Below are 110,417 nucleotides of genomic sequence, written 5' to 3' on the forward strand. Positions count from 1 at the left end.
TGCCCGTAAGGCTTGTCCCTATAACATTGACAGTTATAGTTCAGAGTAGTGTTCGCCAGTGCGACACAATCAAGACCAAAAAATACTTCTTCCAGATTGGGTTGTTTGCGCAAGACAGCATTAACGTCTTCGCAGGCAGCTTTACAAGTTATGCCTGATGACCATAGCGAGTTGGTACCACCCCTTCCCATCCCGAACAGGACCGTGAAACGACTTTGCGCCGATGATAGTGCTGCAACCAGTGTGAAAGTAGGTCATCGTCAGGCTTTTATTCTTAAAACCCCCTCGCTCGTGTGAGCCTGGGGGTTTTATTCTTTGTGCGACAGGAAATGATCAGACCCGCGCACTCTTCACATACTCCTCCCGCAATGCTGTCCAGCCCACAGCCTCCGCTGACGGATTGCCTCGCCACCTTGCTGTGTCGATGCGAGAGCATTACCGGTGAAATGCCCGGATAAGTGCCGGTCAATACGTTCGGTTGCAGCAACGCATGAATTAATATCTGCCCCCCTTAAGCAAAAGCCGCCTTCGTCGCAAGGTAAGACTCAAACACAGTTGTTTCCGATAGTTGATAACATGCGAAACCGCCTATCAAGCGGTGCCAAATAAAACACCAACCGGATCGGGAGCATGAATGAACGAAGTTGTCATCGTTGCCGCGGGGCGGACTGCGGTCGGAAAACTCGGGGGTACATTATCGAAGATACCTGCTGCGGAATTGGGAGCGCATGTCATCCGGCATCTACTGGCACAAATAGGTCTCGATAGCGGAACCGTCGATGAAGTGATCATGGGACAGGTGCTGGCTGCCGGTTGCGGACAAAATCCTGCGCGCCAGGCATCGATTCGATCTGGCTTGCCGAACACCGTACCTGCATTCACCATCAACAAGGTATGCGGCAGCGGACTGAAAGCCGTACACCTGGCTGCTCAGGCGATACGATGTGGCGATGCGCAGATTGTCATTGCCGGTGGACAGGAGAACATGAGTCTGGCACCACAGGTATTGCACCGTTCTCATACAGATATGAATTCTGGCGACACCAAACCAGTCGATACGATGCTCGTCGATGGTTTGCAGAATGCTTATGATCATTGCCACATGGGCATGACGGCCGAAAATATTGCGCGAAAATTCGGAATTACTCGCGCAGAGCAAGATACCTTTGCGCTGGCTTCACAACAAAAGGCGGACATGGCACAACAGGCAGGTCGTTTTCAGAGCGAGATCATTCCGCTGGAAACGATACCCAATACAGTTGTCGCGGTTGATGAGCATCCGCGTCATGGCATGACACAGGCATTGCTGGAATCACTACGTCCAGCGTTTGTCGAGGGTGGTACTGTGACCGCCGGCAATGCATCAGGCATCAACGACGGCGCAGCGGCTGTAATGCTGATGTCAGCAGATAAGGCGCGAGAGCTTGGTATTGAACCACTGGTGCGCATCAAGGCAACGGCATCGGCAGGCGTGGAGCCGTCCATCATGGGAATGGGGCCCGTACCTGCCTCACGGCAGTGCCTGAAGAAGGCCAGCTGGACGCATCAGGATCTGGATCTGATGGAAATCAACGAAGCGTTTGCTGCGCAGGCGATCGCCGTCAATCGTGAAATGGGATGGGATATCGATCGGATCAACGTGAATGGCGGTGCAATTGCACTGGGCCATCCTATCGGTGCTTCCGGTTGCCGCATTCTGGTGACATTGATTCATGAAATGATGCGTCGTGATGCGCACCGCGGATTGGCTAGCCTGTGCATAGGCGGAGGCATGGGTATCGCGATGGCGATTGAGCGGTGAGCGAATGATTGATATGTCGATTCAGTCAAAATTGCCTTGCATGATGCTGTTGTGCGATGGCGATGTTGATATAGGCAAGGTGATTTGCAGCAAATTTCTGACCTTGCGTTATCGCGTCATTCTGGCCGGAGCGCAAATCGGAAACGCAAGCTGGATATCCGGCATTCTGGAAGAGGGGGGCGATGTACAGATACTGCAATCATGCGGCAAGGCTGAAGATGTGGCCGGACATATGGACGGTATTGCAGAAGAGCTGTTCGTCAACGTGCTAGTTCACATCGTTGGCGCCGGCGATGACTCTGAAATTAGCGAAGCCTTGATGAAGACGATTACACACAGCATGGTGACGCGTGGTTTCGGGCGCGTCATCTACATTGCGGCTGGTAGAAAGGGACTTGCCAATTCTTCCGGAAAGTCATTTGAAAGTGAGGCACGTACTCTTCTTGGGGCAATGACCGAAGAAATAAGACAGAGCCCGGTGACGGTCAACACGATCACCCTTGGATGCACTGACAATGCAATCACATCACAGCAAATACATACGATCGACAGTCGAAAAGTTTGTCGCGCCGATATTGTAAAACTGGAAGAAATCGCGGGATTGACTGCTTACCTGGCTTCCGACGAGGCTACCGGTATTGACGGTGCGGTTATCGCCATCAATATGGGACGCTATCTGTCCTGACGACCAGTGTCGATCGTCCACCGTCATGCAGCTTGATCGACGATGGATTGCAAGCGTTCCACTAGCGTTTCCGTCCGGACGAAGCCGGATGTGATCAGATGCAATCCGCCAGCATGTTCCAATACCAGTGTCGGAAAGCCGTGGATGCCCCAGCGCTGAGTCTGGGCGAAATCGGCTTGCGTGGCGGTTTTGGATTCTTCCGAATCCCAGGTCGTCAAAAAGAGATTCTCGTCGCATGCGATACCGCTTTCGGTCAGCACCTGTACGGCAATCTCGGCAAGCACCTTAGCCTGTGTGACATCGCGCCCTTCCACGTAAAAGCCGTGCTGGATAGCGTGAAAAACATCGAATGCGAGTTGCGGGGCCAGCAGGCCAGTGGCGACGATAGCCCTGCATGCGGGTTCGGTGTCGTAAATGAACCCGGGGCGAGACAAGGCGCGATCGGAGAAGGGCAGGCCACTGGTTTCTTCCACTTTTTTCCAGTGCGACAGCAGTGTCGTTTTCAGTTGTTCGTCCATCACCTCGGTGTTATAGGCGCGCAAGCCGCCGACGATCAGTTCGAGCTCCATATCTGGCAATCCGGCCAGCAGCGTATTCAATTCCGGGCCAAAGCCGTAGCACCAGGAACACATGGGGTCGGCGATATAGATCAATCTGGACATGGAAAATCCTCTGTCGTGGAAATCAATGCAGCGAGCATACGCGTATTTTGCGTGCCGGCAAACCGGGGTGCTTTGGAATGTTCATTTGCCGTAACTTCGGCTGGCGACGACTGGCGCAGCTTGCGCACGGCTTGCGTGAAAACATCGTCGGCAAAGCCGGTTTTCAGCTTGCCCCACAACTGATACAGCAAATCGGCATCGGCTAGCGCGCGGTGGCGTGCTTGCGGAACGAGTGCGTGGCGCTCGATCAGCGTATCGAGATTGTGCTTTTTCTCCTGCGGGAACAGCAGACGCGACAGGCGAACCGTGCACAGAATATCGGGGTGGAATTGATAGCCGGTGCGCGCAAATGCATGTCGCAAAAAGCCGTAATCGAAACGCGCATTGTGCGCGATGAACAAGCCGCCTTCCAGACGTGGCTGTAATTCCGGCATCAATGCCTCGAATGATGGCGCGTCGGCTACCATCCAGTCATGAATCCCGGTCAATTGCTGGATGAAGGCAGGAATAGGCATGCCCGGATTGACGAAACTGGACCATCGTTCGATACGGCCATCGCTTTCGACGGAAATGATGCCGATTTCAGTGATGCGATCTTCCTCCTGGCGCGCGCCTGTCGTTTCCAGATCGACGAACAGTAATTTGTCCGTGGTTATCATACCGTGACTTTTTCCAATGCTGGCGAATTACCGTTTTCCGGTTCGCCAACGACAAGCGAGGGAGAGTATTTACTGCAACGGAGCTGCATGATCACCCATGGCCGACGGCGATGCGTACGTCGCCCAGTGTGACGACCTGACCGGCGCGGATCTTGCAGGTTTTGCGCAATTCCGTCTTGCCGTCGACCTTTATGCCGCCGGCAGCGACGATCATTTTTCCCGCGCCGCCGCTGTCACATAATCCAGCCAGTTTCAGCAGCTGGTTCAGTTCGACGTATTCGTCATTCAATTCAAAATCGATGTGTTGCATCGCATATCCCGTTATCAGGTTTCGGCCAGCGCCTGTTCGGCCGTATCCAGCCAGATGTCCAGCGTGGCCAGCAGATCGATCTGACTGAACGAGCAGCTTTCCTCACTGAACAGGCTGCCGGCTTCGAGCCGGCCCAGCAGATCTTCCATGACGATGGAAAAGCGCTCAGGCAGCGCCGATAGCAGCACAGTCTGTGCGCGCCAAGTCTGGCAGAAATCAGCGACGGATATCTTGCCTTGCCGAATGGCGTGCTGTGCATCGCGCAGTTGCCGTAATGTAGATTCGTGTTGCATCGATGACTCAAGTGATAAGTTGAAAAGGGATCTTGCATACGTTCAGGTATGCAGGCTCAGGCGCGTGTCGGTGCGATCGATTCTGCGTAATCGTACAACGCGCCGAGAATTTCTTCGCCGCGTTCGTCGACCGTTTCCGATAATTGGTCGATCTGCTCGAACAGCATGTCCACCGTACGTGCGTCTCCAATGCCGTCGAACAATTTTATCGTCCGATGATTTTCCCATTGCTGCATCTCTTCCGGCGACAGCGTTTGCGGAAAGTTGCGCGCACGGTAGCGCCACAGCAATTCTTCCAGGCGCGCATCGGAAAAAGAAGGATTGGCTTGTGCCAACGCATCGGGCGAGAGTCCGCGTACATCCTGCAGCAGCCGGCGATCGCCGTTGCCGACGAAACCGCCGTACAGGTCTTCGTCGACGTCGGGCGTGACTTCCTGCGGGCGGCTGAATACCTGTTTCCAGATTGCGCCCATGTCCGGCACGGCGGCGGCAATGTCGGCATGCCGCAGCACCGCATCCATGTCGATGCCCCAGCGTGCGCACATTTCTGTCGACAGCGTTTTCAGGTTGCTGATGATGACAGGCGAACGGTTCAGATGGATGGTCTTGATCGGCAGGCGTTCCATGTCTTCCGGCAGCGCTTCGGCCTTGCTGAACATGCGCAGGCGGATGGCTTCTGCATCCAGCGATGCCAATGCCGACGGATCGGAGGCCAGATCCCAGACGATGACTTCGTTACGGTTGGTCGGATGTTCGGCCAGCGGCCAGACAATGCCGATGCAGCCACGCTCGGCAGGATACATGCCGGTCACGTGCAGCAGCGGACGGCGCAGCGGCAGGCCGATTTCGGTTGCCACGCGATCCTTCCGGTGCAGGCCGAGGCAGAAATCGAACAATTTTGGCTGGCGGTCGCGGATCAGCCGTGCCAATGCGATCGTCGCACGTACGTCGGACAGCGCATCGTGCGCCGCTTCGTGGCCGATGCCGTTGGCGGCCGTCAGATCTTCGAGGCGAAAGCTCGGTTTTCCATCCGGATGCTTGGGCCATTCGATGCCGTCCGGGCGCAATGCATAAGCGGTGCGTACGACGTCAAGTATGTCCCAGCGGCCGCAGCCGTTCTGCCATTCGCGCGCATAGGGATCGATCAGGTTGCGCCAGAACAGGAAGCGCGTGACTTCGTCGTCGAAGCGGATCGTGTTGTAGCCGACGCCGATGGTGCCGGGTTCGGCCAGCAGGCGTTCGATTTCTGCGGCGAATTGATATTCGGGAATGCCACGTTCCAGGCAGACCTGCGGCGTGATGCCGGTGATCAGGCAGGATTGCGGATCGGGCAGGTAGTCGTTGGCTGGACGGCAGTACAGCATCACCGGTTCGCCGATCTCGTTCAGGTTTTCGTCGGTACGGATTGCGGCGAACTGTGCCGGGCGATCGCGCCGCGGTTGTACGCCGAAAGTTTCGTAGTCGTGCCAGAGAAAGGTATGCGCCATTGCTTGAGATTGAATGGAAATGATGGATTCAGCAGGCGATCCGGTTGCGGCCTGCCTGCTTTGCACGATACAGCGCGGTATCTGCCGCGGCGATCAGCATGTCGGCATCCTGGTGCGGTGCCAGTGTGGCGACACCGAATGAAGCTGTCACATGCGGCAGCGGGCTGCGCATGTCGTCGAAAACGACCGCTTCACGCAGGCGTTCGCACAGACGTTGCGCCACCATGCAGGCGCCGGTTTCGTTGCTGCCGGGCAGAATTACGCTCAATTCCTCGCCGCCGTAGCGTACCGCAAAATCGCTGGGACGCAAGGCATGCAGCAGTACGCCGGCAGCGACGCGCAATGCCTGATCGCCAGCCTGGTGACCGTGCTCGTCGTTGAGACGCTTGAAATGATCGAGGTCGATCATGAGCAGCGACAACGGCTGTTGTGCCGCATGCGCTTCGCCGATCAGCGCGGGTAGTCGGGCATTGAACCAGGCACGATTGTGTAGCCCTGTCAGGCCGTCCGCCATCGACAGCCGGCGATAGAACTCGCCGACTTTCTCGCGGCGGCGCAGCTGCACATTCGCGGCACGCAGGCGGAAAGACAACTGGCGCAGCAGGTTGCGCGCCACCCCGTCAGTCTCGTCGACCAGCCGCCATAGCGTAGGTGAGTCGATGACGAGCAGCGCGGTTTCCTCCAGTGCGGTCAGGATAGGTGCGCGTGCGGTATCGTCGAGCACTGAAAGTTCACCGGTGCTTTCGCCACGCAGGATTTTCTCGGTGCGCGGCGGTTGCAGGCGATCCGTCGCCTCGATCAGCATGCCGAGCGTGCCACGCAGCACGACATGCATGCAGGCTTCGCCGCTGGATATCGGCACTGTCTGTCCGGCATGCAGATGCAGCACCGTGCAGGAGGCAAGCAGGGCGGGCACGGCGGGATCGGTAACGTTCTCGAACAGGTGCAGACCGGCGAGATCGTAGCCGGATGCGGCGAAGGTGGTCGGTTCCAAGAAAGGCTCTTCTAATCGTTCGCCAGCAGGACGCGGTTGACTTCCTCGAACATCAACTCGGTTTCATGGAAGACCTGCTGATAGACGTCTTCGCTCAATCCCAGATCGTCCCACGCTGTCTGCGAGACGGGCGGCACCATGTCGTCTTCGAGGCCGGACAGGTCCAGCGCATGCACGATGGCATTGGCAACGTGCACGATGGATGCGAGCGAATGCACTTTCTGGTTTTCCGGCTGGTGATGGCCCGCGATTGCATTGCGGATCGAATCTGAGAATTTCCAGTGTTCGGCCAGCATTTCGCCGGCGATCGCATGATCGATGCCGATCACTGCGCGCTCCGCATCCAGCCACTGGCAATCGTGAGCCTGGCGGTAGGCGACCACCGCTTCGTATTCCTGGCGGAAGTGGGTGGCCAGCATCAGCCGGCCGATATCGTGCAGCAGCCCAGCGGTGAAGGCGTAATCCTGATTCACATGCAGATGCCACGCAAGAGCGCGTGCGCAGACGGCCGCCGCGATCGCGTGGCGCCACAGTGCGACGAAATCGACGCCGGCGCATTCGCCTGGCGGAAAATGATTTTTCAGCGAGGAAGCCAGCGCGACCTGGCGCACCGAATCGACGCCGATCATCGTGATCGCCTGCTGGATCGTCGTGACGCGCGCCTGCAGTCCGTACAGCGGCGAGTTGGCGAAGCGCAGCGTCTTGGCCGACAGTGCCTGATCGAGCGAAACCTTGCGTGCCACGACGTTGATATCGGCTTCGTCCGATTTCACGTTCTTCAGCAGATCGTGGACGATCGCCGGCAACGCCGGCAGATCGCCGACCTGGCGCGTCAGCTGTTCGAGCTGGATGCGATGCGGCTCGTTCGGATCGACGGGCGTGTTCATGACCTGCTCAATCGGTAGGTGCTGATATAGCGGCGCAGTGCGGTGTTGGCCGGCGTATCGTCGAGATTGCGGAACAGCCGTTCGATGCGCATGCGGAAATGGGCGTGACGTTCGGCTTCCTGTTCCGGCGTCAGTTCGCCGGCGACCACACGCAGCGATGCGATGCCGTGCCGCTTCAGCGAAGTGAGCATTTGCTCGGTCAGGATGCTGCCCTGCGGCAGCAGTACATGGCCTTGTCCGTCCAGAAGGTCGTCGGACAGCATCATGCCCGCTTCCGCGTCTGCCAGTGCCAGTTGCCTGTGAATGATGCTCACGTCTGCCTCGTCGAGATGATTTTCCGGCTAGCTTACCATCGGAATCTGTCGAAACCTGCCATTTTCCCCGATAGCGTACGGGAATGGGGCAGACCGATGAATTTCACGCGCAGTAGCGATTTCGCCCCTGCCTTTTCGCTTCATACAACATGGCGTCGGCGCGCGCCAGCAATTGCGGCCATGACGAGATGTCCGCTGCCAGGGTAGCCAGCCCGGTACTGATCGTCACCGGATGGCGGCCGCGGTAGCGATAATCGCGCACGGTTTCGACCAGCCGTCGGCCGATATCGATCGCATCGCCGGCATCGGCACCCGGCAGCACGATCAGAAATTCCTCGCCGCCGTAGCGCCCCACCAGATCGATGGTGCGGCAGGTGCGCTGCAGAATGGCGGAAACCTCGGCGATCACCGCATCGCCTGCAGCATGCCCGAATTCGTCGTTGAAATGCTTGAACAGATCGATATCGATGAAGGCGATCGAAAGCGGACGATGCAGACGCTGCGCCAGCTCCAGTTCGCGTTCGCCGGCGGCACAGATTGCACGACGATTCAGCAGCTTGCTCAATTCGTCGTGCGTGGCCAGGTGGCGATTGGTCTCGACCAGCCGCTCGAAGTACAGCAGCGGCAGGCCGATCGAAAACAGCACGGTGCCGACGATCGGCATCAGATAAGCGGCAGTGATGTCCAGCGGCGTACGTTGCGCCGGTACGGCATCATGAAACTGCATGATGGCGATTGCCAGTTTCAGCAGATGGCTGGACAGCAGCAGTACGATCGCGGCCGGCACCAGTACCTGCACGAAGGTGCGCGGCATGCCCTGTCCCTGCCATATCGCCTGCAGCGAGAGGGCGAGCAGCAGGATGAGCGTGCCGGAGAAAAGCAGCGTGCGTTGCCGTGCCGGCAGCTCCAGCAACAGCATTGCCGCCAGCAGCGCAGTAAACAGCAGGCAGATGATCCAGCCGGCCTGGCGCGGTGGACGTCCGTAAAAGGCAAGAATGCCCTGCCACTGGTATGCCATGCCGACCATGATGACGCAGCCGCCGGCAAGCAGAAGAAAAGGATGGGAGGTGCGATGACTGACGATGGCGGCAAATACGCCGAGTGCGATGCAACTGGCGGAAAGCGCCCAGTCCCGCGTGCATTTTTCATCCGGCGCGGCAAAGTGAAAGCCGATCATGACCAATGCGACGCAGCATTGCACGAGAATCAGCGCGGTACCGGCGGTAAGAGAATCCATGCTATCCATCCGCAGAGAAGACAGCAATGCAACACATGCTGTTGCAGCAAATCCTGTATTTCATTCTAGTCTCAAATGGTTGATTGATTGCAACTAAATGACGCAGAAAATACCTGCTGTTGTATGTGCGGTCTCCGATTGTCGTCGCGGAATTCCGGCGTTAGCATGCGGCCATTACCATTCTTGCAAGAGAGGATCGCCATGAGAAAGCTTGCTGTGTTCACCTGTGCGCTGGCACTGGCATTGCCGGCGTTTGCGGCCGGCAACATGCGACCGGGTTTGTGGGAGGTCACCTCACAGTCGCCTCTGACGAAGAGCCTGCCGAAGATTTCCCCTGAACAGATCGAACAGTTGAAGCAAATGGGGCTAGACGTTTCGCAATTGCAGAATGGCGCGGTGGTCAGTCGTGTCTGCATCACAAAGGAAATGGCCGAGCAAGAAGAGCTGCCGCCTTTCAACGAGAAGGAAGCCGGCTGCAAGATCACCAAGCAATCGCACCACGACGCGACCTATCTGGTGGATATGCAGTGTGACAATGCGCAGATGCAGGGCAAGGGAAGATCGAAAACGGTATTCGCCAACAGCGAAAGTTTCAGTTCGACTGCCGACTTCAGTGGCACCGTGCAGGGCATTCCCGTCAATGATCGCGTCGACACCAGCGGCAAATGGGTGGCCGACGATTGCGGCGGCATCAAACCGTTCGAAGGAAAGATGCCCGGCAAGTGAGCACCTTTGTGAAAGGAACAGGCATGCGGTTCGGAAAAACGGGAAGACGCATCATGCAGCTATTGTGCGGCGCGGTCATGCTGGCCGGCGGTTGGCAGGCGGCACATGCGCAGGTTGCGAGCTTCGATTGCGCGAGGGCGGCGACGCCGACCGAAAAGACTGTCTGCGCAACGCCATCGCTGGGTGCGAAGGATGTACGCGTGGCCAGTTATTACGAGGTGCTGCAGGATATTCCACCTGCCGTCAGCGGCATGGTCTTCCGGGAGTTCCGCGGTTATCAGCGCCGGCAACAGGCAGTCTGGCTGAAGACGGTGCGCGATGCCTGCGGCGATCGCATCGATTGCCTGGAACGCGCATATGACGATCGCCTGCTGGCACTGAAGGATGTGATGGCGAAGAACCTGGGGCTGACCTACGGCCGCATGTGCGACGGCGATTGAGTGCGTACTTTGCCGTCGGGCTTTATTCTTCCGGCCGCACATACGCATACTTGCGCAGCTCTTCCAGCGGCACGACATCCAGCATTTTCTGGTTCGTGCTTTCCAGCACGACGGCCGGCGCCACACCGGCGCGCCAGGCTTCGATCCAGCGGCTGGCGCACAGGCACCATTGATCGCCCGGCTGCAGTCCGGGAAAACCCCATTCGAGACGTGGCGTCGACAGGTCATTGCCGCATGAAATACTGAAGGCGAGAAAGGTCGCCGTCATCACGACACAGACTGTATGTTCGCCCTTGTCTTCATCGCAGGTACGGCAGCAGCCATCGCGGAAGAAGCCGGTCATCGGCTCGAACGAGCACGGCACCAGCGGTTCGCCGAAAACATTTCTTGCGGCGGGTAAATGTTGCATCGGTTGCGTCATCTTCATCAATTGATTGCATTTCTCGAACCGGCGACTTTATCACGCGACGTTCCGTATCGTTGCCTCAGGCCGGGCGCATGTCTTCCGGTTCGATCCCGATCATTCTGGTGGCGGTGACATTTCGTACAACGCGGCTGGCAGCGTGATGGCCGTGGAAATCAGGTCAGGAGAACGTGATGAAGAATGCTTATTCAGCGATGGCGATCGGCATGGCAATCGGTACTGGAGTCGGCTCAGTCATCGGCGCTGCATTGGATAACGCGCCATTCGGTATCAGTGTCGGTATTGCCGTCGGTGTAGTGGCCGGCTATGTCTATGCTGTTCGCAAGGACAAGTGAAATCGCCTTGTCGATTGCCTTAGCTTATACCGGCTAGCCGTTCGTACTCATGTGACTGTCACCAGAAGTTCGCCAGCGGCATGACGATGCCGGTGAAGACGCTCCAGTCCTGCGACGCGTTGTTCAATCCTTTCGCCACGCCGAAATCGATCGCCAGGCGCGGCGTCGGGCTGTAGGTCAGTGCGGCCAGCGCCAGCGCGGTGTTGCGCGTGCCGCTCTGGTGCGTGCCGGATACTTCGCCGGTCGCTGTCCATTTTTCCGCGAACTGTGTGGAGAACGACGATGCCCAGCCCCATTCGGTGCGGCCGGTCCCCGGATCGATCGCGCCCAGCCGTGTCGTGTTCAGGTTCAGGTCCATGTGCAGTGCGCCGAGATCCTTGCTGTAGATGCCGTTGAGTGTCCAGTCCGATTTGCCGCTGCCGACCGTGTCTTTCGCCGTCGGTGCCTTGGCCGTCAGTTCGACGCCGTAACCGGTCGTGTCGTCGACCAGGAAGGCGCGCTTCAGCGTTATCGTCGTATCGCCGAAACCGTCGTGCCGGCCGCTATCGTCATGCGCGGAGACATAGGCATCGCCGCCCAGCAGCACGCCCCATTCGTTCGAGAAGGCCAGCTTGAACAGATAAGGCAGGCTGCCACGGCGATCGCCATCGTCCTTTTCCGACAGGCCGCCGATTTCGAATTCGAGTTGTCCGGGTGCCGGCAATTGCGCCGGCGATGCGACCGACGGCCGGTAAGGCGTGACGGGAGGAAGATCGTCGGCCCATGCGGGTAGCGTGCAGGAAAGGGCGGCAGCGAATGTCAGGCGGGCAGTGAGCATGCGATGGCAATCTGCGGAGGAGAATGCATCGAGTGTAGCGGCGCATGGCAGGACGGGCAACATCCGGCCATGCGCGACCTGTCAGGCGCCGTTTTCGGGTGCGCTACGCAACGGGAAGGCAGGCAGCGTATCGTTGTCGTCGCCGAAGCGCAGCACCGTGTGCGGATACGGCAGTGCGATGCCGGCCGCGTCGAAGTGTTTCTTGACGAGACGGTTGAACGCGCGCTGCACCGGCCATTGCATGCCGGGCAGCGTCTTGATCAGCACGCGGATGTTGTAGCCGCGTTCGTGCAGCGAAGTCACGCCGGGGATCTCGATGTCGGCCATCACGGCTTTCTCCATCTCGGCATCCTGCATCAGTTCGGCAAAGGCATTGCGCAGCTGCGTCATCGCTTCGTCCACGTTCTCGCGATACGGTACTGCATATTCGCCGTAGTGGTAGGAGAAGTCGCGCGTATGGTTGGATACCTTGTCCACCGACGAGAACGGGATCATGTGGAAACCGCCGTCCAGCGTGCGGATGCCGACCGAGCGGATCGTGATCTTCTCGACCGTGCCGAAGATGCCGGCGACTTCGACCACGTCGTTCTGGTTCATGCCGTTTTCCAGCTGGATGAAGACGCCGGTGATGACGTCCTGCACCAGCTTCTGTGCACCGAAACCGATCGCCAGACCCGCCACGCCGGCACCGGCGATCAGCGGCGCAATATCGATGCCGATCTGCGACAGCACCACCAGGATCGTCAGCGTGACGATGGCAATCAGCGCCGCGTTGCGGAACAACGCCAGCAATGTCTTTTCCCGCTCGCTGGGCTGGCCCTGGCCGGGCGTCGGGCTGAGGCGATGTTCGATGATGCTGGCCACCGTGGTCCATACCACGGTGGCGATCAGCAGGATGATGGCGACATGGACGACCGCCAGGATCACGGAACGGCCGTTGTCCGAAGCGATCCAGTTCGCCAGGTTGAATGCATGCCAGGCATCGAGCACGACCAGTGCCACGACCAGCATCGTCAGCACATGGAAACCTTTGAGTGCGGGCGGCACATAGGCATTGATGCGAGGCTCCAGCAGCGGCAGCCGTTCGCGCAAATGATGCGACAGCACGATGCGGCGCGACAGTGCGGCTGTAACGATGGCCGAAGCCAGCAGGCCGATGCCGATGGCCGCCAGCGTCTGCAGCGTCGCTTCTGCCATGAACGGCAGCGCATCGTTCGGTGCGATCTGGCTGACCACCAGCAGCGCCGTGAAATAGGCGATGGCGGGTATGTGCCAGATGCGCGCCAGCATGCGCGTCAGCGTCGAGAAAAAGGCGGCGGACAGGCCATCGGCGTAGCGTTCCATCCGCTCGCGCACCGCATGGCGGTTGTGCCAGATCACGCGCACGGCATACAGATAGACGCCGAGGATGATCAGCACGCCCAGTATGTGGCCGATGGTCGGCGACAGCACTGACTTTGCCAGCGGTACGCCGACCAGGATGCCGTAGCCGGTCAGACCGACCAGCCGTTCCAGCCAGTGTCCCCAGAAGACGGCGACGTCGTCGTCCATTTCGAACAGGCGCAACCGTTTGTAGCGCGGTGCGAATACGCCGCGCACGAGGGCTTTGGCGATCTCGACGGCGACGAACGTGTTGATGAACAGCGAGGCCAGCGTATCGATGTGCTCCTTGTTGCCGACGGCGAACAATGCCGTTGCATAACCGGCCGCACCTGCCAGCAGGATTGCACCGGCATCCGCCACCATCGCAGCAACGATGGCGATCGTCTTGCGGTACAGCCCGGATTGCGCAAGCCTGCCTGTTCCCGGTTTGCTGTCCGATTCGTTGCCTGTCGCGGTGATCCAGTCGTTGCTGCGTGCAAAGAAGCGGCCGGCAAGTCGCCGGAATACAAAGAAGGCGATCATCGTCGCGATGACCACGATGGCGAAATTCAGCAACGCATCGCGCCATTTGCTGCGGTTCAGCACAGCCGTATCGTCATCCTCGCCGAGCGAGCGGAAGACGGTCGCTGCTTCCGACAGATCGGCACCGAGGCCGGTGATGAAGTGTTCGATGCCGTTGGCAATGCCGCGCGAGAACAGGAAAGGTTCTTCCTCTATCGAGGATTCCGTTGGCTTCGGTGCGGGTTTGACGTCGGCGGTCGCCTGCTGCGTTTTCGCCGGCTCGGCCAGCGTGCGCAATTCGTCGATCAGCCGTTTGCGGGTCGTTTCGTTTTCCAGCAGGTCTGCCAGCGCTGCGTAGGAAGCGGCCGAATCCTTATCGGTGGCGGGAGGTGCAGTTTGTGCCGGTGCGGCAAAGGCGCCGTGGGCAAGCGCCAGCAGCAGGAACAAGGTGGCGAAGCGAAGTAGGAAATACGGAGAAAGCAGTCGGTTGATGCAGGACCTGAGCAGGGCGGGTGCCGCGAAGGCGAGACGATTCGTGGCCGGGATGGGCGTGGCAGGGCGTGCAAGGTCGACTATTGGCATCGATAAAACTCCGTAATTTCTGCATTAAATGCTGACTTAAAGACGTGATTTTACGGCATCGTCTTTTAATTAGGAATTTCGGCCATCCGCCTGAGCTGCACGGGCGGTGCCGGCAAAGGATAAAAAAGGACGGCAACAGGCTTCCGGACAGATCCCAAACAGCTGGGAAACGACCGCCGGGCGCGGATCGCCTGCTTCAGCTTAGCCGATAGTAAGCGTCCAGCAATGAGGTTTTGTAGATCGCGCCCAGCAGTACGGGATCGGTGCTGCTTTGCACGATCGGCAAGCGTTCACCCTGGTGCGTCAGGAAGCGCTGCAAGGCTTCGCTCAGCGACATTTCCGGCGTGATGACAGGCAGGAAGTCGCGGCGCAGGTAGTCGGCGGCCGTCTTCTTCTGTTCGGACGGATCGCCGGTCAGCACCGACGTCAGATCCTGCAGCGCGACCTGGCCTTGCAGGCGGTGGTGTTCGTCGACGATATAAACGTATTTGACCGAATGCCTGATGAAGGTCTGCGTCAGTTCTTCCAGTGTTGCGGTCAACGGCAGCACCGTTTCCGCCGGGCGGATCAGTTCGCGCATCTGCGTGCGGCGCAGGCGCAGTCGTTCCTGTTCCTCGCGATTGCGGCGGATCGTGATCTCGTACATCGAAGAGCCGTCGAAACTGCGCGAGATGAAGTAAGCCATCACGCAGGACAGCATCAGCGGCAGCATCACCTGATAGCTGAGCGTCATCTCGAAGATCATCAGGATCGCCATCAGCGGCGCGCCAGTGGCACCGGCGAGAAAAGCGCCCATGCCGACGATCGCGTAGGTGAACGGCGCCGATACCGCTTCCGGCCACAGCGCCTGCATCGCCTGGCCGAACAGCAGGCCGAGTGCCGCGCCCATGAACAGCGTCGGCGTGAAAACGCCGCCGACCGCGCCGGAACCGGTCGTCACCGCAGTTGCCACCAGCTTGAAAACCAGCACCGTCAGCACGGCGGTCCACAGCCACTGGTCGTGCAGCAGCGAGTTGACGACGCTGTAGCCGTTGCCCCAGACCTGCGGCACCCAGACCGACAGGATGCCGACCAGCAGGCCGCCGACGCCGAGGCGTACCGGCAGCGGCAGGCGGCTTTTCCGGAACAGCGTCTTGGTCGCGTCGAGAACGCGCAGGAATTGCGGCGCGGCGATGCCGGCCACCAGTCCCAGTCCGATGAACAGCAGCACTTCGACGCCGGCGATGTCGTGGAAGGCCGGCATCTGGTAGGCCGGCTGGTAGCCGGGGAATTCGCGCATCGTGATGTTCGCCACCACGGCAGCCACCAGTACCGGGCCGAAGCTGGACATGGCGATCGAGCCGAGCACGATTTCCGTCACGAAGAAGGCACCGGCGATCGGCGCGTTGTAGGCGGAAGCCAGGCCGGCCGCGGCACCGCAAGCCACCAGCAGGCGCAACCGCGATTGTTCGAAGCGCACGCCGCGCCCGACTACCGACGCACACATCGCCGCCAGCTGCACCATCGCGCCCTCACGGCCGATCGAGCCGCCGGTGACGATGGAGGAAAACGAAGACAGGCTGCGCAGCAGCGTCTGCCGTACCGAGACGTGGCCATCGCCGACGGCCACCGCTTCCATGTAATCGGATTTGAGTCCTGCCGTGTAGCGGTTTGCCAGCACGAGGAAAGTGCCGGCGATCACGCCGCCGGCGGTCGGTAGCAGCACGCGGAATTCCCACGGTAGCGTGCGCGCCATTTCGACAAAGGAGCCGCTGCGGCCGACCAGCAGATGCTGCACGATTGCCAGTCCGTCGCGAAACGCGATCGTCGACAAGGCGCCCAGCACGCCGACGATCACGGCGTACACCAGCATCAGGTGCACCTCGGAAAAACGGAACAGGCGTTGCAGGTAACGGGCGGCAGTCAGCAGGAAGCTCGGCATGGATGCGATCAGGCTGCGAGGGCGGGAGTCATGGTGGCCGTTAGCTTACAGGATGTGCCGCAGCACAGGTCGTTTTTCGCCCCTCGGCCAGTAAAGATCGGGGTGTTCGGGGATTGCTCGCCAAGCCCATCCTGATTTACAATGGCGTCCTTCCGCGATTGGCGGCGCTTCCCGGCGCAATGAAACGTCTGTCGCACCAGTCGGGGTGTAGCTTAGCCCGGTAGAGCGCTACGTTCGGGACGTAGAGGCCGGAGGTTCGAATCCTCTCACCCCGACCAAATCTCCTCAAACCGCGACTTGCAAAATCCGTTCGCCTTCGAAAGGCGCTAAAGCGGGATCTGGTGGAAAGTCAGTGGGAATTTTCGAGAATTTCACCCGTTGTGTATAGGTTTCTACCTTATGCAGTGTTCCAACATCACGGAACGCTACATGGCATTCATACGACTTCAGCCTTCAGTGCGACCGCCGAGCAGCGACGATAAGTGGCCTCAACAACAAGCATCAAGACGGTGAAGTACGGCGACTCGCGCGAACCGGAAGTAAAAAGCCCGGCTTAATGCGCCGCAACCGCGGAATTCGACAGCATCGTATCGGCGATATCCAGCATCGCTCGCAGACGATCCATATGCCGCAGATCATGGTGATAGCCCACCCAGATATCCCTGTCTGGAGGTTGATCCGGCGTCTCGATGCGCTGCAATCCGGAAACCGCATCGCCAAGCGGCCTTGGCAGTACTGCGATGCCCATGCCGTGCAGGCACATCTGTGCTTGAACGGCGCGGCTCGTGCTTGTGAAGACCCGCCGCGACAGCGGGAACCTGTCGATCAGCCAGGCAACATCGGGGAAATGGGACTGTGCCGTATTCATGAGAATCAGCCCCACCGAATCCGGATCGTCTCGCATTGCGCGTGCGGTTTCGGATGAGCCATAGAGACCGTAGGGAATGCTCATCAGGCGGCGTTGCACGATGTCCGGTTCGCTGAAAGGAACGATGCGAAAGGCCACATCGGCTTCGCGACGCGAGAGATTGAGTAATCGGTAGCTGGCGATCACCTCCGGCACGACGGCCGGATGGCGGCGCGTCAATTCGGCCAGGACGGGAGCCAGAACATAGCCAGCAAACCACTCTGCGGAAGATATCCGCAGGATGCCTTCGAGGCGTTCATGGTTACCCGTCAGACGCCTTTCAATGGCCAGCGCGGAATTTTCCATGGATTCAGCCAGGGTCAACAGCGTATCCCCGGCGTCTGTCAGAACCAGGCCATCCTTGGTCCTGCGGAAGAGCGCCTGCCCGGCCTTATCTTCGAGCGTTTTTATGCGGCGACCTACCGTGGGATGGCTCACACCCAAAGTCCGGGCGGCCTCGCCGAAAGATCTGCTGCGCACCACCGCCAGAAATATCCGGACGTCGCTCCATTCCATGTTGTAAGTGCCGTTCAAAAATGTACATCGAATATACATTAATGGCAGTTCCCATACAACGGCGTACGGACCACCATTGCGCTTTTAACCGTGCTGGCGCGTTCCATGCCAGCCTCATCCGGGATATCAAGACATGAACAAGCTGAAAGACAAGGTTGCCATCGTGACGGGCGCCTCCAAAGGTATCGGTGCTGGCATTGCCCGCCGGCTCGCGGCCGAGGGCGCGAAGGTTGTCGTCAATTACGCCTCGAGCAAGAGTGGCGCGGACAAGGTGGTCGCCGACATTGAAGCTGCTGGCGGAAGTGCCGTGGCGGTGGGCGCGGATGTCACCAGAAAGGAAGAAGTCGAATCGCTGGTGAAAGTCGCCATCGACCACTTCGGGCACCTGGACATCGTGGTGAACAACTCCGGCATCTATCAGTTCGCCAGGATCGAAGAGACCACGGAAGCGCTCTATCGCAAGCAGTTCGATATCAACGTTCTTGGTCCGCTGCTGGTCGCAGGTGCCGCCGCGCCGCATCTGGGAAAGGGGGCCAGCATCATCAACATCAGTTCCAACGTCACGCGCATTCATCCGGCCGAGAGTGCCATCTACACCGGCACCAAGGGCGCGATTGACGCCATCACCGTCGTGCTCTCGCGCGAACTCGGCCCACGCGGCATCCGTGTCAATGCCGTGAACCCCGGCCTGATCGAAACCGAAGGCACCCACGCTGCCGGGGTAATGGGATCTGAGTTCCAGACATGGAACGAGGGCCAGACACCGCTCGGCCGAATCGGTCAGGTGCGCGATATTGCGCCGATCGTCTCCTATCTCGCATCGGACGATGCCGGCTGGGTAACGGGAGAGATCATCCTCGGTTCAGGGGGCATGCGCTGACAAATCGGCTTCTGGCGAGACGTGGTGCCAACCCGATCGAATGTGCCGCATGTGTTCAAGCACGGCGGCACGGTCTGCATCGGTGCCGTCTGACGCATCCGAATGCGCGATGGTCGGGCGATGCGCGTCTAGTTAAGTCAATTTGTCGGAATGACTTTTCCCACACCTGTGTTGTTGTGCGTTGTTGTGAATGGATCGGGTGCGGGAATTTCCAGTGAAGATATCCGGAAATAGTGAAAAGCCGTGTCAGTCTTTGGCTTTCTCGCTAGGCATGCGCCGATGCTGCATCGACGTTCCGGGCCCTGTCGTAGGTCTTGCCATGCAGATCTGCAGGATCGGCTTTCAGAAGTGTCTGGTCATGCACGTCAGACAGGGTTTGCTGCCAGCGATATTCATCCAGCGGCAGTCTTTCTCGCCGGTTTTCCAGAAACGGCTTGAGTATGGCCAGGATGTCCTGCGTCTGCGATGCCTCGTACGGTCTGGTGGTGTCTTCCGTCAGCTTGCCCAACTCGAACTTCTGCACATGCGTGGATTGGCTGGCCGACTGGCTCGACAAGGCCTTGGCGAGCCTTCCCTTCCTGTATTCGATCTCGGTCGTGCTGTCGGCCTTGTCGTCGATCTGCGTGTAGTAGTAATTCTGGGATTTGTTATCCGTGGTCAATTTCAGCGGAACGTCCGGGATCAGCGACGTGTGATAGCTGGAAGCCAAACTTGATTGCTGTTGTTGCGAAATGGTGCGATCGAATCGACCTGAATCCGTGATGAGCGTGTTCTGGGACGCCTGATAGGAAAACGTGTCGAGTTCGTCCAGATGCTTCGGATTCGGCGTATCGACCGCTTGTGTGATCGAGGCATCGAAATCGGCCAGGCCGCTCAGCATGGCGTGATCGCTGTCGGTCAGGCCGATGATCTGTTGCTGCAATGCCGGCGCAGGGTAGTCGCTGTTCATCTGCGTGAAGGCGTCCTTGAACATGGTCATCAGCGCCTTGTCGCCATGGCCGCGCGAGACTGCCGAATCGAATTGCTGCAGATAGTTGGCCATGGAAGCGCTGCGCTGTTTTTCATTGCCCCAGATCGCCGAATTTCCCATGTCGACGTCGACGTTCAGCTTGCCGGACGGCCCATCCAGGCTAAAGGTGCGTTGCGTACCGTCGGCATGAAAATCCAGCACTTGCGGCGCTTTCTGGTCGAGCGTGATGTCGGCATGGAAATCCACCGAAGACAGCACCGTCGTGTCGAATTGCGTCAATGCGCCAAGATCGATGCGCGGCGGAGCGGCGTTCAGGCCGTCGATGGCTTTCTGGAACGCATCCGACAAGTTGCCGAGCGCGATGCGTTCCGCTTCGCTGAGTTCGCCGCTGGTTTTGATGCTGACGGCGAGATTATCGCCTTGGTTTTTCAGCGAAATCCTTACTTCCACGCCGCTTTTTGTCCTGACTGTCAGCTGTTCGTCGGCCCATGGATACGAATTCGTCTGCGTATCGGTTACCGCGTTGACATCGGACGATTGCGTGATCGATTGCGAGAAATTGCCGATGCCATCTTTCACCATGTCCAGCAGGGTGCTGCCCAAGTCCTTGAATCGATTGGCAAGGGAATGGGACAGGAAATTACCTTTCATCAGTAACGATGCGGCATCGTTCGATTGCTTTTGCCAAATCGGCGATGAGGATTGCGGAGTGCGTGGCACGGAATACGTTTGCACCGGCACTTTTTCTGCCTGCAGCGAGACGATGGCGGATTGCGAGACTGCCGGCGAATTTTCCGTTGCCTGCACCGTCGCGGTCGAAGACGAGCCGGCCGCTTGTGGCAGCGTACCGATCGAACGTCCCGAGGTTCGCGATAACGGCAGGATGGACATGAGGCAGGAAGGGGGCGTCAGCAAGGAAATATCAGGGGGATATTTCCTATAACGCCCGAATCTGGACAAACTTGAATGGATTCAGTGTTCGTGTCCGCTTGTACACTTGCCCGGCAATGGCGTTGCACGCATCGCCGTTTTCATTTGCATAAAATTTATTCGCTCGTCGTACCGAGATGACGAAGCCGCAGATTCGTGCAGGATGCGTGTGCGGCTTCGTTCAACGACGATTCGTGCGGACGGAGATCGGCTGCATTCTCAAGAACCGTCAACCTTTCCACGCCGAATTACGGATGATGCTGCAGAAGTTTCCGGCGTGGAAATGCGGCTCCTTGTCGGCGATGACGTCGGCCTTCACGTTGCCGAAAGTGGTGTCCGGCTTGTGCCTGATACCGTCGTAGAACGCCTGGATGATGTCCTCCTTGAAGTGCGGCGTGCGCGGATGCGCATGCACCACGGCTTCGCGGATCGCATCCGGATACTGCGCATAGGTCAGCCCCAGCACATCCATTTCGACGCCGGCCGTCACCAGCGCGATTTCTGGTCGCATGTATTGCGGAATGCCGGGTGTCGTGTGCAGCGCGATCGCGGTCCAGACGGTTTCCACTTCATGTTCCGAAATGCCGCGCTGGCGCAGGAAGTCTGCTGCGGCATTCGCGCCGTCGACTTCGAAGCGGTCGTGATCGCTGCTGTGATCGTGCATCAGGCCCAGATCGTGGAACATCGCGCCCGCATACAGCAGTTCCGGATCGTATTTGAGGCCGCGCTGCTTGCCGGCCAGCGCGCCGAAATAGTAGACGCGGCTGGAGTGGTTGAACAGCAGCGGCGTTTCGGTATCGCGGACGAATTCGGTGATTTCGCGTGCGAGCTTGCTGTCGGGGATGACGATGCCGTCGATGGAAGTGCGCATGATTTTCTCCTGTCTGATGGGTGAATCCAGTGTAGGAGCCGGCTCTGCGCGGAACAACGGAAACGGACCGGGGAATCCGGCCAAAATGGGCGGAGAAACGGACAAGCGCGGACAACGCGGGCAGTGCGGACCGTCCATGCAGCGCCAGCGAAGCGGGCAAAGAAAAACGGCACCGCCGAGGCGATGCCGTTTCTTTTTTGGGGCGCGCTTTTGCGGCACCGGCTTCCCTGCATCGCAGGAAAAGGCCGGCAGTCCGTCAGGCCAGCGTGATGGTCACGTCGATGTTGTTGCGCGTCATCTTCGAATACGGGCAGGTCTGGTGTGCGGTATCGACCAGGGTTTGCGCGACGTCGCGTGCCACACCCGGCAGGCTGACGTTCAGGCGTGCCTGCAGGAAGTAAGCGCCGTCGGCATTGCACAGATCGACTTCGGTGTCGACAGCCAGATCGACCGGCAGTGCGACCTTCAGCCTGGCGGCGGCCAGGCCCATCGCGCCGATGAAGCAGGCCGACCAGCCGGCGGCGAACAATTGTTCCGGATTGGTGCCGGCACCGGTGCTGCCGGGCGATGACAGCTTGATGTCCAGCTTGCCGTCCGAACTGCGTGCGCTGCCGTCGCGGCCGCCGGTGGTGTGGGTTTTGCCGGTGTAGAGAACTTTTGCCTGGGTCATGATGTGCTCCTTGTGTGTGTAGAAAATGGGTGTTTCGGGTTTGTTTTCAGGGTTTGTTTTCGTTATCGCTGCGTCGATGTGTTCATTAAACCGTCCGCATGTATCGCCTTTGTGTCGCTGGAAGGCTGCGGGAGTAATCCTGTGTATCCATTACTCCCGCCGATACATTGAGAAACAAAACGCTCTAATCGAAACGCTGTTCACTGGCGGACGGTTGTTGCACCGCTTATTTCGTCTGTGTTTTCAGCTGTGATTGCGGCTGTGATTTCGGTTGTGGTTTCAACTGTGATTCCGACGGTGATTCCGGCTGCGCCAGCAGCGAGCGAATCTTCGCTTCGGTTTCCGCGTAGTTGCCTTCGCCGAAATGCGTGTAGACGATGCGGCCCTGCTTGTCGACCAGATACATCGCCGGCCAGTAGCGGTTGTTGTAGGCATTCCATGTCGCGTAGTCGTTGTCCTGCGCAACCGGATAGCGGATGTCGAAGCGCTTCAGTGCAGTCGTCACCTTTTCCGTCGAGCGTTCGAACCGGTATTCCGGCGTATGCACGCCCACCACGACCAGACCCTGATCCTTGTACTTGTCGTACCAGTTCTTCACGTACGGCAGCGTGCGCACGCAGTTGATGCAGGTATAGGTCCAGAAGTCGACGAGGACGACCTTGCCGCGCAACTTCTGCATCGACAGCGGTTCGCTGTTCAGCCATTTCTCGATGCCGGTGAATTCCGGTGCGACCTGCGGCGTGCTCGGCGCCGACAGGAACGAGAACGGTGAAGCCTGGGCGACGGCGGAAGACAGCAAGGCAGTGGCGAACATGGTTTTGATGAAGGTTTTCATGATTACAGTCCTTTCAGGGTAGGGATGAAGTTGGAAATCCATGCGTAGAACAGCACGTCGTACTGGAAGTAAATGGCGATGGCGGTTGCCACGATCAGTGCGCCGAATACCTGCTGCAGGCGGCGTGCATGGCGCGCCACGGCACGTACGCGTGAGGTGATGAAGCGGCCGCCGTAGGCGATGATCAGCATCGGGATGCCGGCACCGAGCGCATACAGCAACAGCAGCGAGGCGGACCAGCCGATGTCCTGCGCCTGGGCGACCAGCACGAGGATGGAAGCCAGCACCGGGCCGGCGCACGGCGTCCACACCGCGCCCAGCGACATGCCGAGCACGAAGCCGCCGAGGTTGCCGGAACCGTTTCCGGTCGCCGCACCGATGCGGTCGAACGGGCCGCTCAGGCGCGCCATCAGCCATTCATACGGCGTGCGCCACAGCATCGTCAGGCCGGCCAGGCCCAATACTGCGATGCCGACGTTGCGCAAGGTGTCGTGCGCAATCTCGACCGATTGCGAGAAGCCCGCCAGCAACATGCCGAAGGCGGCGAAGGTCAGCACGAAACCGCCGACGATGAACAGAGGACGCACGCGGCTGACGGCAGTGTCGTCGGACGCGTTCAGCGCGGTGCCCAGCACGATCGGCAGGATCGGCAGGACGCAGGGCGAGGCGATGGTGAGTACGCCGGCCAGCAGGGCCAGGGGCGCTTCGATCAGGTTATGCATGGCAAGCTCCTTCGGGTTGAAAATTCGTGATTGACGATGAGGCGTATTGAAACGTCCGCACGTATCGCGGATGTGTCGAAAAAGGCCTGCAGTGCAATGTTTTGTATCGTTTCGCGGGGGCGATACATTGCGATACAAAGCGGCGGAAAAAGGCGGCTATAAAGCGGACATCGACCAACACGAAAGGGGAAAAACATGGATGTCCGACTGCATACGGGTTCCTGCCACTGCGGCGCCGTCAAGTTCGAAGTACGTACCGCGCTGACGCCGGCCGTGCGCTGCAATTGCAGTCTGTGCAAGCGCCGCGGTGCGCTGATGTCGCCGGTATTCGATGCGGCCGAATTGCGCATCGTCGAGGGAGAAAAGGAACTGGCGCTGTACCAGTTCAATACGCGTGCTGCACGCCACTTCTTCTGCAAGACCTGCGGCGTCTATCCGTTCCACCAGACGCGCAAGGATGCGAAGCTGTGGCGCGTCAATATCGGCTGCCTGGATGGTGTCGATCCGTATGCGCTGGAAGCGTCGGTCGCCGACGGCGTCAGCCTGTCCGCTGTGGAGGATGCATGATGGAACGTATGAAACGTTTTCTCGCGATATTTGCCTTCCTGGCCGGCGGTATCGGCACCGAGATCGTCAAGCCGCTGCAGTGCACGCTGATGATGCCGGTCAAGGTCCGTCTCAATTCCCGTTCAAAATTTCGTAAGGTAAGATGCGCCGATGGAAAACACTGACCACATCCTGATCGTCGACGACGATCGCGAAATCCGCGAATTGCTCGCGACCTATCTCGTCAAGAACGGCCTGCGTGCATCGACTGCCGCCAACGGCCGCCAGATGCGCGCGTTGCTCGAAGAAGCGCCGGTCGATCTGATCGTGCTGGATCTGATGCTGCCCGGCGAAGACGGCCTGACGCTGTGCCGTGAACTGCGTGCCGGCAAATGGCGCAACATCCCGGTGCTGATGCTGACGGCGCGCAGCGAGGAAACAGATCGCATCATCGGCCTTGAAATGGGCGCCGACGATTACCTCGCCAAACCGTTTGCCGTGCGCGAACTGCTGGCGCGCATCCGTTCGGTGCTGCGCCGTGCACGCATGCTGCCGCCGAACCTGCAGGTGACCGAAGCGGCGCAGTTTCTGCATTTCGGCGACTGGCGGCTCGATACGACGGCACGCCATCTGCTCGACGAGCAAGGCACGATGGTGGCGCTGTCCGGCGCGGAATACCGTCTGCTGCGCGTGTTCCTCGATCATCCGCAGCGCGTGCTGAACCGCGACCAGCTACTGAACCTGACGCAAGGGCGCGATGCTGACCAGTTCGACCGCTCGATCGACCTGCTGGTCAGCCGCCTGCGCCAGCGCCTGCGCGACGATGCGCGCGAGCCGCGCTACATCAAGACGCTGCGCAGCGAAGGCTACGTGTTTTCGGCGGCAGTGGAATTGCGCGGAGAATGAAATGCGTACGCCGCAACTGAAGTGGTGGCCGCGCACGCTGTTCACGCGTGTCACGCTGATCTTCTTCGTCGGCCTGGCGCTGGCGCAGGGATTGACGTACTGGCTGATCATGCACGAGCGCACCGAAGCCACGACCAAGCTGATGCTCGGTTATCTGGAGCAGGACGTCGCCAGCTCGGTCGCCTTGCTCGACCGGCTGCCGGCCAATGAACGCGCTGCGTGGCTGCCGCGCCTGGAGCGTCGCACCTACAGCTTCATGCTGGAGCCGGGCCTGCAAGGCCGCAAGCCGGATACCAAGCTGTCGCGACGCATTGCCGATTCCTTCCTCGAAGCGATCGGCAGCCATTACGAGGTTCAAGCCTACGCGGTGCCCGGCGCGCGCGAGCGCGTGCAGGCGCAGTTGAAGCTGAGCGACGGCACGCCGCTGACGATCGACATGCGGCCCGCCGGCCTGCCGATTTCCAACTGGCTGCCGGTGGTGTTGCTGGTGCAATTGCTTCTGCTGGGCGTCTTTGCGTGGATAGGCGTGCGTCTGGCGACGCGGCCGCTGGCGCAACTGGCGCATGCCGCCGATACGCTCGGCCCCGATCTGCGCGCCATGCAGTTGCCGGAAGATGGCCCGCAGGAAGTGGCGCGCGCCGCACGCGCTTTCAATGCGATGCAGCAGCGCATCGCCGGCTACATGACGGAGCGCATGCAGATCCTCGCCGCGATTTCGCACGATCTGCAGACGCCGATCACGCGCATGCGCATGCGCGCCGACATGATGGACGATTCGGAACAGCAGCGGAAACTGAATCAGGACCTGAAGGAAATGGAATCGCTGGTGCGCGAAGGTGTGACGTATGCGCGCACCCTGCACGGTGCGTCGGAAGATCCCTGCCGCATCGATCTCGATGCCTTGCTCGACAGTCTGGTCGGCGATTATCTGGATGCGGGCGACCGGCTCTACCTGAACGGCAGGATCGGCCGGCCGCTGGTCACGCGTCCGAATGCCTTGCGCCGCGTCCTGGTCAACCTGATCGACAACGGCTTCAAATACGGCGGCTCGGTCGAGCTGACCGCTTCGACCGATGCACAGGGCCGCGCCGTCATCCGCATTCTGGACAACGGTCCAGGCATTCCCGAGAGCGAACTGGAAGCGGTATTCCAGCCGTTCTATCGCCTCGAATCGTCGCGCAACCGCAGCACCGGCGGCACCGGCCTCGGCCTGGCGATCGCACGCCAGCTGACGCAGGCAATGAACGGCACGCTGTCCTTGCGCAACCGGCCGGAAGGCGGACTGGAAGCGCAGCTTGTTCTGGAAAACGTCGCCTGACGGAAAAGAAGAAAGCGGCCGCCATGGCCGCTTTTTAATGTGCGTCGACTGAAAAGCCGGTCGAAAATCTACAGAAGAAAAATCGGTGAAAGATCAGGCCACCGTCCTGACGAACAGCGTCGTCAGCGGCTCGTCGCCGACCACACGGCTGCAATGGCCGTGTACGTTCGCATCGAAAGTGGCGCCTTCCGGCAATACATCGTTCGAGAAGAAATGTTCGCCGGCACGGAAGATGCGCGATGTGCCGTCGCGCAGGCCGATTTCCATCGCACCGCTCAACACCACCAGCCATTGCGCCGTCGTCGTGCAATGGAAATCGCTGCTGACGCCGGGCGGGCTGTGGCGCACCTGGAGTCCGGCGGAAGGAATCAGTTCGGACAGCAGCGCCTTGGGCGTGCCGCCGGGCAGCGGAATGTCTTCCTCGCGGAAACGCGCGAAGCCGTCGGTGTCGGTAAAGAGAACGATGTTGCGGAATGTGGTCATGGCGATCAGGGAAACGTTCGTTGAAACCGCCGGCCTGCAGACGCATGTCGCATGTGCAGGCCGGCGGTGGGCGACGGACTTTGCATCCGCCGCTATCCTAACGTATCGGTGACTTGTCTCGTAACGTGGCCTTGTAATTTATCCTGTGCTGCAGGGATGGCTGCTGTTCTTAGGCACGTACTTCTTGGTCACGCACTTTGCGCAAACGCACCGCCAATGCCGCCAGCGAAGAAGTCGTTGCCAGCGCCACCACGCCCGGCCAGCCCCAATGCGCCAGCACCATGCTGCCGAGCGCCGCACCGGATGCCATGCCGACGAACATGCCGGTGAACAGCAGCGCATTCAGGCGGCTGCGCGAACCCGGATCGATGCCGAACACGACAGTCTGGTGCGCCACCAGCGTGGCCTGCACGCCGAAGTCGAAACCGACGGTGGCAACGACGATCAGCATCAACTGCGCATGCGGCGACAGCAACGGTGCCAGCCACATCACTGCAAACGAGACTGCAGCCAGCGCACAGCCGATGCGGGTGACCAGTTCAGGGCCGCGACGATCGGAGATGCGGCCAGCCAGCGGCGCAGCCAGTGCACCGGCAGCACCGGCCAGGCCGAAGGAACCGGCGACTGCGCTGCCCAGATGAAATGGTTCGCCATGCAGCATGACGGCCAGTGTCGACCAGAATGCGCTGAAGCCGATCGCCAGTAATCCTTGCGCCAGCGCTGCCTGACGCAGCTTGCCGTGCGCACGCCACAGATCGACCATCGAACCCAGCAGCGCGCCGTAACCCAGTTGCGTCGTCGGATTGAAACGCGGCAGGCCGCGCCATATCGCCACTGCGATCAGTGCGACGCCGACGGCAGCCGCCACATAAACGGTGCGCCAGCCGAACTGCGCCGCGCCGAAGCCGCTGATCACGCGCGACAGCAGGATGCCCAGCAGCACGCCCGTCATCACGGTGCCGACGGTCTTGCCGCGCTGCGCTTCCGGCGCCAGCGTCGCCGCTGCGGGAATGATGTCCTGCACCATCGTCGCGGTCAGGCCGATTGCGAGGCTGGCGGCGAGCAGGGTGCCTATGCCAGGCGCGAGGCCGCTGCCCAGCAGCGCCAGCGTCAGCAGCGCTGCTTTCGCCAGGATGATGGTGCGGCGGTCGTAGCGGTCGCCCAGCGGCGCCAGCAGCAGGATGCCGAGGGCGTAGCCGAGCTGTGTCAGCGTCGGCACCCAGCCGATCATGCTGTCGCTGGCATGCATGTCCGCACCCAGCAGGCCCAGCATCGGCTGGCTGTAGTAAAGCGATGCGACAGCGAGGCCGGCTCCCGTCGCCATCAGCAGGATGAGTGGCGCGGGAATGGCGTGGTGGGCGGCCGCGGAAGCGGAGGATAGGGTGGATGAGAGGCAGCCGGAATCGGCAGGTTTTCCTGCCGTTTGGCATGCGGATGTTGATTGAGCGGTCAGCATGTTTTTCCCTTGTTGGATGATGCTGTGTATTCTCCTTATGAATGAATAATCACGGTAGTAGCCTTAAACGTACATTTGTTATACGCTTTATGCATGAAAGAAGCAGGCAATCCCGGCGTAGACCGCATTGAGCTGATGCAAACCTTTGTCCGCATCGTGGAGACGGGCAGCCTGTCGGCTGCCGCCGAGCAGTTGAAGACCAGCCAGCCCACCGTCAGCCGTCGCCTGCAGACGCTGGAACGCTCGCTGGGCTTGCGCCTGCTGCAGCGCACGACGCATGTGATGAAGCTCACCGGAGATGGTGAGCGTTGCTACGCGCATGCGAAGGAATTGCTGGAGAACTGGAAGGCGATGGAAGCCGACCTGCGCGGCACGCAGGATGATCCCGAGGGCATGTTGCGCGTGCTGGTGCCGCATGCATTCGGCCAGGATCAGCTGATCGATCTGCTGACCGATTATCTGGCGCGCTATCCGCGGGTTTCAGTCGACTGGCTGCTGCATGATCGCCGGCCGGATTTCATCGCCGAAGGTATCGATTGCGCGATTCAGGTCGGCGACATCGATAATCCTTCGCTGGTGGCCTTGCGCCTGTTCGAAGTGCCGCGCATCGTCGTCGGTTCGCCCGATCTGCTGCAGGGCAAGCTGCCTGCGCAACCGCAAGAGTTGCATGCACTGCCGTGGCTGGCATTGCGCACTTACTATCGCGACGAGGTCGTGCTGATGCGCCAGCCGGAAGGCAGGCGCAGTGCGCGCGGAGGGCGAGGAGGGCGCGGCGCCAACGATGCCGGCAATGACAAGACCAATACGCATACACACCGCTTTGCGATACGGCCGCGCATGAGTACCGACAGCCTGTATGCGTTGCGCAATGCCGCGTTGAAAGGATTGGGGGTCGGCCTCGTCTCGGCCTGGCTGGTCGCCGACGATATCGCAGCGGGACGGCTGGTCCAGCTTGTCCCCGAATGGCGTGCTGCACCGTTGCCGGTTTCGCTGGTATATCCGTATGCGCGCTTCTATCCGGCGCGCACGCGGTTGTTCATCGAGGCCGTGCGCAGGATCGTGCTGGAGCTGGAAACGAAGACGGTTGCCGCGTTATCCGGCAAGCCGTCTGAAAAATCAGCCGGCAGATCATCGGATAAATCGGCCGGCAAAAGAAAGCCAGCGCCGAAATAACGGACGCAAGGCGGAAATCACTCTGCGGGCTTGTGTTCCGCGTGCGCCTTCAGCAGTGCTTCCGCCGCATGCAGCGCGCCGGCTTCCGCTTCTTCCTTGGTCATGAAGACTTCTTCCACGCACACATGCTGGCGTGGAAAAATGTTGTTGCGATGCATCGGGTTGGTCGACGGCCCGTAGATCGTCAGATAGGCAGCCCACTGTTCGGTGCCGCCGATCGGCTCCGCTTCGTATTCGATTTCATGATCGCCAATGGTTTCGTAAGGCATCGAGTATTCCTTTCGATGATGATGCGACGGTGGGTACTGCGACGAACTCGATCGTCACGCCCGGTATCGGCATCACGAACAATTGCAGTTCGCCGCTGGCAGGTACTTCTGTCGCACGGTAGACGACATTCTCTTCCTGCAGGCGTTCGATCAGCTTCGTCCACTCGGCGTTGTCTTCGATACGGAATGCGAAGTGATCGATGCGCGTGGAGGATTTGACGGGCGGCTGATCCATGTTGCCCTTGACCAGATGGATCACCGGCTTGTCCTTCTGGTACAGCCAGTAGCCCTCAAAAGAAAACGGCGGCCGCTCGCCTTCGACAAGGCCGACGACGGCGCAGAAGAAATGGCGCAGGGCTTCAAGCTGCGGCGCGACGATGGTGGCGTGATCGAGTTTCATGTCTACTATTGTAGGCCCATGGAATATCAATGCAACGAAGGCTCAAAGCCTAGGCCAGAAATTGAACGATGGTTCGCGTCGCATCGGCGATCACATCGTCGCGCGGTTTCGCGGCCTGCTCATGCTGCGTGAAATACAGCACGACGACGATGGGGGCGCGGCCCGGCGGCCACAGTACGCCGATATCGTTGGTGGTGCCGTAGGAGCCGGTGCCGGTCTTGTCGGCCACGATCCAGTCCGTCGGCACGCCGGCGCGAATGCGCGCGTCGCCAGTGCGGTTCTTCTTCATCCAGAAGACCAGCTGTTCCCGCTGCAGCGATCCCAGTGCATTGCCCAGCATGAGTTTCTGCAGGGTTTGCACCATCGCGGCCGGCGTCGTCGTATCCTGCGGATCGCCGGGGATGGCGCTGTTCAGTGCCGGCTCCCAGCGGTCGAGGCGAAATGTCTCGTCGCCGATGGTGCGGGCAAAGGCGGTCACTGCCGCCGTGCCTCCCAGTTCCTTCATCAGCAGATTGACGGCGGCGTTATCGCTGTATTGCAGCGTGGCGGCACACAGTTCGGCAACCGTCATGCCCTTGCTGATCAGCTTCTCCGTGATCGGTGCATAGCCGGAGGCATCGGTATCCTGCTTCGTATAGCCGATGCGCTTGCCCAGCAGTTCGCGCTGTTCTTCGCTGTGTTTCAAGATGGCTGCTGCAGCGATGGTCTTGAAGGTGCTGCAGAACGGAAAGCGTTCGCCGGCACGATATTCCACCGCCTTGCCGTTGCCGGTATCGAAGGCGACGATGCCGAGGCGGCCATTGGCGGACTGTTCCAGCTTTTCCAGCGCATCCTGCGCCGCGGTCGATGCGGCAAATGCGTGACGGGGCATGCCGGCGAACGGGGTGGTCATCGCAATCATCAGCAGGGTGCGGCGCCGTGAGGAAAATCGATCGTCATCCCGCATAGCCGATTCCCTTCGCCATCATCGCCGCGCACAGCATCATCAACAGCAGCAGCGTCAGCTCCACATGAATCAGGATACGCAGCCGGCGGCCTTGTGCATCGCCGAGTTCCGGCACAATACCCTGCTTCAACGGTTTGCCCCACTTCAGGAACGTGAGCGTCGGATAGATCGAAATCAGGCCGACCGCAATGAACAGCGCCATCTTCGCCATGAAAGGCGTGCTGTGCATGTAATACAGCGGGCCTTTCTCGAAATACATCACGCGCAATGCGCCGACGATGAGGACGGCACCGGCAAACGCGCCGTAGATCGCGTCGTAGCGCATGATCTTGCGCGCGGATGCCAGCGTCAGCGGCTGCTTCAGCAGTAGCATCTCGAACGACAGCAACAGCATGATGGCGACGAAGCAGAGGTGATGCAGAAAGGCGACGAAGGCGCTCATGAACAGTCTCCCGGAATATTGCATCGATTATCGGCAATCGATGCCGATTGGACAAGTCGCCGGAATAAAGCTGCCCGCGATGTCGTTCAGCCGTTCATGCCGCAGCAAGGCACGGTTTCACGCAGAGGGAATCCGGCAACCTTATCGCGCCGGTTTTGCGATGCGGCATCCCTGCGCATCGACGATCGCTTCCCCGTCTTCCTTGGCGAACGCGCCGCGCTGCGGCCTGTCCAGGATATCGAGCACAAGTTCCGAAGGGCGGCATAAGCGCGTGCCCTTGTCGGCGACGACGAAGGGGCGGTTGATCAGGATCGGATGCGCGAGCATCGCATCGATCAGCGCATGGTCGTCGAGAGACGGATTGTCCAGGCCGAGCTCCGCGTAGGGCGTGCCATGCTGACGAATCGCTTCGCGCACCGTCAGGCCTGCATCGCGGATCAGTTTTGTCAGCGTTTCCCGCGACGGCGGCGTGTGCAGATATTCGATGATCTCCGGTTCTTCGCCGGTATTGCGAATCAGTGCCAGCGTATTGCGCGACGTGCCGCAGGCCGGGTTGTGATAAATGGTCGTCATGGTCTTTCCTCGCGAATCCGTGCGGACGAAAAATCAGAAATGCAGCCGGATCGCCAGTGCGGCAAGCGTGGCCAGCAGTACCGGCAGCGTCAGCAGCACGCCGACGCGGAAGTAATAACCCCACGAAATGCGCACGCCCTTGCCGGCCAGCACATGCAGCCACAGCAGCGTCGCCAGGCTGCCGATCGGCGTGATCTTCGGGCCGAGATCGCAGCCGATCACGTTGGCGTACACCATCGCTTCATGCACGGCACCTTGCGCGGTCGTCGCATCGATGGACAAGGCGCCCACCAGCACGGTCGGCATGTTGTTCATGATCGAAGACAGGAAGGCCGTCGTCAGCCCGGTGCCGATGGCTGCCGGCCAGATGCCGCCGGCTGCGTATTCGTTCAAATGGGCGGTGAGGTACGCGGTCAGCCCGGCATTGCGCAAGCCGTAGACGACGAGATACATGCCCAGCGAAAAGAACACCACCTGCCACGGCGCATTGCGGATTACCTCGCGCGTGGCGATCACATGGCCCTTGGCGGCAATTGCCAGCAGCACGATCGCGCCGATGGCGGCGACGGCGCTGATCGGCACGCCCCGGCTTTCCAGCCAGAAGAATCCGATCAGCAGCAGGCCGAGCACCCACCAGCCGGCGATGAAGGTGGCGCGGTCGCGGATCGCTTGCGTCGGCTGTTTCAGTTGCTGCATGTCGTAGCCGGCGGGAATGTCGTTCTTGAAGAACCACAGCAGCATCAGCAGCGTCATGCCGACCGACACCAGATCGACCGGCACCATCACTGACGCATAGCGCGCAAAGCCGATATCGAAGAAATCCGCCGAGACGATATTCACCAGGTTCGACACCACCAGCGGCAGGCTCGCCGTATCGGCGATGAAGCCGGCCGCCATCACGAAGGCCAGCGTCGCCTGCGGCGGGAAGCGCAACGCCGCCAGCATCGCGATGACGATCGGCGTCAGGATCAGCGCCGCGCCGTCGTTGGCGAACAGCGCCGATACCGCTGCGCCCAGCAGCACCAGCAGCACGAACAGCTTGCGTCCGTGGCCACCGCCCCAGCGCGCCACATGCAGCGCCGCCCATTCGAAGAAGCCGGCCTGATCCAGAATCAGGCTGATGACGATGATCGCGATGAAGGTGCCGGTCGCGTTCCAGACGATATGCCACACGACCGGAATGTCGGACAGCTGGATCACGCCGGACAGCAGGACCAGCACTGCGCCGAAGCTGGCGCTCCAGCCGATGCCGAGGCCGCGCGGTTGCCAGATCACAAGGGTCAGCGTCAGCAGGAAAACAAGAAAAGCGGTCAGCACGATGGAAGTGGAGAGAAATCAAACGGAATGAAAAAAGCCGCTCAGGCCTTGGCTTTGGTCCTGGCGGCGGGACGGCACGGACGACTGGGCGTGCATACATTGCCGCCGCAGCAGTTCTCGGTGAGGAAGCCGACGAGCGCATTCATCGTATCGAAGCTGGCCGAATAGATCATGGAACGGCCGTCGCGCCTCACCGTAACGAGTTGCGCATGCGCCAGTTCCTTCAGATGGAAGGACATCGACGACGGCGCAATGCCCAGTTCATCGCCGATCCGCGTGGCCGCCATGCCTTCCGGGCCGGCCTGCACCAGCAGGCGGAAGATGGCGAGGCGCGATTCCTGCGCAAGCGCGGCCAGCGCGATGACGGTTTCTTGGTTGTTCATGGCAGTCGATGGAAATTCAATATTTCAATTATTATTGAAATATTTGATGCCTGCAATACCGGCGATGAAATTCGTTGCCGGAGTTGCGGGTTTGCGGCGTTGTCGAGGTTGCAGGGATTGTCGTTTGCCGGAAGCGTCAGTCTTCCCAAAGCGCCGTGATCTTGTTCCACCACTGCTGTGCCGAATATTCGCTTTCCTTGCGCAGCAGATAGTAGAAGCCGATGTAGGCCACATCCTCGATCGCATCGCGGTCGTTGACCGCTGCCGATTCCAGATAATCGAGTCCGCGCCGGTTGTCTTCGTCGATCAGGATGCGCCCGTAGATGAATGCCGGCCTCGGGAAGGGACCGCCATCCTTCTTCAGCAGATGTTCGAGGATGGGTTTGGCGGCCTGCGGCGAATCGAATTCCGCCGTCAGCAGTGCGTATTCCTGCAAATCCTGCAGCGGCACGTCGGTCAGCGGCTTTGCCGACAATTCCTTCAGCCGGGCGCGCGAACGCGTCGCGTACTTGCAGCGCGCTTCCCAATCCGTTTTTTCCGCCTTCCACCATTGCCGGTCGAAGCGTTCGGTCAGTTCTTTCACCAATGCCGGGCCGAGCAGGGCTTCGGCTGCCGTCATCGCAACCGGCGGCGGCAGCGTGGCGGATTCTCCGGTGGCTTCGACGCGATCGCGCAGCGCAGGGTGCGTATCCAGCAGGCCGGATTTTTCCATCCATGCCGCCTGCAGGTTTTCCTTGGTGGCCCATTGCTCATGGCTGGCCTTGAACGCGGTGCGCATCGCCTGATAGGGCAGGAACGCAGGGCGTGCCGCCATGTCGGCCTGTCGGTACAGCCGCGGCCAGAATTCGTGATGTATCCAGCGGCCCAGCAATGTGCAGCGTACCAATCCATCTACCATCGCGCGGGCACCGACGAGCTGCGCAGCGGCACGGTCAGCCTCGTATTCGTCCTGGCGCGACAGCACGAAGGTATAGGCGTAGTAGCGTGGCATGAAGTAACGCAAGGCCTTGTTGAACATCGAATCCAGCAGGCTGTCTTCCGACGCGTAGCGCACATGGTCGTCCAGCGCGCGGAAAATCAGGCGCTGCCGGTAGACCCATGAGCCGAATTTGCCGTGGTTGCCGCGCAGATGCCCGTATTCATGCGCGATCGTCGCGACGAGTTCCTTTGGTGCGCCGCCCAGCAGAAAGGGAAATCCCAGGATCAGGTAATTGGTATGCCCGCCGAACAGCCCGAAGCGCGGCACCTGCGAAATGGCCGCGTTGTACGTCTCGTCGATCAGCACATGATGGATGGGCGGCCCTTGCAGCTTCGCGCGTATCTTGTCCAGAACCTCGAACAGCTTGGGCGCATCCTTGCGCGTGACGGCTACGCCTTGCGGTGGCGTCAGTCGCAGGAAACATGCGCGCAGCGCGATGAAGAAGATCGGCAGCGCCGCCATTGCAAGGAAGACGATGCCGGCTATCCGCGACGGGCTGTGGCTGCGATGGCTTTGCACGAATCCGAAAGCGAAATACAGCAACAAGGCGATGCAGAGCAGCGTACTGAACAGCGCGATGTAGGCGCTCACGCTGATCAGAAAAACCTTCGCCCGGAAGGAAGCGGGATTGATCGTCGATTCGACTTCCAGCCGGCGAACCAGATGCGTATAGGCGCGATCGTCCAACTTGCTTGCTCCCTGATATGGATGTTTTATCGAGGGAATATGGCACATAAATCCGGGCGGTGATATCCCATGCCGGTGGTTTGTCGCAGTCCAGCTGCAGCTGGACTGCAGCTATTACAGCGACGCGCCGCCGTCGATGGTGATGCTGGCACCGGTCATGTATCCGGATTCGTCACCGGCCAGCCAGGCGGCCAGTGCAGCCACTTCGCGCGGCTGTCCGACGCGCTTGAGCGGAATGTGATCCTTGAGCTGATCGATCATGTCCGATGTCATGTCGGTCTCGATCGGGCCCGGCTGGATGTTGTTGATCGTGATGCCGCGCGGCGCGAGGTCCACGGCCAATCCGCGAACCATGACAGCTACTGCGCCCTTGGTCATCGAATAGACGCTCGATCCCGGATAGTTGCTGCGCACAGCCGTATTGCTGCCGATCGTGATGATGCGGCTGCCAGTCTGCATGTGCGGCAACGCAGCCTGGATCGCGAGGAACACGCCGCGTACGTTGACATCGAGCATGCGGTCCAGCTGATCGATGCCGAAATGCGCGACGTCGGCGATATGCAGGACGCCTGCATTGACGACGACGATATCGATGCGGCCGAAGCGGGCAACGGTTTGCCGGACGGCTGCCTGGATATCCTCCGCATTGGCGCTGTCGGCCTGCAGCGTCAATGCGTCGACACCGTGCTGTTCGATGGCGGCGGCCACCTCGGCCGCTTTTGCAGCTGCCGATGCGTAGGTCAGTGCGACATGTGCGCCATCCTGCGCCAGGCGCAGCGCGATTGCGGCACCGATGCCGCGCGAACCGCCGAATACGAGCGCGGTTTTATGGGTTTGTCCGGAAGCAGTCATGTGTTCTCCTGAAGGGTGTGTGCGTTCGATTCCACCGTCATCGCTCATGCGGTGGTACTCATGCGTTACGCCTCGTGTGGCGTTGCATGACGCTATTGGACGTGTGCAATGTATCCGGCGCGTGTCGGCATGCGCGACTTTTGCAATCCTGTGTATTGCGCCCCGGCCTGGATACGTGCAGATACAAAAAAGCCGGGCGCGTCCTGGATCGGAAGGGCAATCCGATGCTGACCAAACTGAAAGGCAAGGTCGAACCGTTTTACCGGTAACGCCCATTTCTCGCCTTTTCCACCTCTGAATACACATAGGCGGACGCATCCCCAGCATCCCGTCGGCATCGCCTATTGCAAAAAAGGCGATTGACAACGTCTGCTTGCACCAATAAAGTGAACATGTTCACTTAGAAATCATGTTCATATGTCTGCGATCAAGCCAGCAGAAGAGCAGGACGCACTCGGCGGTACTCATCGGGAACGACAAAAGGAGTCCACGCGCAAGCTGATCCTGGCGTCCGCCTACACACTGTTCCAGCAGAACGGCTACGACGGCACCACCATGCGGCAGCTTGCCGGCCATTGCGGTGTCGGGCTGGGGACCTTGTTCAAGCACTTCCCCGACAAGTCCGCGATTCTGGTGGCGACCTTCGAGCACGACATCGATGGCGTGATCCGTCACGCATTCCAGACCTTGCCGAAGAAAAAGCTGCATCTGCAGTTGCAGCACATCCTGATGTGCATCTACAGCTACTACGCCGGCAACCAGGCGTTCTCGCGCGTACTGGTAAAGGAATCGCTGTTCCTCGGCGGCCCGGCAGGTGACATCGTGCACGGCAAGACCATGGCGTTCCTGCAGCAGATTGCCGAACTGTTTGCCGCAGCGGCGCAACGCAAGGAAATCGCACCGGTCGGCGATCCACTGCAGGCAACGCTGAGCTTCTGGTCCTTCTACCTGCTCGGGCTGATCGTCGGCTTGCGCGACGAGGCATTCGATGTCGATCGCACCGTCGCGCTCGTCATGTCGATGACGAACGAGCGCTTTCCACCGATAAGGAGCAGGCAATGAAAATCGGTATCCAGACATGGGGCAGCGATGGCGACATCCTGCCGTTCATGGCGCTGGCGCATAGTTTGCAGCGTGCCGGCCATCGGGTAACCGTCGCGTACACCAGCGTCGACAATAAAGACTACGGCGAATATGCCGCAGCCGGCGGCTTTGCTGCCGTGCGCGCCTATGACGGATTCGAGGGCGGGCTCAATCCCGTGCTGGAAGAAATCGTCCACACCAACGATCCGATGAAGCAGTTCGTGCTGGTCATGCAGCAATACTTCGATCCGGCGCTGGAAGCGATGTATGCCGCATCGCAGGCACTGTGCGCCGACAACGATATCGTCATCGGCCACATGATCTGCCACACGCTGCTGACCGCCGCAGAACTGAGCGGCAAGCCGCGCGTCTCCGTTGCGCTGGCGCCGCTGGCCGTGCGCACCAGCGAGATTCCGCTGTTCGGCCCCAATCTCGGCCGCTTCATCAATAGCCTGACGTGGAAGCTGGGCGATTACGTCGGCCGCAAAAAGATGTTCTTGCGCGCCGAAGCACTGCGCGAGCGGGAAGGTCTGTCGCCGTTGAAAAGCATGCAGGAACAGCTGTACGTCTCCAAAGACCTGACGCTGATCGCATCCAGCCCAACATTGAGCCAGCGGCGCAGCGACTGGGGCGATCACATTCAGATTTGCGGCGATCACATTCAGATTTGCGGCGATCTGCATTATCCGCAAGACGATCACCCGATTCCCTTGCCGCCGGGTTTGCAGGCGTTTCTGCAATCCGGCCCGCCGCCGGTCTACATGACCTTCGGCTCGCTGACGCAGTTTCAGGCAGAGCTGTTCGATACGTTGATGACGGAAGCCGCCGCGCTGGCCGGATGCCGGGCAATCATCCAGTCCGAATGGCCGGGCAAGGCTTCGCCAGACATCTTCCGCTGCAGCCGCGCGCCGCATGCGCAGGTATTCCCGCAATGTGCAGCCATCGTCCACCATGGCGGTGCCGGCACCTCGCATTCATCGGCGCGATCCGGCCGGCCTTCCATCGTGGTCGAGCATGCGTTCGATCAGCAATTCTGGGGCGACGAGCTGCGTCGTGCCGGTGTGGCAGGAACCGTCCTGCATCGCAATACCGTCACGCCGGAACGGCTGGCGCAGGCTATTCGTACAACGCTGCAGTCACAGGCGATGCAGCGACGCGCGGCAGAAATCGGTCGCGAGATGCAGCAGGAAGACGGTGTGGCGCGCGCCATTCAGTTGATCGAACAGCGCTTTGGCCGTTAGTTTCCAGAGAGCCTTTCCAAAGCGGTAAGCCGACAGCCTCGGCAAAAGGTGAACCTTAGATCGGCATCGCCCGGATGAAATTCATGTAGTGGATGTGCGCAAACGCCTTGCACGATCGCAGATCGATGCGCGCGAACGGCCGTGGCGCTGATGTCGCAGCATTGCCAGACAGGGCGGCGGTGTACAGATCGGCCAGGTATTGCGCATCGCGCAGATTCCGTTTCAATCCACTCAATGCAATGGCAGCCTCCACGCTGCCCAGTTCGTGTACCGGTATTTCCGCCAGCGTGCCGGCCAGCGCGGTAAAAGTATCCCGGTGATAGGCGATGCGGATGCGCATCCTGTCTTCCGGCGTATCCTCATATCGATCTGCCAGATCGGAAAGCGCCTTGTGTACCGCCTCCACGATCTGCCGCCATGAAGCCTGCCGGCGTTCCCGCTCCCGTTCTTCCCGCGCCGCCGCCTTGCGCCACAGCGCCGCCACCTGCCGCTGCCCGATGGTAAAGGCGACCACCATGGCCGCCAGAATCCCGCAGACAAACAGCCAGAGCAGTACGGAACTGTTGGTGTCCGACTGGGCATTGATCAGCCGGTTGGCGAAGTAGCTGGTGACGAAAGCCGCGAGTGCGGCGACGAGGATGGTGGGGAGGAGTTGCCAGATATTTGTTTTCATCTTGAACGGATACGGTTATAAGTTATGGGCCGTAAATGCCGTGGCTGTTAATGCATTATAGCTCGACTATCTGCGCATGAGTCGAGTATCCGTAAAAGTAGATAAGAACAACGATCTGACGAAGATCGGTGCTGCCATTCGCGCAAGGCGATTGGCTATGGAGATGTCACAAGAAGCTTTGGCAGATTACGCGGGAATTGATCGCAGCCATATGGGAAGAATTGAGAGAGGTGAACGTAATGTTTCTCTTTTAAATATTCTTCGAATTGCAAATGCAATGAATTGCAAAGCCTTAGATTTTTTCCTCGATGCCGACATATAACCTAATTTTGATGGCGAAATAAAAAAGGGCACCTTTAGGTGCCCTTTTTTATTTCGCGACTTCTTCTCGCAGCTGATCTTTTAAAGCTGATGAAAATTGAATTCCTTTAGCTACTTTTTCATTTCCACCTAAGCGCTTATATAAGTCAAATACAGAAACGATCGAATGCTCGATTACTTCATCCAACAACATATCTTCCTTTAATTTTGCGATTGCCGCGTTTGATGGATAAACGTTTTGAGTAAGTCTTACCGCAACTGAGTAAAGTACATAAAATTTAATATCGTTTATCTCAGCAATCGAGTAATCACCATTTGATTTTAAAACTAGCTCGATACGCCGGCCTAAAGACGATACTAAGTAATAGGTAATTAAATCGTTATTTTTATGAAAAAGCTTTTCATATGAATCATCATCATCAAGCAATGTCGACGGTCGAGCCCGAGCATAATCGGGTTTTTGCATAAGAACTGAAATTAAACATTGCGACATAAAAGGGACACTTATGATGTCTTTAGGTTTCTTTCCTTCATTCTTGTAAAAATTTTTTCTTCGATCATAAAAAAGATTTCTCGGTTTCATAAACTCTTCTATCTGACGATGTACTTCATCGGTAGCTCGAAGAGATGCTTTAGGTATTGGTGTTTGGCTGTTAGTTGCTCTAATAATTCGATCTCTAGCTTCTTCACTTTCTGGAACAATGACTCTGACAAGTACATCACGCGTGTCTTTCTTCAGCATTTCAAAGTGAGTCGTAAAGTAACGATAAATCTCAGAAGAGGTTTGTAGGCCATTTACTATCTCAGGGTCATGAATGACAAGTTCCTTCCCACCTGGTGCCGCTGCATATGACGCGAGAATCGTAACGCCATTGTTTAGCCACCAAAAATCTTCAGCATCAGGGTTTTCTAACGTAGATTGAATTTCACCATTAATTGTGGTTTTGCCTTGGTAATCTCGAACATTTGACTCAAATATATGTTTGATAAGCATTCCATTTTCGTCAGTAATGAAATCGAAATAGTTCGAAAGACTTACTAAAGCAATGAATACTTGACCCGTTGTTGAGAGAGGATTCTCCGAAAGTTTTAAGCTAAAAACATCATTTGGTCGATGCTGAAACAGTTGTATCAAGGCTTCGGCGCCGATGAAATTAAAATTGACTTCAGCGACCGGAAGATTTTTTTGCACATCCGAAATCAAATCATCTTTTTGTTTTATGACGTTAGGATGTATATCCACGCCTTTAGACGCGTAGGAAAAATTGATTTTTAGCTTTGGAGTTTTAGTTATTAGAGCTAGATAGGTTTCTCGGAATAATTCGAAAGCAGAAATCACTTTCTCGTTATAGCGACCGTGATATTGATTAGGGTCAAAATCCAATACAAATAAATTAGAACAAAGCCTAGCTAGCTTTAACAATGCGTCTTCGTTAAATGAATTTTCTAGTTTTGATTGAATAATAAAAAATTCTATTTCGGCATTTTTTTTGTATTTATCCTTTATATTTTCATCGCCTTTTATGAGATCGCCATTAACAAAAAGGTAGATCGCATCAGCTCCGCCATCGTGGCTTTCCCCGCTAATGCCGTCTTCAATTTCGTCGTAGCTTAACTCGGAAGATTTTAAAATTTGGCTGCACGCGAAGAATTCAAAAAAGCGATTTATAGTAACTTCTTGTGCAAAGTTTTCGTATTCTTGTTTTACGATTTCGTCGAGAAGAATTTGATTATTTTTTGACACGGTGCTTCCCTTTTTCTGGCGTTTGAGGTTTGCTATAAATCCAATCAATCATATTTTTTCTTCTGATTTTCAATAGGGTCTTATGGCGCCTTTGAATATTTAATTTGTTTGCTTGGGTATCGAGGCGATATAAATGCCGGAACAATCCCTCTAATTCCTCTACCTGCTCTTTTGTAATATTGTCCCAGACTTCAAACACGGAAAAATGTGTCCATAGATTTGATTTCTTTTCTTTATGGCTTCGTAAGCGTCCTTTTGCACCCGAGTTTTCACCCCGAGCCATTCCTACATAAACTACGTCCATTCGCTTATTTTCTGCCTCCTTATAAAGCACATAAATGCCACGGATACGCGGTGGAATTTTTTCAACGTCGTCAATCGATAAAAATTCAACAGAATTTTTAAAAAGAAAACTGGCACTTTGTGGCACTTACATCCCTCTTATTTTTAGAAAATTTTGGATTTTTCCTTAGTGGTCCTTTAACGTGATTTAGGTTAATAGTGCAGTTGTCTCCATAAAGTAGTTAGATACACATAGTGAAAATTAAAGCGGTGTGTGAGTTTCGCGAATTTGTATCGGTTTAACTGGTTGGCGTTACATCCTGCCTTTCTCTACTTAAAAGCTATATCCCATATTTGCGGTAGCTATTGTTACTTGATGTGAATAAAAACTAGGAAATCTATCTAGCCTCAGAATGTAAAAAAAGCCGCTGTCGAGCGGCTTTTTTATGTAGTAAGGCGGCAAATTATTTCCCCCAACTGTCCTTCAACGTAACCGCCCGATTGAACACAGGCTTCCCAGCCTTGCTGTCTATACGATCCGCCACAAAATAACCATGCCGCTCGAACTGGAACTTCTCATCCGGCTGTGCCGATGACAATCCCGGTTCCAGATACGCGGTAATCACTTCCTTCGAGTTCGGATTCAGCGCCTGCTTGAAATCCTTGCCGCCCGCATCCGGATGCGCGTCGGTGAACAGGCGGTCGTACAGGCGTACTTCCGCTTCCAGCGCATGCGCGGCGCTGACCCAGTGGATATTGCCCTTGACCTTGTAGTTGGCCGAGCCTTCGGTGCCGGATTTGCTGTCCGGGAAATAGGTGCAGTGCACGGCGATGACGTTGCCGTCCGCACCCTTGTCCGCGCCGACGCATTCGACGACGTAGCCGTAGCGCAGGCGCACCTTGTTACCGGGGAAGAGGCGGAAATAACCTTTGCTCGGCACTTCCATGAAGTCTTCCTGTTCGATCCACAGTTCGCGGCTGATCGGGAAGCTGCGGTTGCCGCGTTCCGGATGATGCGGGTGGACGGGCGCGCTGCATTCGACGGTTTCGCCTTCGGGGAAATTGTCGATGATCAGTTTGAGCGGGCGCAGCACGGCGGTGGCGCGCGGGGCTTTTGCGTCGAGGTCGTCGCGCAGTGCGCCTTCGAGCGTGCTCATGTCGATCCAGCTATCGGCTTTTGCCACGCCGATGCGGTCTGTAAACAGTTGAATCGCTTCCGGCGTGTAGCCGCGGCGGCGGATGCCGACGATGGTGGGCATGCGCGGATCGTCCCAGCCGTCGACGATTTTTTCTTCGACGAGTTGCAGCAGCTTGCGCTTGCTGGTGATGGCGTAGGTGAGGTTCAGGCGCGCGAATTCGTATTGGTGCGGCAGCGGTTTCTTGAAGAAGCCGCCTTCAGCCAGGTGATCGAGCACCCAGTTGTAGAACGGGCGGTGATCCTGGAATTCGAGCGTGCAGAGCGAATGCGTGACGTTTTCGATGGCGTCTTCGATCGGGTGCGCGAAATCGTACATCGGGTACACGCACCATTTGTCGCCGGTGCGGTGATGGTGCGCGTGGCGGATGCGGTAGATGGCGGGGTCGCGCATGTTCATGTTGGGCGAGGCCATGTCGATCTTCGCGCGCAGGATGTGTTCGCCGTCCTTGAACTCGCCGGCCTTCATGCGGCGGAACAGGTCCAGCGATTCTTCTACCGGGCGGTCGCGGAAGGGCGAGTTCTTGCCCGGTTCGCCGAAGTTGCCGCGGTTCTTTGCCATGTCGTCGGCGGACTGGCTGTCGATGTAGGCATGGCCGGCGGTGATCAGGTATTCGGCCATGGCGTACATCTGGTCGAAATAGTCGCTGGCGAAGTAGAGGTGATCGCCGCTGGCGTCTTTCCAGCCGAAGCCGAGCCATTTGACGCTGTCGAGGATGGTGTCGACGTATTCCTGTTCTTCCTTGGTCGGATTGGTGTCGTCGAAGCGCATCGTGCAGCGGCCGTCGAAATCGCGCGCGAGGCCGAAGTTCAGGCAGATCGATTTGGCGTGGCCGATGTGCAGGTAGCCGTTCGGCTCCGGCGGGAAGCGGGTGACGACCTGCGGCAGCGGCTGGCCGTTTTTGTCCGTGCGGTTGGCGTGGCGGCCGGACGCAAGATCGTCCTCGATGATGCCGCGCAGGAAATTGGACGAGGCTGGATTGTCAGTGCTGCCGTTTTTTGGATCGTTGCTCATTGGATGCTGTGTTGTTTTGTGCGTACGCGACGCAACATGGGACGACTTGGGAAGAGGGCATTTTACCGTAGCAGGTACGGTGATTGTGCGCTGGAATGGGCAGGGTTTCCGGGGATCGTCCCGTTTGCTCTTCAATATCGAGCCCCACCCTTGTTTCGCATGTCATGTGCGTGTCTTTTGTCGGCACGTAAACGGAGGTTCCGGGTTAAATTTCCCTACTCAGGTCGAAGGGAGTTCTGCAAGCCCGCATCAACGTGACAATGCCGGGTTCAGGGTATTGGATATGGCCGTAGTTGAAGGCGGTGAACAATAGCCCGGTCAGTCGTGGTAGCGAACGTCTTTGCTTATCAAGTGTCTTTATGAAAGTACTTGCGGCTTGGTTCCGCTCGTTTCATAACAGTGGGTGCATGCTCAATGATAAAAATCCTGACACTTCTTTTGCTGCTGGCGAGCGGGGTGGCGTCTGCAGGAGAAAACATCAAGGTTTGCTACAACTATGGCTGTAAACAGGAAGCCACAGTGCGGTTTTCGGATCGGCAATTGCGAACGCTTGCTAAAAGACTGCGATCGCTTCCTTCAGCCGCGGAAGAGCGCAAAGCCTTGGCGGATGTCGTCGGGCAGATGTATTACTGGGCCGGGCAGCAATCGCCCGTGTACGCGGACAAGGGCGGCAATGCTTTTGATGACGAAGCGAACGGTGCAATGGATTGCATCGATCATTCCACGACGACCACGCGATTCCTCAAGATGCTGGAGCGCAGGGGATTGCTGAAGTATCACGTCGTCGCGGATATCGAGCGCCGCCGCCGGTTTTTCCTGTTCGATCATTTCTCTGCCGTCGTCCAGGAATTTCCTCGTCCCATTTCGGCATCCACGGTCGATGGCGACGCGGAAAAGGCAAAAACGCATCAATACGTGATCGATAGCTGGTTCGTGAATAACGGCGAGCCGGCGGTGGTTTTGCCATTGGAAGACTGGCTGAATGGCGCTGGACCCAGGATCGAGCCCAGCCATTGATAGATATCGATGCGGATATCGGTGCGGGATATCAGCGCGACGAAGGATCAACGTGCGACTGCGGCGGATTTTTTTGCAGCTTCTTGATCGCGCCGCGCTCAAGGTAGCACAGGTAGAGCAGGATGCCGATCGGCACGATCAGCGCGTAGAAGTGGGCAAGCTGATAGGAAAACGCCGCCGCGACGGCACCGAAGCCGAAGGCGACCACCGGCCACAGGATCTTGATGCAGCGTTCCTTGATGCGTTCGTCGGCGGCGCCGCGCAGCCAGTCGGTGGCGTCGATGACGAGCTGGGTGACGTTGCCCGTCATCATCGCGGTGGGAGCCTGGTGCGACAGCAGCAGACGGCTGCAGGCGCTGTGCGTGCCCATCGCCAGTGCGCCGGCCATGCCGGCCAGTTCGGAATGCAGCGTGGGCACGGGGCCGATGGGCAGGGCCATGGTGCCGAGGATCATGAACAGGCACAGCAGCAGGATCTGCAGCACGTAGGCGGAAACCAGCGCATGGTGGCCGTGCTTGATGAGCGAGGCGATCTGCAGCCGGGCAACGGCCACGCCCAGAATGTAGGCAGGGAAGGCGAGGAATTTCATCAGCAGCGGGCCGCCCTGCGGTTGGGCCATTTCCGCGCCGATCAGCACGAAGTTGCCGGTGATGTGGCCGACGAACAGCCCGAACAGTGCAACGAAACCCAGCGTATCGACATAACCCGCGAGAAAACCCAGGCTGATGTTCTGGACCTTGTGACGTACTTCGCTGCGCTTCATTCATTCTCCAAATTGTTGCCGATGCCTGCATGCTACGACACGAAAGTTACGGCTGTACGAAAAAACTGCCGATCTGTTCGATACAAGATGCGTGCCGTTTTCGGAGGCTATCGCGAGTCGGTCCCTTTATTAATGTCAGCAAGTGACTTCAATAAGCAACGTTGCAAGCAACTTCAGTAACCGACAGCCTGTCCGTCGCGGCGCGGATCGCTGGCGGCGATGTAGCCGTTTTCCGTCTTCCAGATGAACTGGCCGGAGCCGAAATCCATGAAGTAGCTGTCGGCGATGTTCTCGATCTTGTGGCCGCGTGCGACCAGCGCTGCGGTCACATCCTGCGGGAACGTATCCTCAACGTCGACCGACATGCCGGCGTTGACCTTCCAGCGCGGCGCGTCGCAGGCGGCTTGCGGCTGCTGGTTGTAGGCCAGCATGCGCACCAGCGCCTGTACGTGGCCTTGCGGCTGCATGTTGCCGCCCATGACGCCGAAGCTCATCTGCGGCTGGCCGTCCTTGGTGAGGAAGCCGGGGATGATGGTGTGGAAGGGGCGCTTGCCGGGTGCGACGCAGTTCGGATGCGTGGGGCTGGTGTTGAAGCCGTGGCCGCGGTTCTGCAGGCTGATGCCGGTGCCGGGCACGACGACGCCGGAGCCGAAGCCCATGTAGTTGGACTGGATGAAGCTGACCATCATGCCGGATTCGTCGGCGGCGGTCAGGTAGATGGTGCCGCCCTTGGGCGCGCCGTACATGAAGCGCGTGGCTTTTTGCAGATCGATGAGCTTGGCGCGTTCGGCCAGGTAGCCGTCGTCCAGCAGGTCGGCGGCGGTGACCTTGGTCATGTGGCGTTCGTCAGCGACATATTTATAGACGTCGGCGAAGGCGAGCTTCATCGCTTCGATCTGCAGGTGGCGGCTTTCGACCGAATCGGCGGGGAAACGCGTGATGTCGAGCTTGTCGATGATGCCGAGCGCCATCAGCGCGGCGATGCCCTGGCCATTCGGCGGGATCTCGTGAACGGTGTGGCCGGCGTAATCCTTGCTGATCGGTTTGACCCATTCGGGCGCGAAGGCGGCAAGATCGGCTTCGGTCATTGCACCGCCGTTTTCTTTTGCATGCGCGGCCAGTGCAGCCGCCAGTTCGCCGCGGTAGAAAGCCTCGCCCTTGGTTTCGGCGATCTTCTTCAGCGATTTGGCGGCGTCGGCGAAGACGAAGTTCTCGCCGATCTGCGGCGCGCGGCCGTGCGGCATGAAGGTTTGCGCGAAGCCGGGCTGGTTTTGCAGGATGGGAATGGCGTTGGTCCATTTCTTCTGCACCACTGGCGAGACCATGTAACCGCGCGCGGCGAGGTCGATGGCCGGTTCCAGCAGATCGGCGAAGGGCAGCTTGCCGAACTTGTCGGACAGCGCGGCCCAGGCGGCGATCGCGCCCGGCACGGTGACGGCATCCCAGCCGCGTTCGGGGATCAGGTTGTTGTGCTTCTGCTTGAAGTAGTCCGGTGTCCATGCGGCCGGCGCGGTACCGGAACTGTTCAGCCCGTGCAGGCCCTTGCCGTCCCACACCAGCGCGAAGGCATCGCTGCCGAGCCCGCACGAGACCGGTTCGACCACCACCAGCGCGGCGGCGGCAGCGATCGCGGCATCGACGGCGTTGCCGCCTTTAAGCAGCATGCGCAGGCCGGCTTGCGCAGCCAGCGGCTGCGAGGTGGCGACGGTGTTGCGAGCGAACAGCGGCTGGCGGATGGACGGGTAGGGATTGCTCCAGTCGAATGCGTGCATGGGCTTTCTCGGCAGATGTTTTCGTTGAGGGACATTCTAGCGTCCCGTTGCCGCTTGTCGAGGCGTGGTCGATGCATGCGATTCATGGCCGATCCGTATTGCAACGGCGTGCGCGTCGGCTACACTGCCCGATGACATTGCGGATGTCGCTGTTGACGGCTGCCGGTGGAAAGGTAGGAGGCGGCGCAAGAGGCAATGCAAGCGACGCAAAGGCGGAACGAGGGCAGAACAAGAGTTGAACGATAGCTGAACGAAAACAGGAACCCATCATGTGGCCTTATCCGAAAATCGTCGCGCATCGCGGCGGCGGCACGCTGGCGCCGGAGAACACCATCGCGGCGATGCGTTGCGGGCTGAACCACGGTTTCCGCGCGGTGGAGTTCGACGTGATGCTGGCGAAGGATGGCGTGCCGGTCGTGATGCACGATCCGGAGTTTGGCCGCACGGTGGCGGGTGAAGGCAGCATCGCCGACTTCACCGCGCGCGAACTGGCGGCGCGCGATGCGGGCGCGTGGTTTGGCGAAGCGTTCGAAGGCGAGCCGGTGCCGACTTTCGAGCAGGTTGCCACCTTTTGCATGGGCAACGGTATCTGGATGAACATCGAGATCAAGCCGGTGCCGGGTTTCGAGGATCGCACCGGGCTGGTGGTGGCGCAAACCACACGCCGGCTGTTCGCGCACATGCTGGATCATTCGCCTGCGGCGCTGCCGCTGCTGTCGTCGTTTTCCTTCGATGCGTTGCAGGCGGCGAAGCTGGCTGCACCGGAAATTCCGCGCGGCTTTCTGGTCGACACGATCCCGGTAGACTGGCACGAACGCCTGCTGGCCCTGGGCGCGATTGCACTGCACACGAATCACAAGAACCTGACGCCGCCGCTGGCGCGTGCCGTCAAGGAAGCCGGTTTCGGCCTGTTCTGCTACACGGTCAACGATCCGGTGCGGGCGACGGAAATCCTGGCCTGGGGCGTGGACGGTTTCTGCACCGATCGCATCGACCTGATCGGGCCGCAGTTCGCCGGCGTGGCGGCGACCGTCAAATAAGCAAGGCGGAACAAGCGGAACGCAAGCGAAGCCCGATTGCCGGAAATGTGCCGGTTTTCGTGGTTTTTTCCGCATTTCCGACCCTGCCGGGTGCAGGGGCTTTGCGCGCTTATCACGTATAATTTACGGTTTCCCAGCCAACCGGCCTATCCATTTTCACGCACATGAAATCGTCCGAAATCCGCGAAAAATTCCTGAAGTTCTACGAGTCGAAAGGCCACACGGTCGTCGCCTCCAGCCCATTGGTGCCGGGCAACGATCCGACGCTGATGTTCACCAACTCGGGGATGGTGCAGTTCAAGGACGTCTTCCTCGGCACGGACAAGCGCCCCTACGTGCGCGCGACGTCGGTGCAGGCCTGCCTGCGTGCCGGCGGCAAGCACAACGATCTGGAAAACGTCGGCTACACGGCGCGCCACCATACGTTCTTCGAGATGCTGGGCAACTGGTCCTTTGGCGACTACTTCAAGCAGGAGTCGATTCAATGGGGCTGGGAGTTGCTGACGAAAGTCTACGGCCTGCCGCCGGAAAAGCTGCTGGCGACCGTCTATCACGAGGATGACGAAGCCTTCGACATCTGGACCAAGGTGATCGGCATGCCGCCGGAGCGTGTAATTCGCATCGGCGACAACAAGGGCGGCAAGTACAAGAGCGACAACTTCTGGATGATGGCCGATACGGGCCCGTGCGGCCCATGCTCGGAAATCTTCTACGACCACGGCCCGCACATCGCCGGCGGTCCTCCGGGCAGCCCGGACGAAGACGGCGACCGCTTCATCGAAATCTGGAACCACGTCTTCATGCAGTTCGACATGGCCGAGGACGGCTCGGTCAAGCCGCTGCCGGCTCCGTGCGTCGACACCGGCATGGGCCTGGAGCGTCTGGCCGCGATCCTGCAGGGCGTGCACAGCAACTACGAAATCGATACCTTCCAGGCGCTGATCAAGGCGGCTGCGCGTGAAACCAACACGACCGACCTCGACAACAATTCGCTGAAGGTCATCGCCGATCACATCCGCGCGACGGCTTTCCTGATCGCCGACGGCGTGATCCCGTCCAACGAAGGCCGCGGCTACGTGCAGCGCCGCATCGTGCGTCGCGCGATCCGTCACGGCTACAAGCTGGGCCAGAAGAAACCGTTCTTCCACAAGCTGGTGAAAGATCTGGTCGAACAGATGGGCGATGCCTATCCGAAGATCAAGGCCGATGCGGACCGCATCACCGAAGTGCTGAAGGCGGAGGAAGAACGCTTCTTCGAGACGCTGGCCAACGGCATGGAAATCCTGGATACGGCATTGGCGAACGGCGCGAAAGTGCTGCCGGGCGACGTGGCATTCAAGCTGCACGATACCTTCGGCTTCCCGCTGGACCTGTCGGCCGACATCTGCCGCGAGCGCGGTGTGACTGTCGATGAAGCCGGCTTCAGTGCGGCGATGGAAAAGCAGAAAGCCGCGGGCCGCGCCGCCGGCAAGTTCAAGATGGAGCGCGCTGTCGAATACTCGGGCGCGGGCAACGTTTTCACCGGCTACGAACATCTGGAAGAGCAGGCCACCGTGGTCGGCCTGTACTTCGAAGGTACGGCTGTCGACGAACTGAAGGAAGGCCAGAGCGGCATCGTCGTGCTGGACACGACGCCGTTCTACGCGGAAAGCGGCGGCCAGGTCGGCGACCAGGGCGTGATCGCGGCGGAAGGCGTGCAGTTCGGCGTCGAGGATACGCAGAAGATCAAGTCGGACGTCTACGGCCATCACGGCGTGCAGTCGCAGGGTACGCTGAAGGTGGGCGACAAGGTCAAGGCGGCAGTCGACGGCGCGCGCCGCGCGGCGACGATGCGCAACCACTCGGTCACGCACATCATGCACAAGGCGTTGCGCGAAGTGTTGGGCGGCCATGTGCAGCAGAAGGGTTCGCTGGTCGATGCCGACAAGACGCGCTTCGACTTCGCGCACAACGCGCCGGTCACGCATGAGCAGATTCTGGAAATCGAGAAGCGCGTCAATGCCGAGATTCTGGCGAACACCGACACGCAAGCGCGCGTGATGGATATCGAATCGGCGCAACAGACCGGCGCGGTGATGCTGTTCGGCGAGAAATACGGCGAGACCGTGCGCGTGCTGGACATCGGCACCAGCCGCGAACTGTGCGGCGGCACACACGTGTCGCGTACCGGCGATATCGGCCTGTTCAAGGTCGTCGGCGAAAGCGGTGTTGCCGCTGGCGTGCGCCGTATCGAAGCGATCACCGGCGCCAATGCGCTGGGCTATTTGCAGGATCTGGAATCGACGGTGCATAGCGCTGCAGCAACGCTGAAGTCGCCTGCGACGGAACTGCAGGCGCGTCTGGCGCAGGTGCTGGATCAGATGAAGGCGCTGGAACGCGAAGTCGGTACGCTGAAGGGCAAGCTGGCTTCGTCGCAGGGCGATGAGCTGGCGACGCAGGCAATCGACGTCAAAGGCTTGAAGGTGCTGGCCGCCAAGCTGGACGGCGCCGATGCGAAAACCTTGCGCGACACGATGGACAAGCTGAAAGACAAGTTGAAGAGCGCGGCGATCGTGCTGGCGGCAGTCGACGGCGCCAAGGTGCAGATCGCGGCCGGCGTGACGGCCGATGCAATGGGCAAGGTCAAGGCCGGTGATCTCGTCAACTTCGTCGCGCAGCAGGTCGGTGGCAAGGGCGGCGGCAAGCCGGACATGGCGATGGCGGGCGGCACCGACGCGGCCGCATTGCCGGCGGCGCTGGCTTCGGTGCAGGGCTGGGTGGCCGAACGCGTTTGAGTTGCGTTGCGCTTGTTTGTACTTCTTCGTACTCCTGAAAACGGCGGGCCGGGTGCCTGCCGTTTTTATTAATGCCGACCCGATGCGATATTGTCGCGACTGCAAGTAATTGTTAAATCGGGGACAACACGCCGGCGCAATACCGGTATCGCGTAACGATTGGGGGTAGAATCGCCCCTTTGATAGTACTGAGGTGGATGCACAACCATGGAATTCATCAAGGACCTCGATGCACGGGGTTTGAACTGTCCGCTGCCGATTCTGAAGACGAAGAAGGCGCTGGCGGAAATGGCAAGTGGGGAAGTGCTGCGCGTGCAGGCAACCGACCCCGGTTCGGTGCGCGATTTCCAGGCCTTCGCCAAACAGACCGGCAACGAGCTGGTGCAACAGGATAGAGAAGGCGACGTCTTCGTTTTCTTCATGAAGCGCAAGTAATAATCCATCGGTCATCGGTCGTTCATCGCAATACCGTGCCTGGCGTTCGCCGGCGCTTCCTCCCGCGCAGTGCGCGTTCGTTTCCTGTATTCCGTCTGCGATGTTCGCAAGGCCTGCCGTGGAGCGTGGCCGGCGAAAAGTGCGCTTCCGCTATAATCCTGCGTTGATTTTTGCAATTTGGTGACTTTTTCAAGGGAAAAGTGATGAAAGTATTGGTGCCAGTCAAACGCGTCGTCGATTACAACGTCAAGGTACGCGTCAAATCGGACCAGTCCGGCGTGGATATCGCCAACGTGAAGATGTCGATGAACCCGTTCGACGAGATCGCCGTGGAAGAGGCGGTGCGTCTGAAGGAAGCCGGCAAGGCAACGGAAATCATCGCCGTCTCGTGCGGCGTGCTGCAATCGCAGGAAACGCTGCGTACCGCGATGGCGATCGGCGCCGACCGTGCCGTCCTCGTCGAGACCGACGTCGAATTGCAGCCGCTGGCCGTGGCCAAGCTGCTGAAGGCCGTTGCCGACAAGGAACAGCCGCAGTTGATCATCCTCGGCAAGCAGGCGATCGACGACGACGCCAACCAGACCGGCCAGATGCTGGCTGCGTTGCTGGACTGGCCGCAGGCGACCTATGCGTCGAAAGTGGAAGTCGACGGCGACAAGGTGAAGGTCACGCGCGAAGTCGACGGCGGCCTGGAAACCGTGCAACTGTCGCTGCCGGCCATCGTCACCACCGATCTGCGCCTGAACGAGCCGCGCTACGTGACGCTGCCGAACATCATGAAGGCGAAGAAGAAGCAGCTGGACAATTTCAAGCCGGCCGATCTGGGTGTCGACGTGACGCCGCGCCTGAAGACGCTGAAGGTCAGCGAACCGCCGAAACGTTCGGCCGGCATCATCGTGCCGGATGTCGCCACGCTGGTCGACAAGCTGAAGAACGAAGCCAAAGTCATCTAAGGATCACATCATGACCGCACTCGTCATTGCAGAACACGACAACGCTTCCCTGAAGGGCAGCACGTTGCACACGATCACCGCAGCCGCACAATGCGGCGGTGACGTCCACGTCCTCGTCGCCGGCAACAATGCCGGTGCCGCTGCGCAAGCCGCTGCGAAAATCGCTGGCGTTGCCAAGGTCCTCATCGCAGAAGGCCCGCAGTTTGCCGACGGCCTGGCCGAGAACGTCGCTGCGCAAGCGCTGGCGCTCGCATCTAACTATTCTCATATCCTTGCGCCGGCTACCGCTTACGGCAAGAACATCCTGCCGCGCGTGGCTGCGAAGCTGGACGTCGCGCAGGTTTCCGAAATCACCAAGGTCGTCTTGCCCGATACCTTCGAGCGTCCGTTCTACGCCGGCAACGCGATTGCGACCGTGCAGTCGTCGGATGCGGTGAAAGTCATTACCGTACGGGCGACGGCATTTGACGCTGCTGCTGAAGGCGGCTCGGCGACGGTGGAGAACGTGGCGGCGGTGGCTGATTCCGGCAAATCGTCGTTCGTTTCGCGCGAGATCGCGACGTCGGCGCGTCCTGAACTGACGGCGGCCAAGGTTGTCGTCTCCGGCGGCCGCGGCCTCGGCTCGGAAGAAAACTTCAAGATCCTCGAACCGCTGGCCGACAAGCTTGGCGCGGCCATGGGTGCTTCGCGCGCGGCCGTCGATGCCGGTTTCGTGCCGAACGACTGGCAGGTCGGTCAGACCGGCAAGATCGTCGCGCCCGATCTGTATATCGCGGTCGGCATCTCCGGCGCGATCCAGCATCTGGCCGGCATGAAGGATTCGAAGACCATCGTTGCGATCAACAAGGATGCGGAAGCGCCGATCTTCTCGGTGGCCGATTACGGCATCGTCGGCGATCTGTTCGAAGTCGTGCCTGCGCTGGTGAAGGAACTGGGCTGACGTTTTAATTTGCGTTCCGTCTGGTTCGATCGAACGGGCGGGACGGCGGCGGTTGTAGTGGCTGGAGTCTTTCTGGCACACTGCAATCGTCACCGTCCCGCCCGTTTTCCATTTCAGGAGTCTGCATGAGTTATGCCGCACCGTTGAAGGACATGCTGTTCGTATTGAACGAACTGGCCGATCTGCCTGCCGTCAATGCCTTGCCCGGCTGCGAGGATGCGACGCCGGAGACGGTGGAAGCGGTGCTGGAGGAAAACGCGCGCTTCTGCGAGGAAGTCGTCGCGCCGCTGAACCGCATCGGCGACGAAAAGCCGAGCACGTGGAAAGAAGGCGAAGTGAAGACGACGCCGGGTTTCGCCGAGGCCTTCCATGCGTTTGCACAGGCAGGATGGCAGGGCGTACAGCATCCGGCTGAATTCGGTGGACAGGGTTTGCCGAAACTGGTGGCGACGCCGTGCATGGAAATGCTGAATGCGGCGAACCTGTCGTTTGCCTTGTGCCCGCTGCTGACCGATGGCGCGATCGAAGCGCTGATGACGGCGGGCTCCGAAGAGCAGAAGCAGCGCTTCCTGCCGAACTTCGTTGCCGGAAAATGGACTGGCACGATGAACCTGACCGAACCGCAGGCCGGCTCCGATCTGGCGATGGTGCGTTCGCGCGCGGAGCCGCAGGGCGACGGTACCTATCGCATTTTCGGCACGAAGATCTTCATCACCTACGGCGAGCACGACATGGCCGAGAACATCGTGCATCTGGTGCTGGCGCGATTGCCGGATGCACCAGAGGGTGTGAAGGGCATCTCGTTGTTCCTCGTGCCGAAATACCTGGTGAATGCCGACGGTTCGCTCGGCGCACGCAACGACGTGCAATGCATCTCGATCGAGCACAAGCTCGGTATCAAGGCCAGCCCGACGGCAATGCTGCAGTTCGGCGATCGCGGCGGCGCGATCGGCACGCTGGTCGGGCAGGAAAATCGCGGACTGGAAACGATGTTCGTGATGATGAACGCGGCGCGCTTCGCGGTGGGCGTGCAGGGCATCGGCGTGGCCGAGCGTGCGTATCAGAAGGCGGTGCAGTACGCGAAGGAGCGCGTGCAGTCGAAGGACCTCGAAGGTTCGGCGACGGCGGTGTCGATTATCCATCAGCCGGATGTGCGGCGCATGCTGATGTCGATGAAGGCGCAGATCGAGGCGGCACGCGCGCTGGCTTACGTGGCGGCGGCGAAAGTCGATGTCGCGCATCATCATCCGGATGCGGATGTTCGCGCAGCGAACGAAGCGGTCTACGAATACATGGTGCCGATCATCAAGGGCTGGTCCACCGAGATGGCAATCGACGTTGCCTCGACCGGCGTGCAGATCCATGGTGGCATGGGCTTCATCGAGGAAACCGGCGCCGCCCAGTTCTATCGCGATGCGCGCATTCTGACGATCTACGAAGGCACGACGGCGATCCAGGCCAACGATCTGGTCGGCCGCAAGACGGTGCGCGACGGTGGCGCGGTGGCGAAGGAAATCGTTGCCGATGTGATGCGCACGGCGAATGAATTGCTGGAAGCATCGTCGCAGGAAGGTGCAGCGGATTTCGCGGCGATTCATGCGCAGTTGACCGAAGCGGCGCAGGCATTGTCGGACGTGGCGGATTACGTCGTCGCCAACGTGCAGTCCGATATCAAGGGCGTGTTCGCCGGTAGCGTGCCGTACCTGAAGCTGGCTGGCATTGTGCTCGGTGGCTGGCAGATGGCGCGTGCGGCGTTGGCGGCGCATCGCAAGCTCGTCAGCGGCGATGGTGATGCGGCCTTTTATCGCACCAAACTGACGACGGCGCGTTTCTTCGCCGACCATTTCCTGTCACAGGCCGATGGCTATCGCAGCGCCATCGTCGGTGGCAACGCGGGCATGCTGGCGCTGGAAGAAGACCAGTTCTGACGGTTCCGGTAATGGTCAGCGCAGCCGGCCGATATAACCGCGATCGACCTCGTCGTCGGTGCCGGGCGTGGCAGCCGGTGATTGCGGCGCAGGTGCTGGCGGTGTTTCCGCCAGTCGCGACAGCAACGGCTGGCGCGGCGCCAGCACGGTGAACAGGCCGTCATCGCCAAAGAAGATCTCCTGCAGCTTTGTGCTCAGTTCGTGCAGGTCCGCATTGTCCGAACCTGCGGTCATTTCCAGCACGTAGCGGCAATAGCCAGGATCGATGCGCATGTATTCGATATCCGTCACGCGGCCGCTGTGGCGGCGCAGCGTGACGTGCAGCCGCCCCATCAGCGCGAAGGCGTGGTTTTCCTGTTCGGCGCGTGTGTGGTGTGCGTCGCTCATAGTACGTGCTCACCATGCTGTTCCAGATCGAGGCCGTCGCGCTCGGCTTCTTCCGTCACGCGCAGGCCGACCAGCGCCTTGACGATGCCGAGGATGATGGCGGTCATCACGGCGGAGAAGGCGATCGTCACGATGACGCCGAATGCCTGGTTGCCAAACGAACTTTCGGCACCGCCGATTTCCTTGACTGCAAAGACGCCGGTCAGCAACGCGCCGACGATGCCGCCGATCGCATGTACGCCGAACACGTCCAGCGAATCGTCGTAGCCGAACATGGATTTCAGCGACGTTGCGCCCCAATAACAGGCGACGCCGGCCGCCGCGCCGATCGCCAGCGCGCCGCTGATGCCGACGAAGCCGGATGCCGGCGTGATCGCGACCAGGCCCGATACTGCGCCCGACACCATGCCGAGTACCGACGGTTTGCCGCGCCGCAGCCATTCGGCGAACATCCACGCCAGCGCAGCGACCGCGGTGGCTAGTTGCGTGACCAGCATCGCCATGCCGGCGCGGCCGTCGGCGGCGACGGCGGAGCCGGCGTTGAAACCGAACCAGCCGACCCACAGCAGGCAGGCGCCGATCACGGTCAGCACCAGGTTGTGCGGCGGCATCGGTTCGCGGCCGAAGCCGGTGCGCGGGCCGATGATGACGGCGGCGATCAGGCCGGAGATGCCGGCATTGATGTGCACCACGGTGCCGCCAGCGAAATCGAGCACGCCGCGTCCGGCCAGCCAGCCGCCCGGCTCCCACACCCAGTGCGCCACCGGCGCATAGACGAATACCGACCACAGCGCCATGAAGATCAGCAGCGCCGAGAATTTCATCCGTTCCGCGAATGCGCCGGTGATCAGCGCCGGCGTGATGATGGCGAAAGTCATCTGGAACATGACGAATACGCTTTCGGGAATCGTCGGCGCAATCTCGCTGACGGTGACCTTGCCGGCTTCCTTCATGAAGGCCATGCCGTCCAGCAGCACGCGGTCCAGCCCGCCGATGTAGGGCGAGCCGGGCGTGAAGGCGAGGCTGTAGCCGATCACGACCCACAGCACGGTGACCAGGCAGGTGACGGCAAAGCTCTGTGCCATCGTTGCCAGCACGTTCTTCTTGCGCACCATGCCAGCGTAGAACAGCGCCAAGCCGGGAATCGTCATCAGCAGCACCAGCGCGGTCGAGGTCAGCATCCAGGCGGTATCGCCGGGATTGAGCTTGGCGGCATCGACCAGCGTTGGCCGGGTCAGCGGTTTCTCCTGCTGTGCAATTGGTTCGGCGACGGCCGGCGTTTCTTCGGAATCGTCGATCAGCGGCGTCGCTATGAGGGGCGGGACAGGAGTAATTGGCGTTTCCGCGACGGGCGGTGTGTCCGGCACATTCTGCGCCGATGCGATGGGGGAGAGGCTGGCGGCCAGAACGACCATTGTCAGCAATGCAACGAAACGTGTGCGCATGAAGGCTTCCTTGTTGCGATATGTTGTGTTTCATAAAAGCACTATGTGTGCCATGAAAAAAACAGAAAAACGGCGGTGAGCGGCATGCAGATATGGCGCCGGTTGCACTCCGCTTGCGCATGCGCGGTGCGGCTGCGCAACGGTGGGGCAGGAAAGTGCGAGTGCCGGGAGGCGGTGCTGGCGGCGGATTGTTGCTATTTGCTTAATGACGCGGATGGCCGGTTTGTCGGGAACAACAACACTAGTTGCCGTGCCATGCTGCTCGAAGTTGCAGTAGGGGGGGTGTACAGGCTATAATTTGCGGCTTTTCCCACGTTTCGACGGTTGGCCGATGTTTTGTCGGTTGATTGTTCAATTCGATGGGCGTCGTCGAACCCTGTGGTTATCCGAGGATTCGGCGGTTTATTGATTAAAAATCCCGATATCGGAAAAATTATGGTCGTTATTCGTTTAGCTCGTGGCGGCGCCAAAAAGCGCCCGTTCTACAACATCGTTGCAACCGATTCGCGCAACCGTCGCGATGGTCGTTTCATCGAGCGCATCGGCTTCTACAACCCGGTTGCATCGGGCAAGGAAGAAACCGTTCGCATCGCTCAAGATCGTCTGTCGTACTGGCAAGGCGTTGGCGCACAACTGTCGCCGACCGTTGCTCGCCTGGTCGAAACCGGTAAAGTCGCTGCTTGATTCAAGCAGTCGAACACAGTTAATAGCTGTTCAGGTTTGTCTGATCGGAGCCGCTCGGGATGAAAATTCCTGAAGATCTGGTGCTGGTCGGGCACATTACCGGTGCGTACGGGCTGCAAGGCTGGGTGCGCATCAGGCCGTATTCGGACGATGCCGACGCGCTGCTGAACGCACGCACGTGGTGGCTGGACAAACCGGCCATGCTGGATGTGGAAGTCATGCAGTCCCGCATGCATACCGCCGATGTGGTGGCCAAGCTGATGGGCGTGGCGGATCGCGATGCTGCCGAAGCGCTGAAAGGCGCGACAGTGCAGGTCGCACGCAGCCACTTCCCGGCATTGTCGGACAACGAATTCTATTGGATCGATCTGATCGGCCTGGAAGTCGAGAATCTGCAAGGCCAGCATCTGGGTTCCGTGCGTGATCTGATGGACAACGGTGCGCATCCGATTCTGCGTGTGACACCGACAGTCGCAACGGAAGACAAGCCGCAGGAAATGCTGATTCCCTTCGTCGAACAGTTTGTCATCACGGTCGACAAGGCTGCAAAGAAGATTACGGTGGACTGGGGATTCGATTACTGAGTCCCATGACTGGATTCCGGAGCGAGGAGTAGGCGGGATGCAATTCGATGTCGTCACGCTGTTCCCGGAAATGTTCACGGCGATCACGCAGTCGGGCATCACGCGACGCGCGTTCGAGCAAAAGAGTTGTAACTTGTCGCTGTGGAATCCGCGCGATTTCACGACCGACAAGCATCGCACCGTCGATGACCGGCCCTATGGCGGCGGTCCCGGCATGGTGATGATGGTCAAACCGCTGGAAGCAGCGGTAAAGGCAGCCAAGGCAAGACAGATTGGCGCGGAGCTGCCGGTACCGAAGGTGATTTATCTGTCGCCGCAAGGCAAGCCGCTGACACATGAACGCGTGATGCAGCTGGCAGTAGAACCCGGCCTGATATTGCTGTGCGGTCGCTACGAAGCGGTCGATCAGCGTTTTCTGGATCGTTGCGTGGACGAGGAAGTCAGCCTTGGCGATTTCGTTCTTTCCGGCGGCGAACTGCCGGCGATGGCGCTGATGGATGCGGTGATCCGCCAGCTGCCCGGTGTACTGAACGACGATGCTTCGGCAGTGGAAGACAGTTTCGTCAACGGTTTGCTGGATTGCCCGCATTACACGCGGCCTGAAGTGCATGAAGATGAAGCGGTGCCGTCGGTTCTGATGGGCGGCAACCACGCCGAGATCGAAAAGTGGCGACGCGAGCGAGCGCTGGAAGCGACCGCAAGGAAACGTCCCGACCTGATCGGCAAGGCACGCGAGGCAGGATTGCTGACGCGGGCCGACGAAAAGTTTTTGAGCAGTCTGAAGTCGTAGTAAAAAATTCGCCGTTGCGGTAATCCGTTGCGGCAATCGTGCAGGGAATCAGTCGATCCCTGCAATTTGCAAACCCCATCCTCTACCGGGCATCAGCAGCAAGCAGCGCCGGCATGATGGTTACAGGAGTAGAAAATGGATCTGATCCAGCAACTCGAGCAGGAAGAAATCGCCCGTCTCGGCAAGAACATCCCCGACTTCGCGCCGGGTGATACGGTCATCGTCAGCGTCAACGTGGTCGAAGGCACCCGCAAGCGTGCACAGGCATACGAAGGCGTCGTGATCTCGCGTCGCAACCGTGGTTTGAACTCGAACTTCATCGTTCGCAAGATCTCGTCGGGTGAAGGCGTGGAACGTACGTTCCAGCTGTACTCGCCGCTGATCGCGTCGATCGAAGTCAAGCGTCGCGGTGACGTACGTCGTGCGAAGCTGTACTACCTGCGCGACCGTTCGGGCAAATCGGCACGTATCAAGGAAAAACTGCCGAACCGCCGCAACGCTGCTGCAAAAAGCGCAGAATAATTGCTTCGGCCGGAATTGCCGGCCGAAGCAATGCCATGCGTCGGAAGCTTTCGGGCTTCCATTGAAAAACCCCGCTTCGGCGGGGTTTTTCTTTTGCGCGCGGTAACGCTCGGCATGCTGTTCTCGGATGCATTGTGCGGCCGGGAAGTGCGCAATGCATCGACGGCGAATCGGATGGATAGCGTTGTGCGTTTTCCTTCGTTTCTTCTTTTCTGCCGCCCGCAGTACGCATCACGGATCGATATCGCCTTTTGCCGCAGTCTCGCCATCGATGATCTGGAACTTGCGCATCTTTTCCCACAACACCTTGCGGCTCATCTTCAGGTGGTTGGCTGTGTCCTGCCGCCGCCAGTTGTGCGCATCGAGTGCTTCGATGATGCGCTGGCGATCGGCCATGTCCCATTTGCGACGCGTGCCGTCGTTCTCGATTTCCTGCAGTTCATCGCGAAATTCGCGCAATGCGACGAACACGCGATCAATTGCATCGCGGTCCCAGTCGCCGAACTGGCGATGGATGATCGTAATGCGTTCGGCGATGTTGCGCAGTTCGCGCACGTTGCCGACGAAGCGCGTGTTCGCAACCATGCGAATCAGCCAGTCCGGGATGGTGATCGGTGATGCCTCACCGTTCTTGTCGTTATCGGGCTGATGGCTCAGCATGCGCTGCACGATGTGCGAGAAGATAGCGATCTTGTCGGTCTCACCGCGCTCCTGCAGGCTCGGTACGCGCAGTTCGATGACTGCCATCCGGTAGTAGAGATCGGAGCGGAACATTTCCTGCCGCACCAGTTCGCGCAGATTACGATTGGTGGCGGCGACCAGACGGAAATCGACGCTGATCTCGGTAGCCGATCCCAAGCGCGTGACCTTGCTCTGTTCCAGCACGCGCAACAGTTTCACCTGCTGGTACAGCGGTAGATCTCCGATCTCGTCGAGGAACAGCGTGCCGCCGTCGGCCTGCTCGAAATAGCCCTTGTGCGCCAGCATCGCGCCGGTGAACGCACCTTTTGCATGGCCGAAGAAATGCGATTCGAACAGGCCGTCCGGAATCGCGCCGCAGTTGACGGCGACGAACGGGCCTTTGCCGTAATGACTATGTTGATCGTGCAGCAGCCGTGCGATGCGTTCCTTGCCGACGCCGGTTTCGCCGGAGATCAGCACGTTGGAATCGCAGTCGGCAAATGTTTCCGCTTCTTTCAGCAAGGCCTTCATCACGTCGGATTCGGCGATCAGCGGATCGTGTTCCTGTGCCGACTTGCCGTGAAGATGCAATTCTCCCGCCAGCGCGAAGACCTGGCGCCGCAGTTCCGCGCAGGTGAAATCCAGCATCAGAATGTGTGAATATTCGGGCGGGTAGACGCGCGAATCGTAGGCGCGCGGCGCTTCGGCGACCCAGATGACCGGCATGCCGTGCGTGCGCTGCCAATCCTGTGCATCGAAACCGGAGCTGTCGATGACGGTAACCGAGATGATGGCAATCGCCGTCGATTGCGCCACCTGTTCCGGCAGCGGCTCCATGCCGTCGGCGCGTATGACATCGACATCTGCGCTGACCAGACAGCGCGCGATGCGATCGAAAATATCGGACTTGCCTTCCCAGACGTAGATGTCGATATTTTCCTGTGGAGGCTTGTTCTTGATCATGCCGTTCCTCGATCGTCAAAAGGAGGTGCCGGCTTTTTCAGCAGAAACAATGGTGGCGGCACAGACTGTTCCTCCTCCGTCGCATCCTGCCGATGCGACAGCAGGTCGCGAATCTCGATCAGCCGCGCATGGAGGTTGAAGGCGAGTACCAGTATTTCGCTGAGCAGGCGCCACAGAAGCAGGGAAAGCAGAGTGGCACCTATCGTCAATGATATTCGTGCGTTTCCCGGTACGGAGGCATCGAGCGCATTGAACAGGATGCCGCACCCGGCGCCGATGATGGCGATGAAGCCGACCCAGTAGATCAGCCTGATCAGAAAAGGGGCGATCAGGTAGTCCATGTTGAGATAGCGGAAAAATCTGGCTGCAGAATCAGAGAATTGCATGGTCGATGCTCCGTTCACATGAAGAATGTCTAATAAACCAGTTTGACGTTTTCGCCACCGCCGCAATTCAGGTCGATCAATGTGACATCGACCTGGCCGAGCTGTGTACCGAGCAGGGTTTGCAACTGGTTGGAGAGGGCGCTGCCCAAACCATCGAGAATAGGTTGCAGCAAGTCGGTTGCCAGGCCCAAGGCGGTCAGTACGGCCTTGCTGATGGAACCCTGATTGCCCGAAAGTTGGCCGGAAAGGATGCACTGCGCATTTCCTAGACACAGAATCGGATTAAGAATATTGCCGACGACATTGAGCAGGCCATTCGCCAGATTGCTGACGGTATTCAGCAAACCAGTTAATACACTCCCCAGAGTTGCCAGCAGGCTGCTGTTTGTGTTGATGCCAGTAACGAAACTTTTAAGATCGTTGAGTGCGCCTTGTACTGTGGAGAGTGCGGTATCTAGCGTATTGCCTGTGGCGTTCAGCAGGCCGGCGGCAAGTGTGTTGTTGTTGACGCCGCCAGAGCCTTGCATCTGTACCTGTATCAAGGTCGCTCCCAGCAGCTTGGCGAGCAAGCCATCCATCAGGTTCAACAAGGTCGTACCCAGTTGCAGATCGTTTTTTCCTATCGTGAACGTTTCGCCTTTCACGAAATCATGCATATCGGTATTCGGCAGGGCATCGATGAAAAAGCTGGTGCTAATGTTTAATCCATCGTTGGCTGGTGATGGTTTTGGCAAAATCCTGAGGATGCTTTGGTTCTGCAGATTGTCGCTACAGGTCGATGTTGTCGAGAACGCGCTGCTCGCATCGAAATTGCCGACACACAATTTGAGGATGGGAGCGTCGATTGCGATGGTCGCAACGTCTTTCCCGTCTTTCTTTTTCGTGCACATGTCCACGATCGTTCCGGTTCCGTTGACGACGTCGATCGCCATCGGAATATCAGAGGAAACCAGGTTCGCATTCAGCAGATTGCTTTTGACGTGCGTGAACATTCTCACTTGGGAAGTGAACGCCTTGGTGCCGATGCCGCCGATTCCGATCGACGGTGGAGCGACGATGCCGATCTGGTTGTCGACTTCAAGCAGGCCCGGCGTGGAAAGATTCACATTGGCGGCAATGGCCGGATGCGTACTGCCGGCCAGGACAATCGCTGTCGAAAGCAGTTCCGCCGCCTTGACGTTTGCGTCCAGCGCTGCCTTGCCGTTGGCTGTGTCAATGAGGGTGAACAGGCCGCGTTCGCCTGCATCCGTCAGCAGTTTTACATTTCCGCTCTGAATGCCGAGGGCATTGATCAGGTCTTCTTGTCCACCGACGATGCTGATTGCACCTAGCAGGTCGTTCAACGGGCAAACACCGTTGCTGCATGTAGGTGAGCCCAGCGAAACGATATTCTTGATGGTGGCGACGTCGGCATTCAGCGGAATATTGAAGCCCAGGGCGGAAAGCAAGCCGCCGGTGGTGATGCGTGCATTTGCCAATCCGTCATATGATGCCAGCGTCGTGCCATTGATATCGACACCCAGCTGTGCCAGCAGCATCGGCACACTGCCATCCTTGATGCTGAGCAGCCGCGATTCGACGGAAAAAACGGCAACTGGTGCCGATGCCGTTGCGATGGCCGTGGCATTTACCTGTTGGCCGGCCCACGCACCGAAGAAGCTGCCGAATGAACGGCTGATATCGACACGAACGGCAGTCGGTTTGGGTTGACCTACCGGCGTGACGCCGCCAGCGTAAACGGAGTAGTGCGGTGCCGCTGGCACTGAGGCGGGATCCCATTTTCCGCATGAGGTGTTGATTACACCGCTGAAGCCATGTGCGATCTGTGCATTATTTTCCGCTGCGTTGAAGGCGGAGGCGCATTGGTCATCCAGTTCGGACGAGCGTGCGACTTGCTGCGCCCCCGCAATCGCTGCCATATCCGCAATCTTCTGCAGTTCCCTCTTCTGATAGAACAGGAAGCCGATATCGATCGATGCCAGCAGAATGACGACGGCAGAAATAACCAGCGCTGCCATCACAGCGATCGAACCGCGCTGATGTGGCGGTAAGGCTGGTGCCGGTTTTCCGATTGTCGGGCGTGCAGGCATATTCGTGACCTGGCTTCAGCGGCTGCTTGCCGCTTCGTCGATCTTGCTATTGAAGCTTTCCGGAATTTTGTATTTGAAACTGTCCAGATAGCGATGCCAGCTCAGGTTGCCGGTGGCGCCCAGCATCGGCAGACCGGGGCCTGCGATGCTGCCGTCGGCCTGTGCAGAAAGCAGGGCGTTGGTGGTTGTGCCGATGACGTTTGTTGACTGCTGTACCGTTTGTTGCGCCGCTTCGGCAGCGGGTACTTCGTCCGAAACCGGCTGTGCGAGGGCATAGTGGGTGCAGGCGATCAGCAGAACGGCAAGACAAAATGCCGGCAGGCGGCGCGTGGTGGCAGGGATTGCGCGTGCGGTAACGGTGCGATGCGGAAGGCGTGTCGACATGATCATTTCCTTTCCTGATACGCGTTGTTTGATGGAGATCATTGACGCAATTGCTGCATCGGTTCGAGCAACTGCCATTGCAGTTGCAATTGCATGCCGTTTTCTTGCCGGGCGGATGCCAATGTTTTGGCTGGTGCAGCTTTCGATGACGGGCCGCCATTTGCGCGGGCCTGGCGTGAAATTTCTTCCTGTGTTTCCTGTGGCAGGCCGGCCTTGTTCATCAAGTGACGTGCCTTGTCGCTTTCGCCTGCGAGCATCAGGTAGAGCGCCAGATTGCTGACGACCTTGCGGTTGTCCGGCGCGAGTTCGGCTGCCTGGATCAACGGCAGGCGGGCAGCGTCGAATTCGTCGTTCTGCAGCAGCGCGTAACCGAGATCGCTGAGCGCCGTTGCATTGATGGGATCGCGCCGTGTCGATTCTTGCAACGCGGTGACGGCAGCGGCGTAATCGCCGCGCTGTGCCGCCAACAGGCCAAGTCCACGCCACGCAGCGGCGGCTTCCGCGGTATCCAGCAGGCGGCGATATGCCTTGTCGGCTGCTTCCGTCTGGCCGGTGGCGCGCAGGGCGTCGGCTTCCAGCCGCATGATTTCTGGCGAGTCGCCATTCTGCTTGCGATAGGCATCGATGTGCGCGAGCGAGGCAAAGTACAGCGAGCGCGATTGCATCGTCTTGATCATGTCCAGATAGACCAGCTTGTTATCGGTTGCGGGTTTTTCCGGCTCAAGCTGCTGGCGCTGAATGGCGGCTTCCATGCGTTCAGTCTGATCGTTCGATGCCTTGTCGAAAGTGGAACAGGCACCGAGCAGGGATAGCGTGGCGGCGGCGATGGCGAGGCGATGGAACGGGTGGCATGCGCTCATGTCAGTGTCCTATCCTGGAGAGTGTGCGGATGATGGCGAGAAAGCCTGCGCCGCCGGTGATGATGAGCAGCGCTGGCAGCAGCGTGAGAACCATGACGCCGGTCATCTTGACGGTCAGCTTGCCGACCTTTTCCTTCATGTCGAGCTTGCGCTGTTCGCGCACGCGGTCGCTGAACTGCTGCAACGGCTGCTGCACCGCACCACCGTAGTGATCGACCTGCACGATCAGGCGTGCGATGGCGTTGATGTCGTCGTTGTTGAATACGGTGGAGAAGCGGCGCAGCGATTGTTCGCGGCTGCGGCCGTTCAGGTACTGGCGGGCGGCGATCTGCAGTTCGCGGCTGAGAACCGGCAGCGTCTTCGCGAATTCCGTTTCGATCACATGCAGGCTCTGATCGATGGACAGCCCGACGCCTTGCAGCAGGCGCAGCAGGTCGATCAGCAGCGGCAATTCTTCGGCAGCGCGGCGGCGGCGGTCGCGTGCCTTCCATTGCATCGCCCATTTCGGCCCCATGTAGCCGAGGCCGAAGCCGAAGAAGCCGCAGATCAGGAAGGATGACGTCGTGCCGTCGGCAATGAAAGTCCAGGCAAAGACCGGCAGAAGAAATCCGAGTGCCGTACGCGTGATGAAGAATAGTGTCTTGCCGCGATTGTCGTTGACGCCGCATTGATCGAGCAGCCGGCGGTCTTCCTCTGCCACCAGTTGCCGCCCGATCGGCGTATCGACCCAGTGTGCGGCATGCATGACGATGCGATCGAGCCAGTTTGTCGGCTCCGGCTCTTCATCGGTTTCCTGTTGTTCCGGATCGGGATTTTCCTGCCTGTCGATGCGGCGGTTCAGCATGCGTTCGGTACGCGTCATGTCCCATGCGCGGCGCAGCAGCACGCCGCCGATCAGCAACGCGGCAGCAGCGAAGAACAGCAACGACAGGATGAATAACATTGTGGGTTCCATGACGTGTCCCAGTTTCCCTTCGGATTCACACAGACTTCGCCAGCCGGTACAGAAAAAACGCACCGCACACTTCGAGCGCCAATGCACCGAACAGCATTTTTCTGCCTGCCTCGTCGTTCAACATGATGGAGAACATGGCATTGTTGAAGATGATCATGAACAGGCCGAGTCCGATCGGCAGCAAGCCGAGTATCCAGGCCGACAGCCGCGTTTCTGCCGATAGCGCGACCAGTTCATTCTGTGCCTGTTCGCGATCGCGCATGAAAGAGGCCATGCGGTCGAGCACGTTGTCGGCGCGTCCGCCGAAGCGCAGCGCGACACCGATGACGGCGGCAATCAGTTCCAGTTCGTGCAGGCGAAACAAACGTGCTTCCTGCAGCAATGCATGTTCGAGATCGAGTCCGGCCTGCACCAGGCCGTTGGAACGATCGAGCAGGTCGCGCAGCGGTGCATCGGTTGTCAGCAGAGCCGATTGAAAGGACGATTCCAGACTGTTGCCGATGGTTGCCAGCCGCACCATTGTGTCGAGGAAGGAAGGCAGCTGGCGCACCATGCGTTGATGGCGGCGAGTGGCTTTCAGCCACAGGCGGAAATGGCAGAGTGCGATATACAGGATGGCCGTGCCGATCGCGGACAGGATGCCGCCGAACAGTGCGGCGATGATTATGAGCAGGACGCCAGGTGCGATCAGCAGAAAGAAGAACAGCCGGTTCGGCTTGATGCCGGCACGCAGTAAAAAATATCGCAGGTAGTGTCGCCATGCACGCTGGCCATGTCGCGCAGCGGCATTTTTCTGCGCCGTACCGGCATCGGTCGTTTCCGGATTTGCCGTCTCCGCCATGCCGCGCAGTTGACGATCGACGAAGGCCGAGGCTGCTTGCTGGTGCGCGCGCGTCTGCGCTCCCTGCCACAGCAGCAGGCTGGCCGCGATCAGCAGGATCGCGACGGCAGCCAGCAGCAGCATCAGGGCGTTCATGGTTTCCTCGGCGGTACGGCAGCTGCTGCCGACAGCTGTCGCCGCCGCTGCAGCTTGGGCGAATGCGGCTGGATGCCGAGCGAGACCCAGCGGTCCTTCTCTTCGCCGTCGGGGCCGACGAAACTCTCGTGGCGGAACAGCTCCTGCGTCGTGATGATGTTGTCGCCGACGCCGGTGACTTCGGTGATGGAGACGATGCGCCGCCGGCCGTTGGACAGGCGCGCGATCTGCACGATGAAATCGATGGCGCCGGCGATCTGACGGCGCAGGCTGTTCTCGCTGCCCTGGAAGCCGGCGAAGCCGGCCAGCATTTCGATGCGGTGCAGGCATTCGCGCGGCGTGTTGGCGTGGATGGTCGCCATCGAGCCGTCGTGGCCAGTGTTCATCGCCTGCAGCATTTCCATCACTTCGGCGCCGCGCACCTCGCCGACGATGATGCGGTCCGGCCGCATGCGCAGGCTGTTGCGGATCAGGTCGCGTATCGTGACGGCACCGGTGCCTTCGAAGTTGCCGATGCGCGATTCGAGCCGCACCACGTGCGGATGGTTCAGCGACAGTTCGGCCGTGTCTTCGACGGTGACGACGCGCTCGTTTTCAGGCAGGAAGAAAGCCAGCGCATTGAGCAACGAAGTCTTGCCGGAACTGGTACCGCCGGAGACGAGGATGTTGCAGCGCGCCTTCACCGCGTTTTCCAGTAGTGCGAACAGGTCTTCGTTCAGCGTGCCGAGCTGCTGCAGATCGGACGGCTTCAGCGGATCCTTGCGGAATTTGCGGATCGACACCATCGGGCCGTCCACCGCCAGCGGTTCGATGACGACGTTCAACCGGCCGCCGTCCGGCAGGCGCGCATCGACCATCGGATTCGATTCGTCGAGACGGCGACCGAGCGGCGCGAGGATGCGGCGCACGATGCGCAGCAGGTGGCTGTTGTCGGTGAAGCGCAGTGTTTCACGCTCCAGCACGCCATGCCGCGAGACGAAGACGTCGTTGTAGCCGTTGATCAGGATGTCTTCCACTTCTGCATCGGCCAGCAGGTCTTCCAGCGGGCCGAGGCCGGCCAGTTCCTTCGTCAGCGCATCGGCGATCAGACGGACTTCGTTCTCGTTCAGCGGAATGCGGCGCAGGCGTACGAAGCCGTCCACATCGAGATTGACGAATTGCTGGATCGCCGAGCGCGACCAGCGGCCGAATTCAGCACCCAGCTCCTCGATACGCGTCAGCAGGTTGTCGTAGGCGGCGGTCTTTATGTCCTGAAAGCGCTGCGTGTTGACGAACGCTGCTTCTTCGCCGGTCATGTCGATGTGATCGCTCATTTCGTTCCCCTTTTATTGTTATTCGATGGCATCCAGCGTTGCATCCATTGCGGCAGCCGATTATCGGTACGGTTCCGCCTGTCCACGTTCGATTTCAGCAGATCGGCACCGAGCTTCTGCACTGCACGTACATATGGATCGGTGCGGGCGACTTCGTGCAGCAGCTTGCCGAGATTGGCGGCGCTCACCATGCGTGCTGCACATTCCGGCAGAACGGCTTTCAGCGGCAGGCCGAAACGTTCGGCGATCTGTTCGGCATCCATGCCGTAGCGTGTGTCGTAACGATTGACGATCAGCTGGCGTTTGCCGGCCTGCCTTTCCGTTTCGACGAGGTGGATGTCGAGCTCCTTCAGCAGCGTGGCCAGCGATACCAGCGAACCGACGCTCTGGTCGGTGACCAGCCATGTTTCGTCCACTGCCTGCGCGATGCGCGAGATGAAGCCGGCATGCGGAAAGCCGCCAAGATCGACGATCAATACGTCGAAATACGGGCACAGTTGCGTGAGCAGCGCTACCGTGTCGGATGCGGCGATGCCTGCGATCTCGTTCGTCGTGCGCGGTAGCGAAACGATGCGTACGCCGCTGGCGGTGCGTGGCAACGCGGTGTGGATCAGCGTCTGGTCCAGTCGATGACGGTTACGGATCGCTTCGTCCAGATGGAAGGCGCCGGCAGCATTCAGATAGAGCTGGCCATCGCCGACCGGCAGTCCGAGATCGAGCAACCCGATGCGCGGTTCCGTCTGCTGCACGGTCCGGCGCTGCTGCAGCAGATCGGCCAGATGTACTGCGAGCGTGGTGGTGCCGATGCCGATGCGGGCCCCGGCCAGCGCAATCAGGGTGCAGGATTCGGAGACGGCCATGGTATCCGGTGCGATCAGCTTGCGGATGACGTTGCGCGCTTCTTCGGCGTCGGCATGCATGTCGACGAAGTGATGCACGCCGGCGCGCAATGCGGCAATGGCGCCATCCGGATAGTCCATCGTGCCGACGGCGACCATCTGCAGATCGGGCAGCACGGCCTTGAGCCGTTGCGCGAGGCCGATCATCGAGGCATTGCAGTCGATGTCTTCCTCGCCGCAGTTGCCGGAAAAATCGAGCAACAGCAGTTGCGGCTTGCATGCGCTCATGCGGGCGACCAGCATGTCCAGCGGCGCCATTTCCTGCTGCTTCAGATGCCATTCGTTCAGCACACGATCGAGCCAGTCGAAATGCGTGCGGTTGGACGAGCAGAAGACGAATTTGCTGTCTGTATTTGCTGCTGTCGACAGCAGCGATTTTTCCGTATGCATTGGCTGCAATCTCCCCGATGCCTTATTTGGAAAAACCCGGCAGGTCTTCGTTGCCGGCCTTGCCCATCAGGTAATAGCTCCAGGCATTGGCAGGCGTATCGCGCTTTTCCGCGCCGCTGCCCGGCAGCGCGAGCTGCACGCCCTTGGCGATCGGCTTGACGAGGCGCGGCGTGACGATGATGACGAGTTCCTTTTCGTCCTGCGTGTAGTTCATGCTGCGGAAGAAGGCGCCGATGATGGGCAGGTCGCCGAGCAGCGGAATCTTGCTGGCGTTGGATTTCGTTGTGCGGGATACGAGGCCGCCGATGATGAAGCTTTCGCCGTCGCCGAGTTCGAGCGTGGTTTCCGCGCGCCGGGTGGTGATGGCGGGAATCAGCATGTCGTTGACGTTCAGCGCGTTCAGGTAGTCGATGTCGCTGGCTTCCGGTGCGACCTTCAGCGCGATGCGATTGGCCGCCAGTACGGTCGGTGTAACAGTTAATCCGATGCCGAACGGTTTGAAGACGATGGTGGTGGTGCCCAGCCCGCCCGATTGCGGGATCGGCAATTCGCCGCCAGCGAGGAAGCTGGCGCTTTGGCCGGACAGCGCGGTCAGCGACGGTTGTGCGAGTACGCGGGCCAGACCGTTTTCCTCGATCAGCTTCAATTTGGCGTCGACGCTGGAACTGCCGAGCAGGTTGAATGCCTGCGCTTCCGGCGTTTGCGTGCCGGGCAGCAGCAGCGAGGTAAAGGTATTCAGTCCGAAACTGAAGACGGCGCCGCGATCCTGCCGATACAGAAAATCGAAGCCGGTTTCCTTCAGCACCTTCTTGCTGAATTCGACGATCTTGACGTCGATCTGAACCACGCCGCCGACACCGACGGTGGAAGTGTCGAGCAGCTTGTCCTGGCCGACTGCGCTGGCGGCGACCGCCGTCGTGCCGGCGTGAGACAGCAGCGACGGTGCTTCGCCGCGAATCAGTGCGTTGCCGTCATTGATCTGCAATTCGGCACCCGATTTCGGCAGCTGGCTTTGCAACTGGCTTTGTACATTGATGTGCCAGGACTTTTCGGCGCCGTTGCGCGGCCATGCCGTCACGACGGTACGGCCGGGTTTCTTGCCGACGATCAGTATGCTGCCCGGCTTGCGCGCGGTGCCGCGCAGCACGACGACGTCGGCGATTTCCGGATCGGCAACCGCAATGCGTTCCAGGTCGGCGGGTATCTGCAGCGTGCGCTGTTCGCGCACGCTGATTGTCAGGTCACTTTCCGCCGCCGTGGAGAAAAGTGGAGTGAATAAAAGAAATCCTGCTGTTGCTGCCATCGCGCGAAATATCTTCATTGCTGCGTCTCGTTTCTTTCAGGACACGTTGACGGGAATGACCGGTATTGCGATGAAGCTGCGATACGTTTCAGAAGTTGACTCGCTCCCTTTGCGCACCGCGAATGATTTCCAGCTTGCCGGATGCCGGCGCGGCGTTGGCAGTCTTGCCCGGTGCGGAATGATTGTCGCGTGCACCTTTGCCGTCGGCCCAACTGGAGAGATCGACGCCGGCGAAGGCGCGATTGTCGGCGCTCAGTTCGGCATGTTTATCCGTGGGCGACAGTACGTTGCGCGGTTGCGGGAAGAGCATGGCGTCGGCCGTGGTGGCATCGCCGGGATGGCGCAGCGCCAGCGTCAGCTTGCCGTTCTGCATGGCGAGCAGCAGCGGATTGATCTGCCCCACGCTGGCAGCGAGCACGGCGGTGCGTGGCTGTGCGGGTTGCGAAGCGGATTGCGCGGGGATCGTGCTTTTGGCCGGCAGCTCGCCGACTATTGACGCGCCATAGGCAAGCACGCGCATGCGCGATGCCAGCAGGCGGGCCTGACCGTGTTCGATGTTTGCACCTTGTTTCAGCGTGAAGAAGACGTCGACATAATCGCCGGGCTGGATCTTGTTGCCGACGCTGATCGTCTCGTCCACCGGGATGGCAATCGCACGTTCGCCTTCGGACAGTTTCAGTGCGAGGCCATGTATGAGGCCGGCCTCGGTAATGAAGGCGTCGGCCTCGATATCGTCCATCGGCAGGCGGCCGACGACATCGGCGACGTTCTGATAGGTGCCATTCATCTGCGTCGGCGTAGCTGCCAGCTTGACGTCTTCCATCGCGATCGGCTGCCCTTTTTCGAGCTTGCGCGCAGCGACGACAGTCAGGTAAGTGGGCGCTTCGGTCTGCGCAATCGCAGGATTGGTGACGGCAGGCTTGTGTCCCATCCACCATGCCGTCGCGGCGAGCAGCACGGCCAGCACCATCAGGATCGCGGCGACGATTTTCGTCAGTCTGTTCATGGTTGCGCGCTTTCTTATTAGAAGAATAGGCGGCAGATCGTCAGTCGATCTGCACGACGGCCGTACTGGACAACTGTTCGGGAACGACGACACCCATCAGCGGACCGATGAGCAGCGGAACCAACGGGTTGGTGCGATAGTCGGGATAAGTGACGGTGACGCGATAGCAGCGGCTCGTACCGACGGAATACGGACAGCTTTCCAGCAGCGTGCCATCGAAATCCAGCCGGTCGGCCAGCCAGGCAGCTGCGCTGCCGGTGCCGATGGCGGCATTTTCCGCGTTGGTGTTACGCGCATCGTTGTCTGCTGCGAAACGGAGCGCGGCACGCGCGCCTTCCTCCGCCGCCAGCGTGATCGATTGCTGGGCGACCATGATCAGGCCGTAAGTCACGATCGCATAGAAGATCATGAAGAAGAGCGGAAAGACGACGGCGAATTCGATGGCCGCGCCGCCGGCCTGATTTGCCGGATGACGGCTGGAAAGAGAGTGGCAACGGGAGATACGGGCCGAAACCGGTAGATCGGATGACGTCGTTATTGCTTTGCCGAGGCATGCCGCGATCTTCATTGCGTATCTCCGGTCGGTTTTTCCTTCAGGCGGTGGCGACGAGGGCGGCGCAGGCGAGATAGGCTGCGTACGGGATGCCTTTTCTGCCGGATCGGTGTTCCACCATGCGCCGGTAGAACCGGCTGTCGGCGATCTTGTGTGCCATCTGCCCGAGCGCCGGAAGGTCTGCAGTGATGCCGTGCTGCCACGCAATCCAGGCCGCGGCGTGCAGGCCGGCCATCAGGCTGGCAACCAGCCAGGTGATCGCGAGATACTGGATTCCCAGCAGGAAGCCGAGCAGCGTGAAGAACTTCACGTCGCCGGCGCCCATCACGCGCAGCAGATAGAGAGGAAGAAAGACGGCGAATGCAATCGCTCCGCCGATTGCCGATTGCCAGACATCGATGCCGGCAAAGCCATGGCCAGTTATCATCAGGAATCCGGCATGAATCAGTAGCGCCAACAACAACAGATTGTTGGGCACACGCCGGTACAGCACGTCATAGACGAAGATGGCCAGGCATAGAACGAGAAGGAAGGGCATAGACACACTCCTCAATAAGTCTGTCCATTTATTGTGGTCAAGTTGTCGCTGCTGGGGTAAGCGCCGTTACTATCCGATCGAACAGGCCGGTAATGGCATCACGTACACCTTCCAGACTGCTCAAGATACCGATTGCGATCAGTCCTGCAATCAACGCGTACTCGATGGCGGTGGCACCTTCTTCATCTTTCAGAAAATCGACAATCTGCTTTTTCATTTCAACTCTCCTTGTCAGAACGGCTAAACCGCCTTCGGCAAGACATCTCCTCCGGCATTTCAGAAAACTACAAATTCAACATAGTCCATGGATCCCATTCATTCAAACTGATAGGCATACGACAGATTCAGCCGTGGCGAGCGCCGGCTCGCATTGACCGGGATTTCCCCCACTGGCTGTGCGATGGACAGATCCAGCGAGTAGTGTTCCTGGTCAGTGAAGCGCACACCGAAACCGAGCGAGGCGATTTCGTCGTGCGACAGCGTGTAGTTGTTGACATAGACGCGGGCGGCATCGGCCATCACGTAGGGCTGAATCTGTTTCAGATAGGTGCCGTCGTAGGCAAAGGCACGATTGAATTCGAGGGAGAATCCCCAGCCCTTGTCGCCGGCGATCTCGCCGGCCGGATAGGCCAGGCCGAACAGCCGGCCGCCGAAGCCGAGCTGTTCCGACAGCGCCAGCACGTCGTCGCTGTATTGCGCCATGCCGCTGAAGACGGCGCCGACTTGTTCGGTCAACTGGCGGCTCAGCGAAAAGCTGCCGCGCAGGCGCGTGAAATCGAGGTCGACGTCGCTGTTGAGCCGGTCTGCACCCATGCCGTCTATGCCCTGAAACAGGCCGAGTGACCATTGCGCCGTGGTCTGTTTCATCGCTTCGGCGCCGTTCAGTTCGATGCTGACGGCGCGAATATCGGCACGCTGTTCGATGACGGGTTGTGCGGACGGCACCGAGCGCGTATAGCGGGTGGAGTTTTTAACGGCATATATGCCACCGTTGATCGTCAATGTGCGGCTTTGCGTCAGGATCAACGGATAGCTGAGATTGGCGCTGACACGTTGCGTTTCGGTCTGATAACGCTCGTCGAACTGCAGCGGCACGAGATCGCGGTTTTTCGGCTGCGCTTCGTAATGCGACAGGTTCACCTGCAGCAGCATGCCCTGATAGCGGATCGGCTGTGCGTAGTTGACGCTGTAGTACTCCTCTTTCGACGGCCCGCGCGGTGCCAGCGTGCTGGCACTGATCTGTTCACCCAGCGGTGACAGCGCATTGGTGCTGACGTTGAGTACGCCGCGCAGATTGCCGGTGGAGCTGTCGATGCCGACTGCGGCGGCGATCGGCGTGCGATGTACGTCCAGCACCATTTCGGATGCGCCGTCGGTACTCAGCGGCGGCTTCACGGTCGCCTTGATGCGCATGCCGGGCTGCAGGCCGAGGATGCCGGTGATGCGGTCGAAACTTTTCTGCGTGAGCGGCCGATCGGTCTTCAATTGTTCGGCGATCTTGCGCAGACGCGTTTCCGAGGCGCCGACGTTGCCGTGGATTTTCACTGTATCGACATAGCCTTCGACGACGTTGATGAGAACGACGTTGTCTTTGAAGCTCTGGTCCGGCACGAAGGCGAACGACAGCGGATAACCTTTTTCGCGATAGAGGTAGCTGACCTTTTCGGCGGCGTGCAGCAATTCGGCAACGGTGACTTCGCGATTGGTCAATCCTGCGAATTCGGCGGCGACGACATCGAAGGGAAGGGCGTGGACGCCGGCAATGCGGAAGCGCGAAGGCGTGATGCGGCTATTGAGCAGCCGCTGCATCGCCGGGTCTTGTCCTGGCGTCTGGATATCGGTGACGACGGGCTGCGCGGGCGCGGCTTCAAGTTTGGGAAGGGTATCGAGCGGGTTGCCCTGGCCCGGGCTACGGGCATCGGCCGCCAGCGTATCGGCGATGAAGGCCGACTGGCTGAAGGCGGCGCCGGCGCAGATTGCGATCCACCCTTTGATGCAGTGTTGCATACGTCCCCTTTGTCCGACATTGAATGGCGAAGCCAAACTTCGTGCCAGTAACTCAAGTGCGCATAAAACCTGCCAACCCCGGTTGTTTCCCATGAATATGGTTGCAACCGTTGCTTTGGAGAATGAAGTTCCCTTGCCTTCCTGAAAATCCCATGAATATGGGATTTCTGGAAAAAATTGCCGATTTCGTTTCTATTTCTTCGTTTTTTTCTTCTTCTATCGGCGCCGGGGAAACGGCATTTTCCTTGTCAGGATTTTTCTGTAATGCGTTGTTGTTTTTTTGTGCGCCGCAGCTTTGTGTCGTTCGAAAAGTCGTATCCGACCCTCCGGAGAACGAGGGACGGATACGACGCGGCGCTCATTTTTTGCCGAGCAGGCCGCCTACCAGCGAGGTCACCGGAGCGAGCAGCGAGGGTTTGGCAGTGCCGCCAGTCGCACCTCCCGTCGCACCCCCGACAACACTACCGACGACATTGGTCACCGGCGCCAGCAGATTGCCGGCATTGCCATTGCCTGCACCGCCAACAAGTGCGCCGACCGTATTGGTGACTGGTGCGAGGATGTTGCCGGTAGCACCGCCGTTGGGCAGGCCGCCGATGCCACCCAGCGTGCCACCCACAACGGTATGGAGCGTGCCGGTGACTGGTGCCAGCAACGCGAGGCCGCCATTTTCGCCGCCATTCGGCAATCCGCCACCGACTTTGCCGACAATCGTGTGCAGGGCATTGGTTACTGGTGATAGCAGATTGCCGCCGTTGCCATTGCCTACGCCGCCGACAATCGCGCCGACCGTATTGGTGACTGGTGCGAGGATGTTGCCGGCACCACCATCAGGCAGGCCGCCTACACCATCCAGTTTGCCCAGAACACCGGTGATCGGTGCCAGCAAACCGCCCAGGCCGTTTGGATTGCCAGCGGTGCCTTCAGGCTGCAGCAGGATGCCGGCCATGGCGATGGTGCCGCCGGCGGCTTCGATGATGTTGTCGGTCCGTTCGACGACGGGGATGCCGCTTTCGCCGACCTGTTCACCAGTACGGATGACCTGGCCGCCCAGCGTGACCAGCAGGTTATTGAGCGGCTGGCCGACTCCGGTCTTGTCGCCGATGTCGTGTGTCAGCGAGGTGACCCTGCTGGTCAGCGGAACGATCAGGTTGCTGGTGGTCTGTGTGATCTGTTCGACCGGGCCGGTCGACAAGGCTTTCGTCAGCGGTACCGACAGATCGGAAACCGTCGAGCCGACCTTGGTCACGAGTCCGCCTACCGGTGCCGTGACCGGTGCCAGTGCGGAAAGCTGGCCGGTACCGAGATTCGTCACCAGCTGGCCGGCGCTCTGGACGGTTTCGCCGGTCTGGTCGACGACGTTGCCGGTGTTGGCAACCGTGATGCCGAACGGGTTCTTGACGATGCCCATCTGGCCGAGACCGTCGCCGATGCCGTCGCCCAGCGTCGAGACGATGCCGCCCGTGTCGGAGACGACCTTGCCAAGATCGTTCTGGGTCTGATCAGGCACGATCGGCAGATTCATGGCGGTGATCGTGCCGCCAAGATCGGAAACCGTATCGCCGGTAGCTGTGATGATGTTGGACGAGCTATCTAGCGTTTTGCCGGTCGGTGTCGCCGATAGCGTGGTGATGCCGCCACCGCCGCCACCGCTTTTGCCGCCGAGTCCGGCGCTGGTGGAGCCGCTGCCGCTTGCGCAGCCGACCAGGGTCAGGACGGTCGCCAGGGCCAGGATGCTTGAAGCGCTGTTGTGTAAGGTGTTCATTTTTCGTCTCCTCGTTCAATTCGAAAATCAAAAATTCGGAACCCCGCACTTTCCATAGGGCAAACGACGTGCCAGCTGGAAAAACTGGATGGGAGACGAAGGGTGTGGATTTTTATTTCATTTGAAATCAATGGCTTGCATGATGTTTTTGACGCGCGCGGCAAATTTTTGAACGCTCGGGTAACATCGCGAAACGTTACGCGTAACGTAACGAGGGGAACAAAATGTTCCGGTTTTATCGGTTGGCGGGCTTGGCCATGCCGCTGTTTAATCCGGACTTGGGTCCAGACTTTTCCAGATTTTTAGCAAGCAGGAATACAACTTGGCCAGACTGCATTTCGATCCGGAAGCCTTGCCGGTGGATTCGCTGGGAGGAGAGGCGGCGGTCTCCCTGGAACGATTGACGGCAGACGCCTTGCGCAGCCGTTTTGCCGAACAGCGCGAGTGGACGCCCGAAATCACCGTGGAGCGCCTGGTGCGTCCGATGGACCGCCAATTGACCGATGCGGCCGTACTGGTCCCCATCGTGCAGCGCGAGAGCGGACCTACACTGTTGCTGACGCAGCGCACTGCGCATCTGCATGACCATGCTGGGCAGATCAGTTTTCCCGGCGGCCGTGTCGAGACGACGGATGTCTCGCCGGTCGATACCGCCTTGCGCGAGACCGAAGAGGAGACCGGGCTGGATCGCCGGCACATCGAAGTGATCGGCAGCCTGCCCGATTACTGCACCGGCACCGGGTTTCGCGTGATGCCGGTGGTCGGCCTCGTGCAACCGCCGTTCGAACTGCACCCCGATTCCTTCGAAGTTGCCGAAATCTTCGAGGTACCGTTGTCGTTCCTGATGGACGGCATGCATCACCAGCGCCGCACCGCCGAATTCCAGACCGGCCGGCGGACCTTCTACGCGATGCCCTACCAGCGCTATTTCATCTGGGGGGCGACTGCCGGCATGCTGCGCAATCTCTTCCATTACCTGCGCGCGTAGTGTGCATACAGCGTGACGCGGCAGCTGGCATTGCCGCACACTCTGTTATCGCATGTCGCTACGTGCAGTCATCGCAGTTTCATTGCTTCCGCCGAAGCGCTGCGTTATCGTATGGGCTCACTGACTGCCAGGCACGCCGATGACATTTTTCTCCATATTCTTCGCCTTGTTGATCGAGCAGCTGAAGCCGCTGCGCGCGGACAATCCTGTCTACGCTGGCGCGCGTGCGCTGGCCGCGCGGCTGGAAGCGTCGTTCAATGCAGGACAGGCGCAACACGGGCGCCTGGCATGGGGATTGATGATCGCTGCCTTCACGGTACCGGTTGCCGTGCTGTACTGGATTACGCTCAAGCTGGGGCCGCTGTTCGTGCTGCTGCTCAACATTGCCGTCGTCTACCTGACACTGGGTTTTCGCCACTACAGCCATTTCTTCACGTCGATCCAGCTGGCGCTGAACAGCGGCGACGAAGCCACGGCGCGTGCGCTGCTGGGCGAATGGATCAAGCGCGACACCACCGGCATGGAGGCCAGCGAAGTGGCACGTATCGCAGTGGAGCGGGCCTTGGTCACCACGCATCGCAATGTGTTCGGCGTGTTCTTCTGGATACTGACGCCGCTGGGGCCGATCGGCGCCGTCATGTACCGCGTAGCCGAATATCTGGCGCGCATCTGGAACGAGCCGCGCACGGCCGAGCGTGAAGAGTTCGGTCGTTTCGCCGCAAAAGCCTTCTATTTGATCGACTGGATTCCGGTACGGCTGACCGCAGCGGCATTCGCGGTGGTCGGCAATTTCGAGGACGCGATCTATGCATGGCGCAATTTCGCCGGACGCTGGCAGGACGAGGCGATCGGCATCCTGCTGTCGACGGGTGGCGGCGCGATGGGCATTCGCCTCGGTGCACCGGTTGAAAATGCGGCCGACGTGATTCCGGTCGATGCGACGACCGTCGATTCGGTCAACATCGAGACCGAGACACCTTTCGGCGAAGAGGCATCGAGCCGGGCGCTGCAGAGTACGGTCGGGCTGGTCTGGCGCGCATTGCTGTTGTGGATGCTGCTGGTGCTGCTGCTGTCGATCGCCAAATGGTTGGGATGACCGAATAAAGGAAAGGCGCGCCGCTGGCGCGCTTTTTTATTGCCGGTTTTATTGACTGCCGTTGACAGCTGTTGTGCACCGAAAACGTACACAGCGCCGGCAACTGTTGTATCGATGCCATGCAGATAGCGGCAGGGTCGATCTTTGCTTATCAGTAAAAGGGATTTAAGTTACTCTACGGAAATATTTTGCGGTCGAAAATCCTGTCGACCGTTCACCATCGTCGGTCATCCCGGCGTTAGAAACGGTACCGCATAGGGAATTCATCGATGCGCAGTCGCCCACCTTTTTCCCTGTCGATGGCAGCCGTGCTGACGCTCATTCTGGGCGTGGTGATCAGCGCGATCCTGTTTGCCTCGCTGCGGCGGCTGGAGCACGACAATGCCGACATCGAATTCCGTCAGCATGCCAAGCTGCATGTCGTGGCTATCCAGAAGAGCCTGGACAATTCGATGCGCGTGCTGACCGACATCAACCAGTTGTTCGTCGCATTCGGCAATGTCAGTCGCGAGCAGTTCCGGTTGTTCGCCGAGCCGCTGCTGGCACGCAATCCCACCATCCAGGCGCTGAATTACCAGCGCCTCGTCTACGAAGCGGATCGTCTCGCGTATGAAGCCGGGATGCGCGAACAGTTTCCCGGATTTTCGATCACGGAAAAGATAAACGGCGTACTGGCGCCGGCGCGTCCGCGCGATCGTTACCGCGTCGTCGATTACATCGAACCGATGCAGGGCAACGAGCCGGCCCTCGGGTTCGATGCGGATTCCTACGGCATGCAGCAGGAGGCGATGCAACGCGCCATCGATACCGGTGAACCGTCGGCTACCGGCCTGTTCCAGTTGTTGCAGGAGCGCGGCACGCAGCGTGGTTTCATCGTGCTGATGCCGGTTTACCGGCACGGTATAACGCTGACCGATGCGCCCTCGCGTCGTGCTGCGGTAATCGGTTTCACTGCGGCCGTGTTCCGCAGCAGCGACCTGATTGCCAAGGCGCTGGCAGTCGAGAATCCCGGCTCATTGACGATGGCGGAGCGCGATATTGATATCAACGTCGATGTCGGCGCATTGATGAATCCGGTCTGGGACGAACAGAGCCTCATCTACGGTACCGGCAAGTTGCCGTCGATCGAGAAATCCGCATTCGGCTGGCTGCTGTACGACCAGCCGCAGCCGTACCGGCAGGTGTTCCAGATCGCCGGCAAAACCTGGCGCGTCGAAATCGCCACGCCGTCCACACTGTTTACCAAGCGCAGCAGCAATGCCTTGTGGGCGTTGCTGGCGGCGCTGCTGTTCAGCGGCGGCACGGCATTCTGCATGCAGATCATGGCCAATCGCTCGCGGCGCATCCAGAAGCTGGTCGATGAACGCACGCTGCAGCTGCGTTCGGTCAACGAAGACCTGATCGCCGATATCGCCGCGCGCAAACGTACCGAACAGGCGCTGCAGCTGCGCCAGCGCGCGATCGAGGCCAGCGCCAATGCCATCATTATCACCAGTGCCACGGCACCCGACTATGCGATCGAATACGTCAATCCGGCGTTCGAGCGCATCACCGGCTATACGGCCGCCGAAGTCATCGGACGCAATCTCGGCTTATTGTGGGAGAAGGACAGGGAACAGTCCGGCATCAAGGAAATCCGCGGCTGCACGCTGGAGCAGCGCGAAGGCCATGCGGTGCTGCGCAACTACCGCAAGGACGGCGCGATGTTCTGGAGCGATCTGTACATCGCGCCGGTGCGCGACGATGCCGGCAATGTCAGCCACTACGTCGCCGCGCAGTACGACATCACGTCCACCAAGCGCTACGAATCCGAACTTGAATTCCAGACCAACCGCGATGCGCTGACCGGACTGGCCAATCGCAACCTGCTGCGCGATCGTTTGGGACAGGCGATTTCCTACGCCTATCGCTACGGGCATCCGATCTGGGTGCTATTCGTCGACCTCGATCGCTTCAAGTTCATCAACGACACGCTCGGGCATCAGGCCGGAGATGTTCTGCTGAAGGCGGTCGCCGATCGTGTGCAATCGTCGGTGCGCGATACCGATACGGTGGCGCGCATGGGCGGCGATGAATTCGTGCTGGTGCTGCCCGAGCGTACCGATGCCGGCCTGTCGACCGGGATCGTCAAGCGCATCATGGATGCGATCGCGCAGCCGCTGACGATCGAAGGGCATGAATTCTTCATCAGCTGCAGCATCGGCGTTTCCGTCTATCCGTCCGACGGCGCCACGCCCGAGGAACTGATCAAGCACGCGGACGTGGCGATGTATCGCGCCAAGGAAACCGGCCGCAACAACTTCCAGTTCTACACGTCCGAGATGAATGAGCGTGCGCTGGAGCGACTGCGTATCGAGGGCGATCTGCGCAATGCGCTGGAACGCAACGAATTCGTGCTGTACTACCAGCCGCAGGTCGATCTGCGCACGCGCGAAATCGTCGGCGTCGAGGCGCTGATCCGCTGGCAGCATCCGGAGTTCGGCATGGTGCCGCCGATCCGCTTCATCGGCCTGGCGGAGGAAACGGGGCTGATCGTGCCGATCGGCGCGTGGGCAATCCAGGAAGCCTGCCGCCAGTGCAAGAAATGGCAAAAAGAAGGGCTGGGGCATCCGCGCGTGGCGGTCAACCTTTCGGCGCGGCAGTTCACCCAGCAGGATCTGGTGGACTGCGTGGCGGCTGCGCTGAACGAGACAGGGCTGGCGGCCGAATACCTGGAAATCGAACTGACCGAAAGCCTGGTCATGGCCGACGTCGATCATGCGATCGGCATCCTGCGCGAACTGAAGGCGCTCGGCGTCCAGCTGTCGATCGACGATTTCGGCACCGGCTATTCCAGCCTGTCGTACCTGAAGCGTTTCCCGATTGACGTGCTGAAGATCGACCGCTCCTTCGTCAACGACATCACGATCGATCCGGACGACGCGGCCATCGTTGCTTCCATCATCTCGCTGGCGCACAGCCTGCGCCTGCAGGTTATCGCGGAAGGCGTGGAAACCATCGAGCAGCTCGGTTATCTGCGCAAGCATGAATGCGACCAGATCCAGGGTTATTTCTTCAGCCGTCCGATCCCGGCGGAAGCGATGGGTCGCATGTTGCAGGATGGCCATCGCCTGCAGGCGGAAAGCGCGGGCACGCTGATCTGAACGGAACAGGTTGCGGCGTCAGCCGGCCTGCGTATTCTGCGGACGCTGCAGCATCGCCATTGCGCGGCAGGCGGCATCCAGTTGCACATATCCCAGATTGAACACGACGGCAGACAGCGCCAGCGTAGCGACATTCGTGCTGGCCGCATAGCTGCGCAGCGCCATGTCTTCCAGCAGCACGCCGGACAATGACAGCAGGATGCCGAAGCCGACCGCCACAGTCAGGAAGGCGCAGAACACCGACATCGGCAGCAAACCGAAGACCAAGGCGATCAACATGAACAGATAGCCGAAGGTTTCAAGCAACGGACCCCATGCCTCGCACAGCAGTGTGAACGGCCAGGCCAGCCACCCGGCCAGACCGGCGCGCGCCGGAGGCCAGTGACGATTGCGCCGCAATGTATCGCACAGGCCGTGTTGCCATGCCGCTCGTTGTTGCGACCAGTCCGGCCATGATTCGGCTACGTTGCGTGCGCAGACCGGTTCGGCGACAAAGCGCAGACCGTGTTTCCTGCCCTGCGCACGCAGCGTGCGTTGCAGTCGGAGAATCAATTCTGCTTGCGGATCGACGGCAGTCGTATCGTAGCCGCCAGCCTGTATCGCGGCATCGATGCGCAGCAGAGCCAGGGCGGACGGCGCATGCGGTATGGCGTTGCAGACCGACCAGCCGAGCGGTGCGAATAGTGCGTTGCGCAGCAGTTCGATGATTTGCAGGCGCGGCAGCCAGCGACGCGGCAGGACAAGTTTGTCGAACAGGCCATCGGCGATTGCGGCATCGTTGGCAGCATGTAGCGCCGCTACCGTCATGACGATGCCGTTTTCATTGATGAAAGGCGTCGCCAGCCGCTGCAGGCAATCGCGGCGCAGCAGCATACTGGTATCGACGCTGCAGTACAGCGGATGGCGTGCCGTGTTGATGCCGGCGTTCAGCGCATCGGCCAGGCCGCCGCTCTGCTTGTCGATGATGCGCAGGTTGCGATGGCGCGTCGAACGATGGATGCCGCGAATCGCCTGAGTGGGAATGCGCATGCGATAGGTTTCGGGAAACGGATGCAGATCGAAGGCTTGCGTCAGGGCATCCATCGTGCCGCCTGTATCACCATTGTTATCGCCATCGTGGATGACGATGAGTTCGAACGCCGCATGTTCCAGCCGCAACAGTGCCTGCACGGTGGCGACGGCTGCGCTCTTGTCCTTTCCCTGCAGCGGCAACAGCACGCTGATCGGTTGTTCCAGCCCCGAATGCAGTTGCGGCAGATCGGCCAGCAGTCTTTCCCGTTCGATATCGCGCAGCTTGCGAATGGACAGCAGGTTCAACAGCAGATTGCCGACGCGCGACAGCAGGAAGTAGGTGAGGATTGCGGAGGCCAGCCAACTGGTCCAGAGATGTACGCTCATGCCGCATCCTTTTCCGCAAGAGCCTGCGCCAGCATGTCGCGGGCAAAACGGTCGGCCAGATTGTCGCGCAGCATTTCCGCTTCGGCACGACCGAAGGAATGCATGCCGACCAGTGCTTGCGCGGTGCGATAGCGCACCCACCATTCGGCATCGGCCAGCAGCGGCACCAGCCGGTTGACGTCGACCTCTTCGCCGAGACGACCGACGACCTTGGCGGCCTGCAGGCGCACACGCCAGTCGGTATGCCGCAGCAGCGGGCGCACTTGCGGCAGCATTTCCGCGTCATGAATGGTGCGCAGCGCAGCGGCGACGGTTTCCGCGTCATCCTGTTTCAGCAAGGCGGTGAGGACGACAGGCGGCGGTGACAGATGCAATGCTTCCAGCAGCCGCAGTGTGCGCGGCAGATGTTCGGCAGGATGTTCCGTCACGGCCATCAGAAGACTCGGTGCGAAGGCATTCTGTGCTGTCTGCAGGATGGCCGCGACCTGTGCGATCGGCCAGTCGGTACGTGCCAGCATCAGTGGCGTCAGTTCGGCGGCGGTGGTATCGGCATCGATGCGAACCAAGGCATGAAAGGCGTGCAGCGAGGTGATGCTGTCGGCAGCCAGTGTCTGGGTGGTCAGCGCTTCACGCGCAACCTGGTCGCACAAATGACCAAGCGCCATCGTCGCCAGCAGGCATTCGGCGCGGCTGCCGTGATGCAGCATGTGCCGCGCGAAACGATCGCAGCCGATGGCGCGGGCGACGTCGATCAGGTTGTGCGCTGCTTCTCCGCCGGCGTCGCGCATCAGGTTGTTCCAGAGCTTCAGAAAGGGCACGCGTTCATCGGCAGCCAGCGTGGGCAGGCGTGGCGGCAGAGAGGAAGCGAGCGCGTTCAGCAGCAGCGGATGCCAGATGGAAAGAAAGGCGTGTTCCCTGCGCCGTTTTTTCTTCTGTGCGATGCGCAGCGTGCAGGCTGCCAGTAGCAGCAGCAGCGCCAGGCCGAACGCGATACCGTCGATCCAGCCGATGGCGCGCACCAGCGGTTCGTAAGCCGGGCTCATGTCAGCATCCTGCCGGCGGGACGCGAAGATGAATGCATCGCGAAAAAGCGGATGTCGGCATGCGGTTCCTTGATGTCTGTCTGGGGTCTGTTGCGTTCTGGCATTCCATTGTAATGCCGTTTGCCGCGCATTCTGCCCTCTGTTGGATGCCTGTCGGGCGGGCAGTGCGATCCCCATGCAATAATTCCGGACTGTTCATCCAGCCTGCCGCCATGCGAACCGTCAAATACTTTTCCTTCCTCTGCATCCTGTTCCTTTCGCTCATGTCGTCTGCCTCGTCGGCGCAACGCCTGCCGGCGACCGTGACCGACGCGCTCAATCGCAGTGCGATTCCGTTGCAGGCAGTAGGCGTATATGTGCAGCAGGTAACAGGAGCGGCACCGGTGCTGGCATTGAATGCCGAAGCCGGTTTCAATCCTGCTTCGACGATGAAGCTGGTGACCAGCAATGCCGCGCTCGATCTGCTCGGGCCGGCGTTCACGTGGAAGACGGGCGTCTATGCGACCGGCACGCAGGACGGCGACGTGCTGAACGGCGATTTGATCATCAAGGGCAGCGGCGATCCGAAACTGGTGACGGAAAAATTCTGGCAGTTGCTGCGGCAGGTGCGCGCATCCGGCATTCGCGAGATACGCGGCAATCTGGTGCTCGACCGCAGCGTGTTCGCCGCCATGCCCTACGATCCGGCGCGCTTCGACGATGAGCCGGCCAAGCCGTATAACGCAGGCCCCGATGCGCTACTGCTGAACTACAAGGTGCTGGCGCTGCATTTCCTGCCGCAGCCGATGCATCTGGCGGTTGCCGTGCAGAGCGATCCGCCGGTGGCCGGCATGCCGATTGCCGCGCCGGTATTGTCGAACGGGCCTTGCGGCGACTGGCAGACGGGATTGAACGCGCAGCTCGATGCCGGCGGCTTGCGCTTCGACGGCAGCTATCCGTCTTCCTGTGGCGAAAAGACCTGGTATCTGCATCCGTACGGACTCAGCAGCACCGAATACTTCGGCCGCGTGTTCCGCGAATTGTGGCGCGAATCCGGCGGCGTGTTCTCGGGCGCGGTGACGGAAGGCGTGACGCCTGTGGATGCGCGTCTTGTCGCCGAATGGCAGTCGCCGTCGCTGCCGGAAGTCGTGCGCGACATCAACAAGTACAGCAACAACGTGATGGCGCGCCAGTTGCTGCTGACGATCGCGGCGGAAACCGGCAACCTGCCGGCGACGCCGGAAGCGGCCGCCACGATCGTGAAGGGCTGGCTGGACCACAAGGGCATCGATACGTCCAAGCTGGTGATCGAGAACGGCTCCGGCCTGTCGCGCATCGAGCAGGTCACACCGGCGTTGATGGGACGCATGCTGGCGGCGGCTTTCCGTTCGCCGGTGATGCCGGAACTGATGTCGTCGATGCCGGTGGTCGGACTGGACGGGACGATGCGCAAGCGGCTGGTGGACGATACGGTTGCCGGCCATGCGCATATCAAGACCGGTTCGCTGGACGGTGTGCGTGCGGTTGCCGGCTACGTGCTGGCGGCGTCCGGGCGGCGCTATGTGGTGGTCTGCATCATCAATGATATTCACGCGGTGCGCGGGCAGGCGGCCCAGGATGCGCTGCTGCAGTGGGTGTACGAAAAAGGCTGAGTCTGCCGGACTTTGCCGGGCGGCAGCGGGGTTCCTCGACGAACCTCGCTCCGGATGTGTGTCCCACGTTTCGTATTGCTTTCGCGTAACTCCAGCGAAAATTTCTCCAACATTCTTCTTTTTGATGATATCTTTTTGCTCGATTCTGACATGTCACAAATGTGTTAGATCGAAAAATAATAAATTGATAATTCAATTGATATCAGGAGAAGACAGTGATCAAGGCATCGATTTGCATGCGCCTGGCCGGCGCCATCGTGTTGAGTGGAGCGTATTCCGCGGCCGGAGCTTTTGACATAACCGGGAAATACTGCGACACCCCTTCGCGCTGCATCAACCCGACGACTACGCAAGGGATGGTGACGACTTCGAACTATCTGGCGACCCAGGCCGGACTGCAGATCCTGCGCGACGGCGGCAACGCCATCGACGCGGCGATTGCCGCAGCGGCCACGCTGGCGGTGGTCTATCCGCAAATGACGACCATCGGCGGCGACAACTTCTGGCTGATCTACAACGCCAAGACTGGCGAGATGCGTGCATTGAATGCCAGCGGCCGTTCGGGCGAAAAGGCCACCATCGATTTCTACAAGCAGAAGGGATTGAGCAAGATTCCGGCGCGCGGCTATCTGGCGGCAAATACGGTGCCGGGCGTGGTTTCGGGATGGGACGAGGCCTATCGTTATGGCCAGAAGAGCATGGGCAGCAAGGTGAAATGGCCGCAGTTGCTGGACAGCGCGATCGGCTATGCGGAAAACGGTTTTGCCGTCACGCCGTCGCTGGAAAAATGGAGCAACATCAACGTCAATCCGGCCGATCAGGAATTCCGTAACCTGCAGCGTTTCGACGGTTTCAAGCACACGTATCTGAAGCCGGACGGCAGCATCTATCACGTCGGCGAAGTGCTCAAGCAACCGGAACTGGCCGGCACGCTGCGCACGATCGCCAGCGACGGCGCGAAAGCGTTTTACCAGGGCGCGATTGCCAAGAAGATCGTGGACGAGTTGCAGCAAAACGGCGGCTTGCTGACGATGAAGGATTTCTCCTCGCACAAGGCCGATTGGGTCACGCCGCTGAAAGTGAACTATCGCGATACCGTGGCCTACAATCTGCCGCCCAACACGCAGGGCATGGCTTCGCTCGAAATCCTGAACGTGCTGAACAATTTCGATGTGAAGAAGCTGGGTGAAGGCACCGCCGACTACTATCACCTGATCATCGAAGCGACGAAGGAAGCCTTCGCCGATCGCGACAAGTACCTGACCGATCCCGCCTTCAACAAGATTCCGCTCGACTACCTGCTGTCGCGCGAGCATGGCGTGGATCAGGCGAAGCGCATTCAGATGGCACATGCCGCGACATCGGTCCAGCCGCTCGATCCGAAAGGCGACACGATTTGGCTCGGTGTGGTGGACAAGGACGGCAATGCCGTTTCGCTGATCCAGAGCGTCTATCACGACTTTGGCTCCGGCATCGTGCCGAAGGGCACCGGCGTGCTGCTGCAAAATCGCGGCAGCTTCTTCTCTCTCGACAAGAACCATGTCAATCATCTGGAACCGGGCAAGCGCACTTTCCATACGCTCAATCCGGCGATGTTGACGAAGAACGGCAAGCCGTTGCTGGTCTACGGCACGATGGGCGGAGAAGGCCAGCCGCAGACGCAGGCAGCCATCGTCACGCGTATCGTCGACTTCGGCATGTCGCCGCAGGATGCGATCAACGGTCCGCGCTGGCTGCATGGCCGTACTTGGGGTGCAGCATCGAACGATCTGAAGGTCGAGGGACGTGTGCCGTCGGCCGTGACGGATGAACTGAAGAAACGCGGTCATCCGATCAATGTAGTCGACGACTATACGGATACGATGGGACATGCCGGTGCGATCTGGATCGATCCGGCTTCCAAGGTTCGTTACGGTGCAACCGATCCGCGTGGTGATGGTCTGGCAGCAGGCTACTGATCCGCGGCATCGATAAAAAAGCCGGCAGCTTTTCGAAGCTGCCGGCTTTTTTCATGTACGTACTTCATACGTGTGCTTTTCATGCATTCTCATACGCACTTCCATTTGGTGCGGAGAGAAAAACCACGCAAACTTCGTCAGAGCAGGATAGGCCGGTCCGGGAGCTGGTTGGATGGCGTTTCGACCGTTTGCGAAGCGTTTTCCGGGAAATGCGTGCGCAACAGCGCGTTCATCTGCTTCAGCCCGGCGATGGCGCTGTCGTGATAGATGCGCTGTGCGAAGCCGTCCGTCATCGTGCGGCAGATCGTCTGCCATCCTTCGGGCGGTACGCAACGTGCGATGCCGCGGTCGGCGACGATCTCGACCTGATGATCGGCGAGATTGATGTAGACCAGTACGCCGCAGTTTTCTTCCGTGTCCCACACTTCGTACAGCGTGAACAATTCGTGTGCACGCTGGCGTGACGTCATGCCGCTCCATGCTGCAGCCAGATCGAGCGCCGGTTCGACGATCAGGCGCACTTCGGCACGATGCTGGGTTTCGCCTTCGGCAATGGCGGATTGAATAGCCTTCAGCGTTTCGACTGGAAAGGCCTTGCTGCCGGTACGCCGGTTCGTCGCCAGATGCCGTAGTGTGCGCGTCAGTCTGTTCATCACCAGTTCCCCGAAGCGCCGCCGCCGTCGAATCCGCCACCGCCACCACCGAATCCGCCGCCACCGCCGAAGCCACCGCCGCCACCAAAGCCACCGAACCCGCCGTCGAATCCTCCCGGCGGACGGCGTCCGTAATGGTTGCCGATCGCGCTGCCGAGAATGACGCCGGCGGCATTGCCCCAGTCGTCGCTGCGGTGCCCGCGCCGCCCGCTACCGCGTCCGCCACGGCTGCGCCACAAGGTGATGAAGATCAGCACGGCGAAGAAGACGAAGGGCGCGATGCCGAAGGCTTCATCTTCTGCGTGGCGTTGTTGCTTGTCTGGCGTGGGAAAGGCTTCCTTGTCGAGCAGGCTGGTGATGACGGAAAGGCCGGATGCCAGTCCGCCGTAATAATCGCCCTGACGGAAGTGCGGTGCGATCACGTCCTGCAGGATGCGTTTGGACTGCGCATCGGTCAGCGTTCCCTGCACGCCGCGGCCGGTTTCGATGCGCAGGCGGCCCGATGCGGCCGAATTGTTTTTCGCCACCAGCAGGATCACGCCGTCGTCGATGCCCTTGCGGCCGAGTTTCCAGGTGTCGGCGACGCGAATGCTGTATTGCTCGATGGTTTCCGGTTCGGTGCGATCGACCAGCAGGATCGCGATCTGGCTGCCGGTGCGTTGCTCGTATTCGGCCAGCACGTTTTCCAGCGTCGTGCGCTGGCCGATGTTGAGCATGCCGACCTGATCGGTGACGCGTGCGTTCAGCGGCGGCACCGATTGCAGCCCTTGCGCTACGGCCAGTGTGCCGGTGAATACGAGCAGGCAGGTCAGCAGGAAGCGCATGATCGAGCGATACGTCATTGAATGGTGATCACTTGTCGAAGTTGACAGCTGGCGGTGCCGAGATCGCCTTTTCGTTCTCGACCGTGAACGACGGTTTGACCGCATAGCCGAATACCTTGGCCGTCAGGTTGGTCGGGAAGCTGCGCGCCAGCACGTTGTATTCCTGTACCGCTACGATGTAGCGCTGGCGGGCGACGGTGATGCGATTCTCCGTGCCTTCCAGCTGCGACTGCAGGTCGCGGAAGCTGGTGTCGGCCTTCAACTGCGGATAGTTTTCCGAGATTGCCATCAGGCGCGACAGCGCCGATGACAGTTCACCTTGTACCTGCTGGAAGCGTGCGAAGGCTTGCGGATCGTTGAGCACTTCCGGCGTGACCTGGAAGCTGGTGGCGGCGGCACGCGCCTTCGTCACCGATTCCAGCGTTTCGCGCTCGTGCGAGGCATAGCCCTTGACGGTATTGACCAGATTGGGAATCAGGTCGGCGCGGCGCTGGTACTGGTTGACGACTTCGCTCCATGCAGCCTTGGTCGCTTCGTCTTTCGCCTGAAAATCGTTGTAGCCGCAGGCGGTCAGCATGGTCGCCAGCACTGCCATCGTCAGCCACTTGAATAGTTTTGCCATTGCGTTTCTCCGTGGAATGAGGGATTCGAACTGCATGCCATGTGCTGCCGCCAGCCGTGATTTCAATGGCGCGGTGACGAAAAGATAACACGACAGTGCCGCGGCGCACCCACGCAGTGAAATGCAGAATGAAATGCACAGCGAAATGTGCAACGGGAGCGCGACAGCCTGCGCGGTACAATACGCTCTGCAGCAATGCGCTGCATTCCCCGTATTCAGCAAGAGACTCCAGCCGTGACCTTCATCGAAAAACTATCTGCCGCCTGGCAAGACCGCCGTTCGCAACTGTGCATCGGGCTCGATCCCGATCCGGCGAAGTTCCCCGGCCAGATGCAGGGAAAAAGCGATGCGATCTTCGCCTTCTGCAAGGAGGTCATCGATGCGACGGCCGATCTGGTCTGCGCGTTCAAGCCGCAGATCGCCTACTTTGCCGCGCTGCGCGCCGAAGACCAGTTGGAAGAAATCTGCGCTTACCTGAAGAAGCGCCATCCGCAACTGCCGATCGTGCTGGACGCCAAGCGCGGCGATATTGGTGCGACCGCCGAGCAGTACGCGCGCGAGGCGTTCGAGCGTTATGGCGCCGATGCCGTTACCGTCAATCCGTACATGGGTTTCGATTCGGTACAGCCGTATCTGGAATGGAAGGATCGCGGCGTCATCGTACTGTGCCGTACGTCCAACGAGGGCGGCTCCGACCTGCAGTTCCTGAATTCTGACGGCAAGCCGTTGTACCAGCATGTGGCGGCGATGGTTGCGAACAAATGGAATACCAACGGCCAGTGCGGCCTGGTGGTCGGCGCGACCTTCCCGAACGAGCTGGCGCAGGTGCGCGAAATCGTCGGCGACATGCCGCTGCTGATTCCCGGCATCGGTGCGCAGGGCGGCGATATCAGGGCGACGGTGGAAGCCGGTCGCACGAAAGCCGGCACCGGCATGATGATCAATTCGTCGCGCGCCATCCTGTACGCGAAAAGCGAAGGCGGCGAATCGTTCGCGCAGGCTTCGCGCCGCGTGGCGCTGGAAACGCGCGACGCGATCAACCGATATTGAACTGCGGTCGAACAATCGTCACGGCAATCGATTTGCCATGATCATGGGATGGGAAAAAGAAGCGCTGCTCGGCATACTGCCGCCACGCAATATTCTTATTTCCCCCTCATGGATTACCTGATCGAAAAACATCCGGCCAAGACGATGGCCGCCGTCCTGCTCCTCGGCGTATCCGCGCTGGTTTTCCTGTTCTGACTTAGTTCTGATGTAGTTCCAATGACGTCGCCGACGGGTGCCATGCATCCGCTCGGTCTTTCCGTCTGGTCTGTCAGTTCGTGCTGTCCAGTAGCGCCAAAAGGCCGCGCAAGGCATGCACGACCGATTGCGTGCGTACAGCATGGCGATCGCCGTCGAACAGCATCTTTTCCGTACGTATCGATTCGCCGTAAGCCCAGCCGAACCAGACGGTGCCGACCGGTTTGCCCGGCACGGCGCCGCCCGGGCCGGCGATGCCGGTGGTCGACAGCGATACCGTTGCGCGGCTGTTGCGCAGCGTCCCGGTGCACATGGCAGCTGCGGTTTCGGCGCTGACCGCGCCATGTTTTTCGAGTACGTTGGACGGCACGCCGAGCAGCGCCGTCTTGGCGTCGTTCGAATAGGTGACGAAACCGCAGTCGAACCATTCGGAGGAGCCGGCAATCTCGGTGATCGCCTGTGCGATGCCGCCGCCGGTGCAGGATTCGGCCGTTGCCAGTATCAGGCCGAGCTCCTTCAACTTTCGTCCGACTTGCGTCGCCAGTGCAATCAATTCATCCATCGCATTTTCCCGTCAGGTCTATCGAACCTTATAGCACGCGCCAGATTGCGAACACCAACAGCGTCATGAAGGCAGCGATCAGATCGTCCAGCATCACGCCGAAGCCACCCTTGATGGTACGGTCGAAATGCCTGATCGGCTGCGGCTTCACCATGTCGAAGAAGCGGAAAACCAGGAAGGCGGCAAATTGCGTCCATGCGCTAGTTGGTGTGATGAACAGCATCACCAGCCAGATCGCGACGATCTCGTCCCATACCATGCTGCCGTGATCGGGTGCGCCGAGATCGCGCCCCGTTTTTGCGCAAGCCGGAATGCCGATCAGGAAACCGACGGCGACGATCAGCAGCCAGTTTTCCGGCGTGAAGATGCCGGGCCAGCGCGACGACAGCACATTGAACGACAGCCAGCCGAACAGCGTGCCGAAGGTACCCGGCATCGTGCGCGCCAGACCGCTGCCGAATCCCTGCGCCAGCAGGTGCGCCGGATGCGCAAGCATGAAACTGGAATTGGCGCGAATGGCGGCCGGGGGAGCAGAAGCCTGTACGGTCATGGCGAAGCGAAGTGATCGAAAGAGGAAAGTTGCAGGCTGATCGGACGGCCTTGGTCATCGCACAGTCGCGTGCCTGTTTCCGCATCGATGGTACCGATGCGCGTCACCGTCGTGCCGGCGGCCAGTGCCGCGCCAAGCACGTCGTCGCGGCGTGATGCCGGTGCGGTGAAACAGAGTTCGTAGTCGTCGCCGCCGGCCAGCGTGAAACGGTGGCGCAGTTCCGGCGACTGGCGTTGCAGCATCGGACCCGCCGGCAATGCATCGACATTCAGCGTGGCGCCGACGTGCGAGCGTTTCAGGATATGGCCGAGATCGCCGATCAGACCGTCGGAAACGTCCAGCGCTGCGTGGGCGATGCCGCGCAATGCCAGGCCGAGTGTGACGCGCGGCTGCGGCGTATGCAGGCGCACCGCAGCTTGTTCCAGCGTATCGGCATCGAGCCGCTGCTCGCCATACAGCGAGGCCAGCGCCAGGCGCGCATCACCGAGCGAACCGGAAATCCAGATGTCGTCACCGGCCAGCGCTGCATCGCGCCGCAGTGCGTCGCCGACCGGAATGCGGCCGAACACGGTGATGCAGATGTTCAGCGGACCTTTTGTCGTATCGCCGCCGATCAGTTCGCAATCGTGCGCATCGGCCAACGCAAACAGGCCGCGTGAAAATTCGGCCAGCCATGTTTCGTCGACGCTGGGTAGCGACAATGCCAGCGTGAAGGCGACCGGTTCGGCTCCCATCGCGGCGAGATCGGAAAGATTCACTGCCAGCGACTTGTGTCCGAGCTTGAACGGATCGGCGCCGGCGAAGAAATGGCGGCCTTCCACCAGCATGTCGGACGAGATCGCCAGTTGCATGCCGGATTGTTGCGCCAGCAATGCGCAATCGTCGCCGATGCCGAGCATGGCGCGGTTCTTGGGATGAGAGGGCCGCACGAAATAGCGTGCGATCAGATCGAATTCGGACAGCATGCGGTCATTGTACAGAAGGGGATCGTGAAAACGCCGCCGGTATCGCCGGAAAAGCGATACGTGGCGGCGTTCTTGTCGTTGCAGGCCGGGGTTTCAGTCTCGTCGGATTCTGCAGGTGATCGGCCGATCACAGGTCGATCATTCGCCCGTTTTCTTCCCTAGCGCGCCCAGCAATTCCTGGCGAATCGCATTGTCGTGCGGCGATACGCCGAATCCGGCCATGGCGCCGCCGGCTTCGTAGAAGCGGCAGACGGTCTTGCCGTTGACGACTTCATCCTGCCATTTGCCTTCTGCGACCAAGTGCGGCGCCGGTGCGATCAGCGCGAGCGGATAGCTTGGCGTCTTGATCAGTACCGGCGATGGTTTCAGGTCGATTTCCGTGCGTTCGCCGGTCAGCGTGCGCGCGATGGCACGGCCGGCGGTCATGATGGGGGCGATATACGGCAGCGTGCGTGTTGCGCCGTCGGGAAAGGCATATTCGGCGCAGTCGCCGAGTGCATAGACGTCCGGTGCGCTGGTCTGGCCGGCGGCATCGATGACGATGCCGCGATTGGTCTTCAGTTGCGCAGCATGCGCCAGCCGCAGGTCAGGGCGCAGGCCGACGGCGGACAGCACGACATCGGCTTCCACCGTGCTGCCGTCGGCCAGCTCGACGCGCAGGTCGGTATCGGCCTGCACCACACTTTCGGCCACGGTGTTCAGGCGGAATTGCACGCCGCGCGTACCCAGTGCTGCCTGCAGTCCGGCCGACAATGCCGGCGCTGCCAGCGCGGACAGTGCGCGTGCGCTCGGATCGATCAGCGTGACGGCATGGCCGGCGCCAGCCAGGTCGTCGGCGAATTCACAGCCGATCAGGCCGGCACCGAGAATGGCGACGCGAACCGGCGATGCATTCTTCGACGAGCGCAGTTCCTCGCGAAAGGCCGCATAGTCGTCGATGTGATTGACGGACAGCACGCGATGCGCGCCATCGCCCTTGATGTCGAGGCGGATAGGTTGCGCGCCGACGGCCAGCACCAGCTTGTCGTATTCGTAGACGCCGGAACTGGTATCGATTTTCTTCGCCTGCGTATCGACGCCGTTGACGGTGACATTGGTCATCAACGTCGCGTTCAACTGTTCCGCCATCTGCGTGGCGGCCTGCGTGATCAGTTGCTGCGCTTCCTTGTTCTGTGCGAAGGCGTTCGACAGCATCGGCTTCGAATAGAAGCCGCCGCCATCGGCGGTAATCATGATCAACGGGGTTTCTTTATCCAGTTTGCGGAATTCGCGTGCGACGGTATAGCCGGCCAGTCCTGCGCCGACGATGATGATCGGTTTCATTGTCTTCCTGATGTCGATGTCGCGTCGGACAAGGCCGGACGCGGCCGTTCATATTGCAGGCATGCGCGTAGCGTGTGCCTCGGTCTTCGGCCGCGCCAGGCGAAGCATCAGAAAGTGATGCGCGTTGCTGAAAGGCGCGGCAACGTTGGACAGCGGCGGGTTTTTCTTGTCGGGTTGCCTGCCGCAATGTCGATCGTTGCCGTCATCTTACCGTGTTCCGTTGCCGGTGCGGCAAATCAGGAGAGGTCGCCGAAGGCATCCTCGACAGTGTCGTGCGCAGGTGCCGGCGTTTTCTGTGCATTGGCGCCGCGTTGCTGTTCGCGATGGCGGGTCTGGTTTTCAGGCGGTGCCGTTTTTGTATCGGCATGGCGTTTGGCGGTGAAGAGGCGAGGCTGGCCGGACATCTTTTTCTCCTTGCATGAATTACATGAAACTGCGTGCATGAAATTACGGCGCCGATTCAAATGAGGACGCCTAGAGAAGAAGATAGGGGCGAGCTATGAAAAACCGAAATTGATAGTTTTTATGCCGGCGATAGCTCGATGGTTTGTACATGGGCTGCAGTGCAACGCCGATAGTCCGCTGATAGAATGAAAATTCCTCTTTTTGACAAGGATGCGGGCACCGTATGGATTCGAACCACGACAAGAAAGAAGAAATGCGCCTCAAACTGAGACAGGCTGCACTCGAATACCACGAATTTCCCACGCCCGGAAAAATCAGCATCGCTCCTACCAAGCAAGTCACCAATCAGCGTGATCTGTCGCTGGCCTATACGCCGGGCGTCGCCGTCGCTTGTGAAGAAATCGCGGCCGATCCTGCCAACTCCTATCGTTACACGGCACGCGGCAATCTCGTTGCGGTCATTACCAATGGTACGGCGGTACTCGGCTTGGGCAATATCGGGCCGCTGGCGGCCAAGCCGGTAATGGAAGGCAAGGGCGTGCTGTTCAAGAAATTCGCCGGCATCGACGTGTTCGATATCGAGGTCAATGAAACCGATCCCGACAAACTGGTCGATATCATCGCGTCGCTGGAGCCGACCTTCGGCGGCATCAACCTGGAAGACATCAAGGCGCCGGAATGCTTCGAGATCGAACGCAGGTTGCGCGAACGCATGAAGATTCCGGTGTTCCACGACGATCAGCACGGCACCGCGATCATCGTCGCCGCGGCAATGCTGAATGGCTTGAAAGTGGTAGGGAAGGATATTCGCAAGAGCAAGCTGGTGGTGTCCGGAGCCGGCGCGGCCGCGCTTGCCTGCCTGGACATGATGGTGGATCTGGGCTTTGTGCGCGAAAATATCTATGTCACCGATCTGGCTGGCGTGGTGTACCAGGGGCGCCTCGAATTGATGGACCCTGCCAAGGAAAAATTCGCGCAGAAGACCGATGCCCGTACGCTGGCGGACGTAATTGCCGGCGCCGATATCTTTCTCGGCCTGTCTGCCGGTGGCGTGTTGAAGCCGGAAATGGTGGCAAAAATGGCGGAGCGGCCGTTGATCATGGCACTCGCCAATCCGACACCGGAAATCCTGCCTGAAGAAGTGCGTGCCGTGCGTGACGATGCAGTCATCGCGACCGGACGTTCGGATTATCCGAACCAGGTCAACAATTCGCTGTGCTTCCCGTACATCTTCCGCGGTGCGCTCGATTGCGGCGCCACCACGATCACGCGCGGGATGGAAATCGCTGCGGTACACGCAATTGCCGATCTGGCGCAGGCCGAGCAATCGGATATCGTGGCCAGCGCCTATGGCATCACCGACCTGAGTTTCGGTCCCGACTACTTTATCCCGATGTCTTTCGATCCGCGCCTGATGACCAGGATCGCGGTGGCCGTTGCCAAGGCGGCGCAGGAAGACGGTGTGGCGGCGCGGCCGATTGCCGACATGGAAGCCTACATCGATCGTCTGCAGCAATTCGTCTATCGCAGCGGCACTTTCATGAAGCCGATCTTCAACGTCGCGAAGACCACGTCGCCGGAATTGAAGCGCATCGTGTTTGCCGAAGGCGAAGAAGAAAGTGTGTTGCGTGCAGTACAGGTGGTGGTCGACGAAAGGCTGGCGACGCCCATTCTGATCGGCCGCCCTGCGGTGTTGGCGCAACGTATCGAACGCTTCGGTTTGCGCATCAAGCCGGATGTCGATTTCACCATCATCAATCCGGAGCACGACGACCGCTACCGTGATTTCTGGGAAACCTATCTGTCGATGACCAGGCGCAAGGGCGTCACCGAGCAATATGCACGACTGGAAATGCGTCGTCGTCATACATTGATCGGCGCAATGGCGATCCACAAGAACGATGCGGACGGCATGATCTGCGGCACCTACGGTACCAACGATCTGCATCTGCATTACATCGATCAGGTGCTTGGGAAGCGAGCGGGCGTCAATATTTACGCGGCGATGAACTGCCTGATCCTTTCGGACCGCCAGTTGTTTATTGTCGATACGCACGTGAACGAGAATCCGACTGCCGAAGAACTGGCAGAGATCACGATCCTGGCGGCGGAAGAAATGCGCCGCTTCGGCCTGGTGCCCTATGTCGCGCTGCTGTCGCACTCCAACTTCGGTACCAGCGACAGCGAATCCGCAAGAAAAATGCGCAAGGTGCGCGAGCTGGTGCGAGCCCGTGCACCGGATCTCGAGATCGATGGCGAGATGCACGGCGACATGGCGTTGAATGCGGAAATGCTCAAGAAGGCAATGCCCGATACCACGTTGAAAAACGATGCGAACCTGCTGGTGCTGCCGAATATCGATGCTGCGAACATTGCCTATAACCTGTTGAAGACGACAGTCAGCGCGAACGTGGCAATCGGCCCGATCCTTCTCGGCTGCAACAAGCCGGTGCATGTATTGACGCCGTCGGCGACGGTGCGCCGCATCGTCAACATGACGGCGCTGTGCGTGGCGGATGCGGTGGCGGAACGCTGATCAGGCGCATGAAACGAACAGCATAAGTTCGACAGTAAAAAAAAGCCGCTTCCGTGCAAACGGATGCGGCTTTTTCATTGAGCGTGAACGATATCAGGCTTTCTTCACGTCCTTGAGTTCGATGCGCGATGGCACGCGGCCGGTCTGCACATAGGTCGATGCGCGTTCGCAATGGCCGGGCTGGTCGTCGAAGAACATGTGCGGCTTGAAGGCTGCCAGCACATCGGATTTCGATACGCCGCCCATGAAGAAAGTCTCGTCGATCGTCACGTCCCATACGCGTAGCGTGCGGATCACGCGTTCATGCGCCGGCGACGAGCGTGCGGTGACCAGCGCAGTGCGGATCGGTGCGGATGACACGTGCTTGAAGTTGTTCTGGATGTAGGACAGCGCTTTTAGCAGCCGCGCGAACGGTCCTTCCGGTAGCGGCTTCAAGGCGTTTTCGCGCTCGTGATTTTCGAAGGCTTCAATACCTTGTGTCTGGTAGATGCGTTCCGACTCATCCGAGAAGATGACGGCGTCGCCGTCGAAGGCGATGCGGATCTGGTCCAGCTCCTCGAAGGCATTGGCGGGTTTCTGGTACAGCAGCGCTGCTGCGGTGCTGGAATCGATTGCCGCCTGCACGTCATCCTCGTGCAGTGAAAGAAACAGGCTGACATTGAAGGCGCGCAGATAGGGCGCCAGAGAGGCACCGCCGGACAGCACAGCGCGCGTGATGTCGAGTCCGTAGTGGTCGATCGAATTGAAGATGCGTAGGGAAGTCTCGGTCGAATTGCGCGACATGATGACGACTTCGACCAGGCGTTGGTCCGGCGTCAGTTCATTCAGTTTCAGCAACGCACGCACTAGCGCAAAGCCGGCGCCGGGTTTCAGGATTTCGTTTTCGTTGTCGATCTGATGCTGACGATAGGCTTCCAGCCCCTGGGTGCGGAAGATGGCTTCTTCCGCTTCGAGATCGAACAGGGCGCGGGATGAAATGCCGACTACCAGCAGTCGGTCGAGGGAAACGGGCATGGCGGAATTCCTGATGCAGGGACAAGACGATCCATTATAAGCACCGGCGCCGGTACAATTGCGGCTTGATCTTGGGGGAGATGGGATGAGGCAGCAATTGCGTGAGTGGGCGCGCCGCCTGAAGCGCGACATTGTAATGCTGTGGTTTGCGCGCCAGCATCCGGATACGCCGCTGCATGCACGGCTGCTGTGCATTGCGGCCGTACTGTACACCTTGAGTCCGATCGATCTGGTGCCGGACTTCATCCCGGTGCTTGGCTATCTGGACGATGTACTGCTGGTACCGGCATTGATCTGGTTGGCGATCCGTTTGTTGCCGCCGCATGTCGTAGAGGAATGCCGCCAGCGCGCCAGCGAATGGATGGTGGCGCAAGGAGAAAAACCGAAAAGCCTGATCGGCGCTGCGCTCGTCGTTATCGTGTGGATTGTGCTGGCGTGGCTATGCTGGCGCTGGCTGGCAAACTAGCGAATCGCGGCGTGCGTAAAGACGGTACAGGTAGAATGGAAGACCGGCGGTGCAGAAAAGCCGCCGGTGTGCACGAGGATGGGGATGTGCGTGGAGAAATGCGCCGCGATGGTGCGGCGCGTGTTCACTTATGCGTTCACTTCTGGGCTTCTTCATCGTCCTTGTAGAAAGATGCGCGCGGCGTGCGTGTTGCGCGCTGCAACTTCTTCAGACCTGCCTTGGTGCCGAGATAAGCGCCAGCCAGACAGTACAGCAACGACATCCAGCCGAGATAGTAAAGGCCGATGAACGGCAACACGATGACCAGTATCGTCGCGAACAGGTCGCGCCGGTTTATCGTGATCAGATAGTGCGAGATCGCGTAGACGATGAAGAGTCCGATGAAGCCGATCAGCATGTTATGTCCCCTGTATGATTTTGCTTGGTGCGGATATTGCTACATTCTAGCATCGGCAATCGGCGTGTCCGGGTGGATTGCAGACGCAATTTGCACATGAATTGGCAGCATGACAAGTCGCCGCAGACCGGGAAATGTCAGGCACAAATCGGAAATAAATTTGTTGCTTTTAAAATGCATGTTTAATAGAATGATTACCGTTGTGGAGGGCACTGACCGATGAAGTTGACCCGGTTCTCAGATATCGGATTGCGCGTGCTGATGTATTTGGCAAAAGAAACGCGCACGCCGCCGGTGACGGTGTCCGAAGTCTCGCAGCAGTTCGACGTACCGCACAACCATCTGGTCAAGGTCGTCGGCACGATGGCGAAGATGGGCTGGATCGATGCAGTACGCGGCCGCAACGGCGGCATCCGGCTTGCAGCCGATCCTGGCAGCCTGCGCATCGGCAGCGTGCTGCGCGTGCTGGAAGGCGACAACGAGGCAATCGATTGCGAAGGCATCGGTTGCAGGCTGTCCGGCGATTGCCGCTTGCGCGCAATATTGCGCGACGGCATTGAAGCGTTTTATAGCGCCATGGATGAATACACGCTGGCCGACATTGTCGGCGGCAATACCGGCGAATACATTGTGAAAATGCACCGCAGTTTCACGATGGGACGCGCGGCCTAGATCAAGTAGTGAAGTGTCGAGACCCTTCGGGGTCTTTTTCGGAGTCTTAAAGTGGCATTTTAAATGCAACATAAGGAGTGTTCATGTTATCCGCAGCATCCCGTCCGTACATCGACGCCAGTGTTCCAGTCCTTCGCGAGCATGGCCTGACCATCACCAAGGTGTTCTACCAAGATTTGTTCGAAAACTATCCGCATCTGCGCAACACGTTCAATGCCGGCAACCAGGCCAGCGGCGCGCAGCAGCAATCGCTCGCTTCGGCTGTGTTTGCCTATGCGGCAAACATCGACAATGCCGCCGCGCTGGCGCCGGTGATCTCACGCATCGTGCACAAGCACGTGTCGCTGGGCATCACGGCCGCCTACTATCCGATCGTCGGCCATCATCTGCTGGGCGCGATCAAGAAGGTGCTGGGCGATGCCGCCACACCGGAACTGATCGAAGCCTGGGCTGAAGCCTACGGCCTGTTGGCAAAGGCGCTGATCGAAGAGGAAAGCAAGCTGTATGCGGAAGCCGGCATCATCCCGGGTGCGCTGTTCAACATGCGCGTGACCGAGATCAGCAAGGAAAGCGAACTGGTCAAGGCGTTCACGATGGTGCCGCTGGACGGTGTCGCGCTGCCGGCATTCAAGCCGGGCCAGTATGTGAGCGTGGCGGTGCAACTGCCGAGTGGCATGCGCCAGCTGCGTCAGTACAGCCTCTCCGATGCACCGGATCGCCAGCATCTGCGCGTCTCGGTCAAGCGCGAAGTGGCCGGCGACGAAACGCCTGCCGGTGAAGTCTCGAATTGGCTGCACGACAATGTGGAAGTCGGCAGCCTGCTGCAGGTCAGCAAGCCGTTCGGCGATTTCCTGCCGGAGACCGAGGGCGACGAGCCGATCGTGTTGCTGTCGGCCGGTATCGGTATCACGCCGATGATTTCGACCTTGAATCGCATCGCCGAAAAATCGCCGAAGCGCCGTGTGATCTTCGCGCATGCAGCTCGCCGCCAGGATCACCATCCGCATCGCGCCGATCTCGAAAAGGCAAAGCAGCGTATGCCCAATCTGGAAAGCGTGACTTTCTACGAGGAAGATGCCGATGCACATCCGGAAGTGCTGCCGGGCCGCATGCAGCTCAAGCAGCTGCCGCAATGGGAAGTCGACAAGGCGAACATCTACATGTGCGGTCCGCTGCCGTTCATGCAGCAGCAATGGGCCGATCTGCTGGCACATGGCGTGCCGCAGGAACGCCTGCATCGCGAAGTGTTCGGCCCCGACATGCTGGATCACTTGATCTGAGGTCGTGCGGGCTTGTCCGGCCGCATCGATGATGTGCCCGGCATTGCCGGCTTATCGAAAATAAAGCATGAAACGAACGTCGCAATGCAGTTGTGGCGGCGTTCGTGATTCCCTTGGGAGGGTATCGGCATGAATCTCGAAAAATATCGCCATCAGCATTCGGACATTCTTAAAAGTATCCAGGTGCTACGCGAACTGTCCAGGCTGGGCATTGCGGAAAAAGCCGCGGAAATCGCGCAATGCGTCATTTCGATGAGCTCGGTCATCAAGCTGCATCTGTCGGTGGAAGACCGCTATCTGTATCCGGAGCTGCAGAAGTCCGGCAACCGGCGGCTCGCCAGCATGGGCAAGCAGTATCAGCAGGAAATGCAGAAGATCGCTTCCGCCTATATCGGCTTTGCCGCGAAGTGGAACGAGGCGTCCAAGCTGGCACGCGATCCCGAAGGATTTCGCCGGGAAGCGAATCAGGTCCTGAAGATCCTGTTCGAACGTATCCGCAAGGAAAACCGGGATTTCTACCCGGCCATCGAGCATAGCTGATCCGTATCTTGTTCTGATAAATGAGCAGTCGGATGTGTTGTGTCTAGCTAGCTGTATGAAGCAATGGATAGCGGAGCAGCGATGGGCCAGAGCACTGCCGGCGAGTTCAATACTGCGATGGAAGACGCGCCGCTGTGGCGTACACATCCTGGTCGAGTTGTTCGGCGCTGACATGCTGAATCATTTGATCTGATAAAGCACAATGACCGGTACGCATCTGTCGTGCCTGCGCCATAAAAAAATCCGCTCAAAAGGCGGATTTTTTTTATGTGCCCAAGCGTTGCGATCAGAACTGTTCCCAGTCGTCTTCGTCTCTGCTTGCAACGGCAGCCGGTGCGCCATTGGCGACACGCTGGACCTTGGCGGGAGCAGCGGCGGTTTTTTGCGCGGCTGGCGGCAAGGTCTTGTGACGCGGCTGCAGGCTGACGACCTGTGCCGTCTGCGCATGCATCTGGTCGTTGCCGACCTTGAACACGCTGACGGTGGCCGACAATTTCGCTGCCTGTTCTTCCAGCGACGATGCTGCCGCCGCCGCTTCCTCGACCAGCGCGGCATTCTGCTGCGTGACCTGGTCCATCTGGCTGATCGCCGTGTTGACCTGCTCGATGCCGGCGCTCTGTTCCTGGCTGGCGGCGAGGATTTCGCCCATGATGTCGGTCACATGCTTGACGCTGTCGACGACCTCTTTCATCGTCACGCCGGCCTGAGCGACCAGTTTGCTGCCGGCATCGACCTTGTGCACCGAATCGTCGATCAGCGTCTTGATTTCCTTGGCTGCCGAGGCGGAACGCTGTGCCAGGCTGCGCACCTCGCTGGCGACGACGGCAAAGCCGCGCCCCTGCTCGCCGGCGCGTGCCGCTTCGACTGCCGCGTTCAATGCGAGGATATTGGTCTGGAACGCAATGCCGTCGATGACGCCGATGATGTCGACGATCTTCTTGGCCGAAGCGTCGATCGATCCCATCGTGTCGACAACTTCGGACACTACGCTGCCGCCGCGCGCTGCCACTTCGGAAGCGGAAATCGCCATCTGGTTGGCCTGGCGTGCATTGTCTTCGTTCTGCTTGACGGTAGAGGTCAGCTCTTCCATCGACGATGCGGTTTCTTCCAGTGATGCAGCCTGCTGCTCGGTGCGGCTGGACAAATCCATATTGCCGGCGGCGATCTGCGTGGTGGCAGTGCCGATCGAGACGCTGCCTTCGCGCACAAGAGCGACGGTTTCCGTCAAACGTTGCTGCATCAGTTGCAGGCCGCGCATCAGGCGTCCCATTTCATCGTTCGACTTGATCTCGATCTTCGTCGTCAGGTCGCCCGAGGCGATCGCATCGAAGTGCTGCAGCATTTCCTCCAGCGGACGATTGATTGCACGGATCAGGAAGAAGGCCGAGATGGCGACGGCCAGCAGGCCGAACAGCACGCCGCCGATGGCCGCCGTGCGGAACAGCGAGAACAGGTGCTGACTGTTTTCATAGCCGGCAGCGGCATTCTTCGTCTGCAGGTCGATCAGCGCATTCGCGCTTTTGGAAAGGTTCTGATAAAGCGGCGACATTTTGGTCATCAGGATGCTGGTGGCTTCCTCGACCCGCCCGGCGCGCAACGCACCGATCAGCGCCTGATTGCCATCCTTCAGATAGAGTTCGCGCTTTTCTGTGACTTCTTTCGCCAGCCGGCCTTCCTCTTCGCTTTCCACCGGCAGCGCCAGGTATTTGTTCCAGGAAGCATCGGACTCCGCATAGAAATTCTCCGCACGTTTCAACTGTGCTTCGGCATTGGGATCGTTCGGTTCCATGGCGACGCGGTTGATCGCGGCGCGTGCCTGCAGCAGGCGGGTCAGCATCACGTTGATGGCATCGGATGACGGCAGCTCGTTCATGTACATGTGCTGCATGGTGGTGTTGCTCGTTTGCAGGCCGATGACGCCCATTGCACCGCCGACGATCAGCATAATGCCCATGAACCCCATGGTCAGCAGCAGTCGCAACTTGATCGACACGTTTTTCAGCATGGTCCTTCCCTCCTTGGTTGCAAAGACGATTTCTTGCGTATGGTGTTTACGCTGCGATTCATGCGGCGAATTTTTCGACCAGGTCGAGTGCATCGACGTCCATCAGCCTGTCGATATCGAGCAGGATCAGCATGCGGTCGTCGAATACGCCGAGGCCGAGCAGATGATCGGTCGCGACGGCGGCGCCCATTTGCGGTGGCGGCCTCAATTGATCTGCAGCCAGTGCGACGACGTCGGATACGCCGTCGACGACGATGCCCATGATGCGTCCCCGGACATTGAGGACGATGACGACGGTGAACTGGTCATAGACAGGCTCGCCCAGGTCGAACCTGATTCGCATGTCCACGATCGGCACGATGGTGCCGCGCAGATTCAATACGCCTTTCAGGTAAGCCGGGGTGTTGGCCAGCTGCGTGACGGTTTCGTAGCCGCGCAATTCCTGCACGTTGCGCAGATCGATTCCGTATTCTTCTTGTCCAAGAGTAAAAGCCAGAAATTCCTGTTCGGCTGTCGGAGACGAGGACGTACTTGCTTGCAACGGCAATGACATGGCTATCCTTTCAAGGCAGATGGGCGAAATGAAAATTCCACGTGGAAAATTCTTCGAATGCAAAGAAGCATGATTCCGCCTGCCGAATTTGCGCCGAATTTGAGTCAATGCAGAGGAGTGTCATTCATATTCCTTGCAAAAAGTCTCATCTGCGAACGAAAGGGAGACTACTGGCAACAGGTGAAAAGAGCGCGCAAAATGGAAGCGTCGGCAGAAGGAGAACATTTCTACCCGACGATTCGACGTTGCCGCAATGTATTGCTTCTGGGCAATTATTTACAGGGAGAAATACTACCAAATTGGTAGTATTTGGCACAAGGAAAACCTAGACGATTGTGTCTCATTCTTGATAAGACACGCATGTCGATTTTCGCCAAACGATTGAAAGAAGCGCGCCAGGATATGGGGTGGTCGCAGGAGCGGCTGGGGATAGAAATCGGATTGGAAGAAGCCTCGGCCAGCACCCGCATGAATCGCTACGAGCTCGGAAAACGAGCGCCGAACTGCGATCTGGTGCAACGCATCGCGATGGTGCTGGACCTTCCTGTATCTTATTTTTATGCCGCCAGCGACGAGGAAGCATTGCTGCTTGTCATGTTCCACAGGATGAACGCAGTCGAACGCCAGAAAGTCATGGAAACGGTGCGTGCGCTCAGCGTGCACTGAGTCGGCCGATCACGAATCCGATAGTTGTTCGATGGTATGCAGCCATCGCAGGGCAGGTCTTTACTTATTCCTCATGTTGGAACAGAGCGGTGCGATGGTGCCGTGCGGGAGTTGTGCGGAAAATGCGCACGCTTCCATGGGGCGTCGCTACCCCGGGGCATTTCGGTTTATTCGAGAGAGAAGAACAGCGTTGAATGGAGCGCTGTCGCGAGGGCCAATAATCGTCTGCCATCGCGCGAAAGCATGCAGAGAAAAGAAAAAGGCGGCACCCGATGAACAGGAGCCGCCTTGTGCAACCAGTAGTCTGGTGGTGCCGGGAGCCGGAATCGAACCGGCACGCCTTGCGGCGCGGGATTTTGAGTCCCGTGCGTCTACCAGTTCCGCCATCCCGGCAACGCAAGCCCGCTATTATGGAGGAATTGCCTTTTCTGGGCAAGCCTTCGTCTAAGGCGTCTTTTCGCCGAGGCAAGCCTGCTTTCATCGCGTGAATAGAAATGCGCGGCGCATTGTTGTGTAGAGCGCGAATTGTTAAATATTGTTCGGCAATAAAGTTGACCCCTGGCATTCTGTATGCCTAGAATGGCGCGAATTCGCCGGCAGGTCCGCCTGTCTCCTACAAGAAGAAAAACGTTCTCTCCAGTTCCCCGATGAAGACAGGCATTCTTTTTCTCGCGCTTTTTGCTCTCGTCGGCTGCGCGCAGCCGGAGCAAAAATCCGTCGTCCGAGTTTGCGATCCGCAGGGTTGCACCGATCGTCCGCGTTCTGCGGTCAATTACGAAACCGCCGACATCAGCGAAGAGAACGATGCTCGCATTGCCGCGCTGGAAGATATGGCAAAGCGCGATCCGCGTGCGGCTTACGACTTGGGTTTGCGATATTTTCGCGGGGATGGCGTCAGGCAGGATAGCTATAAGGCGCTGACCTGGATGCGCGATGCAGCAGAACGGGGAAATCTCAATGCACAGAAGGCGCTGGGACGCGCTTACCTGACCGGCCTCGAAGAAATGGGATCCGATCCGGGTGAGGCGCAGCGATGGCTGTCGGCCGCCGCCAGCCGTGGCGACAAGGAATCCGCGAAGCTGCTGAAGGAAGCGAATGTGGCGAAAAAGTCCGAAGAAGAATACTGGAAGTTGCAGCAGGAAGTGCGTGTCGTCATCTATTCCCAATGGCATCGGGGGTACCCGTACTACTCCACCTGGAGAGAAGACCGCTGGGCGATGTATTGAGCCGTTGCGCATTGCTGTAGTTTCCGGAAGATCGCCGCCCAATGTTTTCGATGAAAAACAGGCGGTTTTTTGTCAACCTACCTTTGGAGTTTCCTGAATGTCCTCCGCAATTCATCGCCTCTCGATCGCCGCTGCCGCGGCCGTCCTGCTTGCCGGCTGCGTTACTACCGGTACGGAAAAAACTGCCGTGACCGGCGCTGCCAGCGGTTCTGCCAGCACGGATGCCTCTTCGTCCCTGGAGCGTTGCACGGAAACACTCGGTACGCTGGCGATCGATGACGGCCGCGCCGCGGACTGGTACGGTCAGTTCGGCAGCGCAACGCATGTGACGTCGATCGAGCCGTTGCTGCGTCTGGCGGTTCAGCAATCGAACTGCTTCGTCATCACGTCGGTCGGCAATCTTCGCACCAACAGCCGCTTGAGCAAGATCACGCAACAGCAACGCAATTCGGGCGAATATCGTGCAGGCTCCAAACAGCATAAAGGCCAGCGCGTTGCAGCGGACTATTACCTGGAACCGCAGATCATCATCGATAACGATGCGGTCGGCGGCCTTGGCGCATCGCTGGGCGGTATGCTGGGTGGCACGCTGGGTCGTGTCGCGGGCAACGTGCAGTCGAAATCGTCAGTCGTGACGCTGTCGCTTTACGACATTCGTTCCGCCGTGCAGATTTCCGCTTCGGAAGGCAGTTCCACCGCGACCAACTTCGGTGCGGCGCTTGGCGCATTCGGTGGCAGTGCTGCCGGCTCGCTGGGCGGCTTCTCCCGCACGCCGGAAGGCAAGGCGACCGTGGCGGCGTTCATCGATGCCTACAATGGCATGGTTGTCTCGTTGCGCAACTACAAGGCACAGAACGTCAAGGGCGGCTTGGGCCGCGGTGGCCGCTTGAAGGTCAACTGATCGTCTGCCATCCGGCCGGCACTACTGTCGGCCACGTTTGAAAAAGCCCGCTTATGCGGGCTTTTTTCTTGAGCGATTGATCGACTTTCCAGTCAAGTACTGCGTATACCTGCCGTTTTTTTCGCCTATATCTTCGGTAGGTCGTACGCGCTGCATATCGATGACCTACGGTATCGACATACCAATGGCAACTGCCAGCTGTTGTGCACTCCAGTCCTTCCCCGCCAGGATCATGCGTGTCTGCAGTTGCTGGCGCGTGTGGGCATCGATGCGCCGGCCGAGAAAGGACAACTGCTTGTCGCGCAGGTCGACATGGAACAGCGTGTACCGTTTTCCCAGTGATTGCCACAGTGCGTTGGCACCGGTGGATTGCCGTGCACCGCTGATCAGGCAACGTCCGCTGTCCAGCCACCAGCGATAGACGGCGGTGGCGATGCCGAGACGCTGGTAGGCGCGCGCGTATTTGGAATGCGCGGCGCGCAGATGTTTATCCTGTTTGCGATTCAGTTCGATCAACCGGTTGAAAACCGTATAGCCAGCAAGGCGGCCCGTGCGTGCATTGACCGCGTAGACGTAATGCTCGCCATCGGCTTCGCGATGGCGGAACACCATGCCCGGATAATCGACGGGGATGCAATCGAGTCCGTACAGAATGTCGTCCGGATCGCGCAGCCGGCGATCCAGCGCGGCGATTTCTCTTTCCACTGAACGCGGCGGAAGATGGACATCGATACGCAAGGCCAGCACGTTACTGCAGAAACGAAGGATGGGGACAATGCCGACGAAGAAGAAAGCGGATTGCCGGATAGCCGGCGAAAAGTTGCGGACGAGTCCGCAGGCGGCAGGCTGTGGCTTGCCGTGCAAAAGCATGAACATGGAATGCTCCCGAAGCGCGGCCGCCTTGCGAAAAAGACGGTCGCCATCGCGCCTGTTTCAGGCCCGGCGATGGAAGTGGTGCGCTTGGAAAGGTAGGATAGGTATCGCCGGGCTCAGGAATCTGCTGCCGGGCAAAGGGCATGCGTGCCCGTCGATGCATGCGCACGCGCGCAGCCGGCGGCCGTCAGGATACGGTTGAAGCTTGCTGCAAAAGAGAAGGAAGAATGCGTGTGCATGGGGCAAGTGTAGGCGATTGCGCGATATCGGGCAAACCACCCTGTCGTATTCAGGGTATTTACGCGAAGCGGCTGGCAGCGATCATGGCTCCGCCCTGTCGCCGTAGATGCGGCGATACAGGCGGAAGCGCTCGTCCTTGTCGGATGCACGGCGGCCCAGCCAGATCAGTTGCCATTGCTTGCCTTCGTAGGTTTTCACTTTCGGTGACTGGTTGCCGCGATGATGATCCTGCAGCAGCAGGTAATCGCAATTGCGTTCGTCGGGGCCGGCGAAGCGGATCTTGCCGAAGTAGGCGAAAGACGCGCGCTGCGACGATCCGACGTCGGTAGCGACGCAACGCTTGACCGACGGCAGTTGCGCAGAGATATCGTGCGCGACGGTTGCATAACTCTTGATGTAATTGCCCCATGGCAGCCATAGCGTCATCAGCAGCAGCCAGCACAGGATGATGCCGCCGGAGGACAACACGACGGCGCGCCACAGCACCGACGGCCGGCGCGATACACGCCAGTAGACGATCCAGATCCACGCAGCCGTCGCGGCGGCCGCGAACAGAAAGGTCAGCAGGCTGAATTCCGGTTTGAAGCCGGGTGCGATCTTGAAGGCATTCTGTGCCAGCTTGGCCGGCCAGCCGGTTTGCTTGGCGATCCAGCCGATCCAGATGAAGACGGCACAGGTCGTCAGCGTCATCACCGAGAACCAGTCAACGGCGTTGATCGCGCCGCGCTTCATCGTCGGCAGGCCGAAGGCGGCGAGCATTGCCAGCATCGGCAGCAACGGCAGCAGGAGAGTTTCCTCGCCTTTCGGATTCAGCAGCGCGAGCAGCAGCAGTACGGCAAAGTAGGTCAGCGGCAGCGTGATGTGCAGCGATTCGCGCTGGCGCCGCCATGCGTAGACCGCCCAGATCGCGAATGGCCAGGCAGGCCAGGCGAACCAGATCACGTTCTTGTAGAAGTACTGAAAGGTCGGCAGCGACGGCGTGCCGACCTGCGTGGTGTTCCATGCCATCCACGCCTCGAATGCCGGCATGCCGGTCGAGGAGAGCCAGGCCGCGATATACCAGCCGGCGGAAACCAGTGTCGCCAGCGGCAGCGCGACCAGGATCAATCGCAGCAGCACGCCGCGTTCGCGCACCGATGCCAGCGCCGCGACGCCTATCCACAAGGCCAGCGACGGCGTCCATCCGCGCGTCAGCGCCAGCAGGCCGAGCACGATGCCGAAGCCGGCCGCGCTGGCGATTGAGCGCGATTCGAACAGGCGCGCTGTCGTGTATAGCGAGAAGGCGATCAATGACACTTGCAGCGCTTCGGACGTCGTGCTGTGGCTGTGCACCAGCAGGCCGAGGCAGCCAAGATAGATCAGCAGCGCGCCGTCGGCCAGCGTGCGGCCGAAGTCGCGTGGCTCGGGCTGGCCGCCGAAAGCGAGCTTGTGCGGCTGCGCTTCGGAACGGCGGCCAAGCAGATAGGTGCCGTACCACACCGAAGCCGAGCCGAGCA

At 59.6% G+C, this 110,417-nt stretch carries 111 protein-coding genes, 2 tRNA genes and 1 rRNA gene (1 of these 114 running past the window's edge); 43 read left to right on the top strand and 71 right to left on the bottom strand.

What is annotated here, in order from left to right; all coding sequences use genetic code 11:
- Positions 1 to 153 precede the first annotated feature (153 nt).
- The 3 genes from rrf (at position 154) to IEV40_RS05590 (ending at position 2,486) form a co-directional block, all read left to right on the top strand.
- Positions 154 to 266 (top strand): 5S ribosomal RNA (gene rrf, locus IEV40_RS05580).
- A 368-nt stretch (positions 267 to 634) separates the two neighbouring features.
- A complete protein-coding gene (locus tag IEV40_RS05585) occupies positions 635 to 1,801 on the top strand; it encodes an acetyl-CoA C-acetyltransferase (RefSeq protein WP_188420033.1) in 1,167 nt (388 codons plus the stop codon).
- Positions 1,802 to 1,805: 4 nt separating this feature from the next.
- A complete protein-coding gene (locus tag IEV40_RS05590) occupies positions 1,806 to 2,486 on the top strand; it encodes an SDR family oxidoreductase (RefSeq protein WP_188420034.1) in 681 nt (226 codons plus the stop codon).
- Between the two features lie 23 nt (positions 2,487 to 2,509).
- On the opposite strand, the gene IEV40_RS05595 is transcribed toward IEV40_RS05590, so the two are convergent.
- The 9 genes from IEV40_RS05595 to IEV40_RS05635 form a co-directional block, all read right to left on the bottom strand.
- On the bottom strand, positions 2,510 to 3,148 hold the full coding sequence (locus IEV40_RS05595) for a DsbA family protein (protein ID WP_188420035.1): 639 nt from the start codon (positions 3,146 to 3,148) through the stop codon (positions 2,510 to 2,512).
- The gene (locus tag IEV40_RS05600; RefSeq protein WP_188420036.1) at positions 3,136 to 3,807 is read right to left on the bottom strand and encodes a 3'-5' exonuclease; all 672 of its coding nucleotides are present in this window, start codon (positions 3,805 to 3,807) and stop codon (positions 3,136 to 3,138) included. Before IEV40_RS05600 ends, IEV40_RS05595 begins: the two co-directional genes overlap by 13 nt.
- 91 nt (positions 3,808 to 3,898) lie before the next feature.
- Positions 3,899 to 4,117, bottom strand: coding sequence for an RNA-binding S4 domain-containing protein (locus IEV40_RS05605; protein WP_188420037.1), 219 nt, complete (start codon positions 4,115 to 4,117; stop codon positions 3,899 to 3,901).
- Between the two features lie 14 nt (positions 4,118 to 4,131).
- On the bottom strand, positions 4,132 to 4,410 hold the full coding sequence (locus IEV40_RS05610; protein ID WP_188420038.1) for a hypothetical protein: 279 nt from the start codon (positions 4,408 to 4,410) through the stop codon (positions 4,132 to 4,134).
- A 56-nt stretch (positions 4,411 to 4,466) separates the two neighbouring features.
- A complete protein-coding gene (sbcB, locus tag IEV40_RS05615) occupies positions 4,467 to 5,897 on the bottom strand; it encodes an exodeoxyribonuclease I (RefSeq protein ID WP_188420039.1) in 1,431 nt (476 codons plus the stop codon).
- 28 nt (positions 5,898 to 5,925) lie between these two features.
- Entirely contained in the window at positions 5,926 to 6,891 is a 966-nt protein-coding gene (locus IEV40_RS05620) for a GGDEF domain-containing protein (protein ID WP_188420040.1), read from the bottom strand.
- An 11-nt stretch (positions 6,892 to 6,902) separates the two neighbouring features.
- Entirely contained in the window at positions 6,903 to 7,778 is an 876-nt protein-coding gene (locus IEV40_RS05625) for an HDOD domain-containing protein (protein WP_188420041.1), read from the bottom strand.
- Positions 7,775 to 8,092 carry a hypothetical protein gene (locus IEV40_RS05630; RefSeq protein WP_188420042.1) on the bottom strand — a complete coding sequence of 106 codons (318 nt, stop codon included), beginning with the start codon at positions 8,090 to 8,092 and terminating at the stop codon, positions 7,775 to 7,777. Before IEV40_RS05630 ends, IEV40_RS05625 begins: the two co-directional genes overlap by 4 nt.
- Before the next feature lie 103 nt (positions 8,093 to 8,195).
- Entirely contained in the window at positions 8,196 to 9,329 is a 1,134-nt protein-coding gene (locus IEV40_RS05635; protein ID WP_229723980.1) for a GGDEF domain-containing protein, read from the bottom strand.
- A gap of 201 nt (positions 9,330 to 9,530) precedes the next feature.
- Here IEV40_RS05635 and IEV40_RS05640 point away from each other — a divergent pair, with 201 nt between their 5' ends.
- Positions 9,531 to 10,055: a DUF3617 domain-containing protein gene (locus IEV40_RS05640; RefSeq protein WP_188420043.1), complete on the top strand. Its 525-nt coding sequence runs from the start codon at positions 9,531 to 9,533 to the stop codon at positions 10,053 to 10,055.
- Positions 10,056 to 10,108: 53 nt separating this feature from the next.
- Complete coding sequence (locus IEV40_RS05645; protein ID WP_188420044.1) at positions 10,109 to 10,495, top strand: lysozyme inhibitor LprI family protein; 387 nt, start codon at positions 10,109 to 10,111, stop codon at positions 10,493 to 10,495.
- 22 nt (positions 10,496 to 10,517) lie between these two features.
- Here the strand turns inward: IEV40_RS05645 and IEV40_RS05650 are convergent, their stop codons facing one another.
- Positions 10,518 to 10,904 carry a DUF2237 family protein gene (locus IEV40_RS05650; RefSeq protein ID WP_229723981.1) on the bottom strand — a complete coding sequence of 129 codons (387 nt, stop codon included), beginning with the start codon at positions 10,902 to 10,904 and terminating at the stop codon, positions 10,518 to 10,520.
- Positions 10,905 to 11,092: 188 nt separating this feature from the next.
- On the opposite strand from IEV40_RS05650, the gene IEV40_RS05655 reads away from it, so the two are divergent.
- On the top strand, positions 11,093 to 11,254 hold the full coding sequence (locus tag IEV40_RS05655; RefSeq protein WP_188421196.1) for a glycine zipper domain-containing protein: 162 nt from the start codon (positions 11,093 to 11,095) through the stop codon (positions 11,252 to 11,254).
- Between the two features lie 58 nt (positions 11,255 to 11,312).
- Here IEV40_RS05655 and IEV40_RS05660 read toward each other — a convergent pair whose 3' ends face one another.
- From IEV40_RS05660 to IEV40_RS05670, 3 genes are all read right to left on the bottom strand, one after another.
- Positions 11,313 to 12,071, bottom strand: a complete 759-nt coding sequence (locus tag IEV40_RS05660; protein WP_188420045.1) for a transporter — start codon at positions 12,069 to 12,071, stop codon at positions 11,313 to 11,315.
- An 81-nt stretch (positions 12,072 to 12,152) separates the two neighbouring features.
- A complete protein-coding gene (locus IEV40_RS05665; RefSeq protein WP_188420046.1) occupies positions 12,153 to 14,537 on the bottom strand; it encodes a mechanosensitive ion channel domain-containing protein in 2,385 nt (794 codons plus the stop codon).
- A gap of 196 nt (positions 14,538 to 14,733) precedes the next feature.
- Positions 14,734 to 16,458 (bottom strand): ClcB-like voltage-gated chloride channel protein, encoded by a 1,725-nt coding sequence (locus tag IEV40_RS05670; protein WP_188420047.1) that lies wholly within the window; start codon positions 16,456 to 16,458, stop codon positions 14,734 to 14,736.
- Positions 16,459 to 16,659: 201 nt separating this feature from the next.
- Between IEV40_RS05670 and IEV40_RS05675 the strand changes: the two genes are divergently transcribed.
- A tRNA-Pro gene (locus IEV40_RS05675) sits at positions 16,660 to 16,736 on the top strand.
- A gap of 275 nt (positions 16,737 to 17,011) precedes the next feature.
- Here the strand turns inward: IEV40_RS05675 and IEV40_RS05680 are convergent.
- Positions 17,012 to 17,881, bottom strand: a complete 870-nt coding sequence (locus tag IEV40_RS05680) for a LysR family transcriptional regulator (RefSeq protein ID WP_188420048.1) — start codon at positions 17,879 to 17,881, stop codon at positions 17,012 to 17,014.
- Between the two features lie 133 nt (positions 17,882 to 18,014).
- Between IEV40_RS05680 and IEV40_RS05685 the strand changes: the two genes are divergently transcribed.
- Positions 18,015 to 18,761 carry a glucose 1-dehydrogenase gene (locus tag IEV40_RS05685; RefSeq protein ID WP_188420049.1) on the top strand — a complete coding sequence of 249 codons (747 nt, stop codon included), beginning with the start codon at positions 18,015 to 18,017 and terminating at the stop codon, positions 18,759 to 18,761.
- A gap of 265 nt (positions 18,762 to 19,026) precedes the next feature.
- Here IEV40_RS05685 and IEV40_RS05690 read toward each other — a convergent pair whose 3' ends face one another.
- From IEV40_RS05690 to IEV40_RS05710, 5 genes are all read right to left on the bottom strand, one after another.
- Positions 19,027 to 20,646: a hypothetical protein gene (locus IEV40_RS05690; protein ID WP_188420050.1), complete on the bottom strand. Its 1,620-nt coding sequence runs from the start codon at positions 20,644 to 20,646 to the stop codon at positions 19,027 to 19,029.
- A 244-nt stretch (positions 20,647 to 20,890) separates the two neighbouring features.
- Entirely contained in the window at positions 20,891 to 21,532 is a 642-nt protein-coding gene (locus tag IEV40_RS05695) for an HD domain-containing protein (RefSeq protein ID WP_188420051.1), read from the bottom strand.
- 256 nt (positions 21,533 to 21,788) lie between these two features.
- Positions 21,789 to 22,202 (bottom strand): organic hydroperoxide resistance protein, encoded by a 414-nt coding sequence (locus tag IEV40_RS05700; protein WP_188420052.1) that lies wholly within the window; start codon positions 22,200 to 22,202, stop codon positions 21,789 to 21,791.
- Between the two features lie 226 nt (positions 22,203 to 22,428).
- Entirely contained in the window at positions 22,429 to 23,037 is a 609-nt protein-coding gene (locus IEV40_RS05705; protein ID WP_188420053.1) for a thioredoxin family protein, read from the bottom strand.
- 2 nt (positions 23,038 to 23,039) lie between these two features.
- A complete protein-coding gene (locus tag IEV40_RS05710) occupies positions 23,040 to 23,759 on the bottom strand; it encodes a cytochrome c biogenesis CcdA family protein (protein WP_188420054.1) in 720 nt (239 codons plus the stop codon).
- A gap of 195 nt (positions 23,760 to 23,954) precedes the next feature.
- Between IEV40_RS05710 and IEV40_RS05715 the strand changes: the two genes are divergently transcribed.
- The 4 genes from IEV40_RS05715 to IEV40_RS05730 are packed head-to-tail and all read left to right on the top strand — an operon-like array spanning position 23,955 to position 26,529.
- Complete coding sequence (locus IEV40_RS05715) at positions 23,955 to 24,326, top strand: GFA family protein (RefSeq protein ID WP_188420055.1); 372 nt, start codon at positions 23,955 to 23,957, stop codon at positions 24,324 to 24,326.
- The gene (locus tag IEV40_RS05720; protein WP_188421198.1) at positions 24,323 to 24,490 is read left to right on the top strand and encodes a hypothetical protein; all 168 of its coding nucleotides are present in this window, start codon (positions 24,323 to 24,325) and stop codon (positions 24,488 to 24,490) included. The genes IEV40_RS05715 and IEV40_RS05720 overlap by 4 nt, the downstream gene beginning before the upstream one ends.
- Positions 24,477 to 25,211 (top strand): response regulator, encoded by a 735-nt coding sequence (locus tag IEV40_RS05725; RefSeq protein ID WP_188420056.1) that lies wholly within the window; start codon positions 24,477 to 24,479, stop codon positions 25,209 to 25,211. The genes IEV40_RS05720 and IEV40_RS05725 overlap by 14 nt, the downstream gene beginning before the upstream one ends.
- Position 25,212: 1 nt before the next feature.
- Entirely contained in the window at positions 25,213 to 26,529 is a 1,317-nt protein-coding gene (locus IEV40_RS05730) for an ATP-binding protein (protein WP_188420057.1), read from the top strand.
- Positions 26,530 to 26,622: 93 nt separating this feature from the next.
- Here IEV40_RS05730 and IEV40_RS05735 read toward each other — a convergent pair whose 3' ends face one another.
- Both IEV40_RS05735 and IEV40_RS05740 read right to left on the bottom strand, forming a co-directional pair.
- Complete coding sequence (locus IEV40_RS05735; protein ID WP_188420058.1) at positions 26,623 to 27,012, bottom strand: cupin domain-containing protein; 390 nt, start codon at positions 27,010 to 27,012, stop codon at positions 26,623 to 26,625.
- 169 nt (positions 27,013 to 27,181) lie between these two features.
- Complete coding sequence (locus IEV40_RS05740; protein ID WP_229723982.1) at positions 27,182 to 28,336, bottom strand: MFS transporter; 1,155 nt, start codon at positions 28,334 to 28,336, stop codon at positions 27,182 to 27,184.
- A gap of 225 nt (positions 28,337 to 28,561) precedes the next feature.
- Here IEV40_RS05740 and IEV40_RS05745 point away from each other — a divergent pair, with 225 nt between their 5' ends.
- Complete coding sequence (locus tag IEV40_RS05745) at positions 28,562 to 29,641, top strand: LysR family transcriptional regulator (RefSeq protein WP_188420060.1); 1,080 nt, start codon at positions 28,562 to 28,564, stop codon at positions 29,639 to 29,641.
- Between the two features lie 17 nt (positions 29,642 to 29,658).
- Here IEV40_RS05745 and IEV40_RS05750 read toward each other — a convergent pair whose 3' ends face one another.
- From IEV40_RS05750 to IEV40_RS05790, 9 genes are all read right to left on the bottom strand, one after another.
- Complete coding sequence (locus IEV40_RS05750) at positions 29,659 to 29,910, bottom strand: hypothetical protein (protein WP_188420061.1); 252 nt, start codon at positions 29,908 to 29,910, stop codon at positions 29,659 to 29,661.
- Positions 29,882 to 30,310: a VOC family protein gene (locus IEV40_RS05755; RefSeq protein ID WP_188420062.1), complete on the bottom strand. Its 429-nt coding sequence runs from the start codon at positions 30,308 to 30,310 to the stop codon at positions 29,882 to 29,884. Before IEV40_RS05755 ends, IEV40_RS05750 begins: the two co-directional genes overlap by 29 nt.
- Positions 30,311 to 30,359: 49 nt before the next feature.
- Positions 30,360 to 31,256 carry a class A beta-lactamase gene (bla, locus tag IEV40_RS05760; protein WP_188420063.1) on the bottom strand — a complete coding sequence of 299 codons (897 nt, stop codon included), beginning with the start codon at positions 31,254 to 31,256 and terminating at the stop codon, positions 30,360 to 30,362.
- Positions 31,246 to 31,698 (bottom strand): DUF2214 family protein, encoded by a 453-nt coding sequence (locus tag IEV40_RS05765; RefSeq protein WP_188420064.1) that lies wholly within the window; start codon positions 31,696 to 31,698, stop codon positions 31,246 to 31,248. Before IEV40_RS05765 ends, bla begins: the two co-directional genes overlap by 11 nt.
- A 141-nt stretch (positions 31,699 to 31,839) precedes the next feature.
- The gene (gene arsC / locus IEV40_RS05770; RefSeq protein WP_188420065.1) at positions 31,840 to 32,271 is read right to left on the bottom strand and encodes an arsenate reductase (glutaredoxin); all 432 of its coding nucleotides are present in this window, start codon (positions 32,269 to 32,271) and stop codon (positions 31,840 to 31,842) included.
- Between the two features lie 33 nt (positions 32,272 to 32,304).
- Positions 32,305 to 33,588 (bottom strand): arsenic transporter, encoded by a 1,284-nt coding sequence (locus IEV40_RS05775; RefSeq protein WP_188420066.1) that lies wholly within the window; start codon positions 33,586 to 33,588, stop codon positions 32,305 to 32,307.
- A gap of 41 nt (positions 33,589 to 33,629) precedes the next feature.
- Positions 33,630 to 33,971, bottom strand: a complete 342-nt coding sequence (locus tag IEV40_RS05780) for an ArsR/SmtB family transcription factor (RefSeq protein ID WP_188420067.1) — start codon at positions 33,969 to 33,971, stop codon at positions 33,630 to 33,632.
- A 136-nt stretch (positions 33,972 to 34,107) separates the two neighbouring features.
- Positions 34,108 to 35,637 (bottom strand): M48 family metallopeptidase, encoded by a 1,530-nt coding sequence (locus IEV40_RS05785; protein WP_188420068.1) that lies wholly within the window; start codon positions 35,635 to 35,637, stop codon positions 34,108 to 34,110.
- 114 nt (positions 35,638 to 35,751) lie between these two features.
- Positions 35,752 to 36,489 (bottom strand): SDR family NAD(P)-dependent oxidoreductase, encoded by a 738-nt coding sequence (locus IEV40_RS05790; RefSeq protein WP_188420069.1) that lies wholly within the window; start codon positions 36,487 to 36,489, stop codon positions 35,752 to 35,754.
- Between the two features lie 417 nt (positions 36,490 to 36,906).
- On the opposite strand from IEV40_RS05790, the gene IEV40_RS05800 reads away from it, so the two are divergent.
- On the top strand, positions 36,907 to 37,551 hold the full coding sequence (locus tag IEV40_RS05800) for a TetR/AcrR family transcriptional regulator (RefSeq protein ID WP_188420071.1): 645 nt from the start codon (positions 36,907 to 36,909) through the stop codon (positions 37,549 to 37,551).
- Entirely contained in the window at positions 37,548 to 38,813 is a 1,266-nt protein-coding gene (locus tag IEV40_RS05805) for a glycosyltransferase (RefSeq protein WP_188420072.1), read from the top strand. The genes IEV40_RS05800 and IEV40_RS05805 overlap by 4 nt, the downstream gene beginning before the upstream one ends.
- A 55-nt stretch (positions 38,814 to 38,868) precedes the next feature.
- Here the strand turns inward: IEV40_RS05805 and IEV40_RS05810 are convergent, their stop codons facing one another.
- Positions 38,869 to 39,486: a hypothetical protein gene (locus IEV40_RS05810; protein ID WP_188420073.1), complete on the bottom strand. Its 618-nt coding sequence runs from the start codon at positions 39,484 to 39,486 to the stop codon at positions 38,869 to 38,871.
- A gap of 76 nt (positions 39,487 to 39,562) precedes the next feature.
- Between IEV40_RS05810 and IEV40_RS05815 the strand changes: the two genes are divergently transcribed.
- On the top strand, positions 39,563 to 39,808 hold the full coding sequence (locus IEV40_RS05815; protein ID WP_188420074.1) for a helix-turn-helix domain-containing protein: 246 nt from the start codon (positions 39,563 to 39,565) through the stop codon (positions 39,806 to 39,808).
- Between the two features lie 48 nt (positions 39,809 to 39,856).
- Here IEV40_RS05815 and IEV40_RS05820 read toward each other — a convergent pair whose 3' ends face one another.
- The 3 genes from IEV40_RS05820 to IEV40_RS05830 all read right to left on the bottom strand — a co-directional run bounded on the left by IEV40_RS05820 (position 39,857) and on the right by IEV40_RS05830 (position 44,043).
- Complete coding sequence (locus tag IEV40_RS05820) at positions 39,857 to 41,551, bottom strand: AIPR family protein (protein ID WP_188420075.1); 1,695 nt, start codon at positions 41,549 to 41,551, stop codon at positions 39,857 to 39,859.
- Entirely contained in the window at positions 41,538 to 41,981 is a 444-nt protein-coding gene (locus tag IEV40_RS05825; protein WP_188420076.1) for a GIY-YIG nuclease family protein, read from the bottom strand. The genes IEV40_RS05820 and IEV40_RS05825 overlap by 14 nt, the downstream gene beginning before the upstream one ends.
- 316 nt (positions 41,982 to 42,297) lie before the next feature.
- The gene (locus IEV40_RS05830; RefSeq protein WP_188420077.1) at positions 42,298 to 44,043 is read right to left on the bottom strand and encodes a glutamine--tRNA ligase/YqeY domain fusion protein; all 1,746 of its coding nucleotides are present in this window, start codon (positions 44,041 to 44,043) and stop codon (positions 42,298 to 42,300) included.
- 414 nt (positions 44,044 to 44,457) lie between these two features.
- Between IEV40_RS05830 and IEV40_RS05835 the strand changes: the two genes are divergently transcribed.
- Positions 44,458 to 45,060, top strand: a complete 603-nt coding sequence (locus tag IEV40_RS05835; RefSeq protein WP_188420078.1) for a hypothetical protein — start codon at positions 44,458 to 44,460, stop codon at positions 45,058 to 45,060.
- Between the two features lie 31 nt (positions 45,061 to 45,091).
- Here IEV40_RS05835 and IEV40_RS05840 read toward each other — a convergent pair whose 3' ends face one another.
- Together IEV40_RS05840 and ggt (IEV40_RS05845) are read right to left on the bottom strand one after the other, a co-directional pair.
- A complete protein-coding gene (locus tag IEV40_RS05840; RefSeq protein WP_188420079.1) occupies positions 45,092 to 45,823 on the bottom strand; it encodes a YoaK family protein in 732 nt (243 codons plus the stop codon).
- A gap of 173 nt (positions 45,824 to 45,996) precedes the next feature.
- Complete coding sequence (gene ggt / locus IEV40_RS05845; RefSeq protein WP_188420080.1) at positions 45,997 to 47,595, bottom strand: gamma-glutamyltransferase; 1,599 nt, start codon at positions 47,593 to 47,595, stop codon at positions 45,997 to 45,999.
- A 269-nt stretch (positions 47,596 to 47,864) separates the two neighbouring features.
- On the opposite strand from ggt (IEV40_RS05845), the gene ugpQ reads away from it, so the two are divergent.
- The 6 genes from ugpQ to IEV40_RS05875 all read left to right on the top strand — a co-directional run bounded on the left by ugpQ (position 47,865) and on the right by IEV40_RS05875 (position 55,665).
- The gene (ugpQ, locus tag IEV40_RS05850) at positions 47,865 to 48,635 is read left to right on the top strand and encodes a glycerophosphodiester phosphodiesterase (protein WP_188420081.1); all 771 of its coding nucleotides are present in this window, start codon (positions 47,865 to 47,867) and stop codon (positions 48,633 to 48,635) included.
- A gap of 164 nt (positions 48,636 to 48,799) precedes the next feature.
- Entirely contained in the window at positions 48,800 to 51,409 is a 2,610-nt protein-coding gene (alaS, locus tag IEV40_RS05855) for an alanine--tRNA ligase (protein WP_188420082.1), read from the top strand.
- A gap of 207 nt (positions 51,410 to 51,616) precedes the next feature.
- Positions 51,617 to 51,844, top strand: coding sequence for a sulfurtransferase TusA family protein (locus IEV40_RS05860; RefSeq protein WP_188420083.1), 228 nt, complete (start codon positions 51,617 to 51,619; stop codon positions 51,842 to 51,844).
- A 203-nt stretch (positions 51,845 to 52,047) separates the two neighbouring features.
- Positions 52,048 to 52,797: an electron transfer flavoprotein subunit beta/FixA family protein gene (locus tag IEV40_RS05865; protein ID WP_188420084.1), complete on the top strand. Its 750-nt coding sequence runs from the start codon at positions 52,048 to 52,050 to the stop codon at positions 52,795 to 52,797.
- Positions 52,798 to 52,807: 10 nt separating this feature from the next.
- Complete coding sequence (locus IEV40_RS05870; protein ID WP_188420085.1) at positions 52,808 to 53,737, top strand: electron transfer flavoprotein subunit alpha/FixB family protein; 930 nt, start codon at positions 52,808 to 52,810, stop codon at positions 53,735 to 53,737.
- 125 nt (positions 53,738 to 53,862) lie between these two features.
- Positions 53,863 to 55,665: an acyl-CoA dehydrogenase gene (locus IEV40_RS05875; RefSeq protein WP_188420086.1), complete on the top strand. Its 1,803-nt coding sequence runs from the start codon at positions 53,863 to 53,865 to the stop codon at positions 55,663 to 55,665.
- A 15-nt stretch (positions 55,666 to 55,680) separates the two neighbouring features.
- Here the strand turns inward: IEV40_RS05875 and IEV40_RS05880 are convergent, their stop codons facing one another.
- Positions 55,681 to 56,052, bottom strand: a complete 372-nt coding sequence (locus IEV40_RS05880; RefSeq protein ID WP_188420087.1) for a hypothetical protein — start codon at positions 56,050 to 56,052, stop codon at positions 55,681 to 55,683.
- Positions 56,049 to 57,497, bottom strand: a complete 1,449-nt coding sequence (locus tag IEV40_RS05885; RefSeq protein ID WP_188420088.1) for an ammonium transporter — start codon at positions 57,495 to 57,497, stop codon at positions 56,049 to 56,051. Before IEV40_RS05885 ends, IEV40_RS05880 begins: the two co-directional genes overlap by 4 nt.
- A gap of 435 nt (positions 57,498 to 57,932) precedes the next feature.
- On the opposite strand from IEV40_RS05885, the gene rpsP reads away from it, so the two are divergent.
- The 4 genes from rpsP to rplS all read left to right on the top strand — a co-directional run bounded on the left by rpsP (position 57,933) and on the right by rplS (position 60,077).
- On the top strand, positions 57,933 to 58,181 hold the full coding sequence (rpsP, locus tag IEV40_RS05890) for a 30S ribosomal protein S16 (RefSeq protein ID WP_188421052.1): 249 nt from the start codon (positions 57,933 to 57,935) through the stop codon (positions 58,179 to 58,181).
- A 59-nt stretch (positions 58,182 to 58,240) separates the two neighbouring features.
- On the top strand, positions 58,241 to 58,765 hold the full coding sequence (gene rimM, locus IEV40_RS05895; protein ID WP_188420089.1) for a ribosome maturation factor RimM: 525 nt from the start codon (positions 58,241 to 58,243) through the stop codon (positions 58,763 to 58,765).
- 37 nt (positions 58,766 to 58,802) lie between these two features.
- Positions 58,803 to 59,555: a tRNA (guanosine(37)-N1)-methyltransferase TrmD gene (gene trmD / locus IEV40_RS05900; protein WP_188420090.1), complete on the top strand. Its 753-nt coding sequence runs from the start codon at positions 58,803 to 58,805 to the stop codon at positions 59,553 to 59,555.
- Positions 59,556 to 59,690: 135 nt separating this feature from the next.
- Positions 59,691 to 60,077: a 50S ribosomal protein L19 gene (gene rplS, locus IEV40_RS05905; RefSeq protein ID WP_188420091.1), complete on the top strand. Its 387-nt coding sequence runs from the start codon at positions 59,691 to 59,693 to the stop codon at positions 60,075 to 60,077.
- Positions 60,078 to 60,308: 231 nt separating this feature from the next.
- Here rplS and IEV40_RS05910 read toward each other — a convergent pair whose 3' ends face one another.
- The 16 genes from IEV40_RS05910 to IEV40_RS05985 form a co-directional block, all read right to left on the bottom strand.
- Positions 60,309 to 61,718 carry a sigma 54-interacting transcriptional regulator gene (locus IEV40_RS05910; protein WP_371870047.1) on the bottom strand — a complete coding sequence of 470 codons (1,410 nt, stop codon included), beginning with the start codon at positions 61,716 to 61,718 and terminating at the stop codon, positions 60,309 to 60,311.
- A complete protein-coding gene (locus tag IEV40_RS05915) occupies positions 61,718 to 62,062 on the bottom strand; it encodes a DUF4282 domain-containing protein (protein WP_188420093.1) in 345 nt (114 codons plus the stop codon). Before IEV40_RS05915 ends, IEV40_RS05910 begins: the two co-directional genes overlap by 1 nt.
- A 74-nt stretch (positions 62,063 to 62,136) precedes the next feature.
- Positions 62,137 to 64,197 carry a TadG family pilus assembly protein gene (locus IEV40_RS05920; protein ID WP_268234574.1) on the bottom strand — a complete coding sequence of 687 codons (2,061 nt, stop codon included), beginning with the start codon at positions 64,195 to 64,197 and terminating at the stop codon, positions 62,137 to 62,139.
- A 15-nt stretch (positions 64,198 to 64,212) separates the two neighbouring features.
- Positions 64,213 to 64,581, bottom strand: coding sequence for a DUF3613 domain-containing protein (locus IEV40_RS05925; RefSeq protein ID WP_188420095.1), 369 nt, complete (start codon positions 64,579 to 64,581; stop codon positions 64,213 to 64,215).
- Positions 64,582 to 64,619: 38 nt separating this feature from the next.
- Positions 64,620 to 65,441, bottom strand: coding sequence for a tetratricopeptide repeat protein (locus tag IEV40_RS05930; RefSeq protein WP_188420096.1), 822 nt, complete (start codon positions 65,439 to 65,441; stop codon positions 64,620 to 64,622).
- A 1-nt stretch (position 65,442) separates the two neighbouring features.
- The gene (locus IEV40_RS05935) at positions 65,443 to 66,384 is read right to left on the bottom strand and encodes a type II secretion system F family protein (RefSeq protein WP_229723983.1); all 942 of its coding nucleotides are present in this window, start codon (positions 66,382 to 66,384) and stop codon (positions 65,443 to 65,445) included.
- A gap of 37 nt (positions 66,385 to 66,421) precedes the next feature.
- Entirely contained in the window at positions 66,422 to 67,372 is a 951-nt protein-coding gene (locus IEV40_RS05940; RefSeq protein WP_188420098.1) for a type II secretion system F family protein, read from the bottom strand.
- Entirely contained in the window at positions 67,369 to 68,685 is a 1,317-nt protein-coding gene (locus tag IEV40_RS05945) for a TadA family conjugal transfer-associated ATPase (RefSeq protein ID WP_188420099.1), read from the bottom strand. Before IEV40_RS05945 ends, IEV40_RS05940 begins: the two co-directional genes overlap by 4 nt.
- On the bottom strand, positions 68,682 to 69,974 hold the full coding sequence (locus IEV40_RS05950) for a CpaE/TadZ family protein (RefSeq protein WP_188420100.1): 1,293 nt from the start codon (positions 69,972 to 69,974) through the stop codon (positions 68,682 to 68,684). Before IEV40_RS05950 ends, IEV40_RS05945 begins: the two co-directional genes overlap by 4 nt.
- A 22-nt stretch (positions 69,975 to 69,996) precedes the next feature.
- The gene (locus IEV40_RS05955; protein WP_188420101.1) at positions 69,997 to 71,295 is read right to left on the bottom strand and encodes a type II and III secretion system protein family protein; all 1,299 of its coding nucleotides are present in this window, start codon (positions 71,293 to 71,295) and stop codon (positions 69,997 to 69,999) included.
- Between the two features lie 70 nt (positions 71,296 to 71,365).
- On the bottom strand, positions 71,366 to 72,283 hold the full coding sequence (gene cpaB / locus IEV40_RS05960; protein WP_188420102.1) for a Flp pilus assembly protein CpaB: 918 nt from the start codon (positions 72,281 to 72,283) through the stop codon (positions 71,366 to 71,368).
- A gap of 40 nt (positions 72,284 to 72,323) precedes the next feature.
- The gene (locus tag IEV40_RS05965) at positions 72,324 to 72,851 is read right to left on the bottom strand and encodes a TadE/TadG family type IV pilus assembly protein (RefSeq protein ID WP_188420103.1); all 528 of its coding nucleotides are present in this window, start codon (positions 72,849 to 72,851) and stop codon (positions 72,324 to 72,326) included.
- 25 nt (positions 72,852 to 72,876) lie between these two features.
- Positions 72,877 to 73,374, bottom strand: a complete 498-nt coding sequence (locus IEV40_RS05970) for an A24 family peptidase (RefSeq protein ID WP_188420104.1) — start codon at positions 73,372 to 73,374, stop codon at positions 72,877 to 72,879.
- Between the two features lie 37 nt (positions 73,375 to 73,411).
- The gene (locus IEV40_RS05975) at positions 73,412 to 73,591 is read right to left on the bottom strand and encodes a Flp family type IVb pilin (RefSeq protein ID WP_188420105.1); all 180 of its coding nucleotides are present in this window, start codon (positions 73,589 to 73,591) and stop codon (positions 73,412 to 73,414) included.
- A 98-nt stretch (positions 73,592 to 73,689) separates the two neighbouring features.
- On the bottom strand, positions 73,690 to 75,381 hold the full coding sequence (locus IEV40_RS05980; protein WP_188420106.1) for a ShlB/FhaC/HecB family hemolysin secretion/activation protein: 1,692 nt from the start codon (positions 75,379 to 75,381) through the stop codon (positions 73,690 to 73,692).
- A gap of 358 nt (positions 75,382 to 75,739) precedes the next feature.
- Positions 75,740 to 77,146 (bottom strand): collagen-like triple helix repeat-containing protein, encoded by a 1,407-nt coding sequence (locus IEV40_RS05985; RefSeq protein ID WP_188420107.1) that lies wholly within the window; start codon positions 77,144 to 77,146, stop codon positions 75,740 to 75,742.
- Between the two features lie 322 nt (positions 77,147 to 77,468).
- Between IEV40_RS05985 and IEV40_RS05990 the strand changes: the two genes are divergently transcribed.
- From IEV40_RS05990 to IEV40_RS06000, 3 genes are all read left to right on the top strand, one after another.
- Entirely contained in the window at positions 77,469 to 78,134 is a 666-nt protein-coding gene (locus IEV40_RS05990; protein WP_188420108.1) for a CoA pyrophosphatase, read from the top strand.
- A gap of 139 nt (positions 78,135 to 78,273) precedes the next feature.
- Positions 78,274 to 79,230 (top strand): CobD/CbiB family protein, encoded by a 957-nt coding sequence (locus IEV40_RS05995; RefSeq protein ID WP_188420109.1) that lies wholly within the window; start codon positions 78,274 to 78,276, stop codon positions 79,228 to 79,230.
- Between the two features lie 269 nt (positions 79,231 to 79,499).
- Positions 79,500 to 82,373 (top strand): bifunctional diguanylate cyclase/phosphodiesterase, encoded by a 2,874-nt coding sequence (locus tag IEV40_RS06000; protein ID WP_188420110.1) that lies wholly within the window; start codon positions 79,500 to 79,502, stop codon positions 82,371 to 82,373.
- 18 nt (positions 82,374 to 82,391) lie between these two features.
- Here the strand turns inward: IEV40_RS06000 and IEV40_RS06005 are convergent, their stop codons facing one another.
- Positions 82,392 to 83,771: a glycosyltransferase family protein gene (locus tag IEV40_RS06005; RefSeq protein ID WP_188420111.1), complete on the bottom strand. Its 1,380-nt coding sequence runs from the start codon at positions 83,769 to 83,771 to the stop codon at positions 82,392 to 82,394.
- On the bottom strand, positions 83,768 to 84,814 hold the full coding sequence (locus IEV40_RS06010; protein ID WP_188420112.1) for a HEAT repeat domain-containing protein: 1,047 nt from the start codon (positions 84,812 to 84,814) through the stop codon (positions 83,768 to 83,770). Before IEV40_RS06010 ends, IEV40_RS06005 begins: the two co-directional genes overlap by 4 nt.
- A gap of 212 nt (positions 84,815 to 85,026) precedes the next feature.
- Here IEV40_RS06010 and dacB point away from each other — a divergent pair, with 212 nt between their 5' ends.
- Both dacB and ggt (IEV40_RS06020) read left to right on the top strand, forming a co-directional pair.
- Positions 85,027 to 86,445 (top strand): D-alanyl-D-alanine carboxypeptidase/D-alanyl-D-alanine endopeptidase, encoded by a 1,419-nt coding sequence (dacB, locus tag IEV40_RS06015; protein ID WP_188420113.1) that lies wholly within the window; start codon positions 85,027 to 85,029, stop codon positions 86,443 to 86,445.
- A 356-nt stretch (positions 86,446 to 86,801) separates the two neighbouring features.
- Positions 86,802 to 88,403: a gamma-glutamyltransferase gene (ggt, locus tag IEV40_RS06020; protein ID WP_229723984.1), complete on the top strand. Its 1,602-nt coding sequence runs from the start codon at positions 86,802 to 86,804 to the stop codon at positions 88,401 to 88,403.
- Positions 88,404 to 88,540: 137 nt separating this feature from the next.
- Here the strand turns inward: ggt (IEV40_RS06020) and IEV40_RS06025 are convergent, their stop codons facing one another.
- From IEV40_RS06025 to IEV40_RS06035, 3 genes are read right to left on the bottom strand one after another with little or no spacing between them, the layout of a single operon-like run.
- Positions 88,541 to 89,056 carry a TPM domain-containing protein gene (locus IEV40_RS06025; protein ID WP_188420114.1) on the bottom strand — a complete coding sequence of 172 codons (516 nt, stop codon included), beginning with the start codon at positions 89,054 to 89,056 and terminating at the stop codon, positions 88,541 to 88,543.
- Complete coding sequence (locus tag IEV40_RS06030; RefSeq protein ID WP_229723985.1) at positions 89,056 to 89,898, bottom strand: TPM domain-containing protein; 843 nt, start codon at positions 89,896 to 89,898, stop codon at positions 89,056 to 89,058. The genes IEV40_RS06025 and IEV40_RS06030 overlap by 1 nt, the downstream gene beginning before the upstream one ends.
- A 10-nt stretch (positions 89,899 to 89,908) precedes the next feature.
- A complete protein-coding gene (locus tag IEV40_RS06035; protein ID WP_188420115.1) occupies positions 89,909 to 90,502 on the bottom strand; it encodes a LemA family protein in 594 nt (197 codons plus the stop codon).
- Between the two features lie 234 nt (positions 90,503 to 90,736).
- On the opposite strand from IEV40_RS06035, the gene pyrF reads away from it, so the two are divergent.
- Together pyrF and IEV40_RS06045 are read left to right on the top strand one after the other, a co-directional pair.
- A complete protein-coding gene (gene pyrF / locus IEV40_RS06040) occupies positions 90,737 to 91,552 on the top strand; it encodes an orotidine-5'-phosphate decarboxylase (RefSeq protein WP_188420116.1) in 816 nt (271 codons plus the stop codon).
- Positions 91,553 to 91,600: 48 nt separating this feature from the next.
- Positions 91,601 to 91,747 carry a hypothetical protein gene (locus IEV40_RS06045; RefSeq protein WP_188420117.1) on the top strand — a complete coding sequence of 49 codons (147 nt, stop codon included), beginning with the start codon at positions 91,601 to 91,603 and terminating at the stop codon, positions 91,745 to 91,747.
- 73 nt (positions 91,748 to 91,820) lie between these two features.
- Here the strand turns inward: IEV40_RS06045 and IEV40_RS06050 are convergent, their stop codons facing one another.
- From IEV40_RS06050 to IEV40_RS06070, 5 genes are all read right to left on the bottom strand, one after another.
- Positions 91,821 to 92,309 carry a CinA family protein gene (locus IEV40_RS06050; protein ID WP_188420118.1) on the bottom strand — a complete coding sequence of 163 codons (489 nt, stop codon included), beginning with the start codon at positions 92,307 to 92,309 and terminating at the stop codon, positions 91,821 to 91,823.
- 28 nt (positions 92,310 to 92,337) lie between these two features.
- Entirely contained in the window at positions 92,338 to 92,859 is a 522-nt protein-coding gene (locus IEV40_RS06055; protein ID WP_229723986.1) for a phosphatidylglycerophosphatase A family protein, read from the bottom strand.
- Positions 92,856 to 93,824 (bottom strand): thiamine-phosphate kinase, encoded by a 969-nt coding sequence (gene thiL / locus IEV40_RS06060; protein ID WP_188420119.1) that lies wholly within the window; start codon positions 93,822 to 93,824, stop codon positions 92,856 to 92,858. The genes IEV40_RS06055 and thiL overlap by 4 nt, the downstream gene beginning before the upstream one ends.
- 138 nt (positions 93,825 to 93,962) lie before the next feature.
- Positions 93,963 to 95,147, bottom strand: a complete 1,185-nt coding sequence (locus tag IEV40_RS06065; protein ID WP_188420120.1) for an FAD-dependent oxidoreductase — start codon at positions 95,145 to 95,147, stop codon at positions 93,963 to 93,965.
- Between the two features lie 236 nt (positions 95,148 to 95,383).
- Complete coding sequence (locus IEV40_RS06070) at positions 95,384 to 95,551, bottom strand: hypothetical protein (protein ID WP_188420121.1); 168 nt, start codon at positions 95,549 to 95,551, stop codon at positions 95,384 to 95,386.
- 224 nt (positions 95,552 to 95,775) lie between these two features.
- On the opposite strand from IEV40_RS06070, the gene IEV40_RS06075 reads away from it, so the two are divergent.
- Positions 95,776 to 98,088, top strand: a complete 2,313-nt coding sequence (locus IEV40_RS06075; RefSeq protein ID WP_188420122.1) for an NADP-dependent malic enzyme — start codon at positions 95,776 to 95,778, stop codon at positions 98,086 to 98,088.
- Positions 98,089 to 98,181: 93 nt separating this feature from the next.
- On the opposite strand, the gene IEV40_RS06080 is transcribed toward IEV40_RS06075, so the two are convergent.
- Positions 98,182 to 99,102: a 5'-nucleotidase gene (locus IEV40_RS06080; protein WP_188420123.1), complete on the bottom strand. Its 921-nt coding sequence runs from the start codon at positions 99,100 to 99,102 to the stop codon at positions 98,182 to 98,184.
- Between the two features lie 85 nt (positions 99,103 to 99,187).
- Here IEV40_RS06080 and IEV40_RS06085 point away from each other — a divergent pair, with 85 nt between their 5' ends.
- Entirely contained in the window at positions 99,188 to 99,568 is a 381-nt protein-coding gene (locus tag IEV40_RS06085; protein ID WP_188420124.1) for a YkvA family protein, read from the top strand.
- Between the two features lie 136 nt (positions 99,569 to 99,704).
- Here the strand turns inward: IEV40_RS06085 and IEV40_RS06090 are convergent, their stop codons facing one another.
- Positions 99,705 to 99,965, bottom strand: coding sequence for a hypothetical protein (locus IEV40_RS06090; RefSeq protein WP_188420125.1), 261 nt, complete (start codon positions 99,963 to 99,965; stop codon positions 99,705 to 99,707).
- Positions 99,966 to 100,184: 219 nt separating this feature from the next.
- On the opposite strand from IEV40_RS06090, the gene IEV40_RS06095 reads away from it, so the two are divergent.
- From IEV40_RS06095 to IEV40_RS06105, 3 genes are all read left to right on the top strand, one after another.
- Positions 100,185 to 100,637, top strand: a complete 453-nt coding sequence (locus IEV40_RS06095; RefSeq protein WP_188420126.1) for an RrF2 family transcriptional regulator — start codon at positions 100,185 to 100,187, stop codon at positions 100,635 to 100,637.
- Between the two features lie 83 nt (positions 100,638 to 100,720).
- Positions 100,721 to 101,917, top strand: a complete 1,197-nt coding sequence (locus IEV40_RS06100) for a globin domain-containing protein (protein WP_188420127.1) — start codon at positions 100,721 to 100,723, stop codon at positions 101,915 to 101,917.
- Positions 101,918 to 102,046: 129 nt separating this feature from the next.
- Entirely contained in the window at positions 102,047 to 102,457 is a 411-nt protein-coding gene (locus IEV40_RS06105; RefSeq protein WP_188420128.1) for a hemerythrin domain-containing protein, read from the top strand.
- A gap of 286 nt (positions 102,458 to 102,743) precedes the next feature.
- Here the strand turns inward: IEV40_RS06105 and IEV40_RS06110 are convergent, their stop codons facing one another.
- Together IEV40_RS06110 and IEV40_RS06115 are read right to left on the bottom strand one after the other, a co-directional pair.
- Positions 102,744 to 104,462, bottom strand: a complete 1,719-nt coding sequence (locus IEV40_RS06110; protein WP_188420129.1) for a methyl-accepting chemotaxis protein — start codon at positions 104,460 to 104,462, stop codon at positions 102,744 to 102,746.
- A gap of 58 nt (positions 104,463 to 104,520) precedes the next feature.
- Positions 104,521 to 105,015, bottom strand: coding sequence for a chemotaxis protein CheW (locus IEV40_RS06115; protein WP_188420130.1), 495 nt, complete (start codon positions 105,013 to 105,015; stop codon positions 104,521 to 104,523).
- Positions 105,016 to 105,375: 360 nt separating this feature from the next.
- Here IEV40_RS06115 and IEV40_RS06120 point away from each other — a divergent pair, with 360 nt between their 5' ends.
- Complete coding sequence (locus IEV40_RS06120) at positions 105,376 to 105,681, top strand: helix-turn-helix domain-containing protein (RefSeq protein ID WP_188420131.1); 306 nt, start codon at positions 105,376 to 105,378, stop codon at positions 105,679 to 105,681.
- Positions 105,682 to 105,989: 308 nt separating this feature from the next.
- Here IEV40_RS06120 and IEV40_RS06125 read toward each other — a convergent pair.
- Positions 105,990 to 106,074, bottom strand: a tRNA-Leu gene (locus tag IEV40_RS06125).
- A gap of 254 nt (positions 106,075 to 106,328) precedes the next feature.
- On the opposite strand from IEV40_RS06125, the gene IEV40_RS06130 reads away from it, so the two are divergent.
- Both IEV40_RS06130 and IEV40_RS06135 read left to right on the top strand, forming a co-directional pair.
- Positions 106,329 to 106,907, top strand: a complete 579-nt coding sequence (locus tag IEV40_RS06130) for a tetratricopeptide repeat protein (protein ID WP_188420132.1) — start codon at positions 106,329 to 106,331, stop codon at positions 106,905 to 106,907.
- A gap of 97 nt (positions 106,908 to 107,004) precedes the next feature.
- Positions 107,005 to 107,808, top strand: coding sequence for a hypothetical protein (locus IEV40_RS06135; RefSeq protein WP_188420133.1), 804 nt, complete (start codon positions 107,005 to 107,007; stop codon positions 107,806 to 107,808).
- 165 nt (positions 107,809 to 107,973) lie between these two features.
- Here IEV40_RS06135 and IEV40_RS06140 read toward each other — a convergent pair whose 3' ends face one another.
- Entirely contained in the window at positions 107,974 to 108,513 is a 540-nt protein-coding gene (locus IEV40_RS06140) for an N-acetyltransferase (protein WP_229723988.1), read from the bottom strand.
- Positions 108,514 to 108,528: 15 nt separating this feature from the next.
- Here IEV40_RS06140 and IEV40_RS06145 point away from each other — a divergent pair, with 15 nt between their 5' ends.
- The gene (locus tag IEV40_RS06145; protein ID WP_188421200.1) at positions 108,529 to 108,780 is read left to right on the top strand and encodes a hypothetical protein; all 252 of its coding nucleotides are present in this window, start codon (positions 108,529 to 108,531) and stop codon (positions 108,778 to 108,780) included.
- 222 nt (positions 108,781 to 109,002) lie between these two features.
- Here IEV40_RS06145 and IEV40_RS06150 read toward each other — a convergent pair whose 3' ends face one another.
- Positions 109,003 to 110,417, bottom strand: partial view of an ArnT family glycosyltransferase gene (locus IEV40_RS06150; protein ID WP_188420134.1) — the 3' portion only. It continues 316 nt past the right edge of the window; 1,415 of the gene's 1,731 nt are visible here — the last part of the coding sequence; its start codon lies off the right edge, out of view — the gene reads right to left on this strand; it ends in the stop codon at positions 109,003 to 109,005.

The organism is Oxalicibacterium solurbis (assembly GCF_014635845.1).
Taxonomy (GTDB): domain Bacteria; phylum Pseudomonadota; class Gammaproteobacteria; order Burkholderiales; family Burkholderiaceae_D; genus Oxalicibacterium; species Oxalicibacterium solurbis.

What these genes read in the sequence shown, in the direction of transcription:
- IEV40_RS05880 (WP_188420087.1), bottom strand. Translation starts at nt 56,052, where the DNA reads ATGAGCGACGCACACCACACACGCGCCGAACAGGAAAACCACGCCTTC.
- IEV40_RS05645 (WP_188420044.1), top strand. Translation starts at nt 10,109, where the DNA reads ATGCAGCTATTGTGCGGCGCGGTCATGCTGGCCGGCGGTTGGCAGGCG.
- rimM (WP_188420089.1), top strand. Translation starts at nt 58,241, where the DNA reads ATGAAAATTCCTGAAGATCTGGTGCTGGTCGGGCACATTACCGGTGCG.
- IEV40_RS05740 (WP_229723982.1), bottom strand. Translation starts at nt 28,336, where the DNA reads ATGGCGACGGGAGCCGGCCTCGCTGTCGCATCGCTTTACTACAGCCAG.
- IEV40_RS05955 (WP_188420101.1), bottom strand. Translation starts at nt 71,295, where the DNA reads ATGAAGATATTTCGCGCGATGGCAGCAACAGCAGGATTTCTTTTATTC.
- IEV40_RS05815 (WP_188420074.1), top strand. Translation starts at nt 39,563, where the DNA reads ATGAGTCGAGTATCCGTAAAAGTAGATAAGAACAACGATCTGACGAAG.
- IEV40_RS05755 (WP_188420062.1), bottom strand. Translation starts at nt 30,310, where the DNA reads ATGAAACTCGATCACGCCACCATCGTCGCGCCGCAGCTTGAAGCCCTG.
- IEV40_RS06030 (WP_229723985.1), bottom strand. Translation starts at nt 89,898, where the DNA reads ATGACGTATCGCTCGATCATGCGCTTCCTGCTGACCTGCCTGCTCGTA.
- IEV40_RS05595 (WP_188420035.1), bottom strand. Translation starts at nt 3,148, where the DNA reads ATGTCCAGATTGATCTATATCGCCGACCCCATGTGTTCCTGGTGCTAC.
- IEV40_RS05945 (WP_188420099.1), bottom strand. Translation starts at nt 68,685, where the DNA reads ATGAGCGATCACATCGACATGACCGGCGAAGAAGCAGCGTTCGTCAAC.
- IEV40_RS06010 (WP_188420112.1), bottom strand. Translation starts at nt 84,814, where the DNA reads ATGAGCCCGGCTTACGAACCGCTGGTGCGCGCCATCGGCTGGATCGAC.
- IEV40_RS05670 (WP_188420047.1), bottom strand. Translation starts at nt 16,458, where the DNA reads ATGCCGAGCTTCCTGCTGACTGCCGCCCGTTACCTGCAACGCCTGTTC.
- IEV40_RS06115 (WP_188420130.1), bottom strand. Translation starts at nt 105,015, where the DNA reads ATGTCATTGCCGTTGCAAGCAAGTACGTCCTCGTCTCCGACAGCCGAA.
- IEV40_RS05625 (WP_188420041.1), bottom strand. Translation starts at nt 7,778, where the DNA reads ATGAACACGCCCGTCGATCCGAACGAGCCGCATCGCATCCAGCTCGAA.
- IEV40_RS05600 (WP_188420036.1), bottom strand. Translation starts at nt 3,807, where the DNA reads ATGATAACCACGGACAAATTACTGTTCGTCGATCTGGAAACGACAGGC.
- IEV40_RS06075 (WP_188420122.1), top strand. Translation starts at nt 95,776, where the DNA reads ATGGATTCGAACCACGACAAGAAAGAAGAAATGCGCCTCAAACTGAGA.
- IEV40_RS05695 (WP_188420051.1), bottom strand. Translation starts at nt 21,532, where the DNA reads ATGCGCACTTCCATCGACGGCATCGTCATCCCCGACAGCAAGCTCGCA.
- IEV40_RS06065 (WP_188420120.1), bottom strand. Translation starts at nt 95,147, where the DNA reads ATGAAACCGATCATCATCGTCGGCGCAGGACTGGCCGGCTATACCGTC.
- IEV40_RS05765 (WP_188420064.1), bottom strand. Translation starts at nt 31,698, where the DNA reads ATGAGCGCCTTCGTCGCCTTTCTGCATCACCTCTGCTTCGTCGCCATC.
- IEV40_RS05805 (WP_188420072.1), top strand. Translation starts at nt 37,548, where the DNA reads ATGAAAATCGGTATCCAGACATGGGGCAGCGATGGCGACATCCTGCCG.
- IEV40_RS05935 (WP_229723983.1), bottom strand. Translation starts at nt 66,384, where the DNA reads ATGTTATTCATCCTGTCGTTGCTGTTCTTCGCTGCTGCCGCGTTGCTG.
- IEV40_RS05950 (WP_188420100.1), bottom strand. Translation starts at nt 69,974, where the DNA reads ATGCATACGGAAAAATCGCTGCTGTCGACAGCAGCAAATACAGACAGC.
- IEV40_RS05640 (WP_188420043.1), top strand. Translation starts at nt 9,531, where the DNA reads ATGAGAAAGCTTGCTGTGTTCACCTGTGCGCTGGCACTGGCATTGCCG.
- IEV40_RS05710 (WP_188420054.1), bottom strand. Translation starts at nt 23,759, where the DNA reads ATGCATAACCTGATCGAAGCGCCCCTGGCCCTGCTGGCCGGCGTACTC.
- IEV40_RS05970 (WP_188420104.1), bottom strand. Translation starts at nt 73,374, where the DNA reads ATGCCCTTCCTTCTCGTTCTATGCCTGGCCATCTTCGTCTATGACGTG.
- IEV40_RS05665 (WP_188420046.1), bottom strand. Translation starts at nt 14,537, where the DNA reads ATGCCAATAGTCGACCTTGCACGCCCTGCCACGCCCATCCCGGCCACG.
- IEV40_RS06050 (WP_188420118.1), bottom strand. Translation starts at nt 92,309, where the DNA reads ATGGATGAATTGATTGCACTGGCGACGCAAGTCGGACGAAAGTTGAAG.
- IEV40_RS05720 (WP_188421198.1), top strand. Translation starts at nt 24,323, where the DNA reads ATGATGGAACGTATGAAACGTTTTCTCGCGATATTTGCCTTCCTGGCC.
- IEV40_RS06110 (WP_188420129.1), bottom strand. Translation starts at nt 104,462, where the DNA reads ATGCTGAAAAACGTGTCGATCAAGTTGCGACTGCTGCTGACCATGGGG.
- IEV40_RS05715 (WP_188420055.1), top strand. Translation starts at nt 23,955, where the DNA reads ATGGATGTCCGACTGCATACGGGTTCCTGCCACTGCGGCGCCGTCAAG.
- dacB (WP_188420113.1), top strand. Translation starts at nt 85,027, where the DNA reads ATGCGAACCGTCAAATACTTTTCCTTCCTCTGCATCCTGTTCCTTTCG.
- ggt (WP_229723984.1), top strand. Translation starts at nt 86,802, where the DNA reads ATGGTGACGACTTCGAACTATCTGGCGACCCAGGCCGGACTGCAGATC.
- IEV40_RS06000 (WP_188420110.1), top strand. Translation starts at nt 79,500, where the DNA reads ATGCGCAGTCGCCCACCTTTTTCCCTGTCGATGGCAGCCGTGCTGACG.
- IEV40_RS06095 (WP_188420126.1), top strand. Translation starts at nt 100,185, where the DNA reads ATGAAGTTGACCCGGTTCTCAGATATCGGATTGCGCGTGCTGATGTAT.
- ggt (WP_188420080.1), bottom strand. Translation starts at nt 47,595, where the DNA reads ATGCACGCATTCGACTGGAGCAATCCCTACCCGTCCATCCGCCAGCCG.
- alaS (WP_188420082.1), top strand. Translation starts at nt 48,800, where the DNA reads ATGAAATCGTCCGAAATCCGCGAAAAATTCCTGAAGTTCTACGAGTCG.
- cpaB (WP_188420102.1), bottom strand. Translation starts at nt 72,283, where the DNA reads ATGAACAGACTGACGAAAATCGTCGCCGCGATCCTGATGGTGCTGGCC.
- IEV40_RS06085 (WP_188420124.1), top strand. Translation starts at nt 99,188, where the DNA reads ATGAGGCAGCAATTGCGTGAGTGGGCGCGCCGCCTGAAGCGCGACATT.
- IEV40_RS05860 (WP_188420083.1), top strand. Translation starts at nt 51,617, where the DNA reads ATGGAATTCATCAAGGACCTCGATGCACGGGGTTTGAACTGTCCGCTG.
- IEV40_RS06100 (WP_188420127.1), top strand. Translation starts at nt 100,721, where the DNA reads ATGTTATCCGCAGCATCCCGTCCGTACATCGACGCCAGTGTTCCAGTC.
- IEV40_RS05915 (WP_188420093.1), bottom strand. Translation starts at nt 62,062, where the DNA reads ATGGACTACCTGATCGCCCCTTTTCTGATCAGGCTGATCTACTGGGTC.
- IEV40_RS05965 (WP_188420103.1), bottom strand. Translation starts at nt 72,851, where the DNA reads ATGAAGATCGCGGCATGCCTCGGCAAAGCAATAACGACGTCATCCGAT.
- IEV40_RS05830 (WP_188420077.1), bottom strand. Translation starts at nt 44,043, where the DNA reads ATGAGCAACGATCCAAAAAACGGCAGCACTGACAATCCAGCCTCGTCC.
- IEV40_RS05980 (WP_188420106.1), bottom strand. Translation starts at nt 75,381, where the DNA reads ATGCAACACTGCATCAAAGGGTGGATCGCAATCTGCGCCGGCGCCGCC.
- arsC (WP_188420065.1), bottom strand. Translation starts at nt 32,271, where the DNA reads ATGACGACCATTTATCACAACCCGGCCTGCGGCACGTCGCGCAATACG.
- rpsP (WP_188421052.1), top strand. Translation starts at nt 57,933, where the DNA reads ATGGTCGTTATTCGTTTAGCTCGTGGCGGCGCCAAAAAGCGCCCGTTC.
- trmD (WP_188420090.1), top strand. Translation starts at nt 58,803, where the DNA reads ATGCAATTCGATGTCGTCACGCTGTTCCCGGAAATGTTCACGGCGATC.
- IEV40_RS05925 (WP_188420095.1), bottom strand. Translation starts at nt 64,581, where the DNA reads ATGTCGACACGCCTTCCGCATCGCACCGTTACCGCACGCGCAATCCCT.
- IEV40_RS05610 (WP_188420038.1), bottom strand. Translation starts at nt 4,410, where the DNA reads ATGCAACACGAATCTACATTACGGCAACTGCGCGATGCACAGCACGCC.
- IEV40_RS05730 (WP_188420057.1), top strand. Translation starts at nt 25,213, where the DNA reads ATGCGTACGCCGCAACTGAAGTGGTGGCCGCGCACGCTGTTCACGCGT.
- IEV40_RS06080 (WP_188420123.1), bottom strand. Translation starts at nt 99,102, where the DNA reads ATGCCCGTTTCCCTCGACCGACTGCTGGTAGTCGGCATTTCATCCCGC.
- IEV40_RS06120 (WP_188420131.1), top strand. Translation starts at nt 105,376, where the DNA reads ATGTCGATTTTCGCCAAACGATTGAAAGAAGCGCGCCAGGATATGGGG.
- IEV40_RS05605 (WP_188420037.1), bottom strand. Translation starts at nt 4,117, where the DNA reads ATGCAACACATCGATTTTGAATTGAATGACGAATACGTCGAACTGAAC.
- IEV40_RS06135 (WP_188420133.1), top strand. Translation starts at nt 107,005, where the DNA reads ATGTCCTCCGCAATTCATCGCCTCTCGATCGCCGCTGCCGCGGCCGTC.
- IEV40_RS06070 (WP_188420121.1), bottom strand. Translation starts at nt 95,551, where the DNA reads ATGTCCGGCCAGCCTCGCCTCTTCACCGCCAAACGCCATGCCGATACA.
- IEV40_RS05635 (WP_229723980.1), bottom strand. Translation starts at nt 9,329, where the DNA reads ATGGATTCTCTTACCGCCGGTACCGCGCTGATTCTCGTGCAATGCTGC.
- IEV40_RS06090 (WP_188420125.1), bottom strand. Translation starts at nt 99,965, where the DNA reads ATGCTGATCGGCTTCATCGGACTCTTCATCGTCTACGCGATCTCGCAC.
- IEV40_RS05585 (WP_188420033.1), top strand. Translation starts at nt 635, where the DNA reads ATGAACGAAGTTGTCATCGTTGCCGCGGGGCGGACTGCGGTCGGAAAA.
- rplS (WP_188420091.1), top strand. Translation starts at nt 59,691, where the DNA reads ATGGATCTGATCCAGCAACTCGAGCAGGAAGAAATCGCCCGTCTCGGC.
- ugpQ (WP_188420081.1), top strand. Translation starts at nt 47,865, where the DNA reads ATGTGGCCTTATCCGAAAATCGTCGCGCATCGCGGCGGCGGCACGCTG.
- IEV40_RS05750 (WP_188420061.1), bottom strand. Translation starts at nt 29,910, where the DNA reads ATGCCTTACGAAACCATTGGCGATCATGAAATCGAATACGAAGCGGAG.
- IEV40_RS06145 (WP_188421200.1), top strand. Translation starts at nt 108,529, where the DNA reads ATGGACATCGATACGCAAGGCCAGCACGTTACTGCAGAAACGAAGGAT.
- IEV40_RS06045 (WP_188420117.1), top strand. Translation starts at nt 91,601, where the DNA reads ATGGGAAAAAGAAGCGCTGCTCGGCATACTGCCGCCACGCAATATTCT.
- sbcB (WP_188420039.1), bottom strand. Translation starts at nt 5,897, where the DNA reads ATGGCGCATACCTTTCTCTGGCACGACTACGAAACTTTCGGCGTACAA.
- IEV40_RS06025 (WP_188420114.1), bottom strand. Translation starts at nt 89,056, where the DNA reads ATGAACAGACTGACGCGCACACTACGGCATCTGGCGACGAACCGGCGT.
- thiL (WP_188420119.1), bottom strand. Translation starts at nt 93,824, where the DNA reads ATGCTGTCCGAATTCGATCTGATCGCACGCTATTTCGTGCGGCCCTCT.
- IEV40_RS05655 (WP_188421196.1), top strand. Translation starts at nt 11,093, where the DNA reads ATGAAGAATGCTTATTCAGCGATGGCGATCGGCATGGCAATCGGTACT.
- IEV40_RS06105 (WP_188420128.1), top strand. Translation starts at nt 102,047, where the DNA reads ATGAATCTCGAAAAATATCGCCATCAGCATTCGGACATTCTTAAAAGT.
- IEV40_RS05800 (WP_188420071.1), top strand. Translation starts at nt 36,907, where the DNA reads ATGTCTGCGATCAAGCCAGCAGAAGAGCAGGACGCACTCGGCGGTACT.
- IEV40_RS06005 (WP_188420111.1), bottom strand. Translation starts at nt 83,771, where the DNA reads ATGAGCGTACATCTCTGGACCAGTTGGCTGGCCTCCGCAATCCTCACC.
- IEV40_RS05745 (WP_188420060.1), top strand. Translation starts at nt 28,562, where the DNA reads ATGAAAGAAGCAGGCAATCCCGGCGTAGACCGCATTGAGCTGATGCAA.
- IEV40_RS06035 (WP_188420115.1), bottom strand. Translation starts at nt 90,502, where the DNA reads ATGGCAAAACTATTCAAGTGGCTGACGATGGCAGTGCTGGCGACCATG.
- IEV40_RS05865 (WP_188420084.1), top strand. Translation starts at nt 52,048, where the DNA reads ATGAAAGTATTGGTGCCAGTCAAACGCGTCGTCGATTACAACGTCAAG.
- IEV40_RS05875 (WP_188420086.1), top strand. Translation starts at nt 53,863, where the DNA reads ATGAGTTATGCCGCACCGTTGAAGGACATGCTGTTCGTATTGAACGAA.
- IEV40_RS05660 (WP_188420045.1), bottom strand. Translation starts at nt 12,071, where the DNA reads ATGCTCACTGCCCGCCTGACATTCGCTGCCGCCCTTTCCTGCACGCTA.
- IEV40_RS06130 (WP_188420132.1), top strand. Translation starts at nt 106,329, where the DNA reads ATGAAGACAGGCATTCTTTTTCTCGCGCTTTTTGCTCTCGTCGGCTGC.
- IEV40_RS05725 (WP_188420056.1), top strand. Translation starts at nt 24,477, where the DNA reads ATGGAAAACACTGACCACATCCTGATCGTCGACGACGATCGCGAAATC.
- IEV40_RS05680 (WP_188420048.1), bottom strand. Translation starts at nt 17,881, where the DNA reads ATGGAATGGAGCGACGTCCGGATATTTCTGGCGGTGGTGCGCAGCAGA.
- IEV40_RS05930 (WP_188420096.1), bottom strand. Translation starts at nt 65,441, where the DNA reads ATGAGCGCATGCCACCCGTTCCATCGCCTCGCCATCGCCGCCGCCACG.
- IEV40_RS05870 (WP_188420085.1), top strand. Translation starts at nt 52,808, where the DNA reads ATGACCGCACTCGTCATTGCAGAACACGACAACGCTTCCCTGAAGGGC.
- IEV40_RS05975 (WP_188420105.1), bottom strand. Translation starts at nt 73,591, where the DNA reads ATGAAAAAGCAGATTGTCGATTTTCTGAAAGATGAAGAAGGTGCCACC.
- IEV40_RS05650 (WP_229723981.1), bottom strand. Translation starts at nt 10,904, where the DNA reads ATGCAACATTTACCCGCCGCAAGAAATGTTTTCGGCGAACCGCTGGTG.
- IEV40_RS05590 (WP_188420034.1), top strand. Translation starts at nt 1,806, where the DNA reads ATGATTGATATGTCGATTCAGTCAAAATTGCCTTGCATGATGCTGTTG.
- IEV40_RS05700 (WP_188420052.1), bottom strand. Translation starts at nt 22,202, where the DNA reads ATGACCCAGGCAAAAGTTCTCTACACCGGCAAAACCCACACCACCGGC.
- IEV40_RS05705 (WP_188420053.1), bottom strand. Translation starts at nt 23,037, where the DNA reads ATGAAAACCTTCATCAAAACCATGTTCGCCACTGCCTTGCTGTCTTCC.
- IEV40_RS05840 (WP_188420079.1), bottom strand. Translation starts at nt 45,823, where the DNA reads ATGAAGCGCAGCGAAGTACGTCACAAGGTCCAGAACATCAGCCTGGGT.
- IEV40_RS05835 (WP_188420078.1), top strand. Translation starts at nt 44,458, where the DNA reads ATGATAAAAATCCTGACACTTCTTTTGCTGCTGGCGAGCGGGGTGGCG.
- IEV40_RS05735 (WP_188420058.1), bottom strand. Translation starts at nt 27,012, where the DNA reads ATGACCACATTCCGCAACATCGTTCTCTTTACCGACACCGACGGCTTC.
- IEV40_RS05940 (WP_188420098.1), bottom strand. Translation starts at nt 67,372, where the DNA reads ATGAACGCCCTGATGCTGCTGCTGGCTGCCGTCGCGATCCTGCTGATC.
- IEV40_RS05685 (WP_188420049.1), top strand. Translation starts at nt 18,015, where the DNA reads ATGAACAAGCTGAAAGACAAGGTTGCCATCGTGACGGGCGCCTCCAAA.
- IEV40_RS05995 (WP_188420109.1), top strand. Translation starts at nt 78,274, where the DNA reads ATGACATTTTTCTCCATATTCTTCGCCTTGTTGATCGAGCAGCTGAAG.
- IEV40_RS05790 (WP_188420069.1), bottom strand. Translation starts at nt 36,489, where the DNA reads ATGACTGCTTCCGGACAAACCCATAAAACCGCGCTCGTATTCGGCGGT.
- IEV40_RS05810 (WP_188420073.1), bottom strand. Translation starts at nt 39,486, where the DNA reads ATGAAAACAAATATCTGGCAACTCCTCCCCACCATCCTCGTCGCCGCA.
- IEV40_RS06055 (WP_229723986.1), bottom strand. Translation starts at nt 92,859, where the DNA reads ATGACCGTACAGGCTTCTGCTCCCCCGGCCGCCATTCGCGCCAATTCC.
- IEV40_RS05885 (WP_188420088.1), bottom strand. Translation starts at nt 57,497, where the DNA reads ATGCGCACACGTTTCGTTGCATTGCTGACAATGGTCGTTCTGGCCGCC.
- IEV40_RS05920 (WP_268234574.1), bottom strand. Translation starts at nt 64,197, where the DNA reads ATGCCTGCACGCCCGACAATCGGAAAACCGGCACCAGCCTTACCGCCA.
- IEV40_RS05780 (WP_188420067.1), bottom strand. Translation starts at nt 33,971, where the DNA reads ATGAACAACCAAGAAACCGTCATCGCGCTGGCCGCGCTTGCGCAGGAA.
- bla (WP_188420063.1), bottom strand. Translation starts at nt 31,256, where the DNA reads ATGCGGGATGACGATCGATTTTCCTCACGGCGCCGCACCCTGCTGATG.
- IEV40_RS05985 (WP_188420107.1), bottom strand. Translation starts at nt 77,146, where the DNA reads ATGAACACCTTACACAACAGCGCTTCAAGCATCCTGGCCCTGGCGACC.